This is a genomic window from Brevundimonas sp. P2_A6, assembly GCF_056404975.1.
Window position 1 is genome coordinate 496,740 of the sequence record NZ_JBFUCZ010000002.1, and the last position, 107,947, is coordinate 604,686.

A 107,947-nucleotide genomic window follows, 5' to 3' on the forward strand; every position below is an offset into this window, starting at 1 on the left:
CGACGGGGGGCGCATTGGGCGTTGCGCGGCCACCGGCGCCCGTGCGGGCACCTCCGGGACGGGCCGCGCCAGGGGCCGGACGGGGCGTCAGGGCCGAATAGCGGACCGGCTCGGCCGGGCGCGGGGCCGTGCCACCGGGCCGCGAGGAGGCCGGACGGTCGGAATAGGATTTCTCGCCACCCCCCATCGCCTCTTCACGGGCGGAGCGGGCCCCGAAGGCCGGACGGTCGATAGGGGCGCGGGCCGGATTGGCCTTGGGCACGCGCTGGCCGAAGTTGACGACGGGGCGGGCGGGCGGGGCCGGACGAGCCGGAGCCGCGGGCGCGACCGGGGCGGCGGCGACCGGGGGCGGAGCGGGCTCGGGCGTCGCGACCGGGGCAGGAGCCACAGGCTTTGCGGCCAGGGGCGCGCGGGCCGCGGGCTTGCCCGTCGGGGCAGGCGCGGCTGCGGTCAGCTTGGCCGCCTCGGCGCGGGCTGCTTCGGCCGCGGCGCGGGCGGCGGCCGCCTCGGCCTGGGCGGCGTTGGCGGCGGCGGCGGTCGCAGCGGCCTGTTCGCGAGCGGCGGCGTCGCGGCGCGCCTGTTCGGCGGCCTGGGCGGCGGCGCGTTCGGCCTGCTGGCGGGTGGCCAGTTCGATGGCGCGGCGACGGGCTTCCTGCTCCTCGCTGGACAGGCGCCCCCCGGCCGGTTGCTGCATCTGCGGACGCGGTGCGGGGGCCTGGGGCGCAGGCGCGTCGGAGCGCGGACGCGCGACATCGAAGCCCTGCGTGCGCGGCTGACCCGGCGCGGCACCGACGCGGCGCTTGGTCTCGACCACCACCGTCTTGGTGCGGCCGTGGCTGAAGCTCTGGCGCACGGTGCCGGTGGGGACCGACCCCACGGCGCGCGGCTTCAGGCTCAGCGGCGCCCGTGGTCCCGTCGTCGAGGGGGTTCCGGTGGGGGCCGAAGGCTGCTGGCCGTCGTTGGTCTTGTCGTTCTCGTCGCTCATCCGGTCGCTTTACTCGTGGGCGGAGAATCCCGCCGGGTCGTCAAAATCGTGTCGTCCTCAGGCCTGAAAACGCAAAAAGCCGTGCGGCGTCCGCCTCTCGAAAGAGGCCTGACCCCGCCCGTCAATCCGCCCGTTCAGGCTCGTCCTTCGGGTCTTCGTCCGGCTCGTTCCCGTTCGCAGAACCCGGATGATCCGTGTCCCAGGCCGCGGGCCGAAGCGATCGAAATCCCGCCAGTCGTTCGACCTCCACGGTCCAGCGATCGGCTCTGCCGCCATGCAGCAGGACGGTGTGTATCGCATTTTCCAGCCCGAGGGCCAAACTCAAATCATCCGCGCCGAAAAGACCACAGACCTTGGTCGTCTGGTGCCGCGCCAGGGCCAGCAGCTTTCCGCGTCCATCCGACGCGCCGTCACTGGCCTCGATCAGCCAAGCGGCCTTTCCAGACCGGATCGCCGCCGCCGATTTCTCGAAGCCCGAGATAAGCACGCCTTCGCGCCGGGCAAGACCCAGCTGGTCCAGGCAGCGCCGGATCAGCAGGCCTTCGACCGTGTCGGACAGGGTCGCAGCCGGGCGAAGCGGTGCCTTGGCCGACCGCGAGAACAGGTTCTTTTTCACGGCGGCATCGACGGAGGCGCGCGACGCCTCCACCCACATGCCGCGCCCGGGCAGCTTGCGCCCCAGGTCAGGCGCGACGGCCCCGTCCGGGCCGGCGACGAAACGGATCAAACGAGATTCATCCATGGCCTGGTGGGTCACCAGGTCCCGGCGCTCTCTATCGATCGTCGCGTCGCGAAGGCTCATGGACGGGGCACCGCATCACGCGTCTGGGGTCGGCTCGAGGTCGGTTTCGACCTCGGCGTCGTCAACGGTCAGTTCGGCCTCGGGGCCGCCCTCGGCGGCTGCGTCGAACACGGCCGCCGGGTCGTATTCACCCTCTGCGAACTCGCCCTCTTCCTCGTATTCCGGCTCGGGCGGCTGCGGTAGTTCGGAGGCGTCGATCCAGCCGGCCGCGACCCGCGCCTGCAGGATCAGCATCTCTGCGTCCTCCTGCGCCAGGTTGAAGCTTTCCAGGACGCCCGGGACCTTGACCCGTTCGCCGTTCTTCATCTCGTAGCCGCCGCGGATCTCGTCGGTGGCCAGATCGGCGAGGTCCTCGACCGTCTTCACGCCGCCTTCGCCCAGGGCGACCGCGATCGGCAGGGTGACACCCGGAACCGACAGGACGTCGTCCTCGACACCCAGTTCGACGCGCTTCGCGTCCAGGATGGCCGACTGGCGCTCAAGATAGTCGCGAGCGCGGGCCTGCAGTTCCTCGGCGGTGTCCTCGTCGAAGCCCTCGATCTCGGCGACTTCGTAGTTATCGACGAAGGCCAGGTCTTCGATGGTGGCGAAGCCTTCGGTGACGAGCAACTGGGCGATGACCTCGTCCACGTCCAGGGCTTCCTGGAACAGGGTGGTGCGCTCGCTGAACTCGCGCTGACGACGCTCGGAGTCCTGGCTTTCGGTGATGATGTCGATCTGCCAGCCGGTCAGTTGGCTGGCCAGGCGCACATTCTGGCCGCGACGGCCGATCGCCAGCGACAGCTGTTCGTCGGGCACCACCACCTCGACGCGGTCGGCTTCTTCGTCCAGCACGACCTTGGAGACTTCGGCGGGGGCCAAGGCGTTGACGATGAACGTCGGCTCGTCCGGGTTCCACTGGATGATGTCGATCTTCTCGCCCTGCAGCTCGGCCACGACCGCCTGCACACGCGAGCCGCGCATGCCGACGCAGGCGCCGACGGGATCGATGGAGCTATCGTTCGACAGCACGGCCATCTTGGCGCGCGAACCGGCGTCGCGGGCGGCGGCGCGGATTTCGATCACGCCGTCATAGACCTCGGGCACCTCCTGGGCGAACAGCTTGGCCATGAAGCCGGGGTGAGCCCGTGACAGCATGATCTGCGGGCCCTTGGCCTCGGGGCGGACGTCATAGATGTAGGTCCGAATCCGGTCGCCGATGTTGAACACCTCGCGCGGGATCGACTGGTCGCGGCGCATGATGCCCTCGCCCCGGCCCAGGTCGACGATGGTGTTGCCGTATTCGACGCGCTTGACGGTGCCGTTGACGATCTCGCCCACGCGGTCCTTGAACTCTTCGTACTGGTTGGCGCGCTCGGCCTCGCGGACCTTTCCGGTGATGACCTGACGGGCCATCTGGGTCTGGACGCGGCCGAACTCGAACGGCGGCAGGTCCTCGACGTACTCCTTGCCGACGACCGCTTCCGGATCGCGCTTGGAGGCGTCGGTCAGGCGGACCATGGCGCTGTCGTTGAACTCCTCCAGCTCGTCTTCCGGCATCCAGTCGTCCTCGACGATGGTGACGTGACGGGTCAGAGCCAGTTCGCCGGTCTTCGGGTCGATCCTGGCGCGGATGTCGTGGTGCGCGCCGTAACGCGACTTGGCCCCCTTCTGAATCGCCTCTTCCAGGGCCTCGATCACGATCTCGCGGTCGATGTTCTTCTCCTGAGCCACCGCGTTGGCGATCTGCAGAAGTTCCAGGCGATTGGCGGAAATACCGGTCACGGCCATCAGGCGTCGTCCTCAGAAGTCTTTGCGTTGGTTTGTTCGTCAGGCGAGCCTTCCGGCAGGCCGTCGTCTTCGGGTTCGCCCCGCGCGGCGCGGATCGCGGCACCGCGTTTCAGAAGGGCGTCATTCATCACCAGCTTGGCGTCCACCAGCCAGTCGAACGGGATCAGGGCGGTGTCATCCTCGCCGTCAAGGTCGATGGCGATGTTGTCTCCGTCGGTGCCCGCCAGGATACCCTTGAAGCGCTTGCGCCCCTCGATCATCCGGTCGCTCTCCAGCCGCGCCTCCAGCCCCTCGAACAGGTCGAAGTCCTTCAGCCGCGTCAGGGGCCGGTCGATGCCGGGAGAGGAGACCTCCAGCAGGTATTCGCCGGCGATCGGATCGGCGGCGTCCAGAACCTCGGACATGGCACGGCTCAGCCGCGCGCATTCGCCGACGTCGATGTCGTTGTCGCTGGGACGCTCGGCCATGACCTGCAACCGACGACGCAGCGTTCCGCCCATCAGGCGAACGCGCACGATCTCGAGGCCGATCGACTCCGCTACGGGGTCCACCAGCTCCAGGATTTCGCGATCTTCGACGGTCTTGGCGCGCAAGGAATTCGTTTCGGGCAAAAATAAAAGCGGTCGGCCCCGACGGCCGCCGCTTTGAACGACGCCGTTGGACGCCGGTCTAACGATGTGGAGAGCCCTATAGCCCCCTCCGGCGCAAAGGGAAAGAGGCGAGCCACCGGCCCGCCTCTCGTCTCAAATCAGTGCACGTGGGCGCGACGGCGGCCGAACCCGCCGGTCAGCAGGGTCCGAACGAAGAAGAACACAGCGATCACGATGGCGTAGCCCAGGAACAGCGCCAGACGCGTCATCCAGAAGGTCAGGTCCGTCAGATCGGGCAGAGCGAACGCCCCGCCGTCCAGCATCGGGCGCACGGCCTCTACCAGAGTATGGACGAACATGGCCCCGAAGGCTGCACTCCACAGCCCGCGCCATGAGCCCATCAGGAAAAAGGCGAACACGGCCGCGATGATCAGGCCCAGCACCTGATTGACGCCGTCGAAGCCGGAGTCGGCCAGCGACAGCAGCCCCTGCAGCAGATTGCCCAGCTGGGCGACGATGTTTTCCATCCCGCGAACTCCAACGATTTCCAGCGACCCAGCTTGGCCGTCGCAGGGTTAACGCCGGTATGCGGGAATGGATGCAGACCTAACGGCCGGTGGAGCCGAAGCCGCCAGCGCCGCGCGTTGTGTCGTCCAGCGCTTGGACCTCGACCACCGTCGCCTGGGCGACGGCTGCGATCACCATCTGGGCGATGCGTTCCCCGCGCCGGATGACGAACGGCTCCTGGCCCAGGTTGATCAGGATTACGCCCACTTCGCCGCGATAGTCGCTGTCGATCGTGCCGGGCGTGTTTGGCGCGCTGATCCCGTGCTTCAGCGCGAGCCCTGACCGCGGCCGGATCTGCGCCTCCCAGCCCTGATCCAGGGCGATCTTCAGGCCCGTCGGCACCAGCGCCCGCGCCCCCGGCTCCAGGGTAATCGGCGCGTCCTCCGGCACGGCGGCCCGCAGGTCCATCCCGGCCGATCCGGTGGTCTCATAGCCCGGCAGCGCCAGGCCTTCGGCATGGGGCAGCCGCTGGATTCGAAGGGTGGTCACGTCAGCGGCTCTCGGTCTGGGATGCGAAATGGTCGGCGATCCGGTCCGCCAAACGCTCGGCCACCTCGATCTTGGACAGGCGGGGCCAGGCCTCGACGGCATCGCGGGTCACCAGCAGCACCGTATTGCCGTCGGCCCCGAATACATCGGCGGACACATCATTGCCGACGATCCAGTCACAGCCCTTCCTGGACAACTTGGCACGAGCATTGGCCTCCAGGTCCGTCGTCTCGGCCGCGAAACCGATCACCAGCCGGGGGCGCGTCGGACCGGGCTTGGCCAGACCCGCCAGGATGTCCGGGTTCTCGATCAGGCTCAGTGTCGGTGGGCCGCCTGGGGCCTTCTTGATCTTGCCGCCCGCGACGGTGTCGACCCGCCAGTCGGCGACGGCGGCGCTCAGCACCGCGATGTCGGCCGGAAGCGCGGCAGTCGTGGCCGCCTGCATCTCCATGGCCGTCTCGACATCGACCCGCGTCACGCCGGGCGGCACCGCGAGCCCTGTCGGCCCGGACACCAGCGTCACCTGCGCGCCGCTGCGGGCGAGGGCGGCGGCGATGGCATAGCCCTGTTTGCCGCTGGAGCGGTTGGTCAGACCGCGGACCGGATCGATCGGCTCGAAGGTCGGCCCGGCCGTGACGACGGCATGCCGACCCGTCAGCGGGCGGCCATCGGGACCGGCGAGCAGCCCTTCGATCGCGGCCAGGATGGCCGCCGGTTCCGCCATCCGACCCGGTCCGAATTCGCCGCAGGCCATCTCGCCGTCGTCCGGTCCCACCACCGCCATGCCGTGGTAATCGGGGAAGCCGGCCAGCCGCGCGACATTGGCCTGCACGGCCGGATGCCGCCACATCCGCACGTTCATCGCCGGGGCCAGCAGGACTCGCTTGTCGGTTGCCAGCAGGGTTGTGGACGCCAGATCGTCCGCCAGCCCGTTCGCGGCCTTGCCGATCAATCCCGCCGTCGCCGGGGCCACCACCACCAGATCGGCCCAGCGCGACAGCTCGATGTGACCCATGGTCGTCTCGTCGTCGGGCAGGAATAGACCCATTCGCACCGGGTGACCGGTCAGGGCGGCCAGTGACAGCGGCGTCACGAAGGCAGCGCCACTGTCGGTCAGTACCGCGCGAACCTCGGCCCCGCTCTTCTTCAGCAGTCGTACCAGTTCCAGCGCCTTGTAGGCGGCGATGCCGCCGCCGACGATCAGCAGGATTTTCCGGTCGGTCAGGGCCAGGCTGGACATGACGCCCGGTCTAGCGGCGCCGTCTCATCCCGTCGAGAACCGAAAAAAGAACATTGCAGGAACACACAACCTGTGGCTAACGTCGGTCGGCGGGATTTTTGATGGAGGGTTGAATGAGGCTCAGGATCAACGGAACGGCTGCGGTCATCGCACTGGCAGGGTTGGCGCTGACGGGTCTGGCGGCGTGCGGCAACGGCGCGTCTGCGGTGGAGACGCGCGATCGCGCGGCGGAGGTCACCGAGGCGACCCTGACGGCGGCGACGGGTGCGACGGCGGCCGAAGCGGCGACCACCGACGGCGCGGGGGCGAAAACCGTCCTGACCGCCAATCGGCGCGAGACGGTCGATGCCAAGATCCAACGTCTGTACGAGCGCAACGGCGACGATTTCGGCGCGACCTCGCCCGAGGATTTTCTCGCCAAGGTGACGGCCTTCACCAGTCGACCTCCCGCCGGGGTGGACACGGCGACCCGACCCAACGGCGACACCCTGCTGTATCAGGCCTCGACCAACACCTTCGCGGTGGTGGCCAGGAACGGCTCGCCCCGGACCATGTTCAAGCCCGACGACGGACCGACCTACTGGGCAGAACAGAAGGCGGCGGCACCGACCTTCGGTCAGCGACGATCGACGAACTGATCGTCGGGTCGGGATTCGAGGTCATCCAGTGACCGACCGCGTTGAGGGGGCGATGGCGTCAGCCTAGGCTTCAGCGTCATCCTTGCCGGACATTTCGCGGATCATGTCCAAGGCCAGTTTCTGCTGACGGCTGGAGAGCTGGGGCGCGAGGCGCGAAATCTCGATCGTGTAGCGGGTCGACGGAAACTCGTGATCGAAAGCCGGAACCTCGCCTTCGGCCATGCCGGGCTGGCCGGCGTTCAGACCTTGAAAGAAGTAGGCGACATCGACCTTGAAGAAGCGCGCGATGTCCCAGAGCTTGGACGCCGAAATACGGTTGGCGCCCTTCTCGTATTTCTGAATCTGCTGAAAGGTGAGGCCGAGCGCGCGCCCAAGGTCGCTCTGGTTGTAGCCCAGGCTAATCCGTTTCTCGCAGACGCGCCTGCCCACATGACGATCTACGGGGTGGGGCCCGTCTTCACCAACGCCTCTAGCCATGTCTTGTCGTCGTCGCCATTAGAGTCTGCAAATTCATGCGCTCGTCCATTCAAGCTGTCACCCAAAATATGGGAAACAGCGATTACGCAGTGGCAGAGCTTCCGGGTGCGTTCTCATCGCGATGTATGTCAGGATTTGGGCTTGGCTGCCCGAGGTGATCTCGCGGCTTGCCGCAACCCCTTCGCCGAACCAATCAGAAACTCCACCTGATCGGGTGTCAAACTGCGCGCTACCTTCGCCAGGGCCGCCACGTCCGGGCGTGGCGTCTCGTCTGTCTCGAACGCGCGCAAGGGCTCGGCCACGCCCGCAAAGCCGTTTTGCCCGGCGACATTTCCGCCTTGCGCGCCGGGTTCGGCGGCGTATTGGCGCAACGCGACGTATCGCTCGAAATCGGCGCGCGTCCTGAACACGTGGGTCGGAAGTCCCGCGAAGACGTCGGCGATTTCAATCCCGGTGAAAGCGCATATCTGCCAGAGCTGGGACGCGCTCATTCGCGCCGTTCCATCTTCGATATGCTGCAGCGCGGCATCGCTGACGCCCAGCAGCCTGGCCACATCGGCGCGTGTGAAGCCTCGTTCCCCGTGAAGCTGCTCGACCCTGGGCCCCAGCTTTCCGTCGATATGGCGGGTGCGCCAGTTAGAGTCCGCCTTGATTTTCTTCATGGCCGAATCCGCTGAGTGACGGGGCCGATCACGGGTGTCAGGCTCGCCAAGACCATCAGCCAGAAGAACAGGTCACCGAACCGCCCATAGAGGGTGACCCCGGCCGGTCTTGGCAGGATCGCGTCGATCACGCCGCTTTCCCTGGGGTCCAGCCGTTGTCCGCCGATGACCCGTCCCCACGGATCGATCATGGCCGAGACGCCCGTCGGCGTGGCGCGTACGACCGGCAGGCCGGTTTCGATGGCCCGATAGCTGGCCAGGTTCAGATGCTGGATGGGCCCCGACGTGGCCCCGAACCAGGCGTCGTTCGAAACATTGACGATCCATTCGGGGCGACCCGAGCCGCCGGGCGTGAAGCCCGGATAGAGGCTCTCGTAGCAGATCAGCGGCTGCACCCGGCCGCCGTTTGGCAGGGTGATCGGCGCGGGGGTGCGCCCGGGGCTGAAATCGGCCGGCATGTGGACAAGGCTGCGAATGCCCAGAGCGCCCATCAGGTCGCCCATCGGCAGGAATTCACCAAATGGCACCAGCCGGTATTTGTCATAGACGGCCGCGACCCGAAGGCCCGCATCGCCGACGTCTTCGAGCGCGAAAAGGCTGTTGTAATAGCGCGCGCGTCCATCGGTTCCGGCCTCGCCTCGAGCGAACCCCGCCAGCAGGGTCTGTCCAGGTTGCAGGGCCCCGGCGATCGCGGGACCGTCGCCCGACGCCGGGCCGAAGACGTCATTGAAACTCGCGGGCAAAGCGCCCTCTGGCCAGACGACGATGTCCGGACGCCGCGCCGCCGGGCGAGCGGTCAGATTGACGTAGCGATCGACGATGGAACGATAGGCTTCCGGCGACCACTTGGATTCCTGCTGCACATCCGCCTGGACGATCCGGACCAAGGTTGGGCTGGGCTGGATCACCGCGCCTTGCAGCCGCACCGTTCCGAACACGACCAGGGCCACCAGGGCCAGCGCGCCTGCGGCCACCGCGCCAAGCCGGACCTTTCGCCGCCCATCGGCGATCAGCAACCCCACCGGGGCGACCGCCGCCACAGTCACGATGCCCAACCCGTAGACACCGACGACGGAGGCGAACTGGGATCCAGCCCCTCCCGCGGCCCAGCTCGCACCGGCCGGATTCCAAGGAAAGCCGGTCAGGATATGTCCCCGAAGCCATTCGAACAAAGCGAACAGGGCGGCGAAGACCAGGACCCGCCCAACGCCGGATGGCGCGAACCGGCGGTACATCGCCGTCGCTCCGCCCCAGAACAGGCCGATCCCTGCGGGCAGCAGGCTGGCGGCGAAGGGAGCCATCCAGGCCTGGGCCGGGTCGACCAGAAATGCCTCGGCCACCCACCAGCACCCGACCCCGAAATAGCCGAACCCGGCCAGCCAACCGACCCAAAAGCCACCCCGCGTGGAGGCGGACCGCTCGGCCAGCAGCATCAATAGCGGATAGCCCAGCAAGCCCGGCAGGATACCGAAGGGCGGGTGCGCCAGGGCCGCCGCGATCCCGGCCAGCAGCGCCAGACCGATGCGGGCGAAGCGGCCGCTCAGGGCCATGTTCAGCAGGGCTTTGGGATCACGCGTCATGCGGCAGCGTGTATGGGTCCGCGACCCCCAGCCTGGCAAGGATGACCCGCTCCTCGGCCTCCATCGCCTCCGCCTCCGTCTCATCCTCATGGTCGCGGCCCAGCAGATGCAGCACCCCGTGCACCACCAGATGCGTCAGGTGACTGGACAGGGCCTTGCCCTGCGCCTCGGCCTCGCCCGCGCAGGTCCCATAGGCCAGGACAATGTCGCCCAGCGGACGTGGCCCACCCCCTTCCGGAAACGCGGTGTCCGGCATCTCGACCGCCGGGAAGGACAGGACATTCGTCGGTCGGTCCTTGTTCCGGAACCGCCGGTTCAGATCGCGCACGGTCCCATCATCGGCCAGCAGCACGACCACCCCGCCGTTTTCCTCCCCGAGCGCGGCCACCGCCGCTCGTTCGACCACCCCCTCGACGTCCGGGACAGCGTCGGTCCAGTCGCCGGCCTCGACCTCGACCTCGATCAAGCCGATGGGTCCTCGAGGTCGGCCCGGGGCCGTGCTCCGGCCGCGTCGGCGTCATAGGCGCGCACGATGCGCTCGACCATGGCGTGGCGCACCACGTCCTGGGCCTCGAATTCCAGCACCCCCACGCCCTTCACCTCGCGCAGGATCCGCAGGGCGTGGGCCAGGCCGGAATCTCGCGGGTTCAGCAGGTCGATCTGCGACGGGTCGCCGGTGACCACCATCCGCGCCCCTTCGCCCAGCCGGGTCAGGACCATCTTCATCTGCAGTCGGCTCGTGTTCTGAGCCTCGTCGACGATGACGAAGGCGTGGCTCAGGGTCCGGCCGCGCATGAACGCGATGGGGGCGGCCTCGATCTCTCCCTTGTCGCGGCGACGCTGCACGTCCTCCGGTCCGAGAATATCGTTCAGCGCCTCCCAGATCGGGGCCAGATAGGGATCGACCTTCTCGTTCAGGTCGCCGGGCAGGAAACCCAGCTTCTCGCCGGCCTCGACCGCCGGGCGGGTGATGACCAGCCGGTCCACCTGCCCCCGCCGCAGCAGGGAGGCGCCGTAAGCGGCCGCCAGAAAAGTCTTGCCCGTCCCTGCCGGTCCGACGCCGAAGCTGAGTTCGTGATTGGCCAGGATGTCCAGATACCGCGCCTGAGCGTCGGTCTTGGGCACGATCGCACCGCGCTTGCCCACGGGTAACGCCATCGGATCGTTACTGAACCCCTTGCCGACCCCGCGCGCCTGGCCGATCCCGGCCCGCACATCGGCCTCATTGACCTCGGCACCCTTTTCGGCGCGGGTGATCAGTCCGGCGATGACCGTCTTGGCATTGGCCCGGTCGCGTGCCCCGCCATTGATCGACACCCCACCGCCGGGGGCTTCGATCAGCACCTTGAAGGCATCCTCGATCAGGGCGACGTGGCGGCTGTTCGGCCCGATGACCGCGCGCAGCGACGCATCGTCCAAGGCCAGGAATTCACTTTCACGCGCCATTCTAGTTCGGCCTGTCGGCCGAGGGCGCTATCGCCGCGTTCGCGGAGCGCGGCGGCTTGAGCGCGGATTCATCCACCAAAAGGCGACCTTTCAAACTGTTCTGCTGACCGTGCTCGATCGTCACCGGAACGATCTGGCCGATCAGATGATCCGCGTCATCGACATGGACCGATTGCAGATAGGGGGACCGACCGATCGCCTGGCGACCGTTGCGGCCCGTCTTCTCGAACAGGACGTTCAGCGTCTTGCCCGCCTGGGCGGCGTTGAACGCCATCTGCTGTTCGACGATCAGCGCCTGCAGCGCATGCAGCCGCGCCAGCGCCACCTCGCGCGGTACCTGGGTGCCCATGGTCGCGGCGGGCGTTCCCGGCCGGGGCGAATACATGAAGCTGAAGGCCGAGGCATATCCGACCTCCCTCACCAGCGCCATCGTGTCCTCGAACTCCCGGTCGGTCTCGCCCGGGAAGCCGACGATGAAGTCCCCAGAAATGGCAATGTCGGGTCGCGCCTCGCGGATGCGTCCGATCAGGTCGATGTATTTGGCCCGTCCATGCTTTCTGTTCATCGCCCGCAGGATGCGGTCCGACCCCGACTGCACCGGCAGGTGCAGATAGGGCATCAGCGCGTCCACTTCGGCATGGGCGGCGATCAGGTCGTCGGACATGTCGTTGGGGTGGCTTGTCGTATAGCGGATGCGGTCGATGCCTTCGATCTCCGCCAAAGTCCGCGCCAGTTTCGCCAGCGTCCAGACCGCGCCGTCCGGCCCCGCCCCGTCATAGGCATTCACGTTCTGCCCCAGCAGGGTGACCTCGCGCACGCCTTGGGCCGCCAGCCCCCGCGCCTCGGCCAGGACGTCGGCGACCGGCCGCGACCATTCGGCCCCGCGTGTATAGGGCACCACGCAGAAGCTGCAGAACTTGTCGCAGCCCTCCTGCACGGTCAGGAAGGCGGTCGGGCCGTCGACGCCGCGCACGGCCGGCATGGCGTCGAACTTCTCGTTCGGCGCGAAGTCCGCCCCGATCCGCTCGCCGCGCGCCCGTGCCGTGCGGGTCAGCAGTTCGGGCAGCTGGTGATAAGCCTGGGGTCCGACGACGATATCGACCGCCGGCTGTCGGCGCATGATCTCTTCACCCTCGGCCTGGGCGACGCAGCCGGCCACGGCGATGGTCATGGCGCCGCCGCCCGACGCGGCCTTTTCCAGCTTCATCAGCCGCAGCTTGCCCAGCTCGGAATAGACCTTCTCGGCCGCCTTCTCGCGGATGTGACAGGTGTTCAGGATGACGAAATCGGCCCCCTCCGGCGTGTCCGTCGGCGCATAGCCCAGCGGGCGCAGCACGTCGGCCATGCGCTCCGAATCGTAGACGTTCATCTGGCAGCCGTAGGTCTTGATGAACAACCGCTTGGGTGCCGGATCGGGCGCGGCCGTCTCGACCAGGGGCGGGGCGAGGGTCTCGGTCATGCCGGGCTTATGATCGCCGATCCCGGCGACGGCAAGGCGAGGATTCAGGACAGGCTCTCGGGGTTCACCCGCGCGGCGTTGCGGGTGAAGATCAGCCCCTCGCGCTTGGACGGCTCGGCTCCCTCGATGGCCTTGCCGTAGAGCTCCAGCTTGTGGCCGACCAGTTCAAAGCCCAGCCGTTCGGCAATCTCGGTCTTCAGCCGCTCGATCTCGGCGTCGAAGAACTCGATGACCTCGCCCGTTCGGGTGTCGATCAGGTGGTCGTGATGATCGTCCCCGGCCTCTTCATAGCGGGACCGGCCGTCGCCGAAATCGTGCTTCTCCACGACCCCGGCCTCTTCGAACAGACGCACGGTTCGATAGACGGTGGCGATGGAGATGTGCGGGTCGATGGCCGACGCGCGGCGATACAGCTCTTCGACGTCAGGATGGTCCTCGGCATTGCCCAGCACGCGGGCGATGACGCGCCGCTGCTCGGTCATGCGCATGCCGCGCTCGGCGCAGAGTTTCTCGATCCGGTCCATGGGCGGGCAAGATAGGGCTGCGATCATCCCGTGGGAAGGCTCGCCTGTAAGATGAGAACCAGTAGCAGGGCATCCACCGGGTCCCCGTTCGTGCGGGCGTAATAGCGCGGTCGACGCCCGGCGGTTTCGAACCCCAATCTGGCGTACAGCGCACGCGCCGCCACGTTGTCCTCGGCCACCTCCAGAAATAGTCGGGCGGCACCTCGCTCCGCCGCCTGACGAGAGGCGACCGCCACCAGTCGCGAGGCGAGGCCGGCGCGGCGTGCCGCGGGCCGCACCGCCAGGGTCAGGATCTCGGCCTCGTCGGCGGCGACCCGGATGAGGACGAAGCCATCGGCTTCGACCTCGAGCAGAACGCCCGGCAGCGCCAGCAGATCGCCAAAGGTAGAGGCTGACCACGGTGCCTCGAAAGCCTCGGCGTGAAGTGCGGCCAGGGTTTGGGCCAGATCGGCCGGATAGCTCATGCGCCGGACAGGGTCGCCACGGGCCGAGCCTGTCCCGGCAGGCGGGTGGGCGGCTTGGCATCGGGCGCGCGCAGGTAAAGCGGGCGTGGCAGGTGGTCTTCGGGGCCCAGAACCTCTGTCAACGCGGCCAGGGCCTCGGGTGAAATCGATGTCGCGATCTGAGCCGACGGGTCGATCAGCGCCGCCCCTGAACCGGCCAGCCGCCATGGACCCGCCTGTTCCAGCAAACCAATCGCCGCTCCGACATCCAGCGCTCGCGGATCCGACACCGGGCGGCCGTCGTGGAAGGTCTGCAGATAGACCTGTCCGCGCCGGGCATCGATGACGGCAGCGGTCGCTCCGCACCCGTCATCGGCACTGCGAGCCAGCGCCTCCAGCGTCGATATGCCGATCACCGGCCGATCCAGGGCGGCACCGAGGCCCTGGGCGAAGGCCAGCCCGACGCGCAGGCCGGTGAACGATCCCGGGCCGACGGTGACGCCGATCCGCTCGATCGCCTCGAAACCGCCGCCCGCCTCGGTCACCGCGTCTCGCACGAATCCACCCAGGCGTTCGGAATGACCGCGGGCCATGATTTCCGACCGTAGCCCCAGGGGCGCTCCGTTCTCGAACACACCGGCGGTACAGGCGTCCAGCGCCGAATCGATGACCAGAACCCTCACGGCCGGGCCTTTGGCAGGCCGGGGACAAGGGTCAGATCGACGGCACCAGGGCCTCGGTGATCCGTGCCAGGGCCTGTCGCACGCCGCGATCGGGGATCAGGGGAAAAGCCGTCGCCACCGCGCGTCCCTCCATTGTCGCCGTCATGAACCGCAGGGCCAGAAGATCGCCTGACGCGACCTCCAGCCCCCCGTCGGTCTCGCCTGCCGGGAACAGCGCCCCCGGTGACACGCCCATGACCAGGGCGATCGCGTTCAGCCGCGATGCGGAGATCCGGTTGGAGCCGGCCTCGTATTTCTGGACCTGCTGGGGACTGATGCCGATGCGCTGCGCCAAGTTCGTCTGCGACAGACCCATGGCTGTACGGCGCTGGGCAATGCGACGTCCCACGGCGACATCCACGGCATCGGGCGAGCGGGGCATAGGGGTGGCTCCGACAGAGAAATCGCCCATAATGTTTCATAGCCAGAGGCATCGTGCAATCTTTTCGTTTCATTCATCGAGTCGGGCGTGAATGGCTGCGACCCGTTTGATGGAGGTTCTGGCCACGCGAGAAGTGCCCGTCAGCCCTCCGTCTCCGCCGCGGACATACAGCCAGTCCGCGTCCGCCCGGTCATACAGGCGCACCAGCCGGTGGCCATCGGTCAGGTCGATGACGCAGCCTTGATCTCGGCGTGGCCAGCGTCCCGGATCGAACTCCACCACGACCCCCGACGCGGCCCAAGGTGCCAGGTCATCGTTCGACAATTGCATTCGCTCGATCTCCGTCCGGGCGACCTGTAGGCCTTGCTCGAAAGGCCGGGCCCCGCCTTCCACCCCTCTAGCAGGCACTGTCTCGACCGGGGCGCGACGGGCCACCACCATCGCGAGGTCCTCGGGCGTGGCGTTAATCGCCGATGTCAGACGACGCTGTACATCAGGCCGGAACAGTCCCGGGCGTCGCCCCCCTTCGTACAGACCCCAACCCTGACTGGTCATGCCGGCCCGGCCGCCGGCCTCGGCCTGGCTCAGCCCCGCCGCACGGCGCAGCTCCGCCAGTCCCTCGCCGAGGGCCGCCGCTTCAGGATCGGTTTCAAATCGGGCCACGCCGGATAATGCCCCAGCCCCCCCGAACTGGCGAGACGTTTTGGTTTCATCGCTTCAGAGGGCGACGTCCGAAGCACCGTAACCCGACCTTAAGCGCCACCGTGTGAGGGTTCTGCCCATGAACCGTCGCGCCCTGCTCGCCGCTCCCCTGGCCCTCGCCGCCACAACACCCGCCCTCGCGTCCGAAGGCGGTGGCTCGTCGGGCAGCAGCTACCTGCGCTATCCGACGATCACGGCCAACACCTTCCACGCGGACGGCCGCCGGGGCGTGATGACGGTCGAGACCGGCGTCGACGTCGCCGATCCCGCCCTGCTGCTTCGCGCGCAGCAGTCGGAGCCCCGCGTTCGCGCCGTGTTCAACATCCTGGTCCAGCGCGAGGCCGCGACTCTGCTGCCCGGCCAGCCGCCCAATGTCGATCGCCTGTCGCGCCAGCTTCAGTCGGCCATGAACATCATCCTGCGCCAGCGGGGCGCGACCCTGCTGCTCGGCACGGTGATGGTGGTCTGAGATGAGGGATTAGGAAGAAGCTGTGCATCTCGGTCGAAGCCAACCGCTCGGTAGGTCCGCCCCTAATCCCTAATCCCTGCGCCCTAATCCCTCGTCGGACTGACCGTGTTGGCGTCGCCATAGGTCAGGGCCAGGAAGACGTCTTCCAGGTCCGGATCCTCGGTGGTGATGTCGGCGATGGTGACGCCCGCCGCGCGCACGGCGGCCAGGACCTGTTCGACCGAGGACTGGCCCTTCCTGTAGCTGATGGCGAAGGCGCCGTTCGGGCGCCCCACCACCTCGAATCCGGCGACGATCGGCAGGCCGTTCAGCTCGCCCTCAGGCGTCACCACGACATTGCGGGTATCCAGCCGGCGCAGCAGCTGCGGCGTCGGCTCGCAGGCCACCACCTCGCCCCGGTTCATGATGGCGATGGTGTCGCAGAGCTCCTGCGCTTCTTCGAGATAGTGGGTGGTCAGCAGGATGGTCACGCCCTCGGCGTTGATGCGGCGCACGTATTCCCACAGCTGGCGACGCAGCTCGACGTCCACCCCCGCCGTCGGTTCGTCGAGGATCAGGATGGGCGGATTGTGCACCAGGGCCTTGGCGACCATCAGCCGCCGTTTCATGCCGCCTGACAGCGCCCGCACATAGGCGTTGGCCTTGTCCGACAGGCCCAGCGCCGCAAGCAGCTCATCACTGCGACGCTCGTGCTTGGGAACGCCATAGAAGCCGGCCTGCACCTCCAGCGCCTCGCGCGGGGTGAAGAAGACGTCGGCCACGATCTCCTGCGGCACGACGCCGAGCGCCGCGCGGGCATCCCTCGGCCGCGCGTCGATGTCGCGGCCCCAGATGGCGGCGGTCCCGCCGGTCTTGTTGACCACGCCCGCCAGGATGTTGATCAGGGTCGACTTGCCCGCTCCGTTCGGGCCGAGAAGCCCGAACATCGAGCCGCGCGGGATCACCAGATCGACGCCGCGCAAAGCGGTCTTGGGGGGCGCCTTCTTGGACCCGGCATAGGTCTTTTCCAGCCCGCGCACCTCGATGGCGTTGACGGGCAGGGCGTTGGTATCGGTCATAAGGGGCTTTCAGGCGCGGGGCAGGCCGTCTAACTAGGCGTCGCGCCCTCCTGCGCCAAGACCACGGACGTATCTATGCCGCCGCGCCACCCCGATCAGCTGGTTCTTCCTCCAGAAGAAATCACCGTCACGACCAAGCGCGTGGCCTGCGACGGCGGCGGGGTCCTGGGTCATCCCCTGGTGTATCTGGACATGGGCGGAGAGGATTTCGTCGAGTGCGGCTACTGCGACCGCCGTTTCGTCCTGTCGGCCGACCACCATGCCGAAAGCGAATACCTGGACCCCGCCGCGAGGCCACCCGAGGCGCACTGACCGTCTACGCCGATTGGCCAGCGACCCAGCCCGAACTCCACGCCCACTGGAAGTTATAGCCGCCCAGCCAGCCGGTGATGTCCACCACCTCGCCGATGAAATACAGACCAGGAACCGACTTGGCGGCCATGGTCTGTTGATCCAGCTGATCCGTCGCCACGCCGCCCAGGGTGACCTCGGCGGTGCGATACCCTTCCGATCCTACGGGCTTGACCGTCCAGGCGTTCACCGCCTGATCCAGTCGGGCCAGCACCTTGTCGCCCACCTCGGCCAGCTTGCCGTTGGCCCCTTCGCGCGCGGTCAGCACCTCGGCCAGCCGACGTGGCACGATGTGGCCGAGCGCGGTGTGCACCGCCTGTTTGCCGCCGTTCTCCTGCTTGGCCGCCTTCAGGCGCTCCAGCACGGGGACGCCCGGCGCCATCTGGACCGTGATCGCCTCACCCTCGCGCCAGTAGGAGCTGATCTGCAGGATCGCGGGCCCGCTCAGGCCGCGATGAGTGAACAGAACGGCCTCTTCGAACTTCGTCTTGCCCGCCGAGACGACGGCATCGACCGCCACCCCCGCCAGCGGCGTCGTCTGTTCCAGCAGCCCCGCCTCGAACGTCAGCGGCACCAGGGCCGGTCGCGTCTCGGTGACCCTCAGCCCGAACTGGCGCGCGATGTCGTAGCCCCAGCCGGTGGCCCCCATCTTGGGGATCGACTTGCCCCCCGTCGCCACGACCAGCGAGGCACAGCGCACCACCGTCCCGTCCGTCAGGGTCAGGGCGAACCCGTTGGGCTCGCGCGCCACCGCATCGACGCCGGTGCCGAGCCTCAGCGTCACGCCCGCCTCGCGCATCGCCTCGGTCAGCATCCGCACGATCTGCTTGGCGCTGTCGTCGCAGAACAGCTGACCCAGGGTCTTCTCGTGCCAGGCGATCCCCGCCCGATCCACGCGATCCACGAAGTCCCGCACGGTGAACCGGCCCAGCGCGGAAGCCGCGAACCGGGGGTTCTCGCCCAGGAAGTTCCTGACCGTCGTCCCCGTGTTGGTGAAGTTGCACCGCCCGCCGCCGCTGATCCGGATCTTCTCGCCGGGTGCGCGCGCGTGGTCCACGACCAGCACGGCGCGCCCGCGTCGCCCCGCTTCGGCCGCGCACAGCATCCCCGCCGCGCCCGCGCCCACCACCACCACGTCCCAGGCCTTGATCCTCATGGGCGGCCCTTAGCACGATGGACCCGCCGCGCATCCGGGATTGGGTGAACCAAGCGGGGCCTTGGGGGTTCGACTCGGTCGAAAAGGAGACCGATCATGCCCAGCCGCCCAACCTGGCAAGGCCATCTGAAACTGTCCCTGGTGACCTGTCCCGTGGCGCTCTACACGGCGACGTCGAGCGCCGACACGGTGCGCTTCCACATGATCAACCCCAAGACCAACAATCGAATCCGCATGGTGGCCACCGATCCCGACACCGGTCCAATCGAGCGTTCGGATCTGGTCAAGGGTTATGAGGTGACCAAGGACGAATACGTCCTGTTCGACGACGCCGACTTCGACCAGGTTCGGCTGGAGAGCACCAAGACGATCTCGATCGACAAGTTCGTCGACGAGACCGAAATCGACCGGCTGTTCTGGGATGCTCCCTTCTTCGTCGTGCCTGAGAAGGGAACGGGAGTGGAGGCGTTCGCCGTCATCCGCGACGCGATGAAGAAGCAGGGCAAGGTGGCGTTGGGGCGTCTGGTGCTGCGCGGCAAGGAGCGTCAGCTGGCGATGGAAGTGCGCGGCAAGGGACTGGTCGCCTACACGCTGCGGGCTCACGACGAAGTGCGCGACGCCGACGAGTATTTCGACGCCATCCCCACGGTGAAAGCCGATGCGGACATGGTCGAGATCGCCGCGCGGATCATCGCCCAGAAGGAAGCGGACTTCGACGCCTCGGACTTCGTCGATCGCTATGACGATGCCCTCAAGGAGATGATCAAGGCAAAGACCAAGGGCGGCAAGGGTGTGATTGCTGTCGAGGAGCCGGACGACACCAATGTCGTCGACCTGATGGCGGCCCTGCGGAACAGTCTGAAGGGATCGGCGTCACCGGCCGCGAAGAAAACTCCGGCCAAGAAGGCCGCCGCCAAGAAGCCGGCGGCGAAGAAGAAGGCGGCCTAGACGCCCCGATCAGTTTCGGGGCACCAGGCGGATCTCGAACAGCTTGGGCCAGTTCTTGCCGGTGACGAACAGGCGGCGGCCTGCGGCGTCCCAGGCGATGCCGTTCAGGACATCGTCGTTCGGATCACCGACTTCGTCCGGCAGGATACCGGTCAGGTCGATGACGCCCTTGACCACGCCCGTGGCCGGATCGACGCGCAGGATGAAGTTCGTCTGCCAGACGTTGGCGAAGACCTCCCCGTCGATGAACTCCAGCTCGTTCAGCTTGGGCACCGGGCGGCCGCGATAGGTGACCGGCACCATGCCGGTTTGGGTCAGGGTTTCGGGATCGAAGAAGCGAAGGCTGGGTGAGCCATCGGACAGGATGATGCGGGTCGCATCGTGGGTCAGGCCCCAGCCCTCGCCCTCGTAGGTCCAGGTGCCCTGCTGGTCTAGATCGTCCGCGTCCCAGATGAAGCCCTCGCCGCCCTGCCAGGTCAGGGTCAGGACGCGGTCCGCCCAGTCGGTCAGGCCCTCTCCGAAATATTCGACCGGCAGGTCCTTCTTTTCGAGCACGACGCCGTCCTCCAGCCGCACGCGGCGGACGCTGGACGGATGCCGCCCCGTGCTCTCGATCAGCACGCCGTCGCGATAGATCAGTCCCTGGGTGAAGGCGGCGGGGTCGTGGGGGTAGGTGTGGACGATCTCGTAGCCATAGACCGGAGGGCGCGGCGGCTGGGGCGCGGCCTGCACCGTCGGAGCGGGGGGCGGGGTCGGAGCCGGAACCGTCTGAGACCATGCGGCCGGACCTGTCGCCAGGGCGACCAGACCGACCATCGCCGGGATCAGGGACGCGCGAGGCATATTCATCAGCCGTTCGGATCGGAGGCGGCGCGGGCCTCGGCCGCCTGGGCCTCGACCTCGGCGCGGTCGGCCACGCTGCGGGCCCGCAGCGCCTGATCCTTCTTGGACGTTGCAGAGCGACCCAGCATGTTCAGCGCCTCCACTCCGGCCGAGAAGGCCATGGCGGCATAGATATAGCCCTTCGGCACATGGAAGCCAAAGCCGTCGGCGATCAAAACGAGCCCGATCATCAGCAGGAAGCCCAGGGCCAGCATGACCACGCTGGGGTTCTTGGCGATGAAGTTGCCCAGAGGATCCGCCGCCAGCAGCATGACGGTCACAGCCGCCAGCACCGCCACCACCATGATCGGCAGATGCTCGGTCATGCCGACGGCCGTCAGGATGGAATCGATCGAGAAGACCAGGTCCAGGATGATGATCTGGACGATGGCGGCCCCGGCGTTGGCGATGACCACGTCCTTCTTGTCCAGCACGTCGTGGGTCGGCGTGGGATCGACGGTGTGGTGGATTTCCTTGGTCGCCTTCCAGATCAGGAACAGGCCGCCCGCGATCAGGATCAGATCCTTCCACGAGAATTCATTGCCCATGACGGTGAAGACCGGCTGCACCAGACCGACCAGCCAGGCGATCATCGACAGCAGGGCCAGACGCATGATCAGCGCCAGACCGATCCCGATGCGGCGGACCTTCTGCCGGTCGGCCTGCGGCAGCTTGTTCGACAGGATCGAGATGAAGATCAGATTGTCGATCCCCAGCACGATCTCCATGACCACGAGGGTGACCAGGGCGGCCCAGGCGGCCGGGTCGGACAGAAGCGGCGTGATCGAATCGAGCATCAAGGGGTCCGGTATCAGTGAACGGGGTGCGTCGTTTCGCCCTCTATATCCTATCGGAAGCGGGCCGCGATCCTAAAGCGACTGCGACACAATCGCAGGCACGTCGTCCACCAGGGCCCCGGCTCCGCCCCCCGCGATGACGGCGGCGCGCACGGCGGCGTGGCTGGCCAGGCTCTGGGCCTCGACATAGATACGACCGGCCTGGGGATAGGCGGCGCGGATGCGGTGCTCCAGCCGGGCGACGATGTCCTCGACCTCGGCGGCGGTCAGGTCGTCGCGGAAATCCAGGCTCAGGGCGACCAGGATTTCGTTGGGGCCGAAATGCATGGTGCGGGCATCGTTCAGCCCGTCCACGCCCGGCTCGGCGCGGGCGATGGCCTCGATACCCGCGCGGGTTTCGGTATCGGCCGCCTCCCCGGTCAGCAGGCTTTGGCTCTCGATGGCCAGGAAGGTCGCCGTCAGGGCCAGGATCGCGCCGATGATGACGGAAGCGACGCCGTCCAGCACCGGCATGTTCAGCCATTGGCTCGCCAACACAGCGACCAGGGCGACGACCAGGCCCAGCAGGGCGGCGGTGTCTTCGAACAGGACGGTGAACACGGTCGGGTCCTTCGACGAGCGGATTACATCCAGGAAGGCGCGACCGCCGCGCTCCCTGTTGAAGGCCTTCAGCGCCACCGTCCAGGAGATGCCTTCGAACAACACCGACAGACCCAGAACCACATAGTTGACCCACGGGTTCTCGATCGCCTCTGGCGACCGGATTCGCTCGATCCCGTGCAGGATCGAGAGCACCGCGCCCACGCCGAAGATCAGCACCGCGACGACGAAGGTGTAGAAATACAGCTGCAATCCATGCCCGAACGGATGGGTCTCGTTAGCAGGACGTGCGGCGCGGCGCAGGCCGATCAGCAGGATGATCTGGTTCCCGGTATCGACCGAGGAGTGGATGGCCTCGCTCATCATGGCCGCCGATCCCGTGAACAAGGCAGCGGCGAACTTCGTCACCGCGATGGCGAGGTTGCCCGCCAGCGCGGCGAAGATGACGGTCTTGGAGGTGGACGCGGCCATGATACCCTCTGGATAGAGGCTCCAAGCGTGGCTGCGGCCTTATCGTTCCCCGGCCTCGGTTGCGACCGGCAAAAGCCCATGCTATCAGGCGCCCGGCTTCCAGAGGGTGTTTCGGATGAAACGGCCACTGGCGTGCTTTCCTTAAGCATTACAAGCCTTTGACCGGCGCGAGGTTCGCGGCCGGTCGTTTGAACAGATACGTATTCGGACGGACAGGCCTTGGCTGACGATTTCAGAACGACGGAAGTCGGCGCGCGCTATGCCCAGGCGCTGTTCGATCTCGCCCTGGAAACGGGCAAGCTGGACGCCGTGCGCGCGGACCTGAAGTCGCTGAAGGCGGCCTGGGCCGAAAGCGCGGACTTCCGTCGCATGGCCACTTCGCCGATCCTGTCGGCCGAGGACCAGGGCAAGGGTCTGACCGCCATCGCCACGGCCGCCAAGTTCGAGGCGACCACGAAGAATTTTCTGGGTCTGCTGGCCCAGAACGGCCGGACCCGCGATCTGGGCGGCGTCATCACCGGCTTCGAGACCCTGTATGCGCGCCACACCGGCGTGGTCGCCGCCGAGGTCGTCTCTGCCATGCCGCTGACGACCGCCCAGACGACCCACATCCGGGGCGCCCTGCTGGCCGCTCTGGGCAAGGCTCCCGAAATGACCGCCCGCGTCGATCCGTCGATCCTGGGCGGGCTGAAGGTCAAGGTCGGCTCGAAACTGTTCGACGCCTCGCTGAAGACCAAGCTCGACCAGATGAAGTTCGCCCTGAAGCGCGCCTGACGCGCTTCGACACTAGAATGCAGCGGGCCTAGGCCCATCACCTGATACCGCGCGGCCCAGGCTGCGACGACCCGAAGACGAAAGCCAGAGAGCCCGACCATGGACATCCGCGCCGCCGAGATTTCGGCCATCCTCAAGTCCCAGATCGCCAACTTCGGCGTCGAAGCAGACGTGTCCGACGTCGGTCAGGTCCTGTCGGTCGGCGACGGCATCGCCCGCATCCACGGTCTGGACAACGTCCAGGCCGGCGAGATGATCGAGTTCCCCAAGGCCGGCGTGAAGGGCATGGCGCTGAACCTGGAACGCGACAACGTCGGGGCCGTGATCTTCGGCGCCGACGCCCAGATCGCCGAGGGCGACGAAGTCCGCCGTCTGGGCGAGATCGTGGACGTTCCGGTCGGCAAGGGCCTGCTGGGCCGCGTCGTCAACCCGCTGGGCGAGCCGATCGACGGCAAGGGCCCGATCCAGTTCACCGAGCGCCGCCGTGTGGACGTGAAGGCCCCGGGGATCATCCCCCGGAAGTCGGTGCACGAGCCGATGCAGACCGGCCTGAAGGCCATCGACACCCTGATCCCCGTCGGCCGTGGCCAGCGCGAGCTGATCATCGGCGACCGTCAGGTCGGCAAGACCGCCGTGGCCATCGACACCATCCTGAACCAGCGCTCCATCAACGTCGAAGGCGCGTCGGAGAGCGAGAAGCTCTACTGCATCTATGTCGCCATCGGTCAGAAGCGCTCGACCGTCGCCCAGATCGTCAAGACGCTCGAGGAACGCGGCGCGCTGGACTACACGATCGTCATCGCCTCCACGGCGTCCGAGCCCGCCCCGCTGCAGTTCCTGGCCCCTTTCGCCGGCACCGCCATGGGCGAGTTCTTCCGCGACAACGGCATGCACGCCCTGATCGTCTATGACGATCTGTCCAAGCAGGCGGTGGCCTATCGCCAGATGTCCCTGCTGCTGCGCCGCCCGCCGGGCCGCGAAGCCTATCCGGGCGACGTCTTCTATCTGCACAGCCGCCTGCTGGAGCGTTCGGCCAAGCTGAACGAGGACAACGGTTCGGGCTCGATGACCGCCCTTCCGCTGATCGAGACCCAGGCCAACGACGTCTCGGCCTATATCCCGACCAACGTGATCTCGATCACCGACGGCCAGATCTTCCTGGAATCCGACCTGTTCTATCAGGGCATCCGCCCGGCCGTGAACGTCGGCATCTCGGTGTCGCGCGTGGGCTCCTCCGCCCAGATCAAGGCGATGAAACAGGTCGCCGGTTCGATCAAGGGCGAGCTGGCCCAGTACCGGGAGATGGCCGCCTTCGCCAAGTTCGGCTCGGACCTGGACGTCTCGACCCAGAACCTGCTGGCCCGCGGCGCGCGCCTGACGGAACTGCTGAAGCAGCCCCAGTACTCGCCGCTGACGGTCGAGGAGCAGGTCGTGTCCATCTATGCCGGCACGCGCGGCTATCTGGACAAGATCGCGGTGGCCGACATCGCCCGTTTCGAATCGGAACTGCTGGCCCGCATGCACTCGGCGCATCAGTCGACGCTGGACGCCATCAAGTCGACCAAGGCCCTGTCCAAGGAGCTGGAAGCCGAGCTGAAGGCCGCCATCGAAGCCTTCGCCAAGACCTTCGCCTAAGTCTGACCCCGGAAAGCTGAAAGAGTAGCGCCCGATGGCCAGCCTCAAGGAAATGCGCAATCGGATCGAAAGCGTGAAGTCCACGCAGAAGATCACGAAGGCCCTGAACATGGTCGCCGCAGCCAAGCTGCGTCGCGCCCAGGATCAGGCCGAGAGCGCCCGTCCCTATGCCCGCAAGATGGCCGCCGTGATCGCCAATCTGGCGGCCGGCGTCTCGGGCGACGGCGCGCCCAAGCTGCTGGCCGGCACCGGCAAGGACCAGAAGCACCTGGTCGTCGTGGCCACGGGCGACAAGGGTCTGGCCGGCGGGTTCAACACCAACGTCATTCGCGCCGCCAAGGAACGGATCAACACCCTGATCGCGGCCGGCAAGGACGTGAAGATCGTCGCCGTGGGCCGCAAGGTGCGCGACGGCCTGACCCGTCTTTACGGCGGCCGGATCATCAAGACGTTCGAGCTCAGCGACCACAAGGTCATCGGCATGGCCGCGGCCGAGCCGATCGCCCATCTGATCGCCGACGAGTTCGAGGCCGGCAATGCCGACGTCGTGACCCTGTTCTACAGCCGCTTCCAGTCGGTCATCTCTCAGGTGCCCACGCCCAAGCAGCTGATTCCGGCCGTGGTCGACGGCGACGCCGCTCCGGTCGACCTGAACGGCGCGGTCTATGAATACGAGCCGTCGGAGGAGGAAATTCTCGACGTCCTGCTGCCGCGCAACCTGACGACCCAGATCCTGGCCGCGCTGTACGAGAACCAGGCCAGCTTCTTCGGGGCCCAGATGGGCGCCATGGACAACGCCACCCGCAACGCGGGCGAACTCATCACCGCGCTCCGGCTGACCTACAACCGCAAGCGCCAGGCCCAGATCACCACCGAACTGATCGAGATCATCGCCGGCGCGGAAGCGCTCTGATCCTCCGATCCTGACAGATACAGACCGAAACGGACCCCTCCCGATGACCGACACCGTCGCCAAGAAACCCGCCGCCGCCCGCAAGCCCAAGGCTCCCGCGGCCGCTCCCGCCACCGGCAACGCCGTGGTCACCGCCGGAACCGGCGTTGGCAAGATCGCCCAGGTCATCGGCGCCGTCGTCGACGTCGAGTTCGTCGGCCATCTGCCGGCCATCCTGAACGCCCTGGAAACCCAGAACGTCGATCAGAAGACGGGCGAGCCCTTCACCCTGGTCCTGGAAGTCGCCCAGCACCTGGGTGAGAACATGGTCCGCACCATCTCGATGGACACGACCGAGGGCCTGACGCGCGGTCAGGCCGTCGTCGACACCGGCACCTCGATCCTGGCCCCGGTCGGCCCCGGCACCCTCGGCCGCATAATGAACGTCGTCGGTGCCCCGATCGACGAAGCCGGCCCGATCCAGACCACGATGTTCCGCCCGATCCACCGCGAGGCTCCGACGTTCGAAGAGCAGTCGACGTCGTCGGAAATCCTGGTCACGGGCATCAAGGTTATCGACCTGATCTGCCCCTACACCAAGGGCGGCAAGACCGGCCTGTTCGGCGGCGCCGGCGTCGGCAAGACCGTGACGATGCAGGAGCTGATCAACAACATCGCCAAGGCCTACGGCGGATATTCGGTACTGGCCGGCGTGGGTGAGCGCACCCGCGAGGGCAACGACCTGTATCACGAGATGATCGAGTCCAACGTGAACGTCGCCGGCGGCGGCGAAGGCTCCAAATGCGCCCTCGTCTACGGTCAGATGAACGAGCCTCCCGGCGCCCGCGCCCGCGTCGCCCTGACCGGCCTGGCCCAGGCCGAATACTTCCGCGACGAAGAGGGCAAGGACGTGCTGCTCTTCATCGACAACATCTTCCGCTTCACCCAGGCCGGTTCGGAAATGTCGGCGCTTCTGGGTCGTATCCCGTCGGCCGTGGGCTATCAGCCGACGCTGGCCACCGAGATGGGCAACCTGCAGGAACGCATCACCTCGACCAAGAAGGGCTCGATCACCTCGATCCAGGCCATCTATGTTCCGGCCGACGACCTGACCGACCCCGCGCCCGCCGCCTCGTTCGCCCACCTTGACGCGACGACCGTGCTGAACCGCGACATCGCCGCCCAGGCCATCTTCCCGGCCGTGGATCCGCTGGATTCGACCTCGCGCATCATGGACCCGCTGGTCATCGGCGAGGAACACTATCGCGTCGCCCGTTCGGTTCAGGAAGTCCTGCAGCAGTACAAGGCGCTGAAGGACATCATCGCCATCCTGGGCATGGACGAGCTGTCGGAAGAGGACAAGCTGGTCGTCAGCCGCGCCCGCAAGATCAGCCGCTTCCTGTCGCAGCCCTTCTTCGTGGCCGAGCAGTTCACCAACTCGCCCGGCAAGTTCGTGTCGCTCGAAGACACGATCCGCTCGTTCAAGGGCATCGTCGCCGGTGAATACGACCACCTGCCCGAAGCCGCCTTCTACATGGTCGGCGCGATCGAAGAGGCCGTCGAGAAGGCCGCGAAACTGGCTGCGGACGCCGCATAAGCATGGCCGGCAAGCTCAACTTCTCTCTGGTGTCGCCTGAACGCGAGGTCTTCAACGGCCTCGTGGATCAGGTCGACGCGCCGGGCGTCGAGGGCGACTTCGGCGTCCTCGCCGACCACGCGCCCTTCATGACCGCCCTGCGCGAAGGCCCGGTCGTCGTGTTCGACGGCTCCAATCGACGGACCTTCACGGTGCGTGGCGGGTTTGCCGATGTGACGCCTGCGGGCCTGACGATCCTGGCCGAAGAAGCGACCGAGACCGCAGCGGCCTGATGACCGTCATCGACGTCGCCGGTGTCGTCGGCGTCGGCCTGATCCTGGTTGCCTACGCCGGGGCCACCGCGGGGCGCATGGACCCCAAGCATTGGCCCGCGCTGGTGCTGAACCTCGTCGGGGCCTTGCTGATCCTGTGGTCCCTGAGCGTGGACTTCAATCTGTCGGCGGTGTTGATGGAGGGGGCGTGGGCGCTGGTGGCCGTATTCGGCCTCATCCGGATCGCGCTGAAACGCTAGGCTGCGTATTTCGCGAACGCCTCAACCACCTGTTCGTAGGCCTGCCGCTTGAACGGCACGATCAGATCGCAGGCTTCCGACAAGTCGCCCCAGCGCCAGGCGTCGAACTCGATCTCTTCATGCTGGTTCAGGTCGATCTCGGCCTCATCGCCGGTGAAACGGAAGGCGAACCAGACCTGTTTCTGGCCGTCCCACGGTTTGCGGCCCTTCAGCCTGTGCGCCAGTTTCAGGGCCTCGGGGAAGTCGTAGACGATCCAGCCGTCCGTGCGAGCCAGCAGATCGACGGAGGTGACGCCGGTTTCCTCTTCCAGTTCGCGCCGGGCGGCGGCCTCGAGATCCTCTCCCTTGTCCACGCCACCTTGTGGGAACTGCCAGGCATGGTCGGTCTGCTGGCCCGCGCGATGGCCGTACCAGACCTTACCCTCGCCGTTGAACAGAACGACGCCGACGTTGGGGCGATGGGTGGGGAAGGGGGACATGGGATTAGGGATTGGGGATTAGAGCGTAGGAAGCAAGAGGATTACACCCCGTCGCCCTTGAGCAGACCCTAATCCCTAATCCCTAATCCCTACCGCCCCGGCCTCTGCGTCATCGCGCTGGCGGGGGCCAGTTGCAGGCCACGCGCGTCCAGACCGGCGGTCCAGCGGGCGGCGGCCTCCACCGTGACGGGATAGGCGAAGCCGGTCCCGAGCGCGGCACCGCGCGTCTTGGCGGTGGCCTCCAGCGCGTTGAGGGCTCCGATGATGGCGGCGGGCGTCTGGGTCTCGTCGATGATGCTGTCGGCCGACGCGCGGGCCCACGCGCCCGGACGGCGCCGGGCCGAGCCGTCATCCAAGAAGGCGATGCCGCGCTGGCGCAGGATGCCCAGGAAGGCGCTCATTCCCGTGTCCGAGGTCACGAAGCGGTCGCCCAGATAGTTGGTGACCCCGAAATAGCCCGTGGCGCGGCCCAGCAGCCAGGCCATCTTGGCCTGGACGTCGTCGGGCGTGGCGTTGTTCAGCAGGGTGTAGGGGCCGGGATCGGTGTTGGGATAGCCGGTCGGCTCCATCGGGATCTCGATCATCACCTCGTGTCCCTGGGCGCGGGCCAGGTTGATCCAGCCCTGCAACCCTTCCGCATAGGGAACGAACGACAGGGTCACATCGGCGGGCAGGCGTTCGATCGCGGCGCGGGTGGTGACGGCGTTCAGGCCCAGGCCGCCGACGATCAGGGCCACGGTCGGCTTGCCGTTGGGGCGGAAGGGGCGGGCATAGGCCTGGGCCGGGACACGGCCGTCGGGCGCGATGACGGGCAGGGGACCTTGCGGGCCGGGCTGGCTGAGGCCCGCTATGGGAGCGACGGCCAGGGGCTGGGCCGGCTGGGGCGGAGCTGCGATCGCGGAACCACCCGCGACCGTCGCACCGTCCGGCAGGGTGATCAGCGCATCGCCACCGGCGGCACCGGTGGCGGGATCCACCGGCGCGCCCGACAGGCCCTGCCAGGCTCCAAAACCGCCCATGCTGAAGGCCTCCAGCCCCGTCGGTGCGGGTGCGGCGACGGGCGTTTCGCGCTTCAGGGTAACGCGGGCCGAAGGCGTCCCGGCGCGGGGGTCGCCCAGCACTGTCAGGAACAGGGCGACGGTCCCCAACAGCAGCAGACCCGCGGCCCCGACGGCGACCGGCGGCTTCTTGAGCACGGCGGCGGCGGCTTTGAGATCGACCTTCGGCATCCGGCCCGCGGGCGGGGCACCGGCTGAGGCGGCAAGGGCGGACTGGCGCTTGGCGAACATGGACTGAGTGCGCTCTGCAATCTGGCGACCGGACGGATTCCGGCCGACGATCATCTCAGGCGACTATGAACGGTCGGCGGTTAAGAAAGCCTAACGCGGCGTTAGGCATGTTTTGAAAGTTTCCTCCCTGCGCCGCAGGCGTGGGGAGGTGGATCCGGAGCGAAGCGGAGGAGACGGAGGGGCTCTTGAAGCGGCCAAGGTCCAGGAGGCGTCAAGAACCCCCCACTCCCCGCCAAGCGGCGGGCGGTTTCCCTCCCCCGTCCCTGCGGGACGGGGGAGGAGACGGATCACTCCCCCTCGGGCGCTTCGGTGGTGTCCACCGCAGCGGTCTGGACCGTGCCGTCGCTGATGACGATGCCCTCGGGCGCGGCGGCCAGTCGGGTCAGGTCGCCACCGGCGCGCAGCACGTCCAGCGCGCGTTGCAGCTGGTAGTCGGCGTCCTTGTCATAGTCGTCGCCCGGGGCCTCGCGGGGCGTGTGGGCCCCCTTGCGCTCCGCGCCGATGGAGGCGTCCAGCGCCGTGGCATAGGCGGCCTCGGAATAGATGAAGCTGGAGCGCGAGACGATGCGAGCCTCGGCCTCGTTACGGGCGACCTCCAGGTCCGGCTCGATGCCGATCTTCTGAATCGAGCGTCCGGACGGCGTGTAGTAGCGCGCGGTGGTGATCGAAAGGGCCCCGTCCTGGCCGTTGCGAAGCGGGATCACGGTCTGGACCGATCCCTTGCCGAAGCTCGTCAGGCCGACCAGCGTGGCGCGTTCCTGATCCTTCAGGGCGCCCGCGACGATCTCCGAGGCCGAGGCCGATCCATAGTTGATCAGCACCACAAGCGGCAGGCCCCCGGTCAGGTCGCCGGGCCGGGCGGCGAAGCGTTCGATCTGGTCGGGCTTCCTGCCGCGCTGACTGACGATCTCGCCGCGTTCCAAAAAGGCGTCGGACACATCGATCGCAGCGGTCAGCAGGCCGCCCCCATTGTTGCGCAGGTCCAGCACGAAGCCCTTCACGTCCGGCTTGTCGCGCTTGATCTTGGCGATCGCGGCGGTCAACTCCCGGCCGGTATTCTCGTTGAAGGTCGAGATGCGCAGATAGCCGAAGTCGCCTTCCAGCCGTCCGGTGACGCTGTCGACCTTGATGACCTCGCGGACCAGGGTAGTCTCCAGCGGCTCCTCGCCGTCGCGCAGGAAGGTCACCTTGACCGAGGTGCCCATGGCTCCCCGAAGCCTGTCCGACACCTGCGACACCGTCAGCCCAGACGCGTTCTGGCCGTCGATGGCCGAGATGACGTCGCCCGCCTTGACCCCCGCTCGCGCGGCGGGGCTGTCGTCCATCGGCGAGATGACCTTCACCAGACCGCCCTCGGCGGAGATGGTCAGGCCGACGCCCGAATATTCCCCGGTCGTCCGCTCTTGCAGGTCGCCATACCCGTCCGGCGACAGGTAGTTGGAGTGCGGGTCGAGGGCCGTCATCATGCCCGCCAGGGCCGCCTCGATCAGCTTCTTGTTATCGACCGGGACGACGTAATACTGCTCGACCACCGCCAAGGTGTCGCCGAACAGCTGCAACATGCGGAAGGTTTCGTTCCGGGGCGTCTGGGACGCCACGGTCATGCCGCTGAGCCCCAGGGCGAGGACGGCACCGCCGGCGATGAGCAGTTTACGCATTCGGTCTCTTTCGGGGCCGCCAGGGGCGGCAGGGCTTGGTGAGTCGGTCTTAGGGCTTAAAGGCAAGACCACACGCTGAAATCGTGGCCGCCGCGCGTCCGGTGGGATAAAATCAGTGTGAGAGCTTCAAGGGAAGGGGTGTCCCTGAAAGAGGGATTTGGAAGCGCCCAAGCCCTAAGCCCTAGGCTCTACAGATACGGTGCCGGATCGACGGGACGATCCTCGCGGCGCAGTTCCAGATAGACCTCGCCGCCCGCCGTGCCGGTGCCGACCGACTGGCCGTCGGCGATCCGGTCTCCGGCGGCGACGGAGACGCCGTCCAGTCCGGCGATCACGGCCCGCCAGCCGGGTCCCAGATCAAGGATCACCACCTGGCCCCAGCCGCTGAGCGGACCGGCATAATCGACGCGTGCGGCGGCGGGCGATGCCACGGGGCCTGCGTTCGACGACCAGCGCCAGCCGCTGGACCCTCGCCCGAACCGGGCAGTGGGCGATCCCGCGACCGGCGCGGTCAGGCGCGCGCGACCGGCGGGCAGGCGCATGGCGGGGGTGGCCTCCTCGGACCGTGCCACGTCGGCGGGGCGGCCGCCCAGGTTGCGGATGCGGGTCTCCAGCGCGGCAGAGGCGCGCTCGGCGCGATCGGCGTCGGCTTTGAGAACCGCCAGCAGCGCGGCGCGGCGGGCGACCAGGTCCTCGATTTCAGAGCGGCGATCACCTTGCGCGCTCTCGCTGGTCAGCAGGCGCTCGCTCGCCAGGACGGCCAGGCGGCGAATGCGGCGAACCTCGGCCTGGCGCGCGTCGAAGCCCAAGGCGCGGCGCTGAAGTTCGGGGGCCATGGCCTTCATCAGAATGGCGGCGCGCACCGTATCGACCGCCCGGTCGGCGGGGATCAGCAGGGGCGGCGGGGGCTGACGGCTCATCATCTGCAGGGCCGAGAACAGGCGGCCCTGGGCGTCGCGGGTGCGGGCCAGTTCGGTGACGATCGCGGCCTCGCGCCGTGACAGGTCGCGCAGGCGCTGGCGCTGGGCGGACATCTGCATGTCGTCGGCGGTCTGGTCGCGGCGGAGCGTGGCCAGCTGTCGGTCGAGGGTCGCCAGGGACACCGTGGCCTCGGCCGCGTCGGCGCGCAGTCGGCGGGCCCGGATGACCTCGTCGCGATAGCGGGCCTGAAGCTGTTCCAGGTCGTCCTGAACGGACGCGGCCGCCGGCAGGGCCGACAGGGCGATCAGCAGGCTGAGGACGGCGGCGCGGTTCATCTTGGGCTTGATCCAGAAACAGCGGCGGTTCTTCGGCGGATCAAGCCCAAGAAACCTAGTGAGGCCTTGATTCACGACTTCGGAAAAATCGCGAAGCGATTTTTTCCTCAGCCGATCAAGGCCTAGTCCCGATGATAGGGCGAACCGGCCAGAATCGTCACGGCCCGATACAGTTGCTCGGCCAGCATGGCGCGGGCCAGGGCGTGAGGCCAGGTCTGGGGCCCGAACGCCAGTGTCGATCCAGCGGCGGCCAGCACACTGGCATCCAGCCCGTCCGCCCCGCCGATGGCGAACACCAGCCGTCGCTCGCCCCGGTCGCGCAGGGCGGCGATGTGGTCGGCGAAGGCGCGGCTGGGCCAGGTCTTTCCGCGCTCGTCGCAGGCGATCAGGTGCGCCCCTTCCGCAGCGGCCAGGATCATCTCGGCCTCCGGGGCCTTGCCGGGCTTTCTGGGATCGAGGTCGATCAGCTCCAGCGGGCCAAGACCCAGGACGCGTCCGGCAGCAGTGGCGCGGGCGGCATAGTCGGCGGCAAGGCTGGCTTCAGGCCCGCGACCGGGTTTGCCGATGGCCGCGATCGCCAGCCTCATGGATAGATCAGGCGTTCGCCGTCCGGTGCGCGCTGTCGACGGCCCAGATCTTCTCGATGTTGTAGAACAGGCGAACCTCGGGCCGGAACAGGTGGACGATGACGTCCCCGGCATCGATCAGGACCCAGTCGCAATGCGGCAGGCCTTCGACCTTGGCGCGGCCCAGACCCTGTTCCTTCAGCGTGCGCAGCAGGTGGTCGGCCAGGGCGCCGACGTGGCGGTGCGACCGGCCCGAGGCCACGATCATGGTATCGGCCATGGGGGATTTCCCCTTCAGGTCGATCAGGACGATGTCCTGGGCCTTGTCCTCGTCCAGCTTGGACAGGAGGGCGGTCTCCAGCGGGTTCGAGCCGGTGGGCACCACGCCCTGCCGGTCGAAATTCAAGGCATCGTCGTCGTCATCCGCGCTGAACAGCGGGAAATCCTCGGCGGAATCGTCGGAGAGGTCTTCGTCTGAACCGTCGTCGCCGTCCTCGGCGTGCAGGGGTTCGATCGGGTCCATCTCGTGGGCCGTGTTGGAAACGGCCTCGTCCTGGACGGGATGGTCATGCGCGTCGTGCGCGGGCGAGGGGGTCAGCGGAAGGCTCCGGGCGGGTTCACTAAAGAGGCTCTCTAGCACGAAAGCCCCCAACCGTCACCCGTGGGCTTCGTTCCGCAGCGCCGTGGATGAACTCGGGTTCAGGGGCGCGGTCAGATAGGTCCAGGCGGGGGCGGCCATCAGGGGCAGCATGCGCGCCTCGTCCGAGGCGACGCGGTGACCGGCGAAGCGCCGCGCGGCGGGGGCAGAGCGGCTTTCCAGCATCGAACCGGGCCGGGCGACGACGGCGACGGGCATCATCCGCATGATGTCGGTCCAGCCACGCCAGCGGTGGAAGCTCTCCAGATTGTCCGACCCCATCAGCCAGACGAAGCGAACGCCGGGGTGCCGCGCCTTCAGCGCCCTCAGGGTATCGACGGTCCAGGTCGTTCCCGCCCGGGTCTCGAAATCCGAGACGATCATGCGCGGGCCGCGCGCAAAATGCCTGGCCGAGGCCATGCGCTCGGCCAGGGGCGCGGTCTGGCGGGCGTCCTTCAACGGGTTCTGGGGCGAGACCAGCCAGACGACGCGGTCCAGGTCCAGCCGCCGCATCGCGGTCTCGGCCACATGGGCGTGGCCGTCGTGGGCCGGATTGAACGAGCCTCCGAACAGTCCGACCCGCATGCCGGAGCTCAGCGTCAGCCCGTCCCGCAACGCCCCGGATCGGGGACCCCTAGACCTGGGCGCGGGACCGGCGTGGAAGAAGGACAAGACGACGCGCGCTCGGGCTTATGCTCACGATTGAGCGAACGAAAACGCAGCTAACACGTCCGTGTGCGGCTTGTCGCGTCTCAGCCGCCGGGGGGCGTCTTGAAGGTGTCGCCGACTTCTGTCGCGTCGGGGCCGTCGGGCCCGGCCGAGGCGCGCTCTTGCTCGCCGGTCCTGCGGACGTCGGCGTCGGACGTCTCGGCATCGGGTTGGCCACCGGGGATGGCCCCGTTCTTTTCGCGGCCCGGGGTCTGATCTCGATCGGTCATGTCGCCTCCTTGCGAGGCGTGGAGCGATCGAGGAAGGCCGGAGTTCCCGAATTCAGGGCACCCAGCCGTCGGCGAAGGTCTCGATCTCGTCGCCTTCCTCGTCGATCTCGCCGCGGGTCTTGCGAACCTCGGCCCAGGCGGCGCGGAGCAGTTCGGGCACGCCTTCGCCCGAGACACCGGAGACCAGCATCGGGCGACGACCGGCCACGGCCTCCAGCTCGGCGGCTTTCTCCTCGCGCGCCTCGGGGGTCAGGGCGTCGATCTTGTTGAGCGCCAGGATCTCCTGCTTGTCGGCCAGGCCTTCGCCATAGGCGTCCAACTCGCCCCGGATGATCCGGTAGGCCTCGGCCACGTCGTCCTGCGTCCCGTCCACCAGATGGATCAGCGAGGCCGAGCGTTCGACGTGACCCAGGAACCGCGTGCCGAGACCCGCGCCCTCGGACGCGCCCTCGATCAGGCCGGGGATGTCGGCGATGACGAACCGCTCGCCGGGCGACAGGTCCACCATGCCGAGGTTCGGGGCCAGGGTGGTGAAGGGGTAATCTGCGATCTTGGGCCGCGCGGCCGAGGCGGCGGCGAGGAAGGTCGACTTGCCCGCATTGGGCAGGCCCGCCAGGCCGATGTCGGCGATCAGCTTCAGCCGCAGCCAGATCCACATTTCCTGGCCTTCCTGGCCGGGGTTGGCGTGGCGGGGGGCCTGGTTGATCGGACCCTTGAAGCGGACATTGCCCCAGCCGCCGTTGCCGCCGGACAGGAGCAGCTCCTTCTGACCCGCCTCGACCATGTCGAGCACGACCGTCTCCTTGTCCTCGCCCAGCACCTGGGTGCCGACGGGGACCTTCAGGATGATGTCTTCGCCCTTGGCCCCATGCATCTGGCGCCCCTGGCCATGGCCGCCGGTCTGGGCCTTGAAATGCTGCTGGTAGCGATAGTCGATCAGGGTGTTCAGCCCCTCCACCGCCTCGACCCAGACGTTGCCGCCATTGCCGCCGTCGCCGCCGTCGGGCCCTCCGTTCGGGATGAATTTCTCGCGCCGGAACGACACGGAGCCGGCCCCGCCGTTTCCGGAGCGGATGTAGATCTTGGCCTGGTCGAGGAACTTCATGTGCGGGCGTATAGGCGAACAGAGCGGCGAATTACAGGCATCGCGGACCCTCTCCCATCGGGAGAGGGTTTGAGGCTCGCAGAGCGAAGCGATGCGTCAGCCGAAAGGGTGAGGGGTCATGCCCTTACCGGTTGACGCCTAACCCCTCACCCTTTCGCAAAAGAACGATCATTGCATGATCGTGTGCTCAAGCCCTCTCCCGCTGGGAGAGGGAGGCGATCATTGCCCGTACGCCACCGGCATCCCACCGTTCACCCGGCCCCCCGCGCGATAGCGGTCGCGGAGCAGGATCTGGCGGCTGGTCAGGGATTGTTCCTGGCCGTTGATGAACTCGGCGGTGACGGTGGACAGGGGCTCCAGCGGGTCTCCGGACCAGACGACGACGTCGGCGGCAGCCCCGGCGCGGAGTTCGCCGAACTGGCCCCCCATGCCGAAGATGCGGGCGGGGTTGACGGTCAGGGCCGCGATGGCCGCCTCGAACGGCAAGCCGTGGGACACGGCGTTGCCGGCGTTGTAGCGGGCCTCGCGCGCGCGGTGGACCGAGCCCTCATTGCCCTTGATGGCGATGACGACGCCGGCGGCGTTCAGCGCGGCGGCGTTCTCCATCCGCGCGGCCCGGCTTTCGAGGTCGCTCGGCAGGTTGGAGATGGGGTTGAGCAGGACCGGGACGTTCGCTGCGGCGATGTCGGCGGCCACCAGCCAGCCCTCCTCGGCGCCGTCCAAGATCAGCTTGACGCCTTCCTCGCGACCCAGCCGCAGGACCTGCTGGATATCGGCTGCGCGGTGGACGGTGACGATCAGCGGCATGGTACCGTTCGCGATCGGGATCAGGGCCTCCAGATCGGCGCGGGAGATCGACAGGTCGCGCAGGGCCGCGCGGTCGTAGGCGGCCTTGTTGCGGGCGTAAAGGCGGACCTCGGCCAGGGTTTCCTTGAACAGGGTGAACTCGGCCCCGCGCGCGCCTCCGGCGACGCCGGCTCCGGCTTCGCCGAAGGGCGCGACCATGGCCACGCGCGGCTGAACGAGGATGTCGGTCCCGGCCGCGAGATGGATGATCGAGGCGGTACCCGCGAACAGGCCGGGGGTCTGGAAGCCGCCCTGGCCGGCGCCCGCGAAGTCGCTATCGTCCTGATGCTCGTGCCCACCCGATCCGCCCGGATGGTTCGGCACGACGATCGCGCGGGTGATGCCACCCAGACGCGCGACCGGGATGGCGATCGACCAGGGATCGAGGCCGTAGCTGACGTCGAAGGAGGCGGAGATGGTGTTGGCCCCGTTCGACTGATCCTCCGAGCCGCCGACCGAGGAGATTTCGGTCAGGCCGAGGCCGGAATCGACGGCGACGAAGCCGGGCGTGACGACCTTGCCGCGCGCATCGATGACGCGGGCGCCGCTGGGGGCTGCACCGGCTCCGACGGAGACGATCCGGCCGCCGTCGATGACGACCGTTCCGTTCTCGATGACCGAGGTGCCGGTCAGGACGCGGCCACCGGTGATGGCGGTCACTTGGGCGAAAGCCGGTATGGCGGACATCGCTAGGGCCGCGAGGGAGACGATTGCGAGACGACGCATCAGCGGGCTCCCTCATTGACGGTGGCGGCGGTCAGGCCATAGCCCGGCTGGCCCAGCTCGAAATCGGACACGGGCTGATAGCGGGGGTCGAAGCGGTCGAACGTGAGCGCCCCGTCGATGAAGACCTGATCGGCGCGGGCATAGACGCTGAACGGATCGGCGCTCCAGATCACCACGTCGCCGCGCTTGCCGGGTTCCAGCGAGCCGGTCTCGTCGCCGATGCCGATGGAGCGGGCGGCGTTGGAGGTGATCCAGCCGATGGCGTGTTCCTCGGAGATGGTCAGGCCGGCGGCACGACCGGCCGCCAGTGCGGCGGCCGCCTCCTGATTCAGGCGCTGGGTCAGCTGGGCGTCGTCCGAGTGAATGACGGCGCAGGACCCTTCGGGCGCGTCGACCAGGGCGGCGTTGGCCTCGACCGCGTCCAGGGCCTCCATCTTGAAGCCCCACCAGCCCGTCCACATGTCGGCACAGACGCCCGCGGCGGCCAGTTGCGGCGCGATCTTGTAGGCCTCCACCGCGTGGTGGAAGGCGGTGACGCGATAGCCGAACTCCTTGGCGATATCGAGCATCACCATCATCTCGTCGGCCCGGTAGCAGTGGTTCTGGACCATGATGGTGCCGTCCAGAACGCCCGCCAGGGTCTCGTTCTGCAGGTTGCGGGTGGGGGGTGAGCCCTCGCCCGTCTCGCGCCACTTGTCCCATTTCTCGCGGTAATCCTGGGCGGCGATGAAGGCGGCGCGGTAGCCCGCGACATTGCCCATGCCGGTCGCGGGCGACTGGTTGCGGCTGCCGTAGACGCGGCTGGGGTTTTCACCGCAGGCCATCTTCACGCCGTAGGGCGCGCCGGGGAACTTCATGCCCTGCATGGAGATCGAGGGGACGTTGCGCACCGTCACCGACCGCCCGCCGAACAGATTGGCCGAGCCGGGCAGGATCTGGAGCGTGGTCACGCCCCCGGCGCGCGCGGTGTTGAAGCCGGGGTCCTGGGGCCACAGGGAGTGTTCGGCCCAGACCTGGGCGGTGTTGGGCGAGGTCGCCTCGTTGCCGTCGCTCATCCCCTGGACCCCGGGGGACGGATAGACGCCGAGGTGGGAGTGCACATCGATGATGCCGGGCGTCACATAGCGGCCGCGCGCATCGACGACGCGGTAGCCGGCCGGCACGGGGGTTGAGGCGGGGCCCACGGCCTCGACCTTGCCGTCCGAGACCAGGACGACGCCGTTCTCGATCTTCTGGTCCGTGCCGGTCAGGACTGTGCCGCCGACGATGGCGATATTGTCGCGCGGCAGCGGCTGATAGGTGGAAGGGTAAGGATCGGGGTTGGCGGCATAATCCAGACCCGTGGCCAGGGTCCGCTCGCTCGAGGCTCCCGCCTTGTCCGAACCGTCGGGGGCCGTGGCTCCGTCCCCGGTGGTGGCGCAGGCAGAAAGCGCCAGCGCGCAGGCGACGACGGCGAGGCTGGGGCCTCGCAAGGCGTGACGGATCATTGGACGCGCTCCCCTGTGATGCCCACGGCATCGAACGAGGTGTGATTACAAAGGCCTGACGCGCCATCCGTCAAAGGCGGAAACATTACGGATCGGTAAGGCGGCGCTGCCGGCTTGCGCGTCACCGACTCCAACGCTAATACTGCACCAGATGGTTCAGTATTCTTCGCCCCGCCTGAGCGACTCCTTCGCGGCCCTGTCCGACGTGACCCGTCGGGGGATGCTGGAGCAGCTCGGACGATCGGATGCCTCGATCACCGAGCTGGCCGACCGGTTCCACATGACCCTGACGGGGATGAAGAAGCATGTTGGGGTGCTGGAGCAGGCCGGGCTGGTCACGACGAAGAAGGTCGGGCGGGTTCGGACATGCAGCCTGGGTCTACGGCCCCTCGAAGAAGAGGCCGCCTGGATCGACACCTATCGACAACTTTGGGCGGCGCGCTTCGACGCGCTGGATCAGGTGGTCGCGGATTTACAACGCAGGGAACAGACCGATGCCTAACGCGACCAAGATCGAACAGCCGTCCGAGCGCGAGCTCGTCGTCACCCGAACCTTCGATGCGCCGGCCCGCATCGTGTTCGAGGCCTGGACCAAGGCCGAGCTGATGAAGCGGTGGTGGGCCCCGGCGTCCATGCCCATCCCGCTGAGGTCGCTGGAGATGGATGTCCGCGTCGGCGGCGGCTATCGCCTGGTGTTCGGGAACAGCGAGGCCGACTCGATGGCCTTCGTCGGCAAGTATCTGGAGGTCGAACCGGGCTCGCGTCTGGTCTGGACGAACGAGGAGGAGCCGGACGGCGCGGTGACGACGGTCACCTTTGAAGAGATCGACGGACGCACGCTGGTGACCGTCAGCGATCTCTATCCGTCGAAGGCGGCGCTGGAGGCGAACCGTGGGGCAGAGCAGGGCCTGCCCGAACAGTTCGAGCAGCTGGATGCCCTGCTGGCCGACCATGCGGCGCAGGCCTGACCGGACCGAAGGGCATGAAAAAGGGCGCGGGCCGCACCGGCACCGCGCCCTTCGTCGGATGTGGCGTGACGATCAGCCCAGGGCGGTCATCAGCTCCGGCACGATGGTCTTGTAGTCGCCGACGATGCCATAGTCCGCGACCTGGAAGATCGGGGCGTCGGCGTCCTTGTTGATGGCGACGATGACCTTGGAATCCTTCATGCCCGCCAGGTGCTGGATGGCGCCCGAGATGCCGACGGCGATGTAGAGGCCGGGGGCGACCACCTTGCCGGTCTGGCCGACCTGGTAGTCGTTCGGCGCATAGCCCGCGTCGACGGCGGCGCGGCTGGCGCCGACGGCGGCACCCAGCTTGTCGGCGAGGGGTTCGATGACGGCGTGAAACTCCTCGGCCGAGCCCAGGGCGCGACCGCCGGAGACGACGATCTTGGCGGCCCCGAGCTCGGGACGGTCGGACTTGACCAGTTCCTCGCCGACGAAGCCCGCCTTGCCCGCATCCGCACCGGTCACGGTCTCCACGGAGGCGGAGCCGCCCTCGGCCGCGGGGGCGAAGGCGGTGGCGCGCACGGTGATGACCTTCTTGCCGTCCGAGGACTGCACCGTCTCCAGCGCGTTGCCGGCATAGATGGGGCGGACGAAGGTGTCGGCGGAGACGACCTCGACGATGTCGGAGATCGGGGCCACGTCCAGCTTGGCGGCGATGCGCGGCATGACGTTCTTGCCGTCCATGGTGGCGGGCGACAGCACCGCGTCATAGCCCGACATCAGGGGCACGACGGTGGCGGTGACGGCCTCGGCCAGGGTGTGACCCAGCTCTCCGCTCTCGGCCAGCAGGACCTTGCGCACGCCCGCGATCTTCGCGGCCGCGTCGGCGACGGCTTTCGACCCCTGGCCGACGACCAGGACATCGACGTCCGGGCTCAGCGCCAGGGCGGCGGTGACGGTCTTGTGGGTGGTGTCGCGAACGTGGGTCGCGTCGTGATCGGCGATGACGAGAACGGCCATTTACAGGGCTCCCACGGTCTTGAGCTTGGACACGAGTTCGGCGGCGTCGGCGACCTTGATCCCGGCCGAGCGGACGGGCGGGGCGGTGACCTTCAGCACGGTCAGACGATTGGCCGTATCGACGCCGTAGTCGGCGACCGCCTTCATGGCGATCTCCTTCTTCTTGGCCTTCATGATGTTGGGAAGCGACGCATAGCGCGGCGTGTTGAGGCGCAGGTCCACGGTGATGACGGCGGGCAGGGCCGCCGATAGGGTCTGGTTGCCGCCGTCGACCTCGCGCGTGACCTTGGCCGAACCCCCCGCGATCTCGATCTTGGCGGCGAAGGTGGCCTGGGGCCAGTCCAGCAGGGCGGCCAGCATCTGGCCGACCGCATTGTTGTCGCCGTCGATGGACTGCTTGCCCATCAGGACCAGGTCCGGCTTTTCCTCGGCCACGACGGCGGCCAGCAGCTTGGCGACGGCCAGGGGCTCAAGGTCTGTGTCGGACTGAATCAGGATGCCGCGATCGGCGCCCATCGCCAGGGCGGTGCGGATGGTTTCCTGGGCCTGTTGCACGCCGATGGAGACCACGACGATTTCATCCACGGTCCCTGCGGCGTGGTGTTCCTTTCCTTCCTTCAGGCGAACGGCCTCCTCGACGGCGATTTCGTCGAAGGGATTCATGCTCATCTTGACGTTGGCGAGATCGACGCCGGTCTGATCGGCCTTGACGCGGGCCTTGACGTTATAGTCGATCACCCGTTTGACGGGGACGAGAACCTTCATGATACGATCCACACAAGTGCCGGAATGTTGCGGCAGGGAATGGAACGGGCGAACCGGCCTGTCAATGTAACGCGGCGTGATCGGGCGTCGCACCGGGACAAGATGTGAGATGAACCGCTTTCTGACCGCACGCCGCATCGGCGGCCTGTTCTTCGGACTGTTCGCACTGGCGTTGGTCGGGCTGTTCGTCGTCCAGCGGTTCTACGTCGATCCGGAGAATGCCTGCGTGAAGAGCGGGCGCTGGTGGTATGCGGAAGGCCGCGAATGCGTCCAGCCGATCTATCTGCCCGACATCACCGGGCGGGCCGCGGGCGTGAGCAGGGCAGAGGCCTCGGCGCAGCAGAACCGGGACCTGGTCGAGACCGAGCGTCGGCTTGAGCAGGAGCGTCAGGCGCGCGCCGCCGCCATCGTGCGCGACCGCAAGGCCTACGAGGCGAGCCGGCCCAAGGCCTGAGTGTTCAGACCGCCGCGTCGAACAGGGCGTCGCGCACCACGTCGGCGCGGGTCATGGGGAACAGGTGCCCCGTGTCCGGCACGGTCTCGACCGTGATATGCGGCAGCCCCCGGGGATGCGCCCGCATCTGGGTGATCGACCCCGTCTCCGCCCGAAGAATGCGTATCGGCTTGCAATAGGTTCTCAACGCCCGCCAGGGATCGTGGCTCTGGGATACGAAGTTCGAGGCTTCCCACGCCGGGGCGCAGCTGAGGGTGCAGCCCTGGTCGGTGCCTGTCAGGCCATCGGTGAGGTAGTCGATCAGCACAGCGTCCGACCAACCCTTGAACGCGCCGCGCCCGCGATAGGCGGCCAGGGCCTGTTCGCGGCTGTCGAAGGTGGCGCGGCGCCGACGGGCACTCTTCACCAGGGGGATGCGGTCGCTGAAGCGCCGCAGCAGCGGGGTACGGAACAGGACGTTGGTCAGCCCGCCCCAGATGACGGGATCGAACAGGACCAGTTGCGACACGCGGTCGGGTCGTTCGGCCGCCGCCAGCAGGCTGGATGTGCCCCCCATCGAATGCCCGGCCAGGACCACGGGCGGTCCGGGAAAGGCTTCCAACAGCGAAACGAGGTCGTCGCGGTGGTCGTGCCAGTCGCGTCGACCCTGTGTTTCGGTCGGCAACCGTGTCGCCCCGTGACCGCGCAAATCGGGTGCCAGGATCCTCAGCGAGGATGCCAGCGGCGCCAGGATGGACCGATAGGTGACGGCATTGAAGCCGTTCGCGTGACTGAAGATCAGATCGACGGGCCGCTTCGGATCGCCGAAATCCAGAACCGCCATGGTTCCACTGCCCCACCGGTTGTCGATGGGGACGCGCAGGCGACGGGGCGGAAAGAGCCGGGCGGCGTCCATGACTGAAACTTAGGGGTCGCGGCGGGTGGATGCCAGCGCGAAGGCGCTATGCGGCGACACGGCAGGCCGGGCAGCGACCATGGCCCTCGATCGTGGTGCGTTCCAGAACATAGCCCGACGCCGTCGCCGCCGTCTGCAGGGCCTCGCCCTCGGGCGGCGTGACCTCCTCGGTCGCGCCGCAGCAGTCGCAGATCAGAAAGGCGGCCGAGTGAGCACGGTCGCCGACCGAACAGGCGACATAGGCGCTGATCGAGGCGATGCGGTGCGCCATGCCCCGTTTCTCCAGAAACTCGAGCGCGCGGTAGACCGTCGGCGGCTTGGCGGCGGTGCCGTCCGTGCCGAACCTTGCAATCAGATCGTAGGCCTTGACCGGCTCGCCCGCGTCCAGCAGCAACTCCAGCACCCGGCGTCGGGGCGCGGTCATGCGCTCGCCATCGGCCTCGCAGCGGTCCTGGGCCAGATCGAGGGCGCGACCGAGCTCCCCGGGCGTCAGGCCGCCGGGCGCATGTTGGTGATCGCAGGTCGAGGCCATCGGATAAAGCTAGGGCCGGTCGCGCCCAACCGCAACCACAGCGGCCGGATGCATCCGGCGTGGACAGGCGTGTGTAAGGCCGGCCGCCTGTCGCGGAGCATGACCATCGTGGGGAAATTCCCGCTGCGAAATGTCCTCGAACGTGAATCTGGCGCAGGCCCGGCACCCCCGTTTGCCCGAACCGATCCGTTCGGCTAGAAGCGCGCCTTCTTGCAATCCCAGAGCCCGCGTCCATGACCGACACCACTTCGCCCGCCGCCAGCAACGGCATGCCCCAGCTGGACGGCAACGTCCTGTTCTACTCGCGTCCCGAGCCGTTGTCGGCCGAGACCCACGGCAAGCTGGGCGTCAACGCGCTGGACAAGCCCTATGCCTTCGTCGGCGCGTCCCACGTCGTGCCGATGACCGTGACCGAGTTCGCGCCGGGGGCCTTGTCCTATCCGATCGTCTTCCTGGGCGAGACCAAGCAGCCGTGCGCCGTCATGGGCCTGCGCCAGGGCGAGAACCTGTATGTCAGCCCCGCCGGCGACTTCCGTCCCGAGGCCTACATCCCGGCCTATGTGCGCCGCTATCCGTTCGTCTTCGCAAACGATGCCGACCAGGGTCGCCTGATCCTGTGCATCGATCGCAACGCGCCCTTCATCGCCGAAGGCGGCACAGTCCCCCTGTTCGAGAACGACCAGCCGACCGAATACGTCACCCAGGCGATGGAGTTCTGCAACAACTTCGAACAGGAGCGTCAGCGCACCGACAGCTTCGTCGCCCTGCTGACCGAGCTGGACCTGTTCGACGTGCGCGAGGCCGTGTTCACGCCGCGCGACGAAAAGGGCAACCCCGGCCAGCCGCAGAAGCTGGCCGACTATTTCGCCGTCTCGGAAGAGAAGTTGAAGGCCCTGCCCGCCGAGAAGCTGGCCGAGCTGCGCGACAACGGTGCTCTGGGTCAGATCTATGCCCACCTGGTTTCGCTGCTGGGATGGGACCGTCTGATCGCCCTGGCGTTCCAGCGCGCGGCCGAGATGCCGACGGCGGCGAACGCTTAAGCCGCAAGGGCGGCTCAAGCGTCTTTTTGGGGCTATCGCCCTTCGGGCTACTTGAGCCCCGGTTATCTGAAGGGCCCCGTCGGTTCGCCTTCGGGGCTTTTCGTTGCCTACCTTCGGACGAACAGCCCGCGCGTCAGGCACGAGAAGACCAGTCGGCCGCCTTCGTCGAGCAGATCGTGCTGGGCGATGACGATGCCTTTTTCGTCGCCCACGGGATCTTTGCCCATCACCGTCATCCGGCCACGCAGCAGTTCGCCTGCGGGCGGGTTGCGCATGAACCGCAGCCCGTCGACGGCCAGCACCTTGGACTGGGCCCAGCCGGCAGACTTGTCGGACTGAAGGCGGCTCCACAGCGCATAGACCAGGGCGTCCGGCGCGCCATAGGCCAGGTCCCAGCCTGGCGCGAAATGGGTCACGAACACATCGATGGCCGCCTCGTCCACCGCGCAGGCACCAAGCTGGAGAACCTGACCGATTTCCAGATCCTCGAAATGGACGTGCAGCGGGTCGGCCATCAGTGTGTGTTCCTTGCGCGTGATCCTGTCCGAAAACCGCTGATACTTTTCGGGATCACGCGACAGGCTCCTCGGAGACCCGCACCAGCAGCTTGCCGTCATGGTCGCCGGTGAACAGGCGGTTCAGCGACCGGACCGCCCCCTCAAGGCCGTCATCGACGTGGACCTTCCACTTGACCTTGCCCGAGGCCAGCCAGGGGCCGAGTTCGGCCGCCATCTCCTTGGCGCGCGGGGCATAGTCCATCACCAGAAAGCCCTGCACGGTCATCCGGTGGGTGATCAGGCGACTGAGGTCGGGGGACGGCGGGCGTTTGGTGGCGTTGTAGGCCGAGACCATGCCGCACACCGCCATGCGCGCACCCAGGTTCAGGCGGTTCCAGACCGCGATCATGATGTCGCCACCGACGTTTTCGAAGTTCAGGTCGATGCCGTCCGGGCACAGCCGATCCAGCGCTTCGCCGACGTCCTCGTTCTTGTAATCGACCGCGCCGTCAAAACCGAGTTCGTCCACCAGCCAGCGGCATTTGGTCGGGCCGCCGGCGATGCCGATGACCCGCGCGCCGCGTTGCCTGGCCACCTGACCGGCGATGGATCCGACGGCCCCGGCCGCGGCCGAGATGACCATGGTCTGACCGGGCTCGGGCCGCAGCACGTCGGTGACGCCGAAATAGGCGGTCATTCCGGTCATGCCGAGGACCGACATGTTCGCCGTCAGCGGCAGACCGGGCGCGCGGTGGACCCTGGACACGGCGCTGTCGGCCACCACGCCGTAATCACCCCAGCCGCCCATGGCCGTCGAGACGATGTCGCCGACCTTGAACCGCTCGGATCGCGACTGCTCGACCACGCCCAGGGTCAGGCCGCGCATCACGTCGCCAAGCCCGACGGGTGGCAGATAGCCGACGGCGTCGTTCATCCAGGTGCGGTTGGTGGGGTCGAGAGACAGATAGAGGGTGCGGATCAGCACCTGACCCTCGACCAGTTCGGGCACAGGGCTGGAAACCAGTTCCAGATCGGCGTCCTGTACGAGGCCGTGCGGTCGCTGGCGCAGCACCCACTGTCGGTTCATCAGGGCCATGGTCGCCTCCCGGCTGGTTGCTTTTGCAGACCCATCATGACGCAGCCCTCGTCGGCAAGCCAAAGAAAAAGGCGACCGATCAAGGTCGCCTTCTAAGGTGGCATCATCGAGAATGAGGCGCGGAGGCGGCAAGGACCAACGTAGCGCCGGTCCAAGTCGGGGGGGCGTCGCCGCCTCCGCAGAGGACTAACCGCGTTGGAGGAATAGGGTTCCGCCTGGGCTGGATCTTTTCGCGCCCATCGCGAACCGCCGCCGGCTCAGGAACGGTGACGCTTCGGTGGCGTTGTATGGCCTGTATTCCCATCAGACGCCGGAGCCTCCCATGTCCCACAACGATCCCCATTCCGAGGCTGCCGACGCCGTTCACGAGGGCCGTCCCGTCGAGGAGCAGTACACCCGGCAAGGCAAGGGCGGGCGACGGATCAGTACCGAGATGGCCATCGCCATCGGTCTGACCCTGATCGGTTTCATCGTGGTCTTTCTGTTCTTCAGCGGCGCGTTCAACCGGCCGGGCAATGACGATGACGACAACCAGGTCGCTCAGGCCCAGGCCTTCAACGTCGGTGACGGCGTGGCCACGGCTGACGCGCCGACGACCTCCACGGGGGAACCCACCAGCCCGCCGACCGGCGAGGTGCCGAACGTCAACGCACCGACCGTCCAGGCCGCACCGTCCTCGAACTGACGGCTTCCATTCAAGCAAAAGCCCCGCCGGCAAGCGCCGGCGGGGCTTTTCGTGGCCAGAAGCCGCCTGGGGTCAGGCGGCTTCCTTGGTTTGACGCGAGGGGTGGAAGAACAGCGCCTGACTGATGGCGGCCTTCACCGTCTCCGGCTGGAACGGCTTGGTGATCAGGAAGGTCGGCTCCGGCCGCTCTCCCGTCAGCAGCCGTTCCGGGAAGGCGGTGATGAAGATGACCGGGACGTCGAACCGCTTCAGGATGTCCTTGACCGCATCGATGCCCGACGAGCCGTCTGCCAGCTGGATGTCGGCCAGGACAAGCCCCGGGCGATGGCGGGCCACGGCGTCCACGGCCTCGTCGTGCGTCGTCGCGGTGGCGGTGACGTTGTGGCCCAGTTCGCGCACGAGGCTCTCGATGTCGGCGGAGATGATCGCCTCGTCCTCGATGATGAGGACGTCGGTCGCCAGTTCCGCGTCGATCTCGGCCTGGGCGTCAGCGATCAGACGCTCGACGCCCTGGGCATCGGCCGACAGGATCTGGGCGGCCTCGGACGGCGTGAAACCCTCCAGCGCCGTCAGCAGGAAGGCCTGCCGCGATTTCGGGGCGATCCGCATCAGCCGGCTGGAGGCATCGTTTTCGTCGCCCATGCCGCTCATGTCCTCCAGTTGCGCGCCGGTCGACGACCAGATGGCGTGGAACACGTGATAGAGCGCCACGCGCGGCGTCATGTCGGGGGACAGCTGACGCTCACCAGCCGCGAGCGCCTCCAGCGCGACGCGGACGTAGTTGTCCCCGGTGGCCTGATCGCCAGTGAGAGCGCGCGCGTAGCGGCGCACATACGGAAGGTGCGGCGCGAGTCTGGCCAGAAGGCTCATTCAGATAGTCCCCGACAAAGTAAGACGTTGCCGCCCGTTTCCCGGGCGCGCGTGAAGGGAGAAACGTATCCGTGCTGCAACGGTTCCCGTGACACAAGCCAGCTTGACCATTAAATGCCGTTAACCCCGGAACCGGGGTGAACCCGCGACGTTCAGCGGGTCGAAGAACGACAAGCCGGTGTCAGACGGCGAGCCTCATCCATCGAGATCAACATTGGCGACCGACAATTCATGATCGACACACCCGAGTCCGGGCGCAAGCCTGCCGCAGGCAAAACCGGCGTGGGAGAACCTCCCATGGAGGAGGCGCGCCTGCGTCAGCAGGCCATCGGCGTCAAGCTGCGCCACATGTTCGACGAGGTGGTCAACGAACCCGTGCCGGACGAGTTCCTGGACATCCTGCGCCGGGCCGACGAGCGCAAGGCCGGTGGAGACAAGGCGTGAGCGTCGGCAATCCGCGCTCGACCGCGCCCAAGCCGCCGTCCGCCGATGACGAGGGCTTCAAGCGCGAACTGGTCCAGCTGATCCCGCATCTGCGCGCCTTCGCCCGGACCTTGACCGGGGACCCGACGGCGGCCGACGACCTGGCGCAGGATGCGATGATGAAAGCCTGGGACGCCCGAGCCAGCTATCAGATGGGCACCAATATGAAGGCCTGGACCTTCATGATCCTGCGCAACCAGTTCTATTCCGAGAAGCGCCGGTCCTGGCGTTCGACCCAGCTGGACCAGGAGGCCGCCGAGCGGACCCTGGTCGCGGTGGACGACCCCGAAGCACCCGTCGCCCTGGATGAACTGCGCCAGGCATTGAACACCCTGCCTGAGGAGCAGCGCGAGGCGCTGATCCTGGTCGGGGCCGGTGGGTTTGCCTACGAGGAGGCCGCCGAAATCTGTCAGTGCGCCGTGGGCACGGTCAAAAGCCGCGTCAGCCGCGCCCGCAAGGCTTTGCAGGCCACGCTGGAACGCGGCGGCTATGGGCGCGACGGACGCGCCGCCGGTGATGCGATGCGCTCCATTCTGGCCGACGCGGATCGCCTGAGCAGCGCGCGACAGGGTTGAGCGCGTGGCCCAGGCCGGCCCCATGGCGGGGCCTCCACTCTCGCCGCGCGTGCCTCGATCGATGAAACGGTTCCTGACGCGTTCGCCCCGTTTTCAAGGCATCCGCTTCCGCATGGGCCTGGCCATGGCCATCGCCTTGCTGCCGATCCTGCTCCTGGGCGCGGTACAGGCGCAGGCTGAGTTTCGACGGCAATCCATCGAGCGGCAGTCCGATCTTCAGCAGGCGGCCGGTCGCGCGGCGATGACGGCCAAGGCGCGGCTGGATACGGCGACGGTTCTGCTCGAGGCCCTTGCCCCGGAGGGAGCGGGTCCGGCGTGTTCGGAACGCCTTTCGTCCCTCATCGACCGGCTCGAGGGTTTCCAGGCCGTCTATCGGGTCGGCACGGGAGGGACCTCGGTCTGTGGAAGCGAGCTCCCGGGCGCGGCTGATGCAGCGCGGTTCGGCGACGACCCGTGGTTTCAACGTCTCAAGCAGGGCGAACTGGTCACGGTCGGCCGGGCGTCCGGCAACATCAGCGCCGATCCGGCGCTGATCGTGGGGGTCCGATGGGACAGGCCGCTCGGCGTCTTCGCCGGAGCCATGGCCGCCGTCCTTCCTCTGGCGGACCTTCAGCCGGACACGAACGATCAATCGTTGCCGGAGGGAGCCGAGGCCGCTCTGACCGACGAACGTGGCCAGGTTCTGGTGGCCACGGACGTCGGGGCGTTCGACCTGCGACGGGGAGCGTCGCTGCTCGGCTGGGTCGAGCGCGCGCGAAGGGGTGAGTCGGCGACATTCGATGGTTGGGACGCGACGGGCGAGCACCGGGATTACGCCGGAGCCGCCCTGGCCGGACGTGACGTCTATGTGGTGGTGTCCGCCCCTTCGCCGGGGCTTCTGTCGTGGGCGCGACTGAACCCGATCGGCGCTTTGCTTCTGCCGCTGGCGGCCTGGCTGACCGCATTCGCGGCGGTGATGTTGGTGTCGGAGCGGATCGTCATTCGGTGGCTGGACTATCTGGAGCGGATCGCCTCGCTCTATGCGCGGGGACGGTATTCGGTGCGACCGGTCCAGGCCGCCAACGCGCCGTCGGAAATCCGGGTTCTGGCCTCGACCCTGGACAGTCTGGCGGAGGCGATTTCCACGCGCGACGGGTCGCTCAACGAGAGCCTGGCCGAGAAGGACGCGCTGATGCGCGAAATCCATCACCGGGTGAAGAACAATCTGCAGATCATCTCGTCGCTGCTGTCCATGCAGCAAAGATCGCTGAAGGATGAACCCGCCAAGGCGGCGCTGGCCGACACCCGACAGCGGATTTCGGCGCTCGCCCTGATCTATCGCACCCTCTATCAGAGCGACGACATCCGGCACGCCGATGCGCGCGACTTCATCAACGAACTCGTAGGACAGCTGGTGGCGGCGGAATCCGGTCGCGGCCCCGTCGTGACCAGCGCGATCGACGCCGACAGTCTGGTGGTCGATCCCGACAAGTTGGCCCCCCTGGCCCTGTGGCTGGTCGAAGCGGTCTCCAACGCCCAGAAACACGCCTTCGCCGGGCGTGGCGGCGCGCTGCAGGTTCGGTTCAGGGTGCATGGGGACACCAGTGTGCTGGAGGTCCAGGACGATGGGCCGGGTCCCCAAGAGGCCTTGGCCAAGGCCGGTGTCGGTCGGACCCTGATGGGAGCCTTCGCCAAGCAACTGCGGGGCGAGGCTGAAGTGATCGCGGCCCCGAACGGCGGCACGATCGCGCGCATGATCTTCGCCACCCCCGAGGCGCTGCGGCCTACGGACGCCCGGGATCTGGAGCGCAGCGATGCCGTCGTGCGCCCGGGAACCCTGACCCGCGCGCGACGTTGATCAGGCGAACCGGCGAACCATCCCCGCCGACCCGGATTTTCAGGAGTATTCCGATGCGCAAGATTTTCGTTCTGGTCGCCGCCGCCGCCGCCCTTACCACGGCTGCCTGCAACACGGTCGCCGGTGCCGGTCGCGACACGCAGGCCGCCGGTGCCGCCGTCACGGGTGCCGCGGAGTCCGCAAAGAACTAGAACCCGATCACCCTGGAAAGTCAGAGCCCCGTCGATCACCGACGGGGCTTTCGCTTGTCCGCCGCCCGGTGGTGACGCTAGACCGGCATGAAAGGCATCCATCAGACGACGCCTGCGGGACGAGACGACATGAGTGAACGGGCCACGAACAATGCGGGCGGACCGAGCCTGAGAACGGTGGTGGGAGCCTCGGCGGCCGGCACGGCCTTCGAATGGTATGACTTCTTCATCTTCGGATCTCTGACGACGATCATCGCGCGGCATTTCTACGCCGATGTGGGGGAGGCGACGTCCTACATCCTGGCCCTGCTGACCTTCGGCGTCGGCTTCGTGGTCCGGCCACTCGGGGCCCTGGCCTTCGGCTGGTTCGGCGACAAGACGGGACGCAAGACGACCTTCCTGGTCACCATCACCCTGATGGGTGTGGCCACGGTGGCGATCGGCCTGCTGCCGGATTACGGCCAGATCGGCATTGCGGCCCCGATCCTGTTGCTGCTTTTGCGCATGGCGCAGGGTTTCGCGCTCGGTGGAGAATACGGCGGTGCCGCCATCTATGTCGCGGAACACGCGCCGTCGAGCTCGCGCGGATTTCTGACCGGATGGATCCAGACCACGGCCGCCGCAGGCCTGACGGGGGCTCTGCTGGTCATCCTGGGAACGCGCGCCGTCCTCGGCACCGAAGCCTTCGACGCCTGGGGCTGGCGCATTCCATTCCTGCTGTCGGCCATCCTGCTGATCGTGTCGCTCTGGATCCGGCTGAAGCTGCACGAGAGCCCCGCCTTCAAGCGGATGGCGGAGGAAAGCACCGTCCGCCAGGCCCCGTTCCGCGAAAGCTTCCTGACCTGGAAGAACGGCAGATACGTCCTGATCGCACTGGTCGGCGTCATGTTCGCGCAAGGGGCCGTCTGGTACGCGGGCTATTTCTACACGCGTTTCTTCATGGAACGGGTCCTGAAGGTCGATACCGCGACGGTCGACATGATCGTCCTGGCCGTCACGGTGGCCTCGGCGTTCCTGTATGTCTTCTTCGGCTGGCTATCGGATCGCATCGGACGAAAGCCGGTGATGGTGGGAGGAATGGTGCTGTTCCTGCTGGCCGTGTTTCCCGGCTTCCATGCCCTGACCCAGGCCGCCAATCCGGCCCTGGCCCAGGCCCAGGTGTCCTCGCCCGTCACCGTCATCGCGGACCCCGCCACCTGCGCCGTGCAGTTCGATCCCGTCGGCAAGACCGCCTTCACCTCGTCGTGCGACCTGGCCAAGTCTGTGCTGTCGAACGCCGGGGTCAGCTATGACAATCTGCCCGCCGTCGCCGGATCACTGGCAGCCGTGCGGATCGGCACGGTGGAAATCGCCTCGGCCGAAGGCGCGGGTCTTTCCGCTGCCGCCCTCAAAAGCACGCGTACTGACGTCGAGACCCGTATAAAGGCGGCTCTGACGCAGGCCGGTTATCCCGCCAATGCCGCTCCCGCAGGGGTGAACGGGCTGGCGGTGTTCGGCATTCTGATGGTTTTCATGGTCGCTGCCACAGCCGTCTATGGCCCTCAGGCAGCCGCTTTGGTCGAGTTGTTTCCGACCCGGGTGCGGTATACCGCCATGAGCCTGCCCTACAATATCGGCACCGGCTGGGTCGGGGGCCTGTTGCCTGCCGCCAGCTTTGCTCTGGTGGCCTGGTCGGGGAATATCTATTTCGGCCTGTGGTATTCGGTCGCTTTCACCGCCGTCGCCGCCGTCGTGGCCCTGATCTTCCTGCCCGAGACCAGGGGTCGCGACCTGAACACGATCGGCGACTGAGGCGTTAGGGCGATCCCAGGTCTTTCCCTCCCCCTGCGGGGGAGGGTGATCGGAGCGAAGCGGAGATCGGGTGGGGAGGGCCAGGCAAGGCCTAGCCCCACATTGTATCCGCGTCGCCCTGCCCGCCCCACCCGGTCGCTATGCGACCACCCTCCCCCGCAGGGGAGGGAGAAGATGAAGGTCAGATCATGAATACCGCCGCCCGTGACGCCGGATTGAAGCTCCTGCGAGAGCACGCCTTCATCGCCGGCGAACCGGTGCCTGTGTCCGGCGACGGCATCGCCGTCGATGACCCCGCGACCGGCGAGATCATAGGCCATATTCCCGACCTGGGGGTGGTCGAGACGCAGCGCGCCATCCAGGCCGCGCATGATGCCTTTCCCGGCTGGTCGCGGTCCGATCCGCACAAGCGCGCGACCTTCCTGCGCGACTGGGCGCGGTTGATCGACGAGAACACCGAAGGGCTGGGGGCGCTGATGGCGCTGGAGAACGGCAAGCCGTTCGAGGAGGCCAAGGGCGAGGTCGCCTATGCCAACGGCTTCATCAAATGGTTCGCGGGCGAGGCGGAACGCATCCTCGGCGAGACCCAGGACAGCCCGCTCGGCCACGTCGTCCTGACGTTCCGCGAGGCCGTCGGACCCTGCGCCCTGATCACGCCCTGGAACTTCCCGGCCGCCATGCTGACGCGCAAGCTCGGTCCCGCCTTCGCCGCCGGTTGCACCGCCGTGGTCAAGCCGGCCAGCCAGACGCCCTTCACCGCCATCGCCCTGGCGGAACTGGCCTATAGTGCCGGCCTGCCGAAGGGTGCGCTCAGCGTCATCACCGGCGACGCGGCGACGATCGGCGGCGTGCTGACCGCCTCGCCCCTGATCCGAAAACTGTCCTTCACCGGCTCCACGCCCGTGGGCCGCAAGCTGGCCGAACAATGTGCCCCGACCCTGAAACGGGTGTCGATGGAACTGGGCGGTGCCGCCCCCCTGATCGTGTTCGAGGACGCTGACCTGGATTTGGCCGTCGCAGAAACCATCAAGGGCAAATTCAGGAATGCCGGCCAGACCTGCGTCTGTCCCAACCGCGTCTATGTCCAGGCGTCCGTCGCGGAGGCCTATGCGAACAGGCTGGCCGAAGCGGTGTCCAGGATCCCCGTGGGTGCAGCCTTCGAGGACGGCGTCAAGGTCGGACCCCTGATCGAGGACAAGGCCATCGCCAAGGTCGAGGATCACCTCAAGAGGGTCCAGGCCTCGGGCGGAAAGGTGCTGACCGGCGGGGCGCGTCATGCGCTGGGTGGTCGATTCTTCCAGCCGACCGTGACGCTGGGCGGCGACGACGAACTGTTCCGCCATGAGGAAACCTTCGGGCCGATGATCCCCGTCTTCTCCTTCGAGACGGAGGATGAGGCCCTGGCAAAGGCGAACGACAGCGAGTTCGGCCTGGCCTCCTACCTGTTCACCCGCGACCTGGACCGCGCCATGCGCATCGGCCGCCGCATCGAGGCGGGCATGATCGGCATCAATACCGGCCTCATCTCCACCGCCGTCGCTCCCTTCGGCGGGGTCAAGCAGTCCGGCTACGGCCGCGAAGGCTCGATCCACGGCATCGACGAATACGTCGATATCAAACAGGTCACCCTGGCGTTGAAGTGAAGCGGCCGCGGCTCCAGCCCCTGGTCTGGCCGACCGCGCTTCTGGTCGCGGGCGGGACGACGGCCCTGCTGGCCGAGGCCGCGAGCCTGTCGGTCGAGACGGTGACGCTCTACGGCCTGGTGAAGCTGGTCAGCGATCTGGTGCTGGCGATCGGGGTCGTATGGTTGGTTGCGGCGATCGGCCAAGTCGCACGTTCAGGCGGTCGTTAGACCTTCTTAAGCCGTTCGATGAAGGCGTGAACGTCAGGTGCCTCCCAGTCCGCACCGTCCCACCAGAAACTGGCCAGCGCCTCGTGATTCCGGGCCACCCATTCCATCACCAAGGCCATCCTCTTCATATCGCGGTCATCGAGACTGTTGGCCACGACCCGAGGCTCCGAAGCGACGGCAACCGAGAAGCTCGGATTGTGACGGCCAGCCTTGAGAAAATACTTCACGCGGGGACCATGTCGCCCCATCACCGTCGTGATCGCCACGATGCCGACGATACCCGTTTGGGCTTGCGTCAGATTGGCCATATCGAAGATGTCCTCGTCGTCCAGCGCGCCGATTTCTTCGTCGAGCGTCGGCTCGCGATCGGTCCAGACGGCGATGTTGTCGCTAAAGCCCATGGCGCGGATAAAGCGCGGTGAAGGTGCCTTGAGTCAAGTCAGGCCGCAATCTTAACGTGTGTTATGCGCCCGATCCGGAGGGATTCCCGAGCGGCTGCGGACCGGATACACGTTAAAGTCATCGGTCAGACTTGGGGCATAAAGCGGTTCAAACCGGCAGCGCGCCGCGTTTGACCACGGTGCGCATGGCCACGCTGGAGGAAACGCGAGTCACGCCCGGGATGGTCGTCAGCGACTTGGCGTGAACCCTCTCCAGGTCGTCCACATCCCGCACCACCAGCCGCAGCAGATAGTCCGACCCGCCCGTCATCAGATAGCATTCGACGACCTCGGGAACGGTCGCGATGGCGGTCTCGAAGGCGGTCAGGGTGCTCTCGGCCTGGGATGACAGGGTGACCGTGACGAACACGCTGATCGGCAGGCCCACGGCCCGTTCGTTGATGATCGCGGCATAGCGGCTGATGACCCCGGCGGCCTCGAGCGCGCGGAGGCGACGCAGGGACGCGCTTTCCGACAGGGCCACGGCCTTGGCCAGGTCGGCGTTGCTCATCCGCCCGTCGGATTGCAGGGCGCGGAGCATCTTTCTGTCGGTCGCATCCAGAGTGACGGCGGAAACGGTCTTCATGGCGGCTCCAGGCGCAATCTTCTGCGACTTTACGGTGTTCACTCGCTGAAAAGAACAGGAACCTGCGATCGACCCGGCGCTATTTTCCGTTCAATCCCATCAGAGGCGAGGAAACCCCATGCGCGTCGGCGTCCCCAAGGAAATCAAGAAGAATGAACACCGCGTCGGCCTGACGCCCACGGCCGTCCGCGAATACGTCGCCCACGGCCACACGGTGTCGGTCGAGACCGGCGCGGGTCTCGGTGCCGGCTTTACCGACGAGGACTTCAAGCGCGCCGGTGCCGCCATCGTCGCCGATGCGCCGACCATCTTCGCGAACAACGACATGATCGTGAAGGTCAAGGAGCCGCAGAAGGTCGAGTGGGAGATGCTGCGCGAGGACCAGATCGTCTACACCTACCTGCACCTGGCGCCCGATCCGGAACAGACCAAGGGCCTGCTGGCGTCCAAATGCGCGGCGATCGCCTATGAGACCGTGACCGACGCGCGCGGCGGCCTACCGCTGCTGGCCCCCATGTCCGAGGTCGCCGGTCGCATCGCCGTCTTCTCGGCGGCGGAAACCCTGCTGAAGCACAATGGCGGCATGGGCCTGCTGTTCTGCGGCGTGCCTGGCGTGGCCCCGGCGCGTGTCCTGGTTCTGGGCGGTGGCGTCGTCGGCCTGAACGCGGCGCGCATGGCCATGGGCCTGGGGGCCGAGGTCGTGGTGCTGGAACGCTCGATCCCGCGCATGGCCTATATCGACGAGGTTACCAACGGCCGCGTCATCACCCGCTATTCCTCCATCGGCGCGATCGAGGAGGAGATCGTAAAGGCCGACGTCGTCATCGGCGCGGTGCTGGTCCCCGGTGCCGAGGCCCCCAAGCTGGTCAAGAAGGACCATCTGAAGAAGATGAAGCCCGGCAGCGTCCTCGTCGATGTCGCCATCGACCAGGGCGGCTGTTTCGAGACCAGCCACGCCACCACCCACGAGGACCCGACCTATACGATCGACGGCGTCGTCCACTACTGCGTCGCAAACATGCCGGGTGCCGCGCCACGCACCTCTTCCGAGGCCCTGAACAACGCCACCCTGCCGTTCGGTCTGGCCCTGGCCGACCACGGTCTGGAGGCGCTGAAAAAGGACCCGCACCTGGCGCGCGGCCTGAACGTGCTGAAGGGCGAGATCACCTATCCGGCCGTGGCCGAGGCCATGGGCCTGTCCTGGTCGGACCCGTTCGGCGTCTGGGCGAAAGGCTAGGACCCAGCTTCACCGAGACCTGCGGGCGGGCTAGGCTAGCGCCATGGCCCCCCGCATCTTCATCGACGCCGACGCCTGTCCGGTGAAGGACGAGGTCTATCGCGTGGCCGAACGCTATGGCCTGCACGTCTTCGTCGTCTCCAACAGCTGGATCAACACGCCGCGCTACAGCTGGATCGAACAGGTCGTCGTCGACGCCGGGCCCGACATCGCCGACGACTGGATCGCCGAACGGGCCGGACCTGGCGACATCGTGGTCACCTCCGACATCCCCCTGGCGGACCGCTGCCTGACGGCGGGCGCCCAGGCGCTGAAGTCCAACGGACAGCCCTTCACGCCCGACTCGATCGGCTCGGCCCTGGCCGGGCGGATGGTGGGCGAGCATCTGCGGTCCATCGGCGTGGCGACCAGCGGCCCGCCGCCGTTCGGACCGAAGGACCGCTCGGCCTTCCTGCAGGCGCTGGATCAGGCGGTGGTGCGGGCGAAACGCGCATTCCCCATTCAGAGGGGGCCATGACCGTCATCCCGGAAGACGAGCTGGAGTTCCGCTTCTATCGCGCCGGCGGGCCGGGTGGACAGAACGTCAACAAGGTTTCGACCGCGGTCCAGATGCGGTTCGACGTGGTCAACTCGCCGTCGCTGCGCGATCCGGTCAAGGCGCGGCTGATGAAGCTGGCGGGCAGTCGGCTGACGCTGGAGGGGATCATCGTCATCACCGCCGTCCGGCACCGGACCCAGGAGCGCAACCGCGCAGACGCCATCGCCCGGCTGCAGGAGATGGTGGATCAGGCCTCGATCGCCCCCACCTATCGGGTCCCGACCCGGCCGACACGGGCGTCAAAGGAACGGCGGCTGGACGGCAAGGCCAAGCGGTCGGACATCAAGTCGGGGCGGGGTAAGCCGAGGCTGGACTGACCCAGCGCCCCTCCAGCGCCGGGCGCAGCAGGCCCTCGCTCAGCGCTTGCACCACCGGCACGGCGACCGCATCGCCCATCAGTTTCAGTGCCGCCGTCTCGCCGCGCGGCAGGATATAGGTGTCCGGCACCCCCATCAGCCGCGCGGCCTCGCGCCCGGTCAGGCGGCGCGCCCGCACGACGCCGGCCTCGGCGACGATCACATACTGGCGCGAGGAGCCGCCGGAGGGCGTGCGCAGACAGCCGGCCAGGCCGTCGAACCGCAGTTCCAGCCGCTGGACCTTCACGCCCTGCTCGACCCGGACCCGCCGAAAGCCGGCCGCGACCTGCCGTTCGCCGGTCGCGTGGGCCGCCTCCAGTCGCGCGCGGTGCAGGGGGGCCGTCAGGGCCAGCAGGGCCTCGGTCTGGGCGCCGGTGAACCAGTGCGCCGTATCGTCCGGCTCCAGCAGGGCGGCCAGGTCGAGATTGCGAAGAGGCGGGGTGGGCAGGGACCACCAGACCCACGCCGCCTGGGGGCCGGCCGACAGTCGATCATGGGCCGCGATCAGCCGCGTGGGGTGGAAGGGCGCGACGGGCCCTGGCGCGACCGGCCCGATCACCCCTCGCATCGCCACGATGAACAGCCGGGGCCGCGACTGGGGCAGCCATCGGGACGCATCCATCTCAAGCGCGCCGATCTGGTAACCCGCCCCCACCAAGGCCTCGCAGATCGTTCCGAAGTCCGAACCGCCGCCGGATGTCAGCAGACCGACGACGTTCTCGATGACGATGACGGGCGGGGCGCGGCCCTCGGCGTCCAACGCCTCGATCAGCCGCCAAAAGCCCCAGAAGGCCCCGGACCGGCGCGCCGCCAGGCCCCGCCTCCCACCCGCCAGACTGACATCCTGACAGGGAGAGGACGCCCAGGCCAAATCCGCCTGCCCCGGCAGGTCGGCCGTGGACAGGCTCCAGACGTCACCGACATGGATGTCTTCTGCGTGATTGGCGCGCCAGCTGGCCGCCTTGGCGGGATCGATGTCGTTCGCGAACAGGGTCCGGAAGCCGTCCAGACCCAGCCCCGCCAGGCCACCCCCGGCGAAGAATTCATAGGCGCTCAGGCTCGGTCGGCCGCGAATCGACATGCCGCCGACGATAGGTGGCCGGCGCGGATCATGCGACCGTGCCCCTGCGGGGAGGCGCAGGGCCCTTTGCGAGACCGCCCTCAGCCGTTATTCCGAAGCGGACTGATCTTTCGGAGACCCCCGATGCGCCTCGTCCTGCCCGCCCTGACCCTGACGCTGCTGACCACGATGGCGGCGTGCTCGGACAAGCCGGACACCAGGACCGAGCCCGCGCCCGAGACGGCGACGACGCCGGTGGTCATCGGCGGCGTCGACCTGACCCAGCCCGTCCGGGTGCTGGGGACCGAGCCTTTCTGGGCCATCGATATCGCGCATCGGACGCTCAGCCTGACCCGACCGGGCGTGGCGGACGTGACCGCCCCGGTCGCCTCGCCCGTCGTGACCGGCACCACGGCCGTCTATACCGGCACCACCGATTCCGGTCAGACCCTGGTCCTGACCTTGATCGCCACCGAGTGTTCCGACGGCATGAGCGACCGCCTGTATCCACTGACGGCCAAGGTGGAGCTGGGCGAAGAGACCCTGAACGGTTGCGGCACGACGCCGGCGGCCCTGGCGCAGGCTCCAGCGGTTTAGGCTTCAGCGGCTTTAGGGGTCGCCCAGCAGCGGCCCGACGCCCGGCACGCTGCGGACCGCCTCGCCCAGCAGATCGCGGCCGGTCAGGGCGCGGACCCGTTCGCGGGCGGCGGGCAGAAGACGCTTCAGGTCGGCCTTGGACACGCCGACGTCTTCCAGTTGATCCAGCAGGCCCATGGCCTCGGCCACCGCCTTGCCCGACAGGCCACCCGCGCCGGCGATCAGCCCGCCGAACAGGCCGCGTTTGGGTCGGGCCGCGGCCTCGGATCGCGCGGCGGCCTCCGCTCCGGGAAGGGCGTCATAAAGGGCGACCAGGGTCTCGCGCGCCGCGTGGCGGTCCAGCAGCCCCAGAGCCCCGGTCAGGGCAGCGCGGGCCTGGTCCTGATCCAGGCCGGAATCGCCGGCGCTGAGCACCGCTAGATCGTCGAATGTCAGGTCCTGGAGCATGGGTTCGCGGGCTATCATCGGGCCCTTAACGCTTCCCGAACCGGTCCGGATGCAGGATCGATCAATGATCCCCGGTTCCGCACCCGCCGACCTGCGCCCCCTGACCGCCCTGCGGTTCTTCGCGGCCGCCTGGGTCGCGCTCTACGCCTTCTGGCCCAGTCTGGACGTCGGCTTCGTGCCGACCCTGGTGACCAAGGGCTATCTGGGGGTCGAACTGTTCTTCGTCCTGTCGGGCTTCATTCTCAGCCACGTCTATCTGGCGGCCCACGGCGAGAAGCGTTTCAGCTATGGCGGCTTCCTGTGGGCGCGGCTGGCCCGGGTCTATCCGCTGCATCTGGCCACCCTGATCGGGGTAGGCGTGCTGGGCGTCGCGGCCCTGGCCATGGGCATGGCGATCGACGGCAATATCCTGAGCTGGCCCTCGCTGCCGGCCAACCTCCTGCTGCTGCACGCCTGGGGCCTTGCCCCGCAGGCGGGCTGGAACCACTCGTCCTGGTCGATCTCGGCGGAATGGTTCGCCTATCTGGCCTTCCCGGCCTTCGCCTTCGTCGCCTGGCGGCTGCGCGACCGACCGGTGCTGGCCGTGGTCGGGGCGGCGGCCTTCATGATCGGCCTGTATGCCGCCTTCGAGGCACTGGCCGGCTTTTCCCTGACCGAGGCCACGATCCGCTGGGGCGCGTTGCGGATCGTCCCGTGTTTTGCCTACGGCTGCGCCCTCTATCTGGTCCATCGTCGTTCGAGTCTTCCCCGACCGGGCTGGATCGCCGCAGCTTGCGTGCTCGCCATGGCGGCGGCTGGATCGCTCAGCGCGCCCGACGGTGTCGTCGTCCTGCTCGGCGGCGGGCTGATCCTTTCGCTGGCGTCCCTGCCCAACGCCGGCTGGCTGGCTTCGCGCCCGGCGGTCTACCTGGGTGAGATCAGCTATGCGGTCTATATGGTGCTGGTGCCCTGGCAGCTTCTGGCGGTGAATCTCGCTGCGCGCCTCACCGCGGCCGAGGACAAGAGGCTTCAACTTTTCGTGTGGCTGGCGGTCGTTGCGGCTCTGCCGATCGTGGCGGCCGTCGCCTATCATCTGGTGGAATACCCCGCCCGGCGGGCGCTTCGCGGCCTCGCCGATCGGCGCGCGGCCCGGTCAAGGGCGCGTCAGCAGGCCGCGCAGCTCGCCTGAGGCGGGTGGTTCACGGGCCGTAAACTATCGTCTAGGGATAGTGCGGGCGTAACAGTCGGAAACAATCCAGCATGATGAAACGGCTCACTGCCGCCGCGGTTGCGGCGACCCTCGGCCTTTTTGCGCTGGCCCCCGCCGTGGTGGCCACCCCCGCAAGGGCCGAAGATCCCTACTGGCAGTGCGTGACGTTCGCGCGGATGTTCTCTGGAATCAACATCTTCGGTGACGCATGGACCTGGTGGAACCAGGCCGTGGACCGGTTCCGCACCGGCCGCGCGCCCGAGACCGGGTCTGTCCTCGTCTTCCGTCCCGAGGGTCGCATGACCCGTGGCCACGTCGCTGTCGTGTCCGACATCCTGACCGATCGCGTGATTCGCGTGACCCATGCCAACTGGGGCGGCAGCCGTGGTAAGGTCGAGGAGAACGTGACCGTGGTGGACGTGTCCGGCGCCAACGACTGGAGCGAGGTGAAGGTGTGGTACAACCCGATCCATGACCTGGGCACCACCGTATATCCTACCTATGGCTTCATCTATCAGGGTGCCCGCGACGCCTATGACGCCGGTCGCCAGATGGCCGCGAACGCGACCACCTCGGCCGGTCAGAACTGACCGACTGATCCGACCCTGAGGCGCGAGCGATGATCCGCCTCTATCGCGCCGGCTGCGCGGCCTGTGAATCGGTCGAGATCGCTGTCGTCGGTCCCTGGACCATGCCGTCCGATACCCTGTGGATCGACCTGATTGAGCCGACGCGGGAGGAAGACGCCGCCGTCGAAAGGGCCCTGGGTATCGCCATCCCGACGCGCGAGGAGATGGGCGAGCTGGAGGCCTCCAGCCGTCTGTACCGCGAGAACGGCGCGACCTATGTCACCGCCGACATCATCCATAACGGCGATGCCGACCTGCCGGGCAGCGACCCGGTGACCTTCGTGCTGACCGCCGGCCCCATGGTCACGATCCGCTATTTCGATCCGCGCCCTTTCATCCAGTTCACCGACAAGCTGGAACGCGATCCGTCGCTGTGCGCGACGGGGCTGGAAGTGTTCCTGAACCTGATGGAGGCGATCATCGATCGCGCTTCCGACGTGCTGGGCAAGACCGCCGCCAAGGTGGAAGCGGTGGGCAACCATGTGTTCTCGGAGGGCAAGCGGGTCGGGTTCGAACATCTGGTGACCAAGCTGGGTCGCGCTCACATCGCCAATGCCCGCATCGAGCAGAGCCTGGCCGGTCTGGCGCGGGTGTTCGCCTTCGTCGGCTTCGACGACCGGATGGATCATTCGCCCGAAGCCCGCGAGCACCTGAAGTCCTTGGCCAGCGATGCCGCCAGCCTGATCGCGCACAATCAGGCTGTGGCGGCGGGCATCAATTTTCAGCTGTCGGCGGCGTTGGGCTTCATCAACATCGAGCAATCGTCGATCTTCAAGGTGTTCTCGATCTTCAGCGCGGTGCTCATGCCGCCAACCCTGATCGGGGCCATTTACGGCATGAATTTCGAGCATATGCCCGAGCTTCGCTGGGTGAGCGGCTATCCCATCGCCCTGATCGCCATGGCCATATCGGCCCTGTTGCCGCTGCTGTGGTTCAAGCGGAAAGGCTGGATCTAGCCGCCTACCATTGCGGCTTGATCGACAGCTGGAAGGCCACCAAGCCCTCGGTGACATCGTTGTCGATGCCCCGGCCGCTGCGCAGTCCCACGGCCTCGATCTCGCGGTAGACGACGCCGAAGGAGCCCTGCATGTCGCCGCGCCGCAAGGCGATCCCGACCGAGGCGTCCCCCAGGAAGTTGCCACTGTCGCGGCTGACGCCCGAGCGGGCGTAGTCGCCGTCGCGGTTTCGCGCGAAGTTGTAGCCCACGGCCGTGCCGGACCCTGCCGCATACAGATACCAGCGCGCGCGTTGTCCGAAGGCGGCGCTGCCCTCCGGCACCAACCGGTCGATATTGCGCCCAATCTTCAGGGTGGCCCCGGCCTCCGCCAGACCGCCCCGGTCGCCGACGCCGAATCCCGCGTGTGGGGTCAGGGTGACCTCCAACCCCGAAGCCGTATAACCCCGCGCCACCGGCCAGCCGCGTGAATAGCTGACATCATAGCTCTCGGCCTGGAAGGCTCCATGGTCGAGCGGCGATACGGGCAGGGGCGCGCCGTCGGCGCGGCGCAGTTCGCCCCGGGTCCGCACCCGCAGGCGGTCGGAAAATCCGTCCCCCTCGATCCAGACATCGCGTGTGGTCGCGGCCGCGAAGGGGTCGCGCAACTGGGCTGGCGCGAAGGCGTCGGCCACCTCGATGCCGGGTCCGAACCCGGCTTCGGTCGCGACGGTGAAGGCGGATCTGCTGTTCAATTGCGCCGTGATGCCGGCGGCCGTTGCCGTTTGGTCGCTGGACCAGTTCTGGTTCACCCACGTCTGCGCCGAGGCCGGGACCGCCAGGGTCACCAGGGACATCACGCTCAACGCCAGTCGCACCAGATAAGGCAACGGTCCTCCCACAGCCCGTTAACGGCACATAGAGTGCACCGAAAAACAGGGACGTCCAACCGCGATTTTGTGACAAGGCCCTGACGTCAGCCGAACGTGGGGCACGGACGTGGGTTCCCGCACGCCCAAGCGGACGCGCTGAATCAATCCCTGGCGGGTAAAATCAGACACTCGCGAGCATCAAAAGCCGCCCGCGCTCAAGCAGCGAGGCTCCGCGAGCCGAGCGGTAGCGCCCTACTTTACTGACAGGCCAGGCACTCGTCGTAGTCGGTGGGGGCGGCCGAAAACAGATCGGGCTGGTTGGGATCGGGTTCGACCTCGGCCTTGTCCTCGGCACCGGCGAAGGCGGCGCGCTGGACCGACTTGGAGCGCAGGTAATAGAGCGACTTCACCCCCGTCTCCCACGCGCGCCAGTGCAGCATGTGCAGGTCCCACTTGTTGACGTCGCCGGGGATGAACAGGTTGATCGACTGGGCCTGGCAGATCTCTGGCGAACGATCGGCCGACAGTTCGACGACCCAGCGCTGGTCCAGTTCGAAGGCGGTCTTGAAGATCCCCTTCTCGTCGTCGTTCAGCATGGTCAGATGCTGGACCGAGCCCTCGTGCTCCAAGATCGAGTTCCACACCGCGTCGGTGTTGGCGCCGTAGCCGTCCAGCAGCTTTTCGAGATAGGGGTTCTTGACCGCGAACGAGCCCGACAGGGTCTTGTGGGTATAGATGTTGGCCGGGATCGGCTCGATGCCCGCCGACGTCCCGCCGCAGATGATGCTGATCGAGGCGGTGGGCGCGATGGCCAGCTTGTGGCTGAAGCGCTCCATCACGCCGCGTTCGGCCGCGTCCTCGCAGGCACCCTTTTCCTCGGCCAGCTTGACGCTGGCCTTGTCGGCCTCGCGACGCAGGTGCTTGAACAGTCGCATATTCCACGACTTGGCCATGGCGCTCTCGAAGGCCACGCCCTGCGACTGCAGGAAGGAGTGGAAGCCCATCAGGCCCAGGCCGACCGAACGCTCGCGCTTGGCCGAATAGACGGCGGCGGCCATTTCCGGCGGGGCGCGGGTGATGAAGTCCTCCAGCACATTGTCCAGGAAACGCATCACGTCCTCGATGAAGCGGGGCTCCTCGCGCCACTCCAGAAACATCTCGGCGTTGACCGACGACAGGCAGCAGACGGCGGTGCGATCGATCCCCAGATGGTCGGGGCCGGTGTGCAGCATGATCTCGCTGCACAGGTTCGACTGTTTCACCTTCAGCCCCAGATCGCGCTGATGCTTGGGCATCTGGCGGTTCACCGTGTCGGAGAAGATCAGATAGGGCTCGCCCGTCTGCAGGCGGATTTCCAGGATCTTCTGCCACAGGCTGCGGGCGTCCACGCGCCGGATGACCGCCTGATCCTTGGGCGAGCGCAGCGCGAAGTCGGAGCCGGCCTTCACCGCCTCCATGAACTCGTCGGTGATGTTGATCCCGTGATGCAGGTTCAGGGACTTTCTGTTGAAGTCGCCCGAGGGTTTGCGGATCTCGAGGAACTCCTCGATCTCCGGGTGGTGCACGTCGAGATAGACGGCGGCCGAACCCCGGCGCAGCGAGCCCTGGCTGATCGCCAGCGTCAGGGAGTCCATCACGCGGATGAAGGGGATGATGCCGCTGGTTTGCCCTGCGCCCTTCACCTTTTCGCCGATGGAGCGCACGCCGCCCCAATAGGTACCGATGCCGCCGCCGTTCGAGGCCAGGGACACGTTCTCGTTCCAGACGCGCTGGATGCCGTCCAGGCTGTCGGCGACCGAATTCAGGAAGCAACTGATGGGCAGGCCGCGGTCCGCGCCGCCATTCGACAGCACTGGCGTCGAGGGCATGAACCACAGCCTGGACATGTAATCATAGACGCGCTGGGCGTGGTCGGCGTCGTCGGCATAGGCGGTGGACACGCGGGCGAACATGTCCTGATAGCTTTCGCCGGTCAGCAGGTAGCGATCCTCCAGCGTCTTCTTGCCGAAGTCGGTCAGCAGGTCGTCGCGCGACCGGTCGAGCTCAATGGAGCGCACCACCGTCAGATGGGGGCGCTCGGGCGTCGAGGCAGCCGGAATCGCCGCAAAATCAACTGTCTTCAATGCTTCGCCGCCAGCCATAATCGTCATCGCCCTGAACTAAAATCGAAGTGAAGCCGCCTGGCCCCGACCACTGCATCTAGTGGCCGAAGCGCTCCCCGAACCAACATATGGGGCGCAGATGCCTAACGACACGTCAACGGGCTTGACGCCGCAATTCGCGCCGAATCAGTTCGGCGCAGGGGATGACCCTGTGCAAAAGGGCGCGACAGGCTCGCGACAGGGGGGAGGGCCCAGATTCACGAATCCGTGATCGGGAACGGCCGGCCAGCTTGACCGTTAGCAGCCGATGCCATCGTCCGCTCTCGTCCGATTTTTTCGCCGTGCCCTGCGTGTGGCGAAGACGGAATTCGTCGCCCTGTCGGCGCTGCTTGTCGTCGGCCTGGGGGTATCGATCTTCGCCGACCTGGCAGAGGACATGCGCGAAGGCGACGGCCAGGCCTTCGACCAGTGGGTGCTGTCGGCGATGCGCCCCAACGCGGATCCGTCCGACGCCTGGGGACCCTGGTGGCTGTCGACCGCCGCCAATGACCTGACGGCCCTGGGCGGGATCTCTGTTCTGACCCTGTTCGCCATGATCGCGGTGATCTTCCTGATCATCCAGAAGAAGCGGCTGTCGGCCCTGCTGCTGGTGTTCGGCCTTCTGGGCGGCGTGACACTCAGCGAGGGTCTGAAGGCGATCTTCGAGCGCGCCCGCCCGCCGGAAGCCTTTCAGGCGGTCGAGACGATCAACGCCAGCTTCCCGTCCGGCCACGCCCTGCTGTCGACCGTCTTCTATCTCAGTCTGGCCGTGATGCTCGCGCGCGCCTTCCCGCGTCGGCGACTGAAGGCCTATGTCATCGGTGTCGGGGTTCTGATCGCGGTCCTGGTCGGGATGACCCGCATCTATCTGGGCGCGCACTGGGCCACCGACGTGTTCGCGGGCTGGAGCGTCGGCGCGGCCTGGGCCATGGCGCTGTGGCTTGTCAGCTATGGCATAGAACGTCACCAGACCGTGCGTCATGCCCGTCTGGTCGACGAACCGACGGTCGCCGAAGCCTGAGATTTCGCTAGGTGTCGGACGGTCGTCGGCGTTAACTATGTCCCTGACGGTCGAAGCCCCCGCTTCGACCCGTGTCTGCGGGAGGACCGACATGATCGGCCTGATGCTCGCCCTCGCCATCGCCGCTCCGGCCCCCGCGTCACAGGCGGTCCAGGCGACGCTGCAGTCGTGCGCCATGGAGCAGGGGCGCTGGGTCTGTCGCTATCAGGTGCCGGACGTGGAGATCATTCCCTTCACCGGCGATGCGTCGGAGCTGGAGCTGACGTCGCGCGCCGGACCGCCGGTGCCGACGATGCCCGGAGAAACACCCGCTGTCGCCGCGCCGACCGACGTCACCGTGGCGAGCTCGGAATCGGGCATACTGACCGAACGCGAGGCGCGTCTGGTGGCCCGCTGCGCCGACGCCGGCTGGATGTCGCTGTGTCTGCCCGACGACCGTCGCGCCGCCCGGTCGCTACGGGATCGCCAGGTCGCCTATCAGTCGGTCCAGCGCGCGGTGACGGGCCTGCTGGCCGAAGATCGCTGCGACGACGCCATCAAGGCGGCGCTTGATGGCGGCTATCTGGGGCTGGCGCGCGAGGCTCGCGACTTCTGCGCCGCCTCGGCGGCCACGCCGGTCAACGTCCAGGCCGTGGTTCCTCCGGCTAGCTGACCCTCCCCACTCTGCCCAACAGAAAACCCGGACGCCCTGCATCGTCCGGGTCTTTGTTCGTTGATCCGTCGATGGTGCCGGCGGGGCCACATGGCCCCGCGGACGCTCATCAGGGTTTAGTGACCGCCCGGCGTGGCGGGCGTGCAGACGGTTCCGTCCGTGCAGTCCGAGAAGTGGACCTGCGGCGGCTCGACCAGGATCTGCGACGGATTGACGTGCACTTCCGGACGCTGGACGTAGATCTGGGCCGGGGCCACGCGGATCGGCGGCGCTTCGACATAGACGGGCGGGCCCGAGATGTAGACCACCGGGCCGGCGACCTCGATCGGACGGCCATAGACGCGGGCGCCGGGCGACGTCACGTGGATGTCCGGACCGGCCGGGATGTAGATCGGGGGGCCATAGCCACCGCCGGGCGCGCCGTGGGGCCAGGGCGAACCCGGGGTCCAGGGGCCGTAGAAGGTCTCCTCGTGCGTGCACGGGCAGAGTTCGCCGTCGTAGTGCGGATGCGGTGCGCATCCGTCGGTCGCTTCGACCATGCCGCCCAGCAGCATGGAGGCGACCAACATCGAGACTGGTTCCATGAAATAGCTCCCCTAACCCTTTGAAAGACCGCGCATTCCCCTGAGAAGCGAAATCACTTCAAAGGCGTTATCGAGGCCCAATCAGCGTTATATTAACCATATTGGGCTGTCTACCGCTGTCGCGGAACTTGCGCCCGGGTGTGGCGCGGCCTACACGCGCCGCCTCTTTTGCGCGTTCGGGATGCACCGACGCCACCCCTCCACCGAGCCTGCCGTGGAAGCCTTCCTGATCTCGGTCGGCCTCGTCTCCATCGCGGAGATCGGGGACAAGACGATGCTGCTGGCCATCGCCCTGGCGGCGGCCTGGCGTCGGCCGCTTCCGATCGTGCTCGGCATCTTGGCCGCGACCCTGGCCAATCACGCCTTCGCCGCCCTGGCCGGCACCCTGGCCGCCCAATATCTGGACGGGCCGTGGATGAAATGGATCGTCGGCATCGCCTTCCTCGGGTTCGCGATCTGGGCCCTGATCCCCGATACGCTGGACGTGCGCGACGAGGCCCAGGTCGAAAAGACCTTCATGGGCATCTTCTGGACCACCCTGGCGGCGTTCTTCCTGGTCGAGATGGGCGACAAGACGCAGATCGCCACGGCCGGTCTGGCCATCCGCTTCCAGAACCTGCCCCTGGTCGTGGCCGGGTCGACCGTCGGCATGATGCTGGTCAACGGCCCCGCCGTCTGGCTGGGCGAAGCGACCGCCAAGAGGTTGCCGCTGAAATATATCCGCATGGCCGCGGCGGCGGCGTTCGCCGCGACGGGCATCTGGGTGCTGACCGCCGGCTAGACCTCGAACACGCGGTACGGCGTATCGCTAAGCATCCGAAGGACGGGCAGGGCCACGTTGTAGACCGGCACCCCCCGATTGGTCCGACCCTCGGGGGCACCTCGGTGGGCATGCCCATGGACCACCAGCCTGACGTTGTCATAGCGGTCGATCGTCTCGGCCAGACGCGACGATCCCAGGAAGCAGTGGATCTCCGGCGGCTCGCCCACCACCGTATCGACCACCGGCGCATAATGGAGCAGCACCACCGAGCGCTCCGTTCTCAATGACCGGATCGAGGTCTCCAGCTGATTGGCGTCCTCGACCGCTTCCTGGACGAAGGTCTTGATGGAGGCTTCGCCGAACGGGCTCAGCATGTATCGACCGAACCCACCGACGAATCCCTTGGCCCCGGCGAAGCCGACACCGTCGATCTCGTGATTGCGTCCACCCGACAGCATGATGACGCCTGCATCCTCGAACATCTGCAGGACGACATCGGGCTGGCCGCATTCGTGCTCGTGGTTGCCCATAACGCCGACGATCGGAATCGCGCAGGCCGTCAGGTCCTCCAGAATGGCCTCGACCTCGGAGGTCTTGCCGAAGTTGACCATGTCCCCACACAAACACAGCACATCCGCGTCGTCGCCAACCCGCTCGAACAGGTCGCGATAGGGCGAAGGACCTTCGCCGACGTGCAGATCGCCGACCGCGGCGACGCGCATGCGGTTGACGGGTCCCGAATCCATCCCAGGCTGGGGCGTCTGGTGGTCAGTGGATGGGATCATGGCGTTCCTCCAGCCCCTTGCCGACCACGTCGCCGAACCCGAAATCGGTGATGTCGGCGATATAGTCGCGCGCGCTGAACAGTCGACCGCGACAGACCTTTACCCTGGGGTTCGGCAGGGTGACCTGGGCCTCCAGCCGCTGCGCCAGCTCGGTCATCAGCCAGGCCGGGATGTTGTCCCGTTCGGTCGGATAGGCGAACCGGAAGTTCAGCAGGTGCGCCATCAGCACCTCCCAGTACAGGTCCATCTGGTCGAGCAGGCTCTTCCAGTCGATCGCCTGGGACTGCTTCAGGATGATGTGGTTCACATCGGCCCCGTCGTAGCGATAACGGTCCTGGATGAAGACCTTGGACAGGATCAGGGCCGTCGGCGGGGTGATCTTCACTTCGTGGCCATAGACCTGGATCGTGTCGTTGCCGAACCAGCTGTCGGACACCGCGATCGTGCCGTTCGACATGGCGAAGATCACGTCGAAGAAATGCTTGTCGTCCTTCCAGACCTTGGCGATCCACCGTTCGTCCTCGACGTCGGTCCGGTATCCACGCGCCTGGAAAAACGCCAGGATCCGGGGGTAGTCCCCGGGCTTGCAGAACACGTCCAGATCCTTGGTCGGCCGCTTGATCCCCGTATAGGCCGTCACCGCATAGGTGCCCGACAATAGAAACGGAATCCCGCTCTCCCTCAGCAGCCGCAGCGATTCCGCATAGAAATCGACCGCGTCCTCCGGCGGATGAAAGGTCGGATAGACGACGGTTTCGGACATTCTGGACAACCCAAGCGGAGGAGGGTGTCGGAACGGTCGGTTTCCTCGCGGGGTTCCGCCTTGAGCGAACCCCGCACCGCCAGACGGCCGGCCGCGACAAACAGTCCCCTGATTCACACAAGATGTTGAGGTTGGGGATCGTTAACCATCTACCCGTAGCATTCGGATCGAATCTGGGGTTGGATGGAGCCTCAGTCCCCCGCCGCTTCCAGCTTCCGGTGCCCGCCATGAACGCCCACGTCTCGATCAAGCCCGCTCTTCCCGGCCTGCTGACGCCGTCGGCGGCCTACAAGCCGTTCCGCTATCCGTGGGCGTTCGACATGTGGAAGAAGCAGCAGCAGGTCCACTGGATGCCCGAGGAGGTGCCGCTGGGCGAGGACTGCAAGGACTGGGCGGCGAACCTGAACGACAAGGAGCGCAACCTGCTGACGCAGATCTTCCGCTTCTTCACCCAGTCGGACATCGAGGTCGCGGACAACTATATGGAAAAATACGGTCGGGTGTTCAAACCGACCGAGGTGAAGATGATGCTGTCGTCCTTCGCCAATATGGAAACGATCCACATCGCGGCCTACGCCCTGCTGCTCGAGACCATCGGCATGCCCGAGAGCGAGTTCGGCGCCTTCATGGAATACGAGGCCATGCGCGACAAGCATGACTTCATGCAGACCTTCGGCGTGGACACCGAAGCCGACATCGCCCGGACCCTGGCCATGTTCGGCGGCTTCACCGAGGGGCTGCAGCTGTTCGCCAGCTTCGCGATGCTGATGAACTTCCCGCGCCAGAACAAGATGAAGGGCATGGGCCAGATCGTGTCCTGGTCCGTGCGCGACGAGAGCCTGCACTGCGACGGCATTATCAAGCTGTACCACGCCTTCAACAAGGAAACGGGCGTGGTCACCAAGGCCGTGGCCGACGACATCGTCCAGTGCTGCGAGACCGTTGTCGGGCTGGAGGACAAGTTCATCGACCTGGCCTTCGAGGCCGGAGAGATCAACGGCATGACGCCAGAAGACATCAAGCAATACATCCGCTTCATCGCCGACTGGCGCCTGCGCCAGCTGAAGCTGCCCGAGCTTTACGGCGTGAAGGAAAACCCCCTGCCGTGGCTGCAGTCGCTGCTGTCGGGCGTCGAACACGCCAACTTCTTCGAGGCCCGCGCCACGGAATACTCCAAGGCCGCCACCACCGGCGCCTGGCACGGCGCCGACGGCGTCTGGGGCGAGTTCGACAAGCTGATGGCGCGGCGCGACATGAGCATGATCGCGGGGTAGATCAGATCCCCGCGTACCAGGCGTAGCCGCGGTCGGGCCAGTAGCCGCCGTGGCCGCCCTGGATGTCGTCGAAGCGCTCGACCGCCTCGATCCGGCGGATGTATTTGGCCTGTTTGTAGCCCAGCTGTCGCTCGACCCGGAGCCGCAAGGGGGCTCCGTGCGGGACGCCCAGGACCTCGCCATTCATGTCATAGGCCAGCAGGGTCTGGGGGTGGCGGGCGTCGACCAGGTCGATGCTCTCGTAATAGCGCGGTCCGTCCTCGGTCTGGGTCAGGGCGTCGAAGCAGTGGAAGACGATGTATTTCGCCTCGGGCTTCAGGCCGGCCTCGTCCAGCAGGGTCTCCAGCCGCACCCCGGTCCACTGACCGATCGCGGTCCAGCCCTCGACACAGTCGTGCTTTGTGATCTGGGTCCGCGACGGCCGGGCGCGCAGCTCCGCCAGCGACAGGCTCAAGGGGCGTTCGACCAGCCCGGCGACTTCCAGCCTGTAGTCGGCGAAGCCCGCGTCTCTCAGTGCGACATAGTCGGCCGCGGCCGGAGAGATGGAGCCGTTCGGCTTGAAGTCCTTCGAAATCTCGCGGACGTCGTATTCCGGGGCCAGAGCCTCGCGCGGGATCAGCAGGCGCTGGGCGCGACGGGTCAATTCCTCGGCGCTGACCAGCAGGCTCGCACCGGCCTCGCCCGCCTTCTGACAACCGGCCAGTGCCATGACCCCGGCGGTCGCCAGGGCTCGGCCCAGCCAGGACCGGCGGTTCATAGGCAACGCGCTCATGCCGCGTCTCCCTTGCCGTGATCCGAGGGCTCGAGCACGAACCAGCCGGTGATCATCGCCCGCATGTTGTTGATGAACCCCGTCCAGAAGACGAGGAAGACGTGGATGACGATGAAGCCCACGATCAACCCGGCCGAGATGAAATGCAGCGTGCGGGCCGACTGACGCCCGCCCATGATGTCCAGCAGAAAGCCCCCGACCGCATTGAAACCCGGCGACATCGACAGGCCGGTGATCAGCATCATCGGCAGGATCACGAGGATGATCGTCACATAGGTCAGCTTTTGAATGACGTTGTAGTTGCGGGCTTCCTCGTCCTTGGGGAAGTGGAAGCGGGCGTGCTCCTTGACGCTGTCCCAGGTGCCTTTCAGCTCCTGCGTCGTCGGCCACAGCCGCCGCCCGAACCGTTTCGAGATGAACCCATAGGCCAGATAGGTCAGGCCGTTCAGCACGAAGACCCAGGCGAAGAAGAAGTGCCAGACCCGCGCCTCCGCCAGGTTCCGCCCCTGAGGGATCAGCAGCCAGTTCGGGATGGTCGGGATGTTCAGCCAGGGATCAGCGAAGGTCGAGCGCACGCCCCAGTACAGATGTGGATGGGCCAGCAGGATGTTGGCCCCGCTCATCAGCAGCACGACGATGGCGGTGACGTTCAGCCAGTGATTGATCCGAACGAGCGGCGGATGGCGGTAGGTGTCGGTGCGTCCCCCGGGCAGGGGCCGATCGGCGTGATCCGCCGCGGACGCCTCTACAGGCAGGGCGTCCAGCGTTCCGTCGGTCATCGATTTCCCCCCCGCAGGCCCCGGACGGTCTCACAGGACCGGCCGTTCGGCAACGTCGCCGATGGGCGGAATACGTCGCGCCGCCGCGAAGGGTTACCGTGGGCAGCGCGCGCGGTCGCCGGCGCGGCAGGCCAGCACATCGGCGGCATACTGGCCACGGGCGCGCTCGGCCGCATCGCGATCGATCTCCCACTGCCGGCGTGCCGCGTCCGCCTGACGCGCGGCCTCCTCATAGGCCAGCCGCTCCTTGGTGGCCTGGGCCACCGTGGCCTCGTAGGCCTCCCGGTCCGCGCGCTCCTGATTGTCCGCCAACTGATTTCGAGACACGATCTCGTCGTTCAGGGCCTGTGTCGTGCGGACTTCGGTTGGGTCTTGCTGGGCGTCATCGGCGCGGTGATAGGCCTCGCCCGCATTTGCGCCGGGGGGGACTGGCTTGGCGTCGGACGGAAGCAGCTGATCGACCGCGTCCGACCGAGCCTGGGCGGGAGCGGGGGAGGTCGTCTGCGCCTGGCCCGCGCCCGACGTCGCCAGGACTGCGGCGACCATCAGGATTCCGGACTTGATGGGGTGGAACATCTCGCTCTCCAGCACGCCTTGCGCCTTCCAGGTGGCGGCTCCGTCGTAGCAGGGCCGGCCCGCTGACGACAACGGGGTTCTCTCGCCAGGGGTTCACGCGAACCTTGCCCGCCCGAACCTTGGCGCTGGCATCTCTTGCGGGAAGAGCTGGGCGCCAAGGCCGTGGCCAGCGGCCTGACCTATCAGGTCACCGACGACGGTCTGGACTGATCCGGCCGGCCGACAGACGGATCCGGTCGGCCCCCAGGGCCTGAAGATCGGCGGCGTCGTGGGACACGACCAGCATCGCCACGTCGATCCGGCTCGTCAGGTCGATCAGCCAGGGAATCAGTTCGTCACGGCGCGACGGGTCCAGACCCGAGAACGGCTCGTCGAGCAGCAGCAGCCGGGGTCGCGCCGCCAGACTGCGCGCGATCGCCACGCGCCGCGCCTCGCCACCGGACAGGTTCCGCGTCCAGCGCCCCAGAAGGTGCTCGATCCCCAGAAGCGCGATCAAATCGCCGGTGTCGCCGCCGCCGGGCGCGAACCGCCGGCCGTAGGCGATGTTGTCGGCCACGCGCAGGTGCGGGAACAGCCGCACATCCTGAAAGACATAACCGATCCGCCGGGCATGGGGCGGCGGGCACAGGCCGGAGCGGGTATCGACCAAGGCTTCGCCGTCCACCACCAGTCGGGCCTGCGCGACGGGCACCAGGCCGCAAAGGGCGTGCAGCAGGGTGGTCTTGCCCGCCCCGGACGCGCCCTCGACGCCCACGATGCGCGCCCCGCTTTCGAAGGCGACGTCGATGCCGAACCCACCCCGTTCGGCGCGCACCGCGCACGACAGGCTCATCCGATCGCGCTCCTCAGGGCCAGGCGGCGACTGACGGCTTCGGTGCCGCACAGGGCGATCATGGCGACGGCGACCGAGACCATGGCCAGACGCAGGGCCGTCACCTCTCCATCGATCCCCTGCAGCGAGGCATAGATGGCGACGGGCAGGGTCCGGGTCTCGCCGGGAATGGCCCCTACGAAGGTCACGGTGGCCCCGAACTCGCCGAACGCGCGGGCAAAACCCAACAAGGCTCCGGCGATCAAGCCAGGCAGCGCCAGCGGCAGGGTAACGCTGAGGGCGACAAAGGCCGGCGGCGCGCCCAGGGTCGCCGCCGCCTGCTCCAGCCCCCGGTCCACGCCCTCGATGGCCAGGCGGATGGGACGCACCATCAAGGGCAGGGCCATGATGGAGGCCGCCAGCGCGGCCCCGGTCCAGTGGAACAGCAGGCTGAGGCCAAAGACCTCGGCCAGGATCCGGCCCAGCGGCCCCCGCGACCCGAACAGCAGCAACAGGACCAGGCCGGTGACGACCGGCGGCAGGACCAGCGGCAGATTGATCGCGGCCTCGACCAGTCCCTTGCCGGGAAAGGCCCCGCGCGCCAGCAGCCAACCGATCCCCACCGCGACGGGCAGGGTGGCCAGGGTGGCGACGGCGGCGACCCGCAGCGACAGGCCCAGGGCCTGAAGCTCGGCCGCGTTCAGGGGGGCCATCAGGTCAGTCATCCGGTGCGTCCAGGCTGCCTGGACGTCCGAGGCTCGCCAGCGTCGGCGCGGCCGTCGCGGCCAGGGTCCGGCCCAGCGTCTCATAGGCGGCCAGCAGCGCATCGCCACGGGGTGTCAGTCGCGCCCCGCCGCCCCGCGCACCGCCGCGCTCGGTCTCGACGGCCGGCGCGCCGGTCAGGGCGTTGACGGCCTCCAGCAGGGTCCAAGCGCGGCGATAGGACATCCCCATCCGGCGCGCCGCCGCGCTGATCGATCCGGTGTCGCGGATATGGGCCAGAAGCTCGGCCTTGCCCGGCCCGAACCGTCCCTCGCCGATGCGGATCTGAAACCACAGGCGCGGCGCGTCGGTCATGCCGCCGATCCGAAGCCATGGCGCGCGAAGACGGCCCGGGCCGGAGCAGAACGCAGGAAGCCGAGCAGGGCGGCTGACCCCGGGGCGGCAGGGCGGGTCAGGGCGGCCGGATACAGGATACGGGGCTGGACGGTGGCCGGCGGGGTGGCGACGACCTTCACCGCGTCGAACCCCAGGGCGTCGCTGCGATAGACCACGCCCAGATCGGCGTCGCCGCGCGCCACGAAGGCTCGGACCGCGCGCACATCGGCGGCGGTCACCATCGTCAGGTCGGCGCGGTCCCAGACGCCGAGCGCCTGCATCGTCTGGCGCGCATAGCGGCCCGCCGGGACGCTGTCGGGATCGCCGATGGCGATGCGGCCGCGCCAGGCGAACGGCGTTTGCGGGCGGTCCGCGGGCGCGATCACCACCAGGCTGTTAGTCAGCAGATCGACCCGGGTGTCGGGCTGCAGGACGCCCGCCGCCGCCAGCCTGTCCATCCAGTCGGTGTCGGCCATGACCACCAGATCGGCCGGAGCTCCCGACAGGACCTGGCGCGCCAGGGCCCCGCTGGCGGCGAAGACCGTCCGCGTCGGGCGGCCGGTCTCGGCGCTGAAACGGGTCGCCAGCTCCGTCAGCGCATCGGTCAGGGAGGCGGCGGCGAACAGGGTCAGGGGCTCGGGCTCGGCCGTGGCGCAACCGGCCAGGGCCGTCAGGCCTGTAACCCAAAGCGCCCGTCGGTCGATCAGGACAGAAATGACTTTGCTCCCACACCGCGACCGTTATGCTGATTTGAGCATGACGCACCCGTCAACGTCCAGCCAGTCCGCCTTGCCCATGGTCGATCCGTTCGGCCGGTCGATCGACTATGTGCGCGTGTCGGTGACCGACCGGTGCGACCTGCGCTGCACCTATTGCATGGCCGAGCGTCAGACCTTCCTGCCCCGCGCCGAGCTGCTGTCGATCGAGGAGCTGGACCGGCTGTGTTCGGTCTTCGTCGGCCTGGGCACCCGCCGGTTGCGCCTGACGGGCGGGGAGCCGCTGATCCGCAAGGGCTTCATAGACCTTGTCGCAAAGCTGTCCCGGCATCTGAAATCCGGTGTGCTGGACGAACTGACCCTGACCACCAACGGCACCCATCTGGCCGAGCACGCCGAGGCGCTGGCTGGCCACGGGGTACGGCGGATCAATGTGTCGCTGGATACGCTGGACGCCGAGGCCTATCGCCGGATCACCCGCGGCGGCGACCTGTCCAGAGCGCTGGAGGGGATCGCGGCGGCGCGCGCGGCCGGGATCGTGGTCAAGATCAACACCGTGGCTCTGAAGGCCGACAACGCCGTCGACCTGCCCGCCATGATCGCCTGGGCGCATGCCGAGGGCCACGACATCACCCTGATCGAGACCATGCCGCTGGGCGAGACCGGGATCGACCGGACCGACCAGTTCCTGTCGCTGACCGAGGTGCGGCGCGATCTGGAGGCGCGCTGGACGCTCACGCCGCTGGCCAAGCGCACCAGCGGCCCCTCGCGCTATGTCCGGGTGGAAGAGACGGGCGGGACCCTGGGGTTCATCACGCCCCTGACCCACACCTTCTGCGAGACCTGCAACCGGGTGCGGGTCACCTGCACCGGGCGGCTGTATCTGTGCCTGGGCAAGGACGATCACGCGGACCTGCGACCGATCCTGCGCGCGGGCGACGATGCGGCGGTGGCCCTGGCGATCCGGGAGGCGGTGGCCATGAAACCGAGGAGCCACGATTTCCGTATCGGCGCCGGTCTGGCCCCCGCCGTCGCCCGGCCCATGTCGATGACGGGGGGCTGAGCCATGGCGCGGGTGCTGCTGTTCGGAGCCCTGGCCGACGCCGCCGGCTGGCGCGAACGCGAGATCGCGGGCAGCAGCGTCGAGGCCCTGCGCGCGACCCTGGCCGAGGACGAGCGGCTGGCCGAACGGCTGGCGCGGCCGGGCCTGATGACGGTGGTGAACCAGGTGGTGGTGCGCGGCGACCATCCCGTCGGGCCGGACGACGAGGTCGCCTTCGCGCCCCCGGTGTCGGGCGGCTGAGCGTGGTCAGGCTCCAAACCGCCCCGATCGACCCCGCAGCGTTGCTGGCCGGTTTCTGCCGCGACCGGACCGAGGTCGGGGCGGTGGTCAGTTTCACCGGCCTGTGCCGCGCCGCCACCGAAGGCCGGGCGGTCCAGACCCTGTCGCTGGACGCCTGGCCTGGGTTCACCGAGCGGGTGATGGCCGAGCTGGAGGCCGAGACGCGGGCGCGGTTCGACCTGATCGACCTGATCGCCGTCCATCGCTGGGGCGAGGTCGCGGTCGGCGAGACCATCGTCTTCGTGGCCGCCGCCGCCGTGCATCGCCGCGACGCCTTTCAGGCCGCCGATTTCCTGATGGACCAGACGAAGACCCGCGCCCCCCTGTGGAAGCGCGAGGAGGGGCCGGACGGCCGCCGCTGGATCGAAGCCCGCGCCACCGATCACGCCGACGCCGCCCGATGGGAGACCACGCCATGACCGATGCGCCGCCCTCCGACGTCCTGCCCGCGCCGGGTGGAAAACTGCTGCTGGACCAGCCCGTGGTGCCGGTGCGGATCGCCGTTCTGACCGTGTCGGATACACGGGATCACGACAGCGACACCTCGGGCGGCATCCTGGCCGAGCGGATCGTCTCGGCGGGCCATGTCTGCGTGGACAAGGCCATCGTGCCTGACGCCATCGAGGCCATCCGGGGTCAGGTCCGGGCCTGGATCGACGCCGGCGCCGTGGATGCGATCATCACCACCGGCGGCACGGGCCTGACCGGGCGTGATGTGACGCCCGAGGCGCTGGAGCCCCTGTTCGACAAGCGGATCGACGGCTTTTCGGTCGTCTTTCACACCGTCAGCTACCAGACCATCGGCCTGTCCACCCTGCAGTCTCGCGCGACCGCCGGCATCATCGACGGCGTCTTCGTCTTCTGCCTGCCGGGGTCGAACGGGGCGGTACGCGACGGATGGGACCGGGTGATCCGCTGGCAGCTCGACAGCCGCCACCGCCCCTGCAACCTGGTCGAGATCATGCCGCGTCTGCTGGAGGTCTGATGGCGGATCTGACCCATATCGACGCCGAGGGTCGCGCCCGGATGGTGGACGTCTCGGCCAAGGCCACGACGGTGCGCGAGGCCGTGGCGACCGGCCGGATCGTCATGGAGGCAGCGACCCTGGCCCTGGCCCTGTCTGGCGGCGGCAAGAAGGGCGATGTCCGCGCCGTGGCCGAGATCGCGGGGGTCATGGCGGCCAAGCGGACCGCCGACCTGATCCCCCTGTGCCACCCCCTGCCGCTCGACGCCGTGGTCGTGGCGGTGGAGCCGAGCGCCGACGGATCGGGCCTGTCGGTCACCGCGACGACCCGCACCACCGGCCGCACGGGGGTGGAGATGGAGGCCCTGACGGCGGCCACCGTCGCGCTCCTGACGCTCTACGACATGCTGAAGGCCGTCGATCGCGGCATGACGATCGAGGCGGTGCGACTGGTGAAGAAGACCGGCGGAAAGTCCGGCGACTGGGTTCGCGCGTGAGCCTGCCGTCCGTCGAGACGGCGCGTGCCGCGATGCTGGCGGCCGTGACGGTCCTGCCCCGCGAACGCGTCCCTCTGATCGAGGCGGACGGCCGCTGGCTGGCCGAGGCCGTCGTCGCCACCCGCGACCAGCCGCCGTTCGACGCCTCGGCCATGGACGGCTGGGCCGTGCGGACGCTCGATCTGGGCACGGCTCCGTTGCGGATCGTCGGCGAAAGCGCGGCCGGGCGTGGACGCGAGATTCCGCTGGGGGCCGGGGAGACCGTCCGCATCTTCACCGGCGCCCCCCTGCCGCCCGGCACCGACCGGGTGGTGATCCAGGAGGAGGCGACCCGCGACGGCGACCACCTGATTGTCCATGCCCCCACCGACGCCCCCGGCTGGGTGCGCCCGCGCGGGGCCGACTATGCAGTGGGTTCGGTCCTGTTGGAGGCTGGCCTGCGACTGAACCCATGGCGCGTGGCCCTGGCCGCCTCCGCCGGGCGACCGCAGCTCGCCTGCGCTCGCCGCCCACGGATGGCCATCCTGGCGGGCGGCGACGAGGTGGTCGAACCGGGCGCTCCCATCGGCCCGTATCAGATCCACGACGCCGCCGGACCGGGCGTCACCCTGGTCGCCCGGCGCGCGGGGGCGGAGGTCCGCCGTCTGCCGCTGGTCGGCGACACGCTGGAGGCTATCGCCGACAGCCTGAGCCACACCGACGCCGACCTGATCGTCACCATCGGCGGGGCCTCGGTGGGGGACCACGACCTGCTGAAGCCCGCCGCTCGCAGCCTGGGCGCGACGCTGCTGGTCGAGGGGGTCGCCATGCGCCCCGGCAAGCCCGTCTGGTTCGCCACCCTGCCGGACGGCCGCCTTTTGCTGGGTCTGCCGGGCAACCCGGTATCCGCCCTGGTCTGTGCCGAGCTGTTCCTGGTCCCCCTGCTGGCGGCGATGCAGGGCGGTCAGGCCGCGCCCGTCTTCCAGCCGATGCCTCTGGCCGAACCCCTGCCCGCCAACGGCCCGCGCGACCACTATATGCGCGCCGTGATCGGGTGCGATGCGGAGGGCCGGGCGACCGTCCGGGCCTTGACCGATCAGGACTCCTCGATGGTCACGGTCCTGGCGGCCGCCGACGCCCTGCTGCGCCGCCCGCCCCACGCGCCGGCGTTGGCCCCGGACGAGCCGGTTCCCGTGGCGATCCTGAATGTCTGAAGGAAGGTGGCGCACCCGAGAGGATTCGAACCTCTGACCCCTGCCTTCGGAGGGCAGTACTCTATCCAGCTGAGCTACGGGTGCATCGCCTGGCCTCGCGGCCGGACGAAGGGCCTTACAGCAGGTCCGCCACCGTCTCAATCCCGGAATGAGGCTTGGCGGCATCGGGACCACGGCATAGCGTGACGCATCTCTACCGGAGTTCGCCATGCGTCGCCTGTTTCTCGCCGTCCTGCTGTTGCTCGGAGCCTGCGCCACGGTGCCTGTTGCCGACCCGTCCGGTGACACACTGGACGCCATCGCCGCCGACTATGTTCGCCTGACGCTGGAGATCGGCGAGCGCGAGCCCGGCTATGTCGACGCCTACTACGGTCCGCCCGAATGGGCCGAGGCCGCCAAGGCCGCGCCGCGAGAGGTGCCCGCCCTGATGCAGGGTGCCGCCTCCCTGACCAACCGGCTGAACGCGATCTCGATGGCCGGGGCCGATCCCATGATCGTCCAGCGCAAGGCCTATCTGCTGGCCCATGTCTCGGCCGCCTCGGGGCGGCTGCGTTTCATCGCGGGCGAGCGCCTGCCCTTCGCGGACGAGGCCTTCGCCCTGTTCGGGGTCCGGCCCGAGTTGAAGCCACTGTCGGACTATGACGCGACGCTGGGCCAGATCGACGCCCTGCTGCCGGGCGATGGACCGCTGGTCGATCGGGTCGCGGCGTTCAAGTCGGCCTTCATCATTCCCAAGGACCGGCTGGAACCTGTCATGACCGCCGCCATCGCCGAGTGCCGCAGGCGCACCGTCCAGCATATCGCCCTGCCTTCGAACGAGCGGTTCACCCTGGCCTTCGTCACCGACAAGCCCTGGTCGGGCTATAACTATTTCCAGGGCGACGCGGCCTCGAAGATCGAGATCAACACCGACTTCCCGATCTACACCGAGCGGGCGATCGACCTGGGGTGCCACGAGGGATACCCCGGCCACCATGTCTACAACGCGCTTCTGGAGCGGACCTTCGTGAATGAGCGCGGCTGGGTGGAGATGAGCGTCTATCCGCTGTTCAGCCCCATGTCCTTCGTGGCCGAGGGCAGCGCAAACTATGGCATCGACCTGGCCTTTCCGGGCGACGAGGGCGCGCGGTTCGAACACGATGTGCTGGCGCCCCTGGCTGGGATAACGGGCGCGGATTTCGAGAAGAAGGCGCGGTTGCAGGCGCTGACGCGGCAGCTGGCGCGGGCCGAATACACGATCGCCGACGACTTCCTGGCCGGACGGGTGGATCGGGCCGAGACCATCGCGCGACTGGCCAAATACACGCTGACCACACCGGACAAGGCGGCCCAGCGGCTGCGCTTCATCGAGACCTATCGCAGCTACATCATCAATTACGGCCTGGGCCGCGACACCGTCGAGGCCTGGGTCGAAGGGCAAGGGGCCGACCATTGGCGCGGCATGGAGACCTTGCTGGCCAGCCAGATCCTGCCGGTGGATTTAGGCCGGTAAAGGCTGCAAGAACCCCTCCGTCGGCTCGCCAAGAGCTCGCTGCCACCTCCCCATTCGCTGCGCGAACAGGGAGGAGACGCGCTCAAGCAGCGAGGCTCCGTGAGCCGAGCGATAGCGCCCTTCGCCTATTGCGCCGTCATGCCGCCGTCGATCTTGAACTCTGATCCCGTGACGAACTTGGATTCGTCCGACGCCAGATAGAGGACGCACCAGGCGACATCGTCGGGTTCGCCGATCCGTTTCAGGGGGATGCCGCGCGCCAGCTTCTTGTGCGCTTCAACCTCGTCCCCGCCGGCCATGGCGACGAAGGGGTCCAGGATCGCGGTCTTGATGAAGACGGGGTGGACGGAGTTGACGCGGACGTTCCAGTCCATCCTGGCGGCTTCCAGCGCGACCGTCTTGGTGTACATCCAGACGCCTGCCTTGGTGGCGTTGTAGGCCCCCATGCCGACACCGGCGGCCAGTCCCGCGATGGACGAGATATTGACGATCGAGGCCGCGCCGGAGGCGCGCAGATGCGGCATGGCGTGCTTGCAGCCGAACATCACGGATCGCAGGTTGATCTCGTACTGCCGCTGCCAGTTTTCAGCCGTGTCCTGCTCGGCGAACAGCAGGACGTCGCCGACGCCTGCGTTGTTCACCAGGATGGACAGCCCGCCCATGTCGGCCGTCGCGCGTGCGACGACATCGGCCCACTGGTCCTCCGAGGTGACGTCGTGGGCATAACCAAAGGCAGAGCCGGGAATCTCGGCATTGATCCGGGCGGCCAGGGCCAGCGCGCCCGGGCCATTGATGTCGGTTACCGCGACCTTCGAGCCTTCTCGCGCCAGCATCCAGGCGATCGCCTCGCCCAGGCCCTGGGCTCCGCCGGTGATCAGGGCCGCCTTGCCCGCGACGCGTCCAGGTTTGGTCATGTCATTCCCCTCCCAGGGATGTCGCGGCGTCATTGATGAAGCGCGCCAGCGTGAGGTCGAGCTCGGTTACCCCGCCCGCGTCATGGGTGGTGAGCAGGATATCCACGCGGTTGTAGACGTTCGACCATTCCGGATGGTGGTCCATGGTCTCGGCCTTCAGGGCCACGCGCGTCATAAAGGCGAAGGCGGCGTTGAAATCGGCGAATTTCAGCGACCGGGCGATGCCGGGGCGGTCGCCGGGGGCAACGGTCCAGCCCGCAGCAGCGGCGGCGGCTTCGGTCGGGGATATGGTGGGACGGGTCATGACGCTGGCCTAGACCCGGTCGCCGGGTCCGGCAAGATCACGCGGGGGAAGGGCACGGGCGGCAGGAACCCACGGTCACGGTTGGCGTTGGAAAGCGTCACTGTTTGTCGTGGGAGGCTATCATGGACAATCTCTGGATCGCGGCCCTTGAACCGGCCGACCGCAGGCGTCTGGAACCCCATCTGCACGAGACTCCCTTCGCCCAGGGGCAGATGCTCTATGATGCCGGTGAGGCGGTGGACGAGGTCTGGTTTCCCATGAGCGGGGTGGTCAGCCTGATGACCGTCCTGCCAGAGGACCGACTGGTCGAGACCGCCGCCATCGGGCGCGAGGGTCTGGTCGGGGTGACCTGCGGCCCCATGAACGCCCGCGCCTCCAGCCGGGCCATCGCCCAGATCGAGGGGGCGGCCGCCTGTTGCCCGGCAGATGTTTTTTCCGACGCGCTCGCCAAGAGCGAGTCCATGCGCGTCGCCCTGTCGAAATTCACGGAAAGCCTGTTCGCCCAGGTCCAGCAGACCGCCGCCTGCAACGCGCAGCACCGGCTGGATGAACGGCTGGCTCGTTGGCTGCTGACGCTGCACGACCGCGCCGAGGGGGCCCGGTTCGACCTGACCCAGGCCGATATCGCCGAGATGCTGGGCGTGCGACGGGCAACGGTCTCGGAGGTCGGGACCGAACTGGAGAGCAAGAAGCTGATCAAGCGCGGACGCGGCTGGGTGGAGGTTCTCGATCGTCCGGCGCTCGAGACGGCGGCCTGTGGCTGCTATCAGTCGATGCGAAGCGTGATGAAGGACCTCGAGGTCCCGCTGCCCGGGGCACCGCGTGATTGAAGGGGTTTTGGCCCCCGCGACGCCGCCGCCCGGTGACGGAGCCGCGCCGTCGCGCTAGACCGCCCGAATGAGCGATCCCGACACCCCGACCGAAACCACCTCGCCGTTTGGATTCCGCGACGTGGACGCGCGCGAGAAGGTGCGCATGGTCCGGGGTGTGTTCGACAGCGTGGCCTCCAGCTACGACCTGATGAACGACCTGATGAGCGGGGGCGTCCACCGGCTGTGGAAGGACGCGACCGCCGCCAAGCTGAACCCCCGTCCCGGCGAGACCATCCTGGATGTCGCGGGCGGCACCGGGGACATGGCGCGGCGGTATTCGAAAATGGCGCGCGCGGCGCAGGAGCGTCGCGGCGGCGACGACGCCTCGGTCGTCGTGCTGGACTACAATGCCGAGATGATCCTGGCCGGGGTCGGCAAGGGCGGAGAGCCGGAGATGATCTGGACCGTCGGCGACGCCATGGCCCTGCCGATGCCCGACGCCTCGGTCGACGCCTATTCCATCAGCTTCGGCATCCGGAACGTCTCCGACATCGCCGGGGCCTTGAAGGAGGCGCGCCGCGTGGTGAAGCCGGGCGGCCGGTTCATCTGCCTGGAGTTCTCGCGGCCCACGGCCGAGGCGGTGCGAAAGGCCTATGACGCCTGGTCGTTTCACGCCATCCCGCGCATCGGCGGCTGGGTCGCCAAGGACCGCGACAGCTATCAGTACCTGGTCGAGAGCATTCGCCGGTTCCCGGACCAGCCGACCTTCAAGGCCATGATCGAGGACGCGGGCTTCAGCCGCGTGACCGTGACCAATCTGTCGGGCGGGGTCGCCGCGATCCACTTCGGGTGGGCGGTCTGAGCCTGCCCCTGTCATCTGGGTCGGCCTCGTACCGGGTCGCGCCCCCGCCACCACCGACAGTGCCGGTCCGCGATCCCGTGGGCGCGACCTGGCGGCTGCTGCGCTGGGGCGGTGCCCTCGCACGGCACGACGCCCTCTTGCCGCGCGAACTAACGCCGCTTTTGCCCGGCTGGGTTCGTCCGATCGCCGGGTTCATCCATCTGTTCGCCGGAAAGGAAGGCCGCGACGGCCGTCCCGGACAGCGTCTGGGCCGCGCCTTCGAGACCCTGGGCCCTGTGGCGGTCAAACTGGGTCAGGTGATGGCCACCCGCGCCGACATCTTCGGCATCGAGTTCGCGCGCGATCTGGGGCGACTGAAGGACAAGCTGCCGCCGTTCCCGACCGATCAGGCCCGGCGCGAGATCGAACGCTCCCTGGGTCGGCCAGTCGAAAGCCTGTTCACCGACTTCGGCGATCCGATCGGGGCGGCGTCGCTGGCCCAGGCGCACCCCGCCTGGCTGGCGGATGGGAGGAAGGTCGCGGTCAAGGTGCTGCGGCCCGGCGTCGAGCGGCGCGTGACCACCGGGCTGGATGCGATGCGTCTGGCCGCCCGGATGGTCCACCGTCTGGTTCCCGCCGCGCGCCGTCTGGAACCCGAAGCCTTCGTCGAGACGGTGGCCCGGTCGATGTATCTGGAACTGGACATGCGGCTGGAGGCGGCCGCGGCCTCCGAGCTTCACGACATCATGGAGAAATCCCGGGACGACGGCATGCATATGTCGGCCCCCAAGGTCGTGTGGGACGGCGTCGGCAAGCGGGTGCTGACGCTGGAATGGGCCACGGGTCTGCCGATGACGGACCCCGAGGCCATCCTGCAGCCCGGCATGGACATCGACGCCCTGGCCGACAACGTGGTGCGGGCCTTCCTGAGCCAGGCGCTGGACCACGGCACCTTCCACGCCGACCTGCACGAGGGAAACCTGTTCGCCTATGCCCCGGCCGAGCTGACTGCGGTCGATTTCGGCATCGTCGGGCGGCTGGGCGAAGGGGAGCGGCGCTATCTGGCCGAGATCCTCTGGGGCTTCCTGACGCGGGACTATCCGCGCATCGCCCGGGTCCATTTCGAGGCCGGATACGTCCCGCCGCATCATTCGGTCGAGGCCTTCGCCCAGGCGCTGCGCGCCGTCGGAGAGCCGGTCATCGGCCGTGCGGCGTCGCAGGTGTCGATGGGCCGCCTGCTGGGTCAGTTGTTCGAGATCACCGCCCTGTTCGACATGCACCTGCGTCCCGAGTTGATTCTGCTGCAGAAGACCATGGTCTCGGTCGAGGGGGTCGCTCGTCGCCTGAACCCCGATCACGACCTGTGGTCGGCGGCCCAGCCCGTGGTCGAGCGCTGGATCACCCGAGAGCTGGGACCCAAGGCGCAGATTCGAGACGGGTTGAAGGAGGTCCTGGCCGGGGCGAGAGCCCTGTCTCGCCTGGTTCAGGACCCGCCGGCACCCCAGACGGTCGTCGTCGAGCCGACCCGCACCCCCACCTGGATCGTCGTCTGCATCACGGCCGCGACCACCATGTCGGCAGCCGCCCTCGTTCTGTCGCTTTGGACAAGGATCATGGGCTGATCCCGAGGAGTTCCGGCATGCCCCTGACCATTCGCGCCGTATTGATGGCCGCCCTTTCCGTCTCGCTCGCCGGTCCGGCGCTGTCTCAGACCCTGCCTTCGAGCCAGAGCCGGTCCCTGGCCCCGTCTTCCGGCGCGGCGGCGACCCTTCCCAATAGTTTCGATGCCGCGACCTCGCCCCCGCCGCCCGTGGCCACCTCGGCTCCACCGAGCGAAGCGGCGGTCGCGGAAGCGGCCCTGCGTGAGGTGATAGAGCAGCTGCGCACGGGGGCCCTTGACGCCAAGATGTATACGCCGGGTCTGGCGACCCGCCTGCAGGGCCAGCTGGCGACGCTTTCACCGATGCTGAACGGCTACGGTGACCTACTGTCCATTGAAGCCCAGGGCACGCGCGACGATGCAGGGCAGTTCCTGGTGACATTCGACGAAGCGGTCACCCAGTGGGTCATCGGTCTTGACGACACCGGCCTGATCGCGGCCCTGTTGTTCAGACCGGCACCGCCGGAATCGTCGGAACCGGCGACGTCGCCGGCGAACTGAGCCGGGCTCCAGGGGAGGTCTCATGCTGGATAGGGAAAAGGCGATGGCCGCCGCAGCGCTGGCCTGCGTCATGCTGACGGGGTGCGCCAGTGATCCCGGACCGGGCGGATCGACGGCCGGCCGAGGCCCGATGGCGGGCGGCCCCGGCCTGTTCGTCAGTCCGTTCGGCGAGCTGTTCGCCTCCGAACCCGGCCAGCCCTGGCCCGTGGCGAAGTGGTTCGCGGCGGCGGATACAAACCATGACGACCGAATGACGGGATCGGAGTTCGTGGCCGATGGCCAGCGGGTCTTCCGGGCGCTGGACCTGTACGCGGACGGACGTCTGAGCCCAGAGGAGATCGTGCGCTACGAACAGGCTCTGGATGCGGCCCGGGCCACAATCCCGGGGTTTCAGGGTCCGGCGGCGGGCGCTGGAACGCGCGACGGCTATGGTGGTCTGCCGTTGGCGGGATCGGGCCAGGAGATCGTGTCTCGCGTCCCACCCACACCACTGAGAGGTCCTCGCGCGCCACGCGGTCCCATGGCCTATGGTCCGATCGCGGCAGCCGGATTCTTCAACTACCCCCAGCCGATCAAGGCCGCCGACACCGACACCAATCAGACGGTCACGGCGCAGGAGTGGTCCCAGGCCACCGACCGCTGGTTCCTGGCCCTGGATACCGACCATGACGGGGTGCTGACGCTGGCGACGCTTCCACGCACGCCGCTTCAGGGTATGGTCGAGCGTTAATCGTCGCGGGATGCCTGACCGGGGTCCAGGGAATTGTCCACCCGGTCATCCCAGCCCTCGCGGTTCGATTTGAACGCCAGGGCCATAAGCCCGTACGTCAGGCCCACGGTGCCGCTCACACCCAGACCCATGGCGATCCAGCCATGCAGGGGCAGGCTGCCGCCGCCGATGGCGATCCAGAACAGGCTGAGGCCCCACGTCGCCAGGCCGGAGATAGCCAGACCCAGCAGGGTGATCAGCGAAAGACGGATGAGCCGGGCGACCATGCCGCTCGTCGTAGCACATCGGCGCGCCGGCCGCCTGCGTCAGATCAGCGTTGCACCCACTGGCCGGCGGCGTTCCGATACCACTGGCCGGAGGTGATGCGCGGCATCAGCTGGCTCTCGAACATCCGCGCCGCCGCAACGTCGGGCGTTGTGCCGGCCTGACGCGCACTGGCCGCATAGGCTTCGCGGCGGGCGGCGTTGGTGGTGGTCACCGCCGTCTGCAGTGCGGGGTCGGACGCCGGGGTGCGGAAACCCAGATAACCGTCAGCCTGCTCGCCGACGACGCCTTGCGCCTTGGCGGCGTCGATCGTGGCCTTCTGCGCCGGGGTTTGCGCGAGCGCGGCACCGGCGGCGGCGCCCAGAGCGAGGAGGGCGGCACCGAGGACGAACATCTTGTGAAGAGACATGGGGTGAGTCTTTTCCATCAGAACAGGTTGGGATTTTCGACCAGCAGGTCACGAAGCTCCTGATCCAGGCGGACGCGCACGTCGGCGTCCAGCTTGGCATAGATCTGGATCGGATCGACCTGCAGGCGGATCGTCGGCGTGCATCCGGCCAGCAGCACGGCTGTTCCCAGGGTCAGGAGCAGGGGGCGGGTCAGGCGCTGGGGCAGGGTCATGAGCTGGTCTCCGTCGGCGTCACATCGTGAAACCGGTGTGCGCCCGGGGCGGTGAACGGGGTCTGAACGGTCAAGGCTGGATTTCGTTCGGGGTCACAGGGCCAGCGGTGCCTCCGGAACGCGCCTTGTTGATGGCCAGGAGGTCCGAGACCAGCTGGTTCAGGTTCAGCGTCGTGTCCAGTGTCAGGTCGATGCCGGTGTTGGACGGCAGAGGCAGGGGCCGATTCAGAAACTCTCGGCTGATCAGCTCGGCCAGGGTCAGGCGCAGCTCCTGCGTCTGGGGCGGATCATGGCGGCCCTTGATGTGGAACAGGACCCCTACACGGCCCTCGTCCAGACTGTTCACATCTGCGGTCAGGACGTCGAAGGCCAGGTTCTCCATGGCCTGATAGGCCAGGTCCTCGACGGTGTTGGGTGGAACCTCGCCGCCGCCGCCGGCCTCCAGTCCGCTCAGGGCCTCGCGCTGGATCGACAGACGTCCGGGCTGGGCGGCATAGAGGGTGCCGCCGGTGATCTTCACGCCGGTGTCCGGATCGCTGGTGAACGGCAGGCGGCCCGACACGACCGCATCCAGCTTCACCTTGTCGCCGAAGCCGGAGCCCGCGATCAGATCGCCCAGCTGGACACGGTCGAGCACGATGACGCCGGAGAAGGGGCGCCGATCCAGAGGCACGGAGAAGGGCTCGACGCCGATCGTGCCGCCCGCCGCCTCGATCCGTCCACCGGCCACCGACAGCGCCGCCTTGTCGAGCTGGAACGTCAGGTCCAGGTTGGTCAGGGGCGCGATGGATTCCAGCGTGGCCACCTTCAGGGTCTGGTCCGGCGCGGTGGTCAGCGGGGCCAGGTTGGTGAAGTCGATCGTGCCTGACAGGCCCTTCACCGGTCCGGCCGGACTGACGAAATCCAGGCCCGGGACGACCAGATGGCCGGAACTGGAACCCTCGGGCAGGTCGGGTCGCCAGTCGATGCGCCCGGTAAAGGACGCCGAGCCCGTAGCAGGCGAACGCACGACATCCGCCACCATCGGACTGAGGTCCGCGGGCTGCAAACCCCCTTCGGCGAACACCAGCGACGGCGCATCGATCGTCACGCCGCCTGCACCCGTCAGCCCGTCGTGGGCCAGGGTCAAACGGCCGAGGGTGTCGCCCTTGCGAGCCAGATCGAAGGTCCCGCTCCACCGTTCCTGCGCGAGGCCGACGACCCCGGTGGCCGACAGGGGATTGAAGCGCAGCGGTCGGGTCGCGTCGTCCACGCGGGCACCCGTGACCGTCGCCTCGAGGCCTAGGCCCGACGGCGCGCCGGTCGCGACGAGGGTGCCGGTGGCGTCCGCGACGTCCAGGGCCAGGAACGGAACAGAGGCCGCGACGCCTTCGAAGCGGCCGGTCGCCCGCCAGCCTCCATTCCGGGACACGACCAGTGGGCCGGCCGTGGGGCAAAGCCGCCCCGACACGTCCATCACGTCGTTCTCGTCCAGCTCCAGCCGCTCGACCGTCAGTGGCAGGCAGGTCGACGCGGTATAGGTCAGGCGTCCCCTGTCGGTGGCCAGGACGCCCCGCGTCTGAACGTCCAGGCCACGGGCCAGGCCGAAATCGAGCACTGCCCGACCGTCGAGGGTGGCCTGGAACCCTCCCGCTGTCAGCCGCCAGTCGGGGATGGCGAATCTCGCCTCGGGCAGGCCGCGCCCGCGCGTGGCCGTCAGGATCAAGGCACCCCCGCCTCGCTCGCCCGGCCTGGCCGCGAAGATGGGCCGCGCGACGGGGTTCAGGGTCAGCACGCCACCATTGGCGGGCACGAGGCGCGCGGGTCCTGCCAAGGCTATGGCCAGCCCGGCTGTTCCGGAGGTCACGCGCAGGTCTGGCGCGGTCGCCGAAAACGCTCCGAGCGCCCGCTTCATCTCCGCCAGCTCGGGGATGTCCTGTGATCCAATCGCGCCGAAAAGGGGCCAGGCACCGTTCCGAACCGTCACCGAGCCGGTCAACACCAGGGCATCGTCCCGCGTCGACCCATAGTCCAGGGCCATACGGCCGGCGACAGCGTCCAGACGGAGGGAGTCGAAGCCGAACCGGTCCAGCGTCGCGCCGATGGATCCGACCGCGGTCGTGCGACCCTCCTGTGTCGCCACGGTCAGGTCGGGCACCGACAGCGACACGCCTGTCAGGCCGAAGTCGGCGGCTCGACCCGACCGCGCGGTCAGCGTCACCGGTCCCTCGAACCGACCGTCGAAGGTCCCGCCACGCCGCGCGGCGGAAACGCGAGCACGCGAGGCGCGCACCGCGGCGTTCATCGCCGATACGCTCGGTGATGCAAACCTTGCGGCCGATGCGCGGACATCGGTCGTTCCGTCAAAAGCCAGGGTCTCGATCCAGCCGGCGACCGTGCCTTGCGCCTTCAGGGCCAGATCGACATCGGTGGCATCGACCCCGCCCAGAGCCATCCGTCGCCCGGCCAGAACCAGGTCGATGACGGCACGCCCGTCGCCTCGCCGCGCCTTGAGGTCGGGATAGGGCAGGTCCGCCGTCCCCTTGATCGACAGGGCCTGGCCGGAGCCACCGCCAAAGGTCATGGACGCGGCGGACAGGTCGGTCCTGATCGCGACGCGGTCGCCCGTGGTCGTCAGATCCAGCCATCCGCCCAGGGCCCGGGCTTCTGTCGCTCCGCTTTTCAGGGACGCGACCGGCATAAGGGCCGACAGCCGCATCAGTTTGCCGTCGTCGATCCGCCCATCGGTCAGCAGGGACACGGGGCCATATTCGGTGTCGACCCGCACACGCCCGCTCTCGATCAGGACCAGCGGTCCCCGGCTGTCGGGACGCGCAGGGCGGCCGGTGAATTCCGATATCAGCGGGTCCAGCGATCCGAACGAGATGCGGCCCTCCTTCCAGGCGGCGCGCACCACGGGGCGTACCAGCCGAATGCGCGAGGGCGTGACACCCAGTCCCTGCCGCGACCAGGGCATGCCCAGCGCATAGTCGACCTCGACCCGCTCGACCGTCACGTCTGGGTTCGAGGCGTCGCCGATCCGGACCCGGCCGACGAAACCGGTCAACTCAAGCCGCTCGATCGAGACGTCCGCCTCGATGCCGCGGCGGTCCAGCCAGCCCACCAGAACCTCGCGCGCGGCGACGCGCCGGTTCATCCATGCGACAGCCAACAGAACGACGGCAATCAGCAGGATCGTGCCAAAACCGGTCAGGATGAGCCGGAACCGGCGCGGCTTCGAAGACTCCGTCCCGGAGCTGGACGGACCGCTCATGCGCGCGACGATGCTGACGCAGCAGGGTCGGCGGGGAGCGTGGTCAGGTTTCCGATAGACCATCCGGGCCACACCAGCGTTGCCCGTTCGACACAACGAGTGGCGTGAAGGTCACGTTGAGTGAAGTGGTTTTCACGAATGCGAATTCGCATGTCCGGACGCACAGCAAAGCGGATCATAGCTTGGCGATAGACTGTCGCAACCACTGTCGAAAGACCCGGATAGCCATGTTTTTACCCAAGCGGGTCACGGCGGTTAATGGTTTGTAACGAACCTGCTTCCCATTCTGGAAACCGCGAGCTATAGGGCTTGCTTCGCGATTGGGGGCACTCCGGCGCGATCCTTGCTGTTCGTAGATCCTGTCGCCGTGTGGCGTCGTTGTTTGCCGGGGACCGATGGCCCAGTTCGATCCGCGCCGCCAGCCGATGCGTTTTGCACCACATCTGCTCACAGCGGTGGCCGCCGTGTCGGTGGCGATGCTCGCAGGGCGCGTCTATCAACCCGCCCAGGCCGAAGTGGTTCCCGAACTGACCCCGCAGCAGATGGCGTCGCTTGAAGCGCGCGCCTTCGCCTCCGCCGGAACGCCGGCCGGACTGACCGCGCCCGAAGCCATTCCCGTCCAGATTCGTCGCGGGGAAACCTTCGAACAGGCCGTGCGCCGCACCGGTATCGGGGCCGCCGAGGCCTCGGCTGTCGCCGCCACCGTGTCCAACGCCTTCGACCTGAGCCAAATGCGCGCGGGCTTGCGGTTCGAGACCGCGATCTCCCATCCCCGCGGCGGTCGCGGCGACGCCCGTCTGATCGGCCTGACCATGCGCACTGGCCCGGCCAGCCAGCTGACGGTGTCGCGCAGCTTCGACGGCGCTCTTCGGCTGCGGGCTCTGGAAGAGCGCGTCACCCACGAGACCATGGTCGTCCACGCCAATGTCGAGGGTTCGCTGACCGCCACGGCCCAGCGGATGGGAGCCGACGCCGCCATCCGACGCAAGGCCAACCAGCTGTTCGGCCACCGCTTCGACCTGGACCGCGACGTTCACGCCGCCGACCAGTTCACCCTGGTGTTCGACCGCTCGGTGACCGAGAACGGCCGCACCATCGACACCGGCGACCTGCTGTACGCCGAGCTGAAGGGCGCGGTCTTCTATCGCTTCCAGCGCCCCGGCGCGCGCGAGGCCGAATATTTCGACGCCACCGGCAAGAGCATGCGTTCCTCGATGATGCGCACGCCGCTGGACCGGGCGACCCGGATCAGCTCGACCTTCGGTTTCCGCGTCCACCCGATCTCGGGTTATCGCAAGATGCACCAGGGCATCGACTTCGCCGCCGGAACCGGCACGCCGGTCGTCGCCCCCGCCGACGGCGTGGTGGTCGAGGCCCGTCGCTGGGGCGGCTACGGCAACTGGCTGCGGATCCGCCACGCCAACGGTCTGGAAAGTGGCTACGGCCACCTGTCGCGCTATGGCGCGGGCATCCGGGCCGGCCAGCGCGTCAGCCAGGGTCAGGTCGTGGCCTATGTCGGCACGACCGGAGCTTCCACGGGCCCGCACCTGCATTATGAAATCTGGCGCAATGGCCAGCGGATCAATCCCGGCAGCATCCGCGTCGAGGACAATGTCCAGTTGACGGGGGCTGACCTGGCCGCCTTCCGGGCCGAGAAATCCCGGATCGACCGTGTCATCGCCTCGGGCGGTGAGCGCCGTCCGGCCGTGACCCGCGCCAGCGTCGAGGGCCTGCGTCCCGCCACCGCGACGCCGACCCGCTCCTGATCGGTCGCGCCTGAGCCGTCAGGCGACGGCGATAGGTTCCATCGGCCGCAGATCCAGCAGTGCGAACAGCCGTGTGTCCTCGTCCTGTTCCGGATTGGGTGTCGTCAGCAGCTTGCCCCCGACGAAGATCGAGTTGGCACCCGCCAGAAAGCACAGCGCCTGCATTTCCGGGCTCATCGTCTCGCGGCCGGCGGACAGCCTCACCATGGCTTTCGGGCAGACCAGACGTGCGACGGCGACGGTGCGCACGAACTCGATCGGATCGATCTCGCCGGTCTTCAGCACCCGCTCGCCCAGCGGCGTCCCGGTCACGGGGACCAGAGCATTGACCGGCAGGCTGTCTGGATGGTCGGGCAGGGTCGCCAGCGCATGCAGCAACCCGGCCCGATCCCGTCGCGTCTCGCCCATGCCGACGATGCCGCCGCAGCAGGTACTCATGCCCGCGTCACGGACGTGACCAAGCGTGTCCAGCCGATCCTGATAGGTCCGCGTCGTGACGACTTCGGCGTAGTATTCGGGGCCGGTGTCCAGGTTGTGGTTGTAGTAGTCGAGGCCGGCGGCCTTTAGCTGCCGCGCCTGGTCGGCGGTCAGCATGCCCAGGGTCGCGCAGGTCTCCAGCCCCAGCGCCTTTACGCCGGAAATCATCGCCGCCAGTTTCGGCGTGTCGCGATCCTTGAGCTCACGCCAGGCCGCGCCCATGCAGAAGCGGGACGCCCCGCCGGCCTTGGCGGCCATGGCCTCGGCCAGGACGGCGGTGGTGTCCATCAGCTTTTCGGCCTTCAGCCCCGTGTCGAACGCGGCCGACTGCGAGCAATAGCCGCAGTTCTCGGCACACCCGCCTGTCTTGATCGACAGCAGCTGCGACTTCTGGACCTCGGAGGGATCGAACCAACGGCGGTGCACGGTGGCTGCGTCGAACACCAGTTCCATGAACGGCCGCGCGAACAGGCCCTCGACCTGATCCAGCGTCCAGTCGTGGCGAGGCGCCGAAAGATCGGCGAAGGCAGGGCGGATGGGGGATGCGTCGTCGGCCATGATGGATTGCTACCCTCCCGGCGCCGTCCCGCCAAGCCTGTGGGGCGGGCGATCATATAAGGACATCCTTATGTGATCTTGCTCCGTCGTCGTGGGACGGCTATACGCGCGCCATCCGATTTCACGCCAACGGCCCACGTCGCCGGAAAGAGCCGCCCATGCCCGACTATATCGTCCGCGATATCTCCCTCGCCGAGTTCGGCAACAAGGAAATCGCCATCGCCGAGACCGAAATGCCGGGCCTGATGGCGCTGCGCGAGGAGTTCGGCCACGACAAGCCGCTGAAGGGCGCGCGCATCGCCGGCTCTCTGCACATGACGATCCAGACCGCCGTGCTGATCCAGACGCTGGAAGCCCTGGGCGCCGACGTGCGCTGGGCGTCCTGCAACATCTTCTCGACCCAGGACCACGCCGCCGCCGCCATCGCCGCCGCCGGCACCCCGGTGTTCGCCACCAAGGGCGAGACGCTGGAAGAATACTGGGACTATGCCCACAAGATCTTCGAATGGGCCGACGGCGGCTATCCGAACCTGATCCTGGACGACGGCGGTGACGCCACCCTGCTGTGCGTGCTGGGGCCCAAGGCCGAGAAGGACATCTCGGTTCTGGCCAACCCCGAGAACGAGGAGGAAGAAGCCCTCTACAAGGTGATGAAGCGCTACATCGCCGAGAAGCCGGGCTTCTATTCGGCCATCCGCGACGCCATCGGCGGCGTGTCGGAAGAGACGACCACCGGCGTGCACCGCCTGTATCAAATGGCCGAGCGGGGCGAACTGCCCTTCCCCGCCATCAACGTCAACGACAGCGTCACCAAGTCCAAGTTCGACAACCTGTACGGCTGCCGTGAATCGCTGGTCGACGCGATCCGCCGCGGCACCGACGTCATGCTGTCGGGCAAGGTCGCCGTGGTCTGTGGCTACGGCGACGTGGGCAAGGGTTCGGCCGCATCGCTGCGTCAGGGCGGTGCCCGCGTGATCGTAACCGAGATCGACCCGATCTGCGCCCTGCAGGCCGCCATGGAAGGCTATGAGGTCCAGACGCTGGACGACTCGGTCGGTCGGGCCGACATCTTCGTCACCGCCACGGGCAACAAGGACGTCATCACCGTCGACCACATGCGGGCGATGAAGAACAACGCCATCGTCTGCAACATCGGCCACTTCGACTCGGAAATTCAGGTCGCCGGCCTGAAGAACTTCAAGTGGGACGAGATCAAGCCGCAGGTCCACCACGTCGAGTTCCCGAACGGCAACAAGATCATCCTGCTGTCGGAAGGCCGCCTGGTGAACCTGGGCAACGCCACGGGCCACCCGTCCTTCGTGATGTCGGCGTCCTTCACCAACCAGACGCTGGCCCAGATCGAGCTGTGGACCAACAAGTCCAAATACGAGAACCAGGTCTACGTTCTGCCCAAGCACCTGGACGAGAAGGTCGCCACGCTGCACCTGGCCAAGCTGGGCGCCAAGCTGACGGTCCTGTCCAAGGAACAGGCGGACTACATCTCCGTCCCGACCGCCGGACCGTTCAAGCCGGACCACTATCGGTACTAGAGGCGTAGCGGGTTCGCCCGACGTCATCCAACGATCGAAGGGGCGCGCCGATGCCGGTGCGCCCCTTCTTCGTTCAGGCGGCCAGCGCCAGGATGTCGGGGCGTTCGCGCCCCGACAGGCTCAGCTCGAAATCGGACAGCAGGTCGATCAGCTCGTCGGCATTGGGCGGGGCCTTGTCGGACGCCATCCGGTAGGACCAGAAGCTGACGATGTGCTGCACCGCCCCCAGACGCTCGCCGAGGCGCGAGAACAGCAGCGGGGCGTCGCGCAGGAAGTCGCGGAAGGCGGTCGGTCTTCCCTCCTGCGTCAGCCCCCGAAAGGCATCGTCATAGACCCGCAGCATGTCGGCGGTCGCCTCGCACGTCAGCAGGATGCGGCGACGCACCTGCTCGCGCGCGCGATCGATCGCGGCATGCTGCTCGGCATCGACCCTGCCCGACGCGCGAACGCGGCGCACGCTGTCGACGACGCCCCCGACCTGGCCCGTGATCGTCTGCAGCGCCCATTTGTAATAGAGGAACCCCTTCCAGCAGAAGACGCCCTCCTCGTATTCATGGGGGGCCAGCTGCAGGGTCTGGCCCAGAGCGCTCATGTCCTCACCCGCGGAGTTCGACATGATCTTGGCGGTCAGCCGGGCGACAGGGTTCTCGGCTGTCAGGTCGGCGTCGGGGCCCAGACTCAGATCGACCAGAGACGTGATCTCCTCGGCAACGAACGCCGCCATGCGAGACACGTCGGCCTCTGACAGGTTGAAATAGCAGGATGCGGGGGCCTGGCCGTTCCGCCTGAGTTGTTCGCGCAGCAGGAAGGGATCCAGGCCCGGCAGTTCGTCGATCAGGGACAGGGTCCGCCGATCCGGATGATGCGGCGCGATGCCGAAGCTTTCCTCCAGCGTCCTGTCGAAGCCGATCTGATCGACGAACAGATAGCGGCCGCCGACGCGAAGGTCCGCGTCGTCGATCGGCAGGATGATCTTGGTCGCGACATAGCGCCGGACGCGGAACTGTTCGATCTCGTTCCGGCGCAGGCGGTGCTTGATGATCAGCGCCTTGTTCAGGATGGGGTTGGCGAACAGGGGCTGGGTCTTCCACGCCTCCGTTCGCCCATGCTGACGCCAGACGTGCAGCAGGTTGAGCACCCGCGCGGTCGAGGCGGACTTGCGAAGGTTGGCGAGGTTTCGAACGGCGCGGTCGGTCAATCGGAGCTCCTGACGCCGGCATCCTGAACGGCAAAGGTTAGAGCCATGGCGACGAGCGTGGTTTGGCGGGTCTTAACGGGGTGCGGCGCGGCTGCCGCTGGCGTCGCGGCATAGGGGGGACTAAGACGCGGCCATGGGCATCGTGTTCGACATCCTGATCCTTCTGGCCATCCTCGCCGTCGCGGTGGTGCTGGGCTTCGGCATCTATTCGCTGTTCCGGGGCGGAGACTATGCGCGCTCCAACTCCAACCGGCTGATGCGGCTGCGCGTCATCATGCAGGCGACCGCCGTGGTCCTGCTGATGGCCGGGCTGTGGTGGAAGACCAGCCACGGCGGCTGACGAGGAGACGGGCGTGGTCGTTCTGAACAAGATCTATACTCGCACCGGCGACGCGGGCGACACCGGCCTGGCGTCCGGCGTTCGCGTGTCCAAAAGCGATCCGCGCGTGGAGGCCTATGGCACGGTCGATGAGCTGAATGCCGTGATCGGGGTGGCCCGCCTGCATTCCGGTCAGAACGACCGTATCGACGCGATGCTGGGCCGGATCCAGAACGAACTGTTCGACCTGGGGGCCGATCTAGCCACGCCGCTGGACCCGCCCCCGACCTGGGAAGCGCTGCGCATGGTTCAGTCGCAGGTCGAACGGCTGGAGGCCGAGATCGACTGGATGAACGAGAGTTCGAAGGCGCTCGACAGCTTCATCCTGCCGGGCGGATCGGCCCTGTCGGCGCATCTGCATCTGGCCCGTACGGTCGCGCGGCGGGCCGAGCGGGACGCGATCCGACTGGTCGAGACCGGCGCGGCGGTTACGCCCGAGGCACTGCGTTATCTGAACCGGCTGTCCGATCACCTGTTCGTGGCGGCCCGGCGCGCCAATGCGAATGGCGCGGGCGACGTGAAATGGGTACCGGGCAGCACCCGCTAGGCCGCGATCAGCTGACGGTCGCCTCACCGACCATGCCGTACATTTCGTGGAGAAAATGGGTGCAGGCGATGTGATACCGGCCCGCGACATTGGGCGTCAGGTGGATGTCGATCGTCTCGTCGTCCAGAACCTCGATCGCGCCACGCCGGATATAGCCACGGTCGGCCGGTGCGACGGTCGATGAGGCGAACAACTCGGGCGCGACGAAGTTGTGGCTGCCCTGGGAATTCACAATGCGCAGCACGATCGGTACGCCGCGCTGGAGCGACAGACGATCGGGCGTGAACCGGTAGTTGGTCAGCACGACCTGAATGACACGAGGGGCCTGCTGCGCCGGAACCGGAGCGGCGGCCGACGGAAACGCCATGGCAGCGACGGCGGCGGCAATCCACACGAGGCGAGACATGTTCATTCCTTCGGCGGCAGGGAAGCCGAACCGATGGAGCGCCGCCGAGGCAAAGGGCGCAAGCGAATTCATCATCGACGCATGGGGGAGACACGAACCGGTCGGCCGCGCTAAACCGCCCCAAACGACAAAATACGCCCCAGGAAAAAGACCATGCGCGACATTCACCATTTCATCGACGGCGCGTCCTTCACCGGTTCGTCCGGTCGGTTCTCCGACGTGTTCAATCCGAACACGGGCGAGGTCCAGGCCCGCGTGCAGCTGGCCTCGGTCGCCGAGATGGACCGCGCGGTCCAGTCGGCCCAGAACGCCTTCGAGGGCTGGTCCTCGACCAATCCCCAGCGCCGCGCGCGGGTGATGTTCGAGTTCAAGCGGCTGGTCGAAGCCAACATGACCGAGCTGGCCGAACTGCTGTCGTCCGAACACGGCAAGGTCGTCGCGGATTCCAAAGGCGACATCCAGCGGGGCCTGGAGGTCATCGAGTTCGCCTGCGGCATCCCGCATGCGCTGAAGGGCGAATATACATGGGGCGCGGGTCCCGGCATCGACGTCTATTCGATGCGCCAGCCGCTGGGCGTCGTTTCGGGCATCACCCCGTTCAACTTCCCGGCCATGATCCCGATGTGGATGTTCGGCGTGGCCATCGCGGTGGGCAACACCTTCATCCTCAAGCCCTCGGAGCGCGATCCGTCGGTGCCCGTCCGTCTGGCCGAACTGATGATGGAGGCGGGCGCCCCCGCCGGCGTCCTGAACGTCGTCCACGGCGACAAGGCGGCGGTCGACGCGATCCTGGAGCACCCGCTGGTGCACGCCGTCAGCTTCGTCGGTTCGTCCGACATCGCCCACTATGTTTATCAGACGGGCGCGGCCAACCATAAGCGGGTCCAGGCCATGGGCGGCGCCAAGAACCACGGTATCGTCCTGCCCGACGCCGACATGGATCAGGTGATCAAGGACCTGTCCGGCGCGGCTTACGGGAGCGCCGGCGAACGCTGCATGGCCCTGCCGGTCGTCGTCCCCGTCGGCAAGAGGACCGCCGACGAACTGCGCGAGCGGATGGTCGCCGAGATCCCGACCATGCGGGTCGGCGTCTCGACCGACGCGGGCGCCCACTACGGCCCCGTCGTCACCGCCCAGCATAAGGCCCGCGTCGAGGGCTGGATCGAACAAGGTGTGAAGGACGGCGCCGAACTGGTCGTCGACGGCCGAGGTTTCACTCTGCAGGGCCACGAGAAGGGCTATTTCGTCGGCCCGTCCCTGTTCGACCACGTCACGCCCGAGATGGAGAGCTACAAGGAAGAGATCTTCGGGCCCGTGCTCCAGATCGTCCGCGCCGCCAGCTTCGAGGAGGCGCTGAGCCTGCCGTCGAAGCACCAGTACGGCAACGGCGTCGCCATCTTCACCCAGAACGGCCGCGCGGCCCGCGACTTCGCCGCTCGCGTCAACGTCGGCATGGTCGGGATCAACGTCCCGATCCCGGTGCCGGTCGCCTATCACACCTTCGGCGGCTGGAAGCGCTCGGCCTTCGGCGACACCAACCAGCACGGCATGGAAGGCGTGAAGTTCTGGACCAAGGTCAAGACCATCACCGCCCGCTGGCCGGACTCGGACCTGGAGCACGCCGACAGCTCCTTCGTCATCCCTACGATGGGCTAAGGTTGATCGAGCAGCGATAGCGTCCTCGCTGTTTGGCGCTAGGATGGCGTTCTCAACGCCACCCTGACCGGATCCGATCAATGCTCGGCAGATTTCTGACTACACAAGGTCGCGCTCGACGCTCGGAATGGTGGCTGCTGAGCATTGGCCTTGCGGTGCTGGGCGGGTTCATATCGATTTTGCTGATTGCCTTGTTCGAGGCCACACCCGTTGTGGACGCGTTGCTGCAACCTCCCACTCGGACCACGGCGCTTGCTCTTCTGGCGATGCAGCTTGTGATCTGGTGGCCCATGACGGCCCTGTTCATCCGGCGTGCCCATGATCGCAATCAACGCGGCATCTGGGCAGTGATCTATCAACTACTGACCCTTGGCCTTGCCGCATTCGACTTCCCGGAGATCACCGGACTTCTCGACCCGAACAGCCTCTTGGGCGTGCAGACCGCATATCAAGTCGTGACCGGCCTGCTCTCGCTGGCCCTTCTCGTCACTCAAGGGTTTCTGGACGGCACGCCCGGTCCCAACCGCTATGGCCAGTCGCCGAAGGGACTTGGCCAATCCAACTACACAGCGCCCATCGTCTGACGCCCGCTTTCCCCCGACCGGTGTGCGAAGCGACGCAATTCGGTGTTAAGCGTTATGCTCGGCGATATGCTGAAGCTGGAGTGCCTCCCCGCATGCGTCGTTTCCTGATCTGGTCCGCCCTGGCGGTCGTCATCGGCCTGGCCATCGCGGGCGGCGGCTACTGGGCCTACTGGAACTTCTATGCCCGGTTCCAGCCGGTGACGGTCGCGCGCAACCAGGCCGAGATCCAGCGCCTGCTGGACGAGGCGTCCTGGGTTTCCGAAGGCGGCGGCGGCCAACCGCTCTACGTCATCGGCTATCGAGACAGCGCCGCCAGCCAGCGCTACGAGCGGGAAGAGGCCGAGAAGCTGCGCGCCGGCGGTGTGGAGGTCCGCGTCGTCGTCTTCGCCCGCCCTGACAAGGAGGGGCAGGCCCTGTCCACGGCCGCCGAGCGTGCCACCGTGGCCGAGCTGTGGCTGAGCCGCGACTGGAGCCTGTATCAGCGCTGGACCGCGACCCCGGCCGCCAACTGGACGGCGGCGGGGATTCCAGCGGCGGACGGCAATCTGGCACGCTCGGCCGTGGTCGACGCCAGCCGGGCCTTCGTGGTCAAGTTGACCGACCTGCTGCGCGATGCCGGTGTGCCGACCGGCTATCCGCTGGTGATCTGGCGCGACCGCGAAGGGTTCATGAAGGCCTGCGCCTGTTCGGACGCCCGCTCCTGGGCCTTCATCCGCGACGACTTCGATGCGCCCGATGTGGTGGCTCCGGCCAGCCTGGATGAGCCCGGTGCGCCGGTGCCCCCGGGCGTGCCCGGTCCGGCGGTTCCCGGCAGCCTGCCCTATCCAACCCTGCCCGGCATCCCGCCGGCTGATGGCCAGGCGACGCCTTCCCAGCCGGTCCAGCCCGGCGCGACAGGCCAGACATCGCCATCTCGCCCACGCGCGACGCCCAATCGCCCGACCCAGCCGACCACCCCGCCGCAACCGACCCAGCAGGACGACACGACGTTCTTCTAAGGGCAGATCAGAACAGCCGCTTGCAGGTCTCGATCAGGCGTTCGACATCGGCGTCGTCCTGATACAGGCCAAAGCCGAAGCGGATGACCTCGTCGCGCACATCGGTGACGACATTGGCCTCCAGCAGGCGCGCCCGCCAGGCCTGGGCATCCTTGTGTTTCAGCGCCAGGAATCGGGCGCGTGCGGCGTTGTCGCCGGTCACCGGGTTCAGGATCGTCGCTTCGCCCAGTCTGCCGCACTCGCCCGCCACCAGCGCCTGCGCGAACCGCGCCGACAGGCGGTCGGCGTGGGCTGAAATGTCCGCCGTCGTCAGCCCCTGCTCGTCCAGCATGCGCCGCACGCCGTTGAAGCGATACAGCGGGGTGGCATCGAAGGTCGCGCCCCAGAAACGGCCGGCGTCGGCGCGGTACTGGACCCCGTCCGGCGGTCCCATCAGATTGCCGAACTCCGCGAACCAGCCGGTCACGACGGGTCGTTCGCAGAATCCCGGCGGCGCATGCAGGAAGCCCGCGCCCTCGCCCGTCATCGCGTATTTGTAACCGCCGGAGACGTAGAAGATCCGATCCGCCACGGCGGACAGGTCGGTCGGCGTGGCCATGAAGCCGTGATAGCCGTCGACGATGACCCACGGCCCCTCCGGCCGAGCCAGTGCCGCCAGATCGTCGATGCAGCCGATCGCCTGGCCGGTCTTGAAGAAGACCTGGCTGACGAAGATGACATCGTTGCCGCCCGCCTGGGCCGCCGCCGTGAACCGGGCGTCGAAGGTGTCGAACGGCTCCAGCGGCACGCGCGTGACGACCGCCTCGCCGCTCTCCTCCCAGCGCTCGGCCTGGCGGCGGAAGGCATGGAACTCGCCGTCCGTGGTCAGGATGCGGACCGGCTTGGTTTCCCAGCCCGAGAAGACGCGGATCAGGAAGTCGTGGGTGTTGGGCGCGAAGACGACCGTGTCCGGGTCGGGCAGGTTCAGCTCGCGCGCCACATGCTTCTGCGCCTCGGGCACCACGTCCCCCAGGATCAGGTCCCATTTCCGGTCGGCGAAATGGTTGGCCTCGACCCAGGCCCGGACCTGCCCGTCAAAGCTGGCGTCGGGCCACAGGTGATGACTGTGCGCCGCGAAATGCAGCCGCTCGGGGTCGAGTTCCAGCGCACGGGAGAAGAGGGGTTTGTAGGAGGGCTTCATCGTTTGAACATCGCTTCCGATATGTCCCGAGATGCGTCGAGGACCCGTTCGATCAGAACGTGATCCCGCTGCACCGAGTAGAAAATGTAATGGCGGCCCAGGGTCCGCTGTTGCACCGGTGGCTCCAGCCGATAGGCGATCGGAAATCGCTGCGGCATCCGGGAGAGCGATCGGCAGCGTTGTTCGATCCGCTCGATATAGCCAAACGCCGCCTGGCGGCTGTCGCGTGCGATGAAGTCGGCGATATCCTGGATGTCCGCTTGGGCTTCCGCCGAGACTTGAACCTTCACGCAGGGTCCACATAGCGGGCGCGGAGTTCAGCGAACACCACCTCCGCCGGAATGCTCGAGCGTGGGTCGCGCCGGGACTCTTCGATCAACGCCCTCGCATAGGCGACGAACTCCGGCGTTTCGGCCGAAGCCGCCTCTGCACGTCGATCGGAGGCCCAGTCGCCCAGGATCAGATTCATCGCTTCGGCGATCGATGCAAACTCACCCGCGGCCACGGCGGCCTCGACATCGGCATAGATGTCGGCGTCGACCTCGGCGGTGATGGTCTCGTGCTTGCCCATGGCCTTCCTCTCCAGCCGAAGACTACCACACGACCGATTTGAAACCAGCGCTCAAGCAGCGAGACGCCGCGCGTCGAGCGTTAGCGCTCTTAAACCAGCGCCCCGTGGCAGTGCTTGAACTTGCGGCCCGATCCGCAGGGGCAGTCCGCGTTGCGCGGCGTCCGTTCCCAGCCGGCGGGCAGCAGCTCGACGGGCAGGCGAGCCCGGTCGTCGCCGGTGACCTGGCCTTCGGGGTTCTGGGCCAGGGGATCGGCCATTTCGTTGACGCCGGTGCCGGGGTTCAGGTGGATTTCCTGGAACTCGGGCATCTCCATCGCCGGCGGGGCCTCGAAGCGGAACTCCACCGTCATCAGCCAGCGCGTCACATTGTGCCGCAGCTCGTGCAGCAGGGTCTCGAACAGGCTGAAGGCCTCGGTCTTGTACTCGTTCAGCGGGTCACGCTGGCCATAGCCGCGCAGGCCGATGACGCCGCGCAGGTGGTCCAGATGCACCAGGTGCTCGCGCCACTGCATGTCGATCATCTGCATCAGGAACTGCTTTTCCAGTCCCCGCGTCTGGTCCGCCCCAAGCTGCTCCAGGCGTTCGGCGGCGCGGGCGTCGGCGGCGTCCTGCAGGCGCTGTTCGACCTCTTCGTTGGATACGCCTTCCTCGGCGGCCCAGTCGTGCAACGGCAGGTCCAGCCCCAGGGTGGACTTCACCTTCTCGTCCAGGCCGTCGATGTCCCACTGCTCGGCATAGGCCTTGGGCGGCATGAAGCGGTCGACCAGGTCGGTGACCACGTCGCGCCGGAACTCACCGACCAGTTCGGACAGGTCGTCGGAATCCATGAACTCCTGGCGCTGCTCGAACACGGCCTTGCGCTGGTCGTTCACGACGTCGTCGTATTTCAGCAGGTTCTTGCGGATGTCGTAGTTGCGGGTCTCGACCCGCTTCTGGGCCGTCTCCACCGCGCGGTTCAGCCAGGGGTGGCTGATCGCCTCGCCCTCGGCCACGCCGAAGTTGCGCATGATCGCGTCCAGCCGGTCGCCGGCGAAGATGCGCAGCAGGTCGTCCTCGCAGCACAGGAAGAATTTCGACGTGCCGGGGTCGCCCTGACGGCCGGTCCGGCCACGCAGCTGGTTGTCGATGCGGCGGCTCTCGTGGCGCTCGGTGCCCAGAACAAACAGGCCCCCGGCATCCAAAGCGATCTTCTTCTGGACCGCGATGTCCGCCTTCAGCCGCGCCTCTTCGGCGGCCAGCATCTCGGGCGTGACCTCGACGGCCATGTTGCGCTGGTCCTGACGGTATTTGTCCAGACGCATTTCCAGGTTGCCGCCCAGCTGAATGTCGGTGCCGCGACCGGCCATGTTGGTGGCGATGGTGACCGCGCCGGGCAGGCCCGCATCGGCGACGATGAAGGCTTCCTGTTCGTGCTGACGCGCGTTCAGGACGCTGTGGGGGATGCCCTTGAACTTGGTCTCGTATTTGATGTCGTAGGCGGCGTCGCCGATCTTGGCGGCCTCCTTGTCCTTGCCGACGAACTCCGGCTTCAGGGTGCGCGACACCTCCACCTTGTGCTCGTAGCTGTTCAGGATCTCCGACAGCTGCTCGGACTTCTCGATCGAGACGGTGCCGACCAGGATCGGCTGACCGCGCTCGCGGCACTCGGCGATCTGGCGCGCGATGGCCTGAACCTTCTCGGCATAGGTCCGATAGACCTCGTCGTCGTGGTCGATGCGCTGGACCGGGCGGTTGGTCGGAACCTCGAGCACGTCCATCTTGTAGATGTCGTGGAATTCCTGGGCCTCGGTCGCGGCCGTGCCGGTCATGCCGGACAGCTTTTCGTAGAGGCGGAAATAGTTCTGGATCGTCACCGAGGCCAGGGTCTGGTTCTCGGGCTGGATCTTGACGTCCTCCTTGGCCTCGATGGCCTGGTGGAGGCCCTCGGACAGGCGGCGCCCGGTCATCATGCGACCCGTGAACTCGTCGATCAGGACGACCTCTCCGGCCTTGATGATGTAGTCCTTGTCCTTCTGATACAGGGTGTTGGCGCGCAGCGCCTGATTGACGTGGTGCACCAGGCTGATGTTGGCGGCGTCGTACAGACCCGTCGTGTCCTCGGCGAAATGGCCGCCTTCTTCCAGCAGCTGCTCGATCTTTTCGGAGCCTTCCTCGGTCAGCAGCGACTGACGCTGCTTCTCGTCGAGATCGAAAGTCGTGGGGTCCTTGATCAGGTCCTTCACCAGGGCGTCGCAGATCTTGTAGAGGTCCGAACGATCCTCGGTCGGGCCTGAGATGATCAGCGGGGTACGCGCTTCGTCGATCAGAATGGAATCGACCTCGTCGACGATGGCGAAATGGTGCGGGCGCTGCACCATCTCGCGCCGGTCATAGACCAGGTTGTCGCGCAGATAGTCGAAGCCGAACTCGTTGTTGGTGCCGTAGGTGATGTCGGCGTTGTAGGACGCCTGGCGCTGACCCTGAGACAGGCCGTTCACGATCACCCCGACCTCGAGCCCCAGGAAACGATAAACCCGGCCCATCCATTCGGCGTCGCGCCGGGCCAGATAGTCGTTGACGGTGATGACGTGGACGCCCTTGCCCGACAGGGCGTTCAGATACACCGGGGCCACCGCGACCAGGGTCTTGCCCTCGCCGGTGCGCATCTCGGCGATGCCGCCCTCGTGCAGGATCATGCCGCCGGTCAGCTGCACGTCGTACTGGCGCTGGCCCAGCACCCGCTTGGAGGCCTCGCGCGACACGGCGAAGGCGTCGTCGAGCAGCTTGTCCAGGCTTTCGCCCGCCGCGACCCGATCCTTGAAGGTCTGGGTCATCATGCGCAGCTCGTCGTCGGACAGGGCGGCGTATTTCGGCTCCAGAGCGTTGATCTTCTGGACCCGGCCCATGAAGTCCTTGACCTTGCGGTCGTTGGAAGAGCCGAAGAGTTTCTTGGCAAAGCCGAGCATGGGCGGTCCGGAAGCGGTCGAGCGGTCTATGGCTCTGGGAATGCCCTGAACGGGCGTCGATGAACGCCGCGTGAGTGGCTGCCGGACGAGGCGGCGCAACAGGCCGCGCAACGAAGCGAAAACCCCTCGACTTGGGCGCAGGCGGGACTTAAGCACCGGCCATACCCCTGTCAACGCGAGGGGCTTTTTGGCCCGGCGTTTGGACCCCTTCAGTCGGGACGGAGCGTCCGATGCGACATTCGCGCAACCCCCTCGTTTTGATCGCCTTTGGGGCCCTTCTGGCGTTGGCCGCCTGTGGACGCGGCGGGGGGAACGACCAGCCGCCGGAACCGGGCGACCGGGCGGTGGCCCGGGTGCAGGACCAGACGATCTGGGCCTCCGACGTCAAGCGCGAGGCGGTGGCACAAGGCCTGGTGGGCGAGGGCGAGCCGCTGGACATCACCTCCAACCTGTTCCGGCGCGTGCTGGACGAGGTTGTCGATCAGAAGCTGCTGGCCCGCGAGGCCGAACGGCGGGGCCTGGACAACTCCGCCCTGGCCCAGCGGCGGCTCGAGGCGACGCGCGAGCGCATCCTGGGCGACATGCTGGTCGAGAACGTCGTCAACGGGGCGATCTCCGATCAGGCCGTCCAGACCCTGTACCAGGAGCAGTTGCGCCTGGCCCGTACGTCGGAGGAAATCCGCGTCCGCCTGATCCTGTCGCGGACCAAGCCCGAAGCCGACGCGGTGCTGGGCATCCTGGGGCAGGGCGCCAGCTTCGAGGCCGTGGCCCAGGAGCGTTCGATCGACGAGGCGACGCGCTTTTCCGGGGGTGACCTCGGCTATTCGACCGCCGACGTCATGCCGCAGGCCTATGCCAATGCGCTGAGGGAGGCCCCGGCGGGCTCCACCGTCGGCCCGTTCCAGACCGAGGGCGGCTGGGCCGTCCTTCGCGTCGAGGACCGGCGTCGCGAAAGCCCGCCGACGCTCGATCAGGCACGGCCGCAGATCGTGCGCTATCTGACCTATGAAGGCGTGCGCCAGCTGCTGGAGGAGCTGCGTGGCAAGGCCAAGGTCGACGTGCTGCTGGCCGCTGAAGGGAATGCGCCACAGGAACCTGCCTCGGCCCCGCGCGCGGCCGCGCCGACGACCCCCACGCCCACCCCGACCGCCCCGGCAACCGCACCGACGGCGGCCGCACAGTGAGCGGCGATCCGAAAAAGCCCGTCTCGACCGGCAAGGCGATCGAACAGGCGTTCGAAAAGGCGCTGGATCCGTTCGCCACCGCCATCCGCAAGGCGACCCAGCCTCATGCACCCGCGTCCGTTGCTCAGGCGGCCCCCGGGAAACCGGGCCTGAAGGTCTCGCCTCTGGCGGTGCCATTTCCGACCATCCCGCCCGTCGGCGGCGTCGAGATCACAACGGCCCGCGCGGGCTTCTACAAGCACGAGCGCGACGATCTGGTGGTGTTCCGCTTCGCCCGGGGCACCACCTGCGCCGGGGTCTTCACCCGCCACAAGATCGGCTCTGCCCCCGTCGACTGGTGCAAGCGCCATCTGGACGGGGCAAGCGGCGGCGAGGACGTTCGCGCCCTGGTCGTCAACGCGGGTTGCGCCAATGCCTTCACGGGCAAGGCGGGGGCCGATGCCGCCCGTCGCACGGCCTCCGAGGTCGCCAAGCGGTTTGGCTGTCGCCAGCGCGACGTCATGCTGGCGTCCACCGGGGTGATCGGCGTCCTGTTGGACGACAAGAAGATCGCGGCGAAACTGCATGAGATCGAGACGAAGCTGGACGGCGACACGACGCCGACCGAGCAGTGGGCCGCCGCCGGTCGGGGCATCATGACCACCGACACCTTCCCCAAGGGCTCCTATGCCGAATGCCGCATCGACGGGGTCAAGGTCCGGATCGCCGGGATCGCCAAGGGGTCGGGCATGATCGCGCCCG

124 protein-coding genes and 1 tRNA gene (2 of these 125 only partly in view) are annotated in these 107,947 nt (G+C 67.5%); 54 read left to right on the plus strand and 71 right to left on the minus strand.

Annotated features, from left to right (window positions below; all coding sequences use genetic code 11):
- From infB to coaBC, 7 genes are all read right to left on the minus strand, one after another.
- Positions 1-985 carry the 5' portion of a translation initiation factor IF-2 gene (infB, locus tag AC1DW4_RS07910; protein ID WP_477016697.1) on the minus strand. Its footprint begins 2,033 nt before the window's first position, so only the first 985 of its 3,018 coding nucleotides appear in the window; its start codon is at positions 983-985; the stop codon falls past the left edge of the window.
- A gap of 121 nt (positions 986-1,106) precedes the next feature.
- Positions 1,107-1,787 carry an RNA-binding protein gene (locus AC1DW4_RS07915; protein ID WP_477016698.1) on the minus strand — a complete coding sequence of 227 codons (681 nt, stop codon included), beginning with the start codon at positions 1,785-1,787 and terminating at the stop codon, positions 1,107-1,109.
- A gap of 15 nt (positions 1,788-1,802) precedes the next feature.
- On the minus strand, positions 1,803-3,557 hold the full coding sequence (gene nusA, locus AC1DW4_RS07920) for a transcription termination factor NusA (RefSeq protein WP_477016699.1): 1,755 nt from the start codon (positions 3,555-3,557) through the stop codon (positions 1,803-1,805).
- The gene (rimP, locus tag AC1DW4_RS07925) at positions 3,557-4,150 is read right to left on the minus strand and encodes a ribosome maturation factor RimP (RefSeq protein ID WP_477016700.1); all 594 of its coding nucleotides are present in this window, start codon (positions 4,148-4,150) and stop codon (positions 3,557-3,559) included. The genes nusA and rimP overlap by 1 nt, the downstream gene beginning before the upstream one ends.
- Before the next feature lie 155 nt (positions 4,151-4,305).
- Positions 4,306-4,674: a hypothetical protein gene (locus AC1DW4_RS07930; protein ID WP_477016701.1), complete on the minus strand. Its 369-nt coding sequence runs from the start codon at positions 4,672-4,674 to the stop codon at positions 4,306-4,308.
- Positions 4,675-4,753: 79 nt separating this feature from the next.
- Positions 4,754-5,203 (minus strand): dUTP diphosphatase, encoded by a 450-nt coding sequence (gene dut, locus AC1DW4_RS07935; protein WP_477016702.1) that lies wholly within the window; start codon positions 5,201-5,203, stop codon positions 4,754-4,756.
- A gap of 1 nt (position 5,204) precedes the next feature.
- On the minus strand, positions 5,205-6,443 hold the full coding sequence (gene coaBC / locus AC1DW4_RS07940; RefSeq protein WP_477016703.1) for a bifunctional phosphopantothenoylcysteine decarboxylase/phosphopantothenate--cysteine ligase CoaBC: 1,239 nt from the start codon (positions 6,441-6,443) through the stop codon (positions 5,205-5,207).
- Positions 6,444-6,556: 113 nt separating this feature from the next.
- On the opposite strand from coaBC, the gene AC1DW4_RS07945 reads away from it, so the two are divergent.
- Entirely contained in the window at positions 6,557-7,081 is a 525-nt protein-coding gene (locus AC1DW4_RS07945) for an S-type pyocin family protein (protein WP_477016704.1), read from the plus strand.
- Positions 7,082-7,144: 63 nt separating this feature from the next.
- Here the strand turns inward: AC1DW4_RS07945 and AC1DW4_RS07950 are convergent, their stop codons facing one another.
- The 11 genes from AC1DW4_RS07950 to AC1DW4_RS08000 form a co-directional block, all read right to left on the minus strand.
- Complete coding sequence (locus AC1DW4_RS07950; protein WP_477016705.1) at positions 7,145-7,558, minus strand: helix-turn-helix domain-containing protein; 414 nt, start codon at positions 7,556-7,558, stop codon at positions 7,145-7,147.
- 128 nt (positions 7,559-7,686) lie between these two features.
- Positions 7,687-8,220: a helix-turn-helix domain-containing protein gene (locus AC1DW4_RS07955; RefSeq protein ID WP_477016706.1), complete on the minus strand. Its 534-nt coding sequence runs from the start codon at positions 8,218-8,220 to the stop codon at positions 7,687-7,689.
- A complete protein-coding gene (gene lnt, locus AC1DW4_RS07960) occupies positions 8,217-9,770 on the minus strand; it encodes an apolipoprotein N-acyltransferase (RefSeq protein ID WP_477016924.1) in 1,554 nt (517 codons plus the stop codon). Before lnt ends, AC1DW4_RS07955 begins: the two co-directional genes overlap by 4 nt.
- Before the next feature lie 19 nt (positions 9,771-9,789).
- Entirely contained in the window at positions 9,790-10,266 is a 477-nt protein-coding gene (gene ybeY / locus AC1DW4_RS07965) for an rRNA maturation RNase YbeY (protein ID WP_477016707.1), read from the minus strand.
- The gene (locus AC1DW4_RS07970; protein WP_477016708.1) at positions 10,263-11,246 is read right to left on the minus strand and encodes a PhoH family protein; all 984 of its coding nucleotides are present in this window, start codon (positions 11,244-11,246) and stop codon (positions 10,263-10,265) included. The genes ybeY and AC1DW4_RS07970 overlap by 4 nt, the downstream gene beginning before the upstream one ends.
- 1 nt (position 11,247) lies before the next feature.
- Positions 11,248-12,705, minus strand: coding sequence for a tRNA (N6-isopentenyl adenosine(37)-C2)-methylthiotransferase MiaB (gene miaB, locus AC1DW4_RS07975; protein WP_477016709.1), 1,458 nt, complete (start codon positions 12,703-12,705; stop codon positions 11,248-11,250).
- A gap of 44 nt (positions 12,706-12,749) precedes the next feature.
- Positions 12,750-13,229, minus strand: a complete 480-nt coding sequence (locus AC1DW4_RS07980; RefSeq protein ID WP_477016925.1) for a Fur family transcriptional regulator — start codon at positions 13,227-13,229, stop codon at positions 12,750-12,752.
- Positions 13,230-13,252: 23 nt separating this feature from the next.
- Positions 13,253-13,693: a GNAT family N-acetyltransferase gene (locus tag AC1DW4_RS07985; RefSeq protein ID WP_477016710.1), complete on the minus strand. Its 441-nt coding sequence runs from the start codon at positions 13,691-13,693 to the stop codon at positions 13,253-13,255.
- Positions 13,690-14,355: a tRNA (adenosine(37)-N6)-threonylcarbamoyltransferase complex dimerization subunit type 1 TsaB gene (tsaB, locus tag AC1DW4_RS07990; RefSeq protein ID WP_477016711.1), complete on the minus strand. Its 666-nt coding sequence runs from the start codon at positions 14,353-14,355 to the stop codon at positions 13,690-13,692. The genes AC1DW4_RS07985 and tsaB overlap by 4 nt, the downstream gene beginning before the upstream one ends.
- 31 nt (positions 14,356-14,386) lie before the next feature.
- Entirely contained in the window at positions 14,387-14,776 is a 390-nt protein-coding gene (locus AC1DW4_RS07995) for a helix-turn-helix domain-containing protein (protein WP_477016712.1), read from the minus strand.
- 69 nt (positions 14,777-14,845) lie between these two features.
- Positions 14,846-15,439 (minus strand): helix-turn-helix domain-containing protein, encoded by a 594-nt coding sequence (locus AC1DW4_RS08000; RefSeq protein WP_477016713.1) that lies wholly within the window; start codon positions 15,437-15,439, stop codon positions 14,846-14,848.
- A gap of 118 nt (positions 15,440-15,557) precedes the next feature.
- Here AC1DW4_RS08000 and AC1DW4_RS08005 point away from each other — a divergent pair, with 118 nt between their 5' ends.
- Positions 15,558-15,947 (plus strand): Tat pathway signal protein, encoded by a 390-nt coding sequence (locus tag AC1DW4_RS08005; RefSeq protein ID WP_477016714.1) that lies wholly within the window; start codon positions 15,558-15,560, stop codon positions 15,945-15,947.
- Positions 15,948-16,030: 83 nt separating this feature from the next.
- Here the strand turns inward: AC1DW4_RS08005 and AC1DW4_RS08010 are convergent, their stop codons facing one another.
- Positions 16,031-17,005 carry an ABC transporter ATP-binding protein gene (locus AC1DW4_RS08010; RefSeq protein WP_477016715.1) on the minus strand — a complete coding sequence of 325 codons (975 nt, stop codon included), beginning with the start codon at positions 17,003-17,005 and terminating at the stop codon, positions 16,031-16,033.
- Positions 17,006-17,080: 75 nt separating this feature from the next.
- On the opposite strand from AC1DW4_RS08010, the gene AC1DW4_RS08015 reads away from it, so the two are divergent.
- Positions 17,081-17,317, plus strand: a complete 237-nt coding sequence (locus AC1DW4_RS08015) for a zinc-finger domain-containing protein (RefSeq protein ID WP_477016716.1) — start codon at positions 17,081-17,083, stop codon at positions 17,315-17,317.
- A 4-nt stretch (positions 17,318-17,321) separates the two neighbouring features.
- Here the strand turns inward: AC1DW4_RS08015 and AC1DW4_RS08020 are convergent, their stop codons facing one another.
- Positions 17,322-18,512, minus strand: coding sequence for a BaiN/RdsA family NAD(P)/FAD-dependent oxidoreductase (locus AC1DW4_RS08020; RefSeq protein ID WP_477016717.1), 1,191 nt, complete (start codon positions 18,510-18,512; stop codon positions 17,322-17,324).
- 96 nt (positions 18,513-18,608) lie between these two features.
- Between AC1DW4_RS08020 and ku the strand changes: the two genes are divergently transcribed.
- On the plus strand, positions 18,609-19,460 hold the full coding sequence (gene ku, locus AC1DW4_RS08025) for a non-homologous end joining protein Ku (protein ID WP_477016718.1): 852 nt from the start codon (positions 18,609-18,611) through the stop codon (positions 19,458-19,460).
- Between the two features lie 9 nt (positions 19,461-19,469).
- Here ku and AC1DW4_RS08030 read toward each other — a convergent pair whose 3' ends face one another.
- The 3 genes from AC1DW4_RS08030 to AC1DW4_RS08040 all read right to left on the minus strand — a co-directional run bounded on the left by AC1DW4_RS08030 (position 19,470) and on the right by AC1DW4_RS08040 (position 22,210).
- Positions 19,470-20,309: a glutaminyl-peptide cyclotransferase gene (locus AC1DW4_RS08030; protein WP_477016719.1), complete on the minus strand. Its 840-nt coding sequence runs from the start codon at positions 20,307-20,309 to the stop codon at positions 19,470-19,472.
- The gene (locus AC1DW4_RS08035) at positions 20,309-21,139 is read right to left on the minus strand and encodes a TerC family protein (protein WP_477016720.1); all 831 of its coding nucleotides are present in this window, start codon (positions 21,137-21,139) and stop codon (positions 20,309-20,311) included. Before AC1DW4_RS08035 ends, AC1DW4_RS08030 begins: the two co-directional genes overlap by 1 nt.
- A 72-nt stretch (positions 21,140-21,211) precedes the next feature.
- A complete protein-coding gene (locus tag AC1DW4_RS08040; RefSeq protein ID WP_477016721.1) occupies positions 21,212-22,210 on the minus strand; it encodes a cation diffusion facilitator family transporter in 999 nt (332 codons plus the stop codon).
- A gap of 219 nt (positions 22,211-22,429) precedes the next feature.
- Here AC1DW4_RS08040 and AC1DW4_RS08045 point away from each other — a divergent pair, with 219 nt between their 5' ends.
- The 6 genes from AC1DW4_RS08045 (at position 22,430) to AC1DW4_RS08070 (ending at position 27,619) form a co-directional block, all read left to right on the plus strand.
- On the plus strand, positions 22,430-22,984 hold the full coding sequence (locus AC1DW4_RS08045; RefSeq protein WP_477016722.1) for a F0F1 ATP synthase subunit delta: 555 nt from the start codon (positions 22,430-22,432) through the stop codon (positions 22,982-22,984).
- A 99-nt stretch (positions 22,985-23,083) separates the two neighbouring features.
- Positions 23,084-24,619: a F0F1 ATP synthase subunit alpha gene (gene atpA, locus AC1DW4_RS08050; RefSeq protein WP_477016723.1), complete on the plus strand. Its 1,536-nt coding sequence runs from the start codon at positions 23,084-23,086 to the stop codon at positions 24,617-24,619.
- Between the two features lie 34 nt (positions 24,620-24,653).
- The gene (locus tag AC1DW4_RS08055) at positions 24,654-25,532 is read left to right on the plus strand and encodes a F0F1 ATP synthase subunit gamma (protein WP_477016724.1); all 879 of its coding nucleotides are present in this window, start codon (positions 24,654-24,656) and stop codon (positions 25,530-25,532) included.
- A gap of 43 nt (positions 25,533-25,575) precedes the next feature.
- Positions 25,576-27,108, plus strand: coding sequence for a F0F1 ATP synthase subunit beta (atpD, locus tag AC1DW4_RS08060; RefSeq protein ID WP_477016725.1), 1,533 nt, complete (start codon positions 25,576-25,578; stop codon positions 27,106-27,108).
- Between the two features lie 2 nt (positions 27,109-27,110).
- Positions 27,111-27,380: an ATP synthase F1 subunit epsilon gene (locus AC1DW4_RS08065; protein ID WP_477016726.1), complete on the plus strand. Its 270-nt coding sequence runs from the start codon at positions 27,111-27,113 to the stop codon at positions 27,378-27,380.
- The gene (locus tag AC1DW4_RS08070; protein WP_477016727.1) at positions 27,380-27,619 is read left to right on the plus strand and encodes a CBU_0592 family membrane protein; all 240 of its coding nucleotides are present in this window, start codon (positions 27,380-27,382) and stop codon (positions 27,617-27,619) included. Before AC1DW4_RS08065 ends, AC1DW4_RS08070 begins: the two co-directional genes overlap by 1 nt.
- Here AC1DW4_RS08070 and AC1DW4_RS08075 read toward each other — a convergent pair.
- From AC1DW4_RS08075 to AC1DW4_RS08125, 11 genes are all read right to left on the minus strand, one after another.
- Positions 27,616-28,098 (minus strand): RNA pyrophosphohydrolase, encoded by a 483-nt coding sequence (locus tag AC1DW4_RS08075; protein ID WP_477016728.1) that lies wholly within the window; start codon positions 28,096-28,098, stop codon positions 27,616-27,618. The genes AC1DW4_RS08070 and AC1DW4_RS08075 overlap by 4 nt on opposite strands.
- An 89-nt stretch (positions 28,099-28,187) precedes the next feature.
- Positions 28,188-29,387, minus strand: a complete 1,200-nt coding sequence (locus tag AC1DW4_RS08080) for a divergent polysaccharide deacetylase family protein (RefSeq protein ID WP_477016926.1) — start codon at positions 29,385-29,387, stop codon at positions 28,188-28,190.
- Positions 29,388-29,674: 287 nt separating this feature from the next.
- A complete protein-coding gene (locus AC1DW4_RS08085; RefSeq protein WP_477016729.1) occupies positions 29,675-31,045 on the minus strand; it encodes a S41 family peptidase in 1,371 nt (456 codons plus the stop codon).
- A 188-nt stretch (positions 31,046-31,233) separates the two neighbouring features.
- Positions 31,234-32,301 (minus strand): murein hydrolase activator EnvC family protein, encoded by a 1,068-nt coding sequence (locus AC1DW4_RS08090; protein WP_477016730.1) that lies wholly within the window; start codon positions 32,299-32,301, stop codon positions 31,234-31,236.
- Positions 32,302-32,423: 122 nt separating this feature from the next.
- Positions 32,424-32,888, minus strand: a complete 465-nt coding sequence (gene rlmH, locus AC1DW4_RS08095) for a 23S rRNA (pseudouridine(1915)-N(3))-methyltransferase RlmH (RefSeq protein WP_477016731.1) — start codon at positions 32,886-32,888, stop codon at positions 32,424-32,426.
- A 7-nt stretch (positions 32,889-32,895) separates the two neighbouring features.
- Positions 32,896-33,390: a ribosome silencing factor gene (gene rsfS, locus AC1DW4_RS08100; protein WP_477016927.1), complete on the minus strand. Its 495-nt coding sequence runs from the start codon at positions 33,388-33,390 to the stop codon at positions 32,896-32,898.
- 132 nt (positions 33,391-33,522) lie between these two features.
- A complete protein-coding gene (locus tag AC1DW4_RS08105; RefSeq protein WP_477016732.1) occupies positions 33,523-34,119 on the minus strand; it encodes a nicotinate-nucleotide adenylyltransferase in 597 nt (198 codons plus the stop codon).
- A 137-nt stretch (positions 34,120-34,256) separates the two neighbouring features.
- Positions 34,257-34,442: a hypothetical protein gene (locus AC1DW4_RS08110; RefSeq protein ID WP_477016733.1), complete on the minus strand. Its 186-nt coding sequence runs from the start codon at positions 34,440-34,442 to the stop codon at positions 34,257-34,259.
- Positions 34,443-34,494: 52 nt separating this feature from the next.
- The gene (gene obgE, locus AC1DW4_RS08115) at positions 34,495-35,547 is read right to left on the minus strand and encodes a GTPase ObgE (protein WP_477016734.1); all 1,053 of its coding nucleotides are present in this window, start codon (positions 35,545-35,547) and stop codon (positions 34,495-34,497) included.
- A gap of 219 nt (positions 35,548-35,766) precedes the next feature.
- Positions 35,767-37,119, minus strand: coding sequence for an amidohydrolase family protein (locus tag AC1DW4_RS08120; protein WP_477016735.1), 1,353 nt, complete (start codon positions 37,117-37,119; stop codon positions 35,767-35,769).
- Positions 37,119-38,606 carry an amidohydrolase gene (locus AC1DW4_RS08125; protein WP_477016736.1) on the minus strand — a complete coding sequence of 496 codons (1,488 nt, stop codon included), beginning with the start codon at positions 38,604-38,606 and terminating at the stop codon, positions 37,119-37,121. Before AC1DW4_RS08125 ends, AC1DW4_RS08120 begins: the two co-directional genes overlap by 1 nt.
- Before the next feature lie 151 nt (positions 38,607-38,757).
- Between AC1DW4_RS08125 and AC1DW4_RS08130 the strand changes: the two genes are divergently transcribed.
- Positions 38,758-39,108: an ArsR/SmtB family transcription factor gene (locus tag AC1DW4_RS08130; RefSeq protein WP_477016737.1), complete on the plus strand. Its 351-nt coding sequence runs from the start codon at positions 38,758-38,760 to the stop codon at positions 39,106-39,108.
- Positions 39,101-39,574, plus strand: coding sequence for an SRPBCC family protein (locus tag AC1DW4_RS08135; RefSeq protein ID WP_477016738.1), 474 nt, complete (start codon positions 39,101-39,103; stop codon positions 39,572-39,574). Before AC1DW4_RS08130 ends, AC1DW4_RS08135 begins: the two co-directional genes overlap by 8 nt.
- A 72-nt stretch (positions 39,575-39,646) precedes the next feature.
- Here the strand turns inward: AC1DW4_RS08135 and AC1DW4_RS08140 are convergent, their stop codons facing one another.
- Complete coding sequence (locus AC1DW4_RS08140; RefSeq protein WP_477016739.1) at positions 39,647-40,576, minus strand: electron transfer flavoprotein subunit alpha/FixB family protein; 930 nt, start codon at positions 40,574-40,576, stop codon at positions 39,647-39,649.
- A complete protein-coding gene (locus tag AC1DW4_RS08145) occupies positions 40,577-41,341 on the minus strand; it encodes an electron transfer flavoprotein subunit beta/FixA family protein (RefSeq protein WP_477016740.1) in 765 nt (254 codons plus the stop codon).
- Positions 41,342-41,450: 109 nt separating this feature from the next.
- Here AC1DW4_RS08145 and AC1DW4_RS08150 point away from each other — a divergent pair, with 109 nt between their 5' ends.
- Positions 41,451-41,795 (plus strand): hypothetical protein, encoded by a 345-nt coding sequence (locus tag AC1DW4_RS08150; protein WP_477016741.1) that lies wholly within the window; start codon positions 41,451-41,453, stop codon positions 41,793-41,795.
- A gap of 4 nt (positions 41,796-41,799) precedes the next feature.
- On the opposite strand, the gene AC1DW4_RS08155 is transcribed toward AC1DW4_RS08150, so the two are convergent.
- Positions 41,800-42,690 carry an alpha/beta fold hydrolase gene (locus AC1DW4_RS08155; RefSeq protein ID WP_477016742.1) on the minus strand — a complete coding sequence of 297 codons (891 nt, stop codon included), beginning with the start codon at positions 42,688-42,690 and terminating at the stop codon, positions 41,800-41,802.
- Between the two features lie 46 nt (positions 42,691-42,736).
- The gene (locus AC1DW4_RS08160; protein ID WP_477016743.1) at positions 42,737-43,222 is read right to left on the minus strand and encodes a Fur family transcriptional regulator; all 486 of its coding nucleotides are present in this window, start codon (positions 43,220-43,222) and stop codon (positions 42,737-42,739) included.
- A gap of 233 nt (positions 43,223-43,455) precedes the next feature.
- Here AC1DW4_RS08160 and AC1DW4_RS08165 point away from each other — a divergent pair, with 233 nt between their 5' ends.
- On the plus strand, positions 43,456-44,262 hold the full coding sequence (locus AC1DW4_RS08165) for a SapC family protein (protein ID WP_477016744.1): 807 nt from the start codon (positions 43,456-43,458) through the stop codon (positions 44,260-44,262).
- A gap of 107 nt (positions 44,263-44,369) precedes the next feature.
- On the opposite strand, the gene AC1DW4_RS08170 is transcribed toward AC1DW4_RS08165, so the two are convergent.
- Together AC1DW4_RS08170 and AC1DW4_RS08175 are read right to left on the minus strand one after the other, a co-directional pair.
- Positions 44,370-44,777 (minus strand): MaoC family dehydratase, encoded by a 408-nt coding sequence (locus AC1DW4_RS08170; RefSeq protein WP_477016745.1) that lies wholly within the window; start codon positions 44,775-44,777, stop codon positions 44,370-44,372.
- Between the two features lie 55 nt (positions 44,778-44,832).
- The gene (locus tag AC1DW4_RS08175) at positions 44,833-45,855 is read right to left on the minus strand and encodes an NADP-dependent oxidoreductase (protein WP_477016746.1); all 1,023 of its coding nucleotides are present in this window, start codon (positions 45,853-45,855) and stop codon (positions 44,833-44,835) included.
- A 322-nt stretch (positions 45,856-46,177) separates the two neighbouring features.
- On the opposite strand from AC1DW4_RS08175, the gene AC1DW4_RS08180 reads away from it, so the two are divergent.
- Positions 46,178-46,540, plus strand: a complete 363-nt coding sequence (locus AC1DW4_RS08180; RefSeq protein ID WP_477016747.1) for a hypothetical protein — start codon at positions 46,178-46,180, stop codon at positions 46,538-46,540.
- A 72-nt stretch (positions 46,541-46,612) separates the two neighbouring features.
- On the opposite strand, the gene phyR is transcribed toward AC1DW4_RS08180, so the two are convergent.
- On the minus strand, positions 46,613-47,410 hold the full coding sequence (gene phyR, locus AC1DW4_RS08185; RefSeq protein WP_477016748.1) for an anti-anti sigma factor/receiver protein PhyR: 798 nt from the start codon (positions 47,408-47,410) through the stop codon (positions 46,613-46,615).
- A 231-nt stretch (positions 47,411-47,641) separates the two neighbouring features.
- Here phyR and nepR point away from each other — a divergent pair, with 231 nt between their 5' ends.
- From nepR to AC1DW4_RS08220, 7 genes are all read left to right on the plus strand, one after another.
- Positions 47,642-47,854, plus strand: a complete 213-nt coding sequence (nepR, locus tag AC1DW4_RS08190) for an anti-sigma T factor NepR (protein ID WP_477016749.1) — start codon at positions 47,642-47,644, stop codon at positions 47,852-47,854.
- A complete protein-coding gene (locus AC1DW4_RS08195) occupies positions 47,851-48,468 on the plus strand; it encodes a sigma-70 family RNA polymerase sigma factor (RefSeq protein ID WP_477016750.1) in 618 nt (205 codons plus the stop codon). The genes nepR and AC1DW4_RS08195 overlap by 4 nt, the downstream gene beginning before the upstream one ends.
- A gap of 61 nt (positions 48,469-48,529) precedes the next feature.
- Positions 48,530-50,305: a sensor histidine kinase PhyK gene (phyK, locus tag AC1DW4_RS08200; RefSeq protein WP_477016751.1), complete on the plus strand. Its 1,776-nt coding sequence runs from the start codon at positions 48,530-48,532 to the stop codon at positions 50,303-50,305.
- 53 nt (positions 50,306-50,358) lie between these two features.
- Positions 50,359-50,496 carry an entericidin A/B family lipoprotein gene (locus AC1DW4_RS08205; RefSeq protein WP_477016752.1) on the plus strand — a complete coding sequence of 46 codons (138 nt, stop codon included), beginning with the start codon at positions 50,359-50,361 and terminating at the stop codon, positions 50,494-50,496.
- A gap of 129 nt (positions 50,497-50,625) precedes the next feature.
- The gene (locus tag AC1DW4_RS08210) at positions 50,626-52,287 is read left to right on the plus strand and encodes an MFS transporter (RefSeq protein WP_477016753.1); all 1,662 of its coding nucleotides are present in this window, start codon (positions 50,626-50,628) and stop codon (positions 52,285-52,287) included.
- A 188-nt stretch (positions 52,288-52,475) separates the two neighbouring features.
- Positions 52,476-53,930, plus strand: a complete 1,455-nt coding sequence (locus AC1DW4_RS08215; RefSeq protein WP_477016754.1) for an NAD-dependent succinate-semialdehyde dehydrogenase — start codon at positions 52,476-52,478, stop codon at positions 53,928-53,930.
- Entirely contained in the window at positions 53,927-54,139 is a 213-nt protein-coding gene (locus AC1DW4_RS08220; protein WP_477016755.1) for a hypothetical protein, read from the plus strand. Before AC1DW4_RS08215 ends, AC1DW4_RS08220 begins: the two co-directional genes overlap by 4 nt.
- Here AC1DW4_RS08220 and AC1DW4_RS08225 read toward each other — a convergent pair.
- Complete coding sequence (locus AC1DW4_RS08225) at positions 54,136-54,540, minus strand: hypothetical protein (RefSeq protein ID WP_477016756.1); 405 nt, start codon at positions 54,538-54,540, stop codon at positions 54,136-54,138. The genes AC1DW4_RS08220 and AC1DW4_RS08225 overlap by 4 nt on opposite strands.
- A gap of 148 nt (positions 54,541-54,688) precedes the next feature.
- Complete coding sequence (locus AC1DW4_RS08230) at positions 54,689-55,165, minus strand: Lrp/AsnC family transcriptional regulator (RefSeq protein WP_477016757.1); 477 nt, start codon at positions 55,163-55,165, stop codon at positions 54,689-54,691.
- A gap of 118 nt (positions 55,166-55,283) precedes the next feature.
- On the opposite strand from AC1DW4_RS08230, the gene ald reads away from it, so the two are divergent.
- Genes ald through arfB form a run of 3 tightly spaced genes read left to right on the plus strand, consistent with a single transcriptional unit; the run spans position 55,284 to position 57,317 of the window.
- Complete coding sequence (gene ald / locus AC1DW4_RS08235) at positions 55,284-56,402, plus strand: alanine dehydrogenase (RefSeq protein WP_477016758.1); 1,119 nt, start codon at positions 55,284-55,286, stop codon at positions 56,400-56,402.
- Between the two features lie 43 nt (positions 56,403-56,445).
- Entirely contained in the window at positions 56,446-56,919 is a 474-nt protein-coding gene (locus AC1DW4_RS08240) for a YaiI/YqxD family protein (protein WP_477016759.1), read from the plus strand.
- Complete coding sequence (gene arfB / locus AC1DW4_RS08245) at positions 56,916-57,317, plus strand: alternative ribosome rescue aminoacyl-tRNA hydrolase ArfB (protein ID WP_477016760.1); 402 nt, start codon at positions 56,916-56,918, stop codon at positions 57,315-57,317. The genes AC1DW4_RS08240 and arfB overlap by 4 nt, the downstream gene beginning before the upstream one ends.
- Here the strand turns inward: arfB and AC1DW4_RS08250 are convergent.
- Positions 57,283-58,437 carry a DNA cytosine methyltransferase gene (locus AC1DW4_RS08250; RefSeq protein WP_477016761.1) on the minus strand — a complete coding sequence of 385 codons (1,155 nt, stop codon included), beginning with the start codon at positions 58,435-58,437 and terminating at the stop codon, positions 57,283-57,285. The two genes, arfB and AC1DW4_RS08250, sit on opposite strands and share 35 nt — an antisense overlap.
- Before the next feature lie 123 nt (positions 58,438-58,560).
- On the opposite strand from AC1DW4_RS08250, the gene AC1DW4_RS08255 reads away from it, so the two are divergent.
- Entirely contained in the window at positions 58,561-59,013 is a 453-nt protein-coding gene (locus tag AC1DW4_RS08255; protein ID WP_477016762.1) for a COG3650 family protein, read from the plus strand.
- 12 nt (positions 59,014-59,025) lie between these two features.
- Here AC1DW4_RS08255 and AC1DW4_RS08260 read toward each other — a convergent pair whose 3' ends face one another.
- Complete coding sequence (locus tag AC1DW4_RS08260; RefSeq protein ID WP_477016763.1) at positions 59,026-59,478, minus strand: hypothetical protein; 453 nt, start codon at positions 59,476-59,478, stop codon at positions 59,026-59,028.
- Between the two features lie 46 nt (positions 59,479-59,524).
- Here AC1DW4_RS08260 and AC1DW4_RS08265 point away from each other — a divergent pair, with 46 nt between their 5' ends.
- From AC1DW4_RS08265 to AC1DW4_RS08275, 3 genes are all read left to right on the plus strand, one after another.
- Positions 59,525-60,628, plus strand: coding sequence for an acyltransferase family protein (locus tag AC1DW4_RS08265; protein ID WP_477016764.1), 1,104 nt, complete (start codon positions 59,525-59,527; stop codon positions 60,626-60,628).
- Between the two features lie 71 nt (positions 60,629-60,699).
- On the plus strand, positions 60,700-61,239 hold the full coding sequence (locus tag AC1DW4_RS08270) for a CHAP domain-containing protein (protein ID WP_477016765.1): 540 nt from the start codon (positions 60,700-60,702) through the stop codon (positions 61,237-61,239).
- A 29-nt stretch (positions 61,240-61,268) separates the two neighbouring features.
- A complete protein-coding gene (locus tag AC1DW4_RS08275) occupies positions 61,269-62,234 on the plus strand; it encodes a magnesium transporter CorA family protein (protein ID WP_477016766.1) in 966 nt (321 codons plus the stop codon).
- A gap of 4 nt (positions 62,235-62,238) precedes the next feature.
- Here AC1DW4_RS08275 and AC1DW4_RS08280 read toward each other — a convergent pair whose 3' ends face one another.
- Both AC1DW4_RS08280 and AC1DW4_RS08285 read right to left on the minus strand, forming a co-directional pair.
- Positions 62,239-63,102, minus strand: a complete 864-nt coding sequence (locus AC1DW4_RS08280; RefSeq protein WP_477016767.1) for a lipid A-modifier LpxR family protein — start codon at positions 63,100-63,102, stop codon at positions 62,239-62,241.
- A gap of 239 nt (positions 63,103-63,341) precedes the next feature.
- Complete coding sequence (locus AC1DW4_RS08285; RefSeq protein WP_477016768.1) at positions 63,342-65,234, minus strand: ribonucleoside-diphosphate reductase subunit alpha; 1,893 nt, start codon at positions 65,232-65,234, stop codon at positions 63,342-63,344.
- 304 nt (positions 65,235-65,538) lie between these two features.
- On the opposite strand from AC1DW4_RS08285, the gene AC1DW4_RS08290 reads away from it, so the two are divergent.
- Both AC1DW4_RS08290 and AC1DW4_RS08295 read left to right on the plus strand, forming a co-directional pair.
- Positions 65,539-66,246: a phosphatase PAP2 family protein gene (locus tag AC1DW4_RS08290; RefSeq protein WP_477016769.1), complete on the plus strand. Its 708-nt coding sequence runs from the start codon at positions 65,539-65,541 to the stop codon at positions 66,244-66,246.
- Positions 66,247-66,337: 91 nt separating this feature from the next.
- The gene (locus AC1DW4_RS08295; protein WP_477016770.1) at positions 66,338-66,898 is read left to right on the plus strand and encodes a hypothetical protein; all 561 of its coding nucleotides are present in this window, start codon (positions 66,338-66,340) and stop codon (positions 66,896-66,898) included.
- 116 nt (positions 66,899-67,014) lie between these two features.
- On the opposite strand, the gene AC1DW4_RS08300 is transcribed toward AC1DW4_RS08295, so the two are convergent.
- Positions 67,015-67,482, minus strand: a complete 468-nt coding sequence (locus tag AC1DW4_RS08300; protein ID WP_477016771.1) for a hypothetical protein — start codon at positions 67,480-67,482, stop codon at positions 67,015-67,017.
- A gap of 181 nt (positions 67,483-67,663) precedes the next feature.
- On the opposite strand from AC1DW4_RS08300, the gene AC1DW4_RS08305 reads away from it, so the two are divergent.
- Entirely contained in the window at positions 67,664-68,263 is a 600-nt protein-coding gene (locus tag AC1DW4_RS08305) for a TMEM165/GDT1 family protein (RefSeq protein ID WP_477016772.1), read from the plus strand.
- On the opposite strand, the gene AC1DW4_RS08310 is transcribed toward AC1DW4_RS08305, so the two are convergent.
- The gene (locus tag AC1DW4_RS08310) at positions 68,260-69,030 is read right to left on the minus strand and encodes a metallophosphoesterase family protein (RefSeq protein ID WP_477016773.1); all 771 of its coding nucleotides are present in this window, start codon (positions 69,028-69,030) and stop codon (positions 68,260-68,262) included. The genes AC1DW4_RS08305 and AC1DW4_RS08310 overlap by 4 nt on opposite strands.
- Entirely contained in the window at positions 69,014-69,793 is a 780-nt protein-coding gene (locus tag AC1DW4_RS08315; protein WP_477016774.1) for a nucleotidyltransferase family protein, read from the minus strand. Before AC1DW4_RS08315 ends, AC1DW4_RS08310 begins: the two co-directional genes overlap by 17 nt.
- A 227-nt stretch (positions 69,794-70,020) precedes the next feature.
- Between AC1DW4_RS08315 and AC1DW4_RS08320 the strand changes: the two genes are divergently transcribed.
- Positions 70,021-71,067: a ribonucleotide-diphosphate reductase subunit beta gene (locus tag AC1DW4_RS08320; RefSeq protein WP_477016775.1), complete on the plus strand. Its 1,047-nt coding sequence runs from the start codon at positions 70,021-70,023 to the stop codon at positions 71,065-71,067.
- A gap of 1 nt (position 71,068) precedes the next feature.
- On the opposite strand, the gene AC1DW4_RS08325 is transcribed toward AC1DW4_RS08320, so the two are convergent.
- The 7 genes from AC1DW4_RS08325 to modA all read right to left on the minus strand — a co-directional run bounded on the left by AC1DW4_RS08325 (position 71,069) and on the right by modA (position 75,819).
- On the minus strand, positions 71,069-71,839 hold the full coding sequence (locus AC1DW4_RS08325; protein WP_477016776.1) for a molybdopterin-dependent oxidoreductase: 771 nt from the start codon (positions 71,837-71,839) through the stop codon (positions 71,069-71,071).
- Positions 71,836-72,618, minus strand: coding sequence for a cytochrome b/b6 domain-containing protein (locus tag AC1DW4_RS08330; RefSeq protein ID WP_477016777.1), 783 nt, complete (start codon positions 72,616-72,618; stop codon positions 71,836-71,838). The genes AC1DW4_RS08325 and AC1DW4_RS08330 overlap by 4 nt, the downstream gene beginning before the upstream one ends.
- 93 nt (positions 72,619-72,711) lie before the next feature.
- Positions 72,712-73,266 carry a hypothetical protein gene (locus AC1DW4_RS08335; protein ID WP_477016778.1) on the minus strand — a complete coding sequence of 185 codons (555 nt, stop codon included), beginning with the start codon at positions 73,264-73,266 and terminating at the stop codon, positions 72,712-72,714.
- A 115-nt stretch (positions 73,267-73,381) separates the two neighbouring features.
- Complete coding sequence (locus AC1DW4_RS08340) at positions 73,382-74,026, minus strand: ATP-binding cassette domain-containing protein (RefSeq protein ID WP_477016779.1); 645 nt, start codon at positions 74,024-74,026, stop codon at positions 73,382-73,384.
- Complete coding sequence (modB, locus tag AC1DW4_RS08345) at positions 74,023-74,730, minus strand: molybdate ABC transporter permease subunit (protein WP_477016780.1); 708 nt, start codon at positions 74,728-74,730, stop codon at positions 74,023-74,025. Before modB ends, AC1DW4_RS08340 begins: the two co-directional genes overlap by 4 nt.
- Entirely contained in the window at positions 74,723-75,082 is a 360-nt protein-coding gene (locus tag AC1DW4_RS08350; RefSeq protein WP_477016781.1) for a winged helix-turn-helix domain-containing protein, read from the minus strand. Before AC1DW4_RS08350 ends, modB begins: the two co-directional genes overlap by 8 nt.
- A complete protein-coding gene (gene modA / locus AC1DW4_RS08355) occupies positions 75,079-75,819 on the minus strand; it encodes a molybdate ABC transporter substrate-binding protein (protein ID WP_477016928.1) in 741 nt (246 codons plus the stop codon). The genes AC1DW4_RS08350 and modA overlap by 4 nt, the downstream gene beginning before the upstream one ends.
- 4 nt (positions 75,820-75,823) lie before the next feature.
- On the opposite strand from modA, the gene moaA reads away from it, so the two are divergent.
- Genes moaA through AC1DW4_RS08385 form a run of 6 tightly spaced genes read left to right on the plus strand, consistent with a single transcriptional unit; the run spans position 75,824 to position 79,815 of the window.
- Complete coding sequence (gene moaA, locus AC1DW4_RS08360) at positions 75,824-76,882, plus strand: GTP 3',8-cyclase MoaA (RefSeq protein ID WP_477016929.1); 1,059 nt, start codon at positions 75,824-75,826, stop codon at positions 76,880-76,882.
- 3 nt (positions 76,883-76,885) lie between these two features.
- A complete protein-coding gene (locus AC1DW4_RS08365) occupies positions 76,886-77,122 on the plus strand; it encodes a MoaD/ThiS family protein (protein WP_477016782.1) in 237 nt (78 codons plus the stop codon).
- Between the two features lie 2 nt (positions 77,123-77,124).
- On the plus strand, positions 77,125-77,580 hold the full coding sequence (locus tag AC1DW4_RS08370) for a molybdenum cofactor biosynthesis protein MoaE (RefSeq protein WP_477016783.1): 456 nt from the start codon (positions 77,125-77,127) through the stop codon (positions 77,578-77,580).
- On the plus strand, positions 77,577-78,146 hold the full coding sequence (moaB, locus tag AC1DW4_RS08375; RefSeq protein WP_477016784.1) for a molybdenum cofactor biosynthesis protein B: 570 nt from the start codon (positions 77,577-77,579) through the stop codon (positions 78,144-78,146). Before AC1DW4_RS08370 ends, moaB begins: the two co-directional genes overlap by 4 nt.
- Positions 78,146-78,622: a cyclic pyranopterin monophosphate synthase MoaC gene (gene moaC / locus AC1DW4_RS08380; RefSeq protein ID WP_477016785.1), complete on the plus strand. Its 477-nt coding sequence runs from the start codon at positions 78,146-78,148 to the stop codon at positions 78,620-78,622. Before moaB ends, moaC begins: the two co-directional genes overlap by 1 nt.
- On the plus strand, positions 78,619-79,815 hold the full coding sequence (locus tag AC1DW4_RS08385) for a molybdopterin molybdotransferase MoeA (protein ID WP_477016786.1): 1,197 nt from the start codon (positions 78,619-78,621) through the stop codon (positions 79,813-79,815). Before moaC ends, AC1DW4_RS08385 begins: the two co-directional genes overlap by 4 nt.
- Positions 79,816-79,822: 7 nt before the next feature.
- On the opposite strand, the gene AC1DW4_RS08390 is transcribed toward AC1DW4_RS08385, so the two are convergent.
- A tRNA-Arg gene (locus AC1DW4_RS08390) sits at positions 79,823-79,899 on the minus strand.
- Between the two features lie 124 nt (positions 79,900-80,023).
- On the opposite strand from AC1DW4_RS08390, the gene AC1DW4_RS08395 reads away from it, so the two are divergent.
- Positions 80,024-81,307 (plus strand): hypothetical protein, encoded by a 1,284-nt coding sequence (locus AC1DW4_RS08395; protein WP_477016787.1) that lies wholly within the window; start codon positions 80,024-80,026, stop codon positions 81,305-81,307.
- 125 nt (positions 81,308-81,432) lie between these two features.
- Here the strand turns inward: AC1DW4_RS08395 and AC1DW4_RS08400 are convergent, their stop codons facing one another.
- The gene (locus tag AC1DW4_RS08400; protein WP_477016788.1) at positions 81,433-82,221 is read right to left on the minus strand and encodes an SDR family oxidoreductase; all 789 of its coding nucleotides are present in this window, start codon (positions 82,219-82,221) and stop codon (positions 81,433-81,435) included.
- A gap of 1 nt (position 82,222) precedes the next feature.
- Complete coding sequence (locus AC1DW4_RS08405) at positions 82,223-82,525, minus strand: 4a-hydroxytetrahydrobiopterin dehydratase (RefSeq protein WP_477016789.1); 303 nt, start codon at positions 82,523-82,525, stop codon at positions 82,223-82,225.
- Positions 82,526-82,647: 122 nt separating this feature from the next.
- On the opposite strand from AC1DW4_RS08405, the gene AC1DW4_RS08410 reads away from it, so the two are divergent.
- From AC1DW4_RS08410 to AC1DW4_RS08430, 5 genes are all read left to right on the plus strand, one after another.
- Positions 82,648-83,355 carry a Crp/Fnr family transcriptional regulator gene (locus AC1DW4_RS08410; RefSeq protein ID WP_477016790.1) on the plus strand — a complete coding sequence of 236 codons (708 nt, stop codon included), beginning with the start codon at positions 82,648-82,650 and terminating at the stop codon, positions 83,353-83,355.
- Positions 83,356-83,422: 67 nt separating this feature from the next.
- Complete coding sequence (locus AC1DW4_RS08415) at positions 83,423-84,199, plus strand: class I SAM-dependent methyltransferase (protein ID WP_477016791.1); 777 nt, start codon at positions 83,423-83,425, stop codon at positions 84,197-84,199.
- Positions 84,187-85,800: a 2-polyprenylphenol 6-hydroxylase gene (gene ubiB / locus AC1DW4_RS08420; protein WP_477016792.1), complete on the plus strand. Its 1,614-nt coding sequence runs from the start codon at positions 84,187-84,189 to the stop codon at positions 85,798-85,800. Before AC1DW4_RS08415 ends, ubiB begins: the two co-directional genes overlap by 13 nt.
- A gap of 17 nt (positions 85,801-85,817) precedes the next feature.
- A complete protein-coding gene (locus AC1DW4_RS08425; protein ID WP_477016793.1) occupies positions 85,818-86,339 on the plus strand; it encodes a hypothetical protein in 522 nt (173 codons plus the stop codon).
- A gap of 22 nt (positions 86,340-86,361) precedes the next feature.
- Positions 86,362-87,069 carry an EF-hand domain-containing protein gene (locus tag AC1DW4_RS08430; protein ID WP_477016794.1) on the plus strand — a complete coding sequence of 236 codons (708 nt, stop codon included), beginning with the start codon at positions 86,362-86,364 and terminating at the stop codon, positions 87,067-87,069.
- Here AC1DW4_RS08430 and AC1DW4_RS08435 read toward each other — a convergent pair.
- The 4 genes from AC1DW4_RS08435 to AC1DW4_RS08450 form a co-directional block, all read right to left on the minus strand.
- On the minus strand, positions 87,066-87,335 hold the full coding sequence (locus AC1DW4_RS08435) for a hypothetical protein (protein WP_477016795.1): 270 nt from the start codon (positions 87,333-87,335) through the stop codon (positions 87,066-87,068). The two genes, AC1DW4_RS08430 and AC1DW4_RS08435, sit on opposite strands and share 4 nt — an antisense overlap.
- 44 nt (positions 87,336-87,379) lie before the next feature.
- Complete coding sequence (locus AC1DW4_RS08440; protein ID WP_477016796.1) at positions 87,380-87,742, minus strand: YdbL family probable chaperone protein; 363 nt, start codon at positions 87,740-87,742, stop codon at positions 87,380-87,382.
- A gap of 17 nt (positions 87,743-87,759) precedes the next feature.
- The gene (locus tag AC1DW4_RS08445; protein ID WP_477016797.1) at positions 87,760-87,954 is read right to left on the minus strand and encodes a YnbE family lipoprotein; all 195 of its coding nucleotides are present in this window, start codon (positions 87,952-87,954) and stop codon (positions 87,760-87,762) included.
- 70 nt (positions 87,955-88,024) lie between these two features.
- The gene (locus AC1DW4_RS08450; RefSeq protein WP_477016798.1) at positions 88,025-91,207 is read right to left on the minus strand and encodes an intermembrane phospholipid transport protein YdbH family protein; all 3,183 of its coding nucleotides are present in this window, start codon (positions 91,205-91,207) and stop codon (positions 88,025-88,027) included.
- A gap of 395 nt (positions 91,208-91,602) precedes the next feature.
- Here AC1DW4_RS08450 and AC1DW4_RS08455 point away from each other — a divergent pair, with 395 nt between their 5' ends.
- Positions 91,603-92,973, plus strand: coding sequence for a peptidoglycan DD-metalloendopeptidase family protein (locus AC1DW4_RS08455; RefSeq protein ID WP_477016799.1), 1,371 nt, complete (start codon positions 91,603-91,605; stop codon positions 92,971-92,973).
- A gap of 18 nt (positions 92,974-92,991) precedes the next feature.
- Here the strand turns inward: AC1DW4_RS08455 and bioB are convergent, their stop codons facing one another.
- A complete protein-coding gene (bioB, locus tag AC1DW4_RS08460) occupies positions 92,992-94,008 on the minus strand; it encodes a biotin synthase BioB (RefSeq protein WP_477016800.1) in 1,017 nt (338 codons plus the stop codon).
- Positions 94,009-94,166: 158 nt separating this feature from the next.
- Between bioB and ahcY the strand changes: the two genes are divergently transcribed.
- Positions 94,167-95,558, plus strand: coding sequence for an adenosylhomocysteinase (gene ahcY / locus AC1DW4_RS08465; protein ID WP_477016801.1), 1,392 nt, complete (start codon positions 94,167-94,169; stop codon positions 95,556-95,558).
- Between the two features lie 73 nt (positions 95,559-95,631).
- Here ahcY and AC1DW4_RS08470 read toward each other — a convergent pair whose 3' ends face one another.
- On the minus strand, positions 95,632-96,756 hold the full coding sequence (locus AC1DW4_RS08470) for a hypothetical protein (RefSeq protein ID WP_477016802.1): 1,125 nt from the start codon (positions 96,754-96,756) through the stop codon (positions 95,632-95,634).
- A gap of 133 nt (positions 96,757-96,889) precedes the next feature.
- Between AC1DW4_RS08470 and AC1DW4_RS08475 the strand changes: the two genes are divergently transcribed.
- Together AC1DW4_RS08475 and AC1DW4_RS08480 are read left to right on the plus strand one after the other, a co-directional pair.
- Positions 96,890-97,096, plus strand: coding sequence for a twin transmembrane helix small protein (locus tag AC1DW4_RS08475; RefSeq protein WP_477016803.1), 207 nt, complete (start codon positions 96,890-96,892; stop codon positions 97,094-97,096).
- Between the two features lie 13 nt (positions 97,097-97,109).
- Positions 97,110-97,682: a cob(I)yrinic acid a,c-diamide adenosyltransferase gene (locus AC1DW4_RS08480; protein WP_477016804.1), complete on the plus strand. Its 573-nt coding sequence runs from the start codon at positions 97,110-97,112 to the stop codon at positions 97,680-97,682.
- 7 nt (positions 97,683-97,689) lie between these two features.
- Here the strand turns inward: AC1DW4_RS08480 and AC1DW4_RS08485 are convergent, their stop codons facing one another.
- Entirely contained in the window at positions 97,690-98,088 is a 399-nt protein-coding gene (locus AC1DW4_RS08485; protein WP_477016805.1) for a cupredoxin domain-containing protein, read from the minus strand.
- Between the two features lie 153 nt (positions 98,089-98,241).
- Between AC1DW4_RS08485 and AC1DW4_RS08490 the strand changes: the two genes are divergently transcribed.
- The 3 genes from AC1DW4_RS08490 to AC1DW4_RS08500 all read left to right on the plus strand — a co-directional run bounded on the left by AC1DW4_RS08490 (position 98,242) and on the right by AC1DW4_RS08500 (position 101,326).
- On the plus strand, positions 98,242-99,744 hold the full coding sequence (locus AC1DW4_RS08490; RefSeq protein ID WP_477016806.1) for a CoA-acylating methylmalonate-semialdehyde dehydrogenase: 1,503 nt from the start codon (positions 98,242-98,244) through the stop codon (positions 99,742-99,744).
- Between the two features lie 80 nt (positions 99,745-99,824).
- Positions 99,825-100,328: a DUF805 domain-containing protein gene (locus tag AC1DW4_RS08495; RefSeq protein WP_477016807.1), complete on the plus strand. Its 504-nt coding sequence runs from the start codon at positions 99,825-99,827 to the stop codon at positions 100,326-100,328.
- A 92-nt stretch (positions 100,329-100,420) separates the two neighbouring features.
- Entirely contained in the window at positions 100,421-101,326 is a 906-nt protein-coding gene (locus tag AC1DW4_RS08500) for a hypothetical protein (protein WP_477016808.1), read from the plus strand.
- Between the two features lie 7 nt (positions 101,327-101,333).
- On the opposite strand, the gene AC1DW4_RS08505 is transcribed toward AC1DW4_RS08500, so the two are convergent.
- From AC1DW4_RS08505 to secA, 4 genes are all read right to left on the minus strand, one after another.
- Positions 101,334-102,506 carry an aminotransferase class V-fold PLP-dependent enzyme gene (locus AC1DW4_RS08505; protein ID WP_477016809.1) on the minus strand — a complete coding sequence of 391 codons (1,173 nt, stop codon included), beginning with the start codon at positions 102,504-102,506 and terminating at the stop codon, positions 101,334-101,336.
- Entirely contained in the window at positions 102,503-102,796 is a 294-nt protein-coding gene (locus AC1DW4_RS08510; RefSeq protein WP_477016810.1) for a type II toxin-antitoxin system RelE/ParE family toxin, read from the minus strand. The genes AC1DW4_RS08505 and AC1DW4_RS08510 overlap by 4 nt, the downstream gene beginning before the upstream one ends.
- Positions 102,793-103,077 (minus strand): hypothetical protein, encoded by a 285-nt coding sequence (locus AC1DW4_RS08515; protein ID WP_477016811.1) that lies wholly within the window; start codon positions 103,075-103,077, stop codon positions 102,793-102,795. The genes AC1DW4_RS08510 and AC1DW4_RS08515 overlap by 4 nt, the downstream gene beginning before the upstream one ends.
- Before the next feature lie 89 nt (positions 103,078-103,166).
- Complete coding sequence (gene secA / locus AC1DW4_RS08520; protein WP_477016812.1) at positions 103,167-106,022, minus strand: preprotein translocase subunit SecA; 2,856 nt, start codon at positions 106,020-106,022, stop codon at positions 103,167-103,169.
- Between the two features lie 230 nt (positions 106,023-106,252).
- Between secA and AC1DW4_RS08525 the strand changes: the two genes are divergently transcribed.
- The gene (locus AC1DW4_RS08525) at positions 106,253-107,206 is read left to right on the plus strand and encodes a peptidyl-prolyl cis-trans isomerase (protein WP_477016813.1); all 954 of its coding nucleotides are present in this window, start codon (positions 106,253-106,255) and stop codon (positions 107,204-107,206) included.
- Positions 107,203-107,947: the 5' portion of a bifunctional glutamate N-acetyltransferase/amino-acid acetyltransferase ArgJ gene (gene argJ, locus AC1DW4_RS08530; protein WP_477016814.1), read on the plus strand. Its footprint extends 659 nt past the window's final position; 745 of the gene's 1,404 nt are visible here — the first part of the coding sequence; the start codon lies at positions 107,203-107,205; the stop codon falls past the right edge of the window. Before AC1DW4_RS08525 ends, argJ begins: the two co-directional genes overlap by 4 nt.

Bases quoted from the DNA above. Each gene is read 5' to 3' on its own strand.
- AC1DW4_RS08300 (WP_477016771.1), bottom strand. From the start codon at position 67,482: ATGGAACCAGTCTCGATGTTGGTCGCCTCCATGCTGCTGGGCGGCATG.
- AC1DW4_RS08475 (WP_477016803.1), top strand. From the start codon at position 96,890: ATGGGCATCGTGTTCGACATCCTGATCCTTCTGGCCATCCTCGCCGTC.
- coaBC (WP_477016703.1), bottom strand. From the start codon at position 6,443: ATGTCCAGCCTGGCCCTGACCGACCGGAAAATCCTGCTGATCGTCGGC.
- AC1DW4_RS08170 (WP_477016745.1), bottom strand. From the start codon at position 44,777: ATGGCCGACCCGCTGCACGTCCATTTCGAGGATCTGGAAATCGGTCAG.
- AC1DW4_RS07970 (WP_477016708.1), bottom strand. From the start codon at position 11,246: ATGGCGCGTGAAAGTGAATTCCTGGCCTTGGACGATGCGTCGCTGCGC.
- AC1DW4_RS08490 (WP_477016806.1), top strand. From the start codon at position 98,242: ATGCGCGACATTCACCATTTCATCGACGGCGCGTCCTTCACCGGTTCG.
- AC1DW4_RS08040 (WP_477016721.1), bottom strand. From the start codon at position 22,210: ATGGCCGCGTCCACCTCCAAGACCGTCATCTTCGCCGCGCTGGCGGGC.
- AC1DW4_RS08110 (WP_477016733.1), bottom strand. From the start codon at position 34,442: ATGACCGATCGAGATCAGACCCCGGGCCGCGAAAAGAACGGGGCCATC.
- AC1DW4_RS08180 (WP_477016747.1), top strand. From the start codon at position 46,178: ATGTCCCACAACGATCCCCATTCCGAGGCTGCCGACGCCGTTCACGAG.
- AC1DW4_RS07995 (WP_477016712.1), bottom strand. From the start codon at position 14,776: ATGCCCCGCTCGCCCGATGCCGTGGATGTCGCCGTGGGACGTCGCATT.
- AC1DW4_RS08165 (WP_477016744.1), top strand. From the start codon at position 43,456: ATGACCGACACCACTTCGCCCGCCGCCAGCAACGGCATGCCCCAGCTG.
- AC1DW4_RS08435 (WP_477016795.1), bottom strand. From the start codon at position 87,335: ATGGTCGCCCGGCTCATCCGTCTTTCGCTGATCACCCTGCTGGGTCTG.
- AC1DW4_RS08320 (WP_477016775.1), top strand. From the start codon at position 70,021: ATGAACGCCCACGTCTCGATCAAGCCCGCTCTTCCCGGCCTGCTGACG.
- obgE (WP_477016734.1), bottom strand. From the start codon at position 35,547: ATGAAGTTCCTCGACCAGGCCAAGATCTACATCCGCTCCGGAAACGGC.
- AC1DW4_RS08455 (WP_477016799.1), top strand. From the start codon at position 91,603: ATGGCCCAGTTCGATCCGCGCCGCCAGCCGATGCGTTTTGCACCACAT.
- AC1DW4_RS08365 (WP_477016782.1), top strand. From the start codon at position 76,886: ATGGCGCGGGTGCTGCTGTTCGGAGCCCTGGCCGACGCCGCCGGCTGG.
- AC1DW4_RS08495 (WP_477016807.1), top strand. From the start codon at position 99,825: ATGCTCGGCAGATTTCTGACTACACAAGGTCGCGCTCGACGCTCGGAA.
- AC1DW4_RS08405 (WP_477016789.1), bottom strand. From the start codon at position 82,525: ATGACCCGTCCCACCATATCCCCGACCGAAGCCGCCGCCGCTGCTGCG.
- AC1DW4_RS08250 (WP_477016761.1), bottom strand. From the start codon at position 58,437: ATGTCGATTCGCGGCCGACCGAGCCTGAGCGCCTATGAATTCTTCGCC.
- AC1DW4_RS07955 (WP_477016706.1), bottom strand. From the start codon at position 8,220: ATGAAGAAAATCAAGGCGGACTCTAACTGGCGCACCCGCCATATCGAC.
- AC1DW4_RS08260 (WP_477016763.1), bottom strand. From the start codon at position 59,478: ATGATAGCCCGCGAACCCATGCTCCAGGACCTGACATTCGACGATCTA.
- AC1DW4_RS08140 (WP_477016739.1), bottom strand. From the start codon at position 40,576: ATGGCCGTTCTCGTCATCGCCGATCACGACGCGACCCACGTTCGCGAC.
- nepR (WP_477016749.1), top strand. From the start codon at position 47,642: ATGATCGACACACCCGAGTCCGGGCGCAAGCCTGCCGCAGGCAAAACC.
- AC1DW4_RS08275 (WP_477016766.1), top strand. From the start codon at position 61,269: ATGATCCGCCTCTATCGCGCCGGCTGCGCGGCCTGTGAATCGGTCGAG.
- AC1DW4_RS08070 (WP_477016727.1), top strand. From the start codon at position 27,380: ATGACCGTCATCGACGTCGCCGGTGTCGTCGGCGTCGGCCTGATCCTG.
- AC1DW4_RS08515 (WP_477016811.1), bottom strand. From the start codon at position 103,077: ATGGGCAAGCACGAGACCATCACCGCCGAGGTCGACGCCGACATCTAT.
- phyK (WP_477016751.1), top strand. From the start codon at position 48,530: ATGAAACGGTTCCTGACGCGTTCGCCCCGTTTTCAAGGCATCCGCTTC.
- AC1DW4_RS08285 (WP_477016768.1), bottom strand. From the start codon at position 65,234: ATGACGATTATGGCTGGCGGCGAAGCATTGAAGACAGTTGATTTTGCG.
- AC1DW4_RS07950 (WP_477016705.1), bottom strand. From the start codon at position 7,558: ATGGCTAGAGGCGTTGGTGAAGACGGGCCCCACCCCGTAGATCGTCAT.
- AC1DW4_RS08415 (WP_477016791.1), top strand. From the start codon at position 83,423: ATGAGCGATCCCGACACCCCGACCGAAACCACCTCGCCGTTTGGATTC.
- AC1DW4_RS08035 (WP_477016720.1), bottom strand. From the start codon at position 21,139: ATGCTCGATTCGATCACGCCGCTTCTGTCCGACCCGGCCGCCTGGGCC.
- AC1DW4_RS08215 (WP_477016754.1), top strand. From the start codon at position 52,476: ATGAATACCGCCGCCCGTGACGCCGGATTGAAGCTCCTGCGAGAGCAC.
- AC1DW4_RS08055 (WP_477016724.1), top strand. From the start codon at position 24,654: ATGGCCAGCCTCAAGGAAATGCGCAATCGGATCGAAAGCGTGAAGTCC.
- AC1DW4_RS08425 (WP_477016793.1), top strand. From the start codon at position 85,818: ATGCCCCTGACCATTCGCGCCGTATTGATGGCCGCCCTTTCCGTCTCG.
- nusA (WP_477016699.1), bottom strand. From the start codon at position 3,557: ATGGCCGTGACCGGTATTTCCGCCAATCGCCTGGAACTTCTGCAGATC.
- secA (WP_477016812.1), bottom strand. From the start codon at position 106,022: ATGCTCGGCTTTGCCAAGAAACTCTTCGGCTCTTCCAACGACCGCAAG.
- AC1DW4_RS08120 (WP_477016735.1), bottom strand. From the start codon at position 37,119: ATGCGTCGTCTCGCAATCGTCTCCCTCGCGGCCCTAGCGATGTCCGCC.
- AC1DW4_RS08155 (WP_477016742.1), bottom strand. From the start codon at position 42,690: ATGGACGCCGCCCGGCTCTTTCCGCCCCGTCGCCTGCGCGTCCCCATC.
- AC1DW4_RS08305 (WP_477016772.1), top strand. From the start codon at position 67,664: ATGCACCGACGCCACCCCTCCACCGAGCCTGCCGTGGAAGCCTTCCTG.
- AC1DW4_RS08500 (WP_477016808.1), top strand. From the start codon at position 100,421: ATGCGTCGTTTCCTGATCTGGTCCGCCCTGGCGGTCGTCATCGGCCTG.
- AC1DW4_RS07930 (WP_477016701.1), bottom strand. From the start codon at position 4,674: ATGGAAAACATCGTCGCCCAGCTGGGCAATCTGCTGCAGGGGCTGCTG.
- AC1DW4_RS08295 (WP_477016770.1), top strand. From the start codon at position 66,338: ATGATCGGCCTGATGCTCGCCCTCGCCATCGCCGCTCCGGCCCCCGCG.
- AC1DW4_RS08445 (WP_477016797.1), bottom strand. From the start codon at position 87,954: ATGACCCTGCCCCAGCGCCTGACCCGCCCCCTGCTCCTGACCCTGGGA.
- AC1DW4_RS08225 (WP_477016756.1), bottom strand. From the start codon at position 54,540: ATGGGCTTTAGCGACAACATCGCCGTCTGGACCGATCGCGAGCCGACG.
- AC1DW4_RS08270 (WP_477016765.1), top strand. From the start codon at position 60,700: ATGATGAAACGGCTCACTGCCGCCGCGGTTGCGGCGACCCTCGGCCTT.
- AC1DW4_RS08525 (WP_477016813.1), top strand. From the start codon at position 106,253: ATGCGACATTCGCGCAACCCCCTCGTTTTGATCGCCTTTGGGGCCCTT.
- AC1DW4_RS08505 (WP_477016809.1), bottom strand. From the start codon at position 102,506: ATGAAGCCCTCCTACAAACCCCTCTTCTCCCGTGCGCTGGAACTCGAC.
- AC1DW4_RS08395 (WP_477016787.1), top strand. From the start codon at position 80,024: ATGCGTCGCCTGTTTCTCGCCGTCCTGCTGTTGCTCGGAGCCTGCGCC.
- phyR (WP_477016748.1), bottom strand. From the start codon at position 47,410: ATGAGCCTTCTGGCCAGACTCGCGCCGCACCTTCCGTATGTGCGCCGC.
- AC1DW4_RS08205 (WP_477016752.1), top strand. From the start codon at position 50,359: ATGCGCAAGATTTTCGTTCTGGTCGCCGCCGCCGCCGCCCTTACCACG.
- AC1DW4_RS08015 (WP_477016716.1), top strand. From the start codon at position 17,081: ATGCCGCCGCGCCACCCCGATCAGCTGGTTCTTCCTCCAGAAGAAATC.
- AC1DW4_RS08090 (WP_477016730.1), bottom strand. From the start codon at position 32,301: ATGAACCGCGCCGCCGTCCTCAGCCTGCTGATCGCCCTGTCGGCCCTG.
- AC1DW4_RS08315 (WP_477016774.1), bottom strand. From the start codon at position 69,793: ATGTCCGAAACCGTCGTCTATCCGACCTTTCATCCGCCGGAGGACGCG.
- ku (WP_477016718.1), top strand. From the start codon at position 18,609: ATGCCCAGCCGCCCAACCTGGCAAGGCCATCTGAAACTGTCCCTGGTG.
- AC1DW4_RS08145 (WP_477016740.1), bottom strand. From the start codon at position 41,341: ATGAAGGTTCTCGTCCCCGTCAAACGGGTGATCGACTATAACGTCAAG.
- AC1DW4_RS08130 (WP_477016737.1), top strand. From the start codon at position 38,758: ATGGTTCAGTATTCTTCGCCCCGCCTGAGCGACTCCTTCGCGGCCCTG.
- AC1DW4_RS08230 (WP_477016757.1), bottom strand. From the start codon at position 55,165: ATGAAGACCGTTTCCGCCGTCACTCTGGATGCGACCGACAGAAAGATG.
- AC1DW4_RS08410 (WP_477016790.1), top strand. From the start codon at position 82,648: ATGGACAATCTCTGGATCGCGGCCCTTGAACCGGCCGACCGCAGGCGT.
- AC1DW4_RS08350 (WP_477016781.1), bottom strand. From the start codon at position 75,082: ATGACCGACGCGCCGCGCCTGTGGTTTCAGATCCGCATCGGCGAGGGA.
- modB (WP_477016780.1), bottom strand. From the start codon at position 74,730: ATGACTGACCTGATGGCCCCCCTGAACGCGGCCGAGCTTCAGGCCCTG.
- AC1DW4_RS08065 (WP_477016726.1), top strand. From the start codon at position 27,111: ATGGCCGGCAAGCTCAACTTCTCTCTGGTGTCGCCTGAACGCGAGGTC.
- moaC (WP_477016785.1), top strand. From the start codon at position 78,146: ATGGCGGATCTGACCCATATCGACGCCGAGGGTCGCGCCCGGATGGTG.
- AC1DW4_RS08265 (WP_477016764.1), top strand. From the start codon at position 59,525: ATGATCCCCGGTTCCGCACCCGCCGACCTGCGCCCCCTGACCGCCCTG.
- AC1DW4_RS08125 (WP_477016736.1), bottom strand. From the start codon at position 38,606: ATGATCCGTCACGCCTTGCGAGGCCCCAGCCTCGCCGTCGTCGCCTGC.
- atpA (WP_477016723.1), top strand. From the start codon at position 23,084: ATGGACATCCGCGCCGCCGAGATTTCGGCCATCCTCAAGTCCCAGATC.
- AC1DW4_RS08020 (WP_477016717.1), bottom strand. From the start codon at position 18,512: ATGAGGATCAAGGCCTGGGACGTGGTGGTGGTGGGCGCGGGCGCGGCG.
- AC1DW4_RS08325 (WP_477016776.1), bottom strand. From the start codon at position 71,839: ATGAGCGCGTTGCCTATGAACCGCCGGTCCTGGCTGGGCCGAGCCCTG.
- AC1DW4_RS08255 (WP_477016762.1), top strand. From the start codon at position 58,561: ATGCGCCTCGTCCTGCCCGCCCTGACCCTGACGCTGCTGACCACGATG.
- AC1DW4_RS08135 (WP_477016738.1), top strand. From the start codon at position 39,101: ATGCCTAACGCGACCAAGATCGAACAGCCGTCCGAGCGCGAGCTCGTC.
- AC1DW4_RS08210 (WP_477016753.1), top strand. From the start codon at position 50,626: ATGAGTGAACGGGCCACGAACAATGCGGGCGGACCGAGCCTGAGAACG.
- AC1DW4_RS08340 (WP_477016779.1), bottom strand. From the start codon at position 74,026: ATGAGCCTGTCGTGCGCGGTGCGCGCCGAACGGGGTGGGTTCGGCATC.
- lnt (WP_477016924.1), bottom strand. From the start codon at position 9,770: ATGGCCCTGAGCGGCCGCTTCGCCCGCATCGGTCTGGCGCTGCTGGCC.
- moaB (WP_477016784.1), top strand. From the start codon at position 77,577: ATGACCGATGCGCCGCCCTCCGACGTCCTGCCCGCGCCGGGTGGAAAA.
- bioB (WP_477016800.1), bottom strand. From the start codon at position 94,008: ATGGCCGACGACGCATCCCCCATCCGCCCTGCCTTCGCCGATCTTTCG.
- AC1DW4_RS08440 (WP_477016796.1), bottom strand. From the start codon at position 87,742: ATGTCTCTTCACAAGATGTTCGTCCTCGGTGCCGCCCTCCTCGCTCTG.
- AC1DW4_RS08175 (WP_477016746.1), bottom strand. From the start codon at position 45,855: ATGGCCCTGATGAACCGACAGTGGGTGCTGCGCCAGCGACCGCACGGC.
- miaB (WP_477016709.1), bottom strand. From the start codon at position 12,705: ATGACCGAGACCCTCGCCCCGCCCCTGGTCGAGACGGCCGCGCCCGAT.
- AC1DW4_RS08430 (WP_477016794.1), top strand. From the start codon at position 86,362: ATGCTGGATAGGGAAAAGGCGATGGCCGCCGCAGCGCTGGCCTGCGTC.
- AC1DW4_RS08485 (WP_477016805.1), bottom strand. From the start codon at position 98,088: ATGTCTCGCCTCGTGTGGATTGCCGCCGCCGTCGCTGCCATGGCGTTT.
- ald (WP_477016758.1), top strand. From the start codon at position 55,284: ATGCGCGTCGGCGTCCCCAAGGAAATCAAGAAGAATGAACACCGCGTC.
- AC1DW4_RS08005 (WP_477016714.1), top strand. From the start codon at position 15,558: ATGAACCGTCGCGCCCTGCTCGCCGCTCCCCTGGCCCTCGCCGCCACA.
- AC1DW4_RS08030 (WP_477016719.1), bottom strand. From the start codon at position 20,309: ATGAATATGCCTCGCGCGTCCCTGATCCCGGCGATGGTCGGTCTGGTC.
- AC1DW4_RS08085 (WP_477016729.1), bottom strand. From the start codon at position 31,045: ATGCGTAAACTGCTCATCGCCGGCGGTGCCGTCCTCGCCCTGGGGCTC.
- AC1DW4_RS07985 (WP_477016710.1), bottom strand. From the start codon at position 13,693: ATGAGCTATCCGGCCGATCTGGCCCAAACCCTGGCCGCACTTCACGCC.
- AC1DW4_RS08160 (WP_477016743.1), bottom strand. From the start codon at position 43,222: ATGGCCTCGACCTGCGATCACCAACATGCGCCCGGCGGCCTGACGCCC.
- AC1DW4_RS08075 (WP_477016728.1), bottom strand. From the start codon at position 28,098: ATGTCCCCCTTCCCCACCCATCGCCCCAACGTCGGCGTCGTTCTGTTC.
- AC1DW4_RS08240 (WP_477016759.1), top strand. From the start codon at position 56,446: ATGGCCCCCCGCATCTTCATCGACGCCGACGCCTGTCCGGTGAAGGAC.
- AC1DW4_RS08310 (WP_477016773.1), bottom strand. From the start codon at position 69,030: ATGATCCCATCCACTGACCACCAGACGCCCCAGCCTGGGATGGATTCG.
- AC1DW4_RS07980 (WP_477016925.1), bottom strand. From the start codon at position 13,229: ATGGACCGGATCGAGAAACTCTGCGCCGAGCGCGGCATGCGCATGACC.
- AC1DW4_RS07915 (WP_477016698.1), bottom strand. From the start codon at position 1,787: ATGAGCCTTCGCGACGCGACGATCGATAGAGAGCGCCGGGACCTGGTG.
- arfB (WP_477016760.1), top strand. From the start codon at position 56,916: ATGACCGTCATCCCGGAAGACGAGCTGGAGTTCCGCTTCTATCGCGCC.
- atpD (WP_477016725.1), top strand. From the start codon at position 25,576: ATGACCGACACCGTCGCCAAGAAACCCGCCGCCGCCCGCAAGCCCAAG.
- AC1DW4_RS07945 (WP_477016704.1), top strand. From the start codon at position 6,557: ATGAGGCTCAGGATCAACGGAACGGCTGCGGTCATCGCACTGGCAGGG.
- rsfS (WP_477016927.1), bottom strand. From the start codon at position 33,390: ATGGACCCGATCGAACCCCTGCACGCCGAGGACGGCGACGACGGTTCA.
- AC1DW4_RS08150 (WP_477016741.1), top strand. From the start codon at position 41,451: ATGAACCGCTTTCTGACCGCACGCCGCATCGGCGGCCTGTTCTTCGGA.
- AC1DW4_RS08010 (WP_477016715.1), bottom strand. From the start codon at position 17,005: ATGACCGATACCAACGCCCTGCCCGTCAACGCCATCGAGGTGCGCGGG.
- AC1DW4_RS08330 (WP_477016777.1), bottom strand. From the start codon at position 72,618: ATGACCGACGGAACGCTGGACGCCCTGCCTGTAGAGGCGTCCGCGGCG.
- rlmH (WP_477016731.1), bottom strand. From the start codon at position 32,888: ATGAGGCTGGCGATCGCGGCCATCGGCAAACCCGGTCGCGGGCCTGAA.
- AC1DW4_RS08450 (WP_477016798.1), bottom strand. From the start codon at position 91,207: ATGAGCGGTCCGTCCAGCTCCGGGACGGAGTCTTCGAAGCCGCGCCGG.
- ahcY (WP_477016801.1), top strand. From the start codon at position 94,167: ATGCCCGACTATATCGTCCGCGATATCTCCCTCGCCGAGTTCGGCAAC.
- AC1DW4_RS08080 (WP_477016926.1), bottom strand. From the start codon at position 29,387: ATGTTCGCCAAGCGCCAGTCCGCCCTTGCCGCCTCAGCCGGTGCCCCG.
- AC1DW4_RS08400 (WP_477016788.1), bottom strand. From the start codon at position 82,221: ATGACCAAACCTGGACGCGTCGCGGGCAAGGCGGCCCTGATCACCGGC.